Source organism: Flagellimonas rhodophyticola (assembly GCF_049332665.1).
Lineage (GTDB): Bacteria > Bacteroidota > Bacteroidia > Flavobacteriales > Flavobacteriaceae > Flagellimonas.
Map to the genome: position 1 here is coordinate 2,110,515 of NZ_CP186326.1, position 115,343 is coordinate 2,225,857.

91 protein-coding genes and 1 tRNA gene (2 of these 92 cut by a window edge) are annotated in these 115,343 nt (G+C 39.6%); 61 read left to right on the forward strand and 31 right to left on the reverse strand.

Annotated features, from left to right (window positions below):
* Nucleotides 1-346, reverse strand: the 5' portion of a protein-coding gene (locus ACOKFG_RS09560) for a hypothetical protein (protein ID WP_299484839.1). 86 nt of this gene lie to the left of the window's left edge; the window shows 346 of its 432 coding nt (coding positions 1-346); it begins with the start codon at nucleotides 344-346; the stop codon falls past the left edge of the window.
* Nucleotide 347: 1 nt separating this feature from the next.
* Complete coding sequence (gene recF / locus ACOKFG_RS09565; protein WP_299172319.1) at nucleotides 348-1,427, reverse strand: DNA replication/repair protein RecF; 1,080 nt, start codon at nucleotides 1,425-1,427, stop codon at nucleotides 348-350.
* A gap of 126 nt (nucleotides 1,428-1,553) precedes the next feature.
* Here recF and ACOKFG_RS09570 point away from each other — a divergent pair, with 126 nt between their 5' ends.
* The 7 genes from ACOKFG_RS09570 to ACOKFG_RS09600 all read left to right on the forward strand — a co-directional run bounded on the left by ACOKFG_RS09570 (nucleotide 1,554) and on the right by ACOKFG_RS09600 (nucleotide 7,726).
* Nucleotides 1,554-2,315 (forward strand): tetratricopeptide repeat protein, encoded by a 762-nt coding sequence (locus ACOKFG_RS09570; protein WP_298793737.1) that lies wholly within the window; start codon nucleotides 1,554-1,556, stop codon nucleotides 2,313-2,315.
* Between the two features lie 4 nt (nucleotides 2,316-2,319).
* The gene (ribH, locus tag ACOKFG_RS09575; protein ID WP_298793738.1) at nucleotides 2,320-2,802 is read left to right on the forward strand and encodes a 6,7-dimethyl-8-ribityllumazine synthase; all 483 of its coding nucleotides are present in this window, start codon (nucleotides 2,320-2,322) and stop codon (nucleotides 2,800-2,802) included.
* 137 nt (nucleotides 2,803-2,939) lie between these two features.
* Nucleotides 2,940-3,224: a riboflavin synthase subunit beta gene (locus ACOKFG_RS09580; protein ID WP_298793739.1), complete on the forward strand. Its 285-nt coding sequence runs from the start codon at nucleotides 2,940-2,942 to the stop codon at nucleotides 3,222-3,224.
* The gene (gene mutL, locus ACOKFG_RS09585) at nucleotides 3,224-5,071 is read left to right on the forward strand and encodes a DNA mismatch repair endonuclease MutL (protein ID WP_298793740.1); all 1,848 of its coding nucleotides are present in this window, start codon (nucleotides 3,224-3,226) and stop codon (nucleotides 5,069-5,071) included. Before ACOKFG_RS09580 ends, mutL begins: the two co-directional genes overlap by 1 nt.
* Entirely contained in the window at nucleotides 5,072-5,806 is a 735-nt protein-coding gene (locus tag ACOKFG_RS09590; RefSeq protein WP_422861133.1) for a rhomboid family intramembrane serine protease, read from the forward strand.
* Between the two features lie 3 nt (nucleotides 5,807-5,809).
* On the forward strand, nucleotides 5,810-6,673 hold the full coding sequence (locus ACOKFG_RS09595) for a rhomboid family intramembrane serine protease (protein ID WP_422861134.1): 864 nt from the start codon (nucleotides 5,810-5,812) through the stop codon (nucleotides 6,671-6,673).
* Nucleotides 6,674-6,676: 3 nt separating this feature from the next.
* Nucleotides 6,677-7,726, forward strand: coding sequence for an endonuclease/exonuclease/phosphatase family protein (locus tag ACOKFG_RS09600; RefSeq protein WP_299484846.1), 1,050 nt, complete (start codon nucleotides 6,677-6,679; stop codon nucleotides 7,724-7,726).
* On the opposite strand, the gene ACOKFG_RS09605 is transcribed toward ACOKFG_RS09600, so the two are convergent.
* The 11 genes from ACOKFG_RS09605 to udk form a co-directional block, all read right to left on the reverse strand.
* Nucleotides 7,715-8,023 carry a DUF6122 family protein gene (locus ACOKFG_RS09605; RefSeq protein ID WP_298793744.1) on the reverse strand — a complete coding sequence of 103 codons (309 nt, stop codon included), beginning with the start codon at nucleotides 8,021-8,023 and terminating at the stop codon, nucleotides 7,715-7,717. The genes ACOKFG_RS09600 and ACOKFG_RS09605 overlap by 12 nt on opposite strands.
* Nucleotides 8,016-8,648 (reverse strand): WbqC family protein, encoded by a 633-nt coding sequence (locus ACOKFG_RS09610; RefSeq protein ID WP_422861135.1) that lies wholly within the window; start codon nucleotides 8,646-8,648, stop codon nucleotides 8,016-8,018. The genes ACOKFG_RS09605 and ACOKFG_RS09610 overlap by 8 nt, the downstream gene beginning before the upstream one ends.
* Nucleotides 8,649-8,662: 14 nt before the next feature.
* Nucleotides 8,663-10,402 carry a signal peptidase I gene (gene lepB, locus ACOKFG_RS09615; protein ID WP_422861136.1) on the reverse strand — a complete coding sequence of 580 codons (1,740 nt, stop codon included), beginning with the start codon at nucleotides 10,400-10,402 and terminating at the stop codon, nucleotides 8,663-8,665.
* A 48-nt stretch (nucleotides 10,403-10,450) separates the two neighbouring features.
* Complete coding sequence (dapB, locus tag ACOKFG_RS09620) at nucleotides 10,451-11,152, reverse strand: 4-hydroxy-tetrahydrodipicolinate reductase (protein ID WP_422861137.1); 702 nt, start codon at nucleotides 11,150-11,152, stop codon at nucleotides 10,451-10,453.
* A 3-nt stretch (nucleotides 11,153-11,155) separates the two neighbouring features.
* Nucleotides 11,156-11,803, reverse strand: coding sequence for a DUF5683 domain-containing protein (locus ACOKFG_RS09625; protein ID WP_422861138.1), 648 nt, complete (start codon nucleotides 11,801-11,803; stop codon nucleotides 11,156-11,158).
* Nucleotides 11,796-12,707, reverse strand: a complete 912-nt coding sequence (locus ACOKFG_RS09630) for a ParB/RepB/Spo0J family partition protein (protein WP_298793749.1) — start codon at nucleotides 12,705-12,707, stop codon at nucleotides 11,796-11,798. Before ACOKFG_RS09630 ends, ACOKFG_RS09625 begins: the two co-directional genes overlap by 8 nt.
* Nucleotides 12,708-13,481 (reverse strand): AAA family ATPase, encoded by a 774-nt coding sequence (locus tag ACOKFG_RS09635; RefSeq protein ID WP_298793750.1) that lies wholly within the window; start codon nucleotides 13,479-13,481, stop codon nucleotides 12,708-12,710.
* 135 nt (nucleotides 13,482-13,616) lie between these two features.
* On the reverse strand, nucleotides 13,617-15,695 hold the full coding sequence (gene scpA, locus ACOKFG_RS09640; RefSeq protein ID WP_299484854.1) for a methylmalonyl-CoA mutase: 2,079 nt from the start codon (nucleotides 15,693-15,695) through the stop codon (nucleotides 13,617-13,619).
* Nucleotides 15,688-17,082 (reverse strand): methylmalonyl-CoA mutase subunit beta, encoded by a 1,395-nt coding sequence (locus ACOKFG_RS09645; RefSeq protein ID WP_299484855.1) that lies wholly within the window; start codon nucleotides 17,080-17,082, stop codon nucleotides 15,688-15,690. The genes scpA and ACOKFG_RS09645 overlap by 8 nt, the downstream gene beginning before the upstream one ends.
* The gene (locus tag ACOKFG_RS09650) at nucleotides 17,075-17,407 is read right to left on the reverse strand and encodes a septum formation initiator family protein (RefSeq protein WP_299484857.1); all 333 of its coding nucleotides are present in this window, start codon (nucleotides 17,405-17,407) and stop codon (nucleotides 17,075-17,077) included. Before ACOKFG_RS09650 ends, ACOKFG_RS09645 begins: the two co-directional genes overlap by 8 nt.
* Before the next feature lies 1 nt (nucleotide 17,408).
* Nucleotides 17,409-18,017 carry a uridine kinase gene (gene udk / locus ACOKFG_RS09655; protein ID WP_299484859.1) on the reverse strand — a complete coding sequence of 203 codons (609 nt, stop codon included), beginning with the start codon at nucleotides 18,015-18,017 and terminating at the stop codon, nucleotides 17,409-17,411.
* A gap of 178 nt (nucleotides 18,018-18,195) precedes the next feature.
* Between udk and ACOKFG_RS09660 the strand changes: the two genes are divergently transcribed.
* From ACOKFG_RS09660 to ACOKFG_RS09675, 4 genes are all read left to right on the forward strand, one after another.
* Nucleotides 18,196-18,696 (forward strand): acetyl-CoA carboxylase biotin carboxyl carrier protein subunit, encoded by a 501-nt coding sequence (locus tag ACOKFG_RS09660; protein ID WP_299484861.1) that lies wholly within the window; start codon nucleotides 18,196-18,198, stop codon nucleotides 18,694-18,696.
* Between the two features lie 8 nt (nucleotides 18,697-18,704).
* Nucleotides 18,705-20,147 (forward strand): acetyl-CoA carboxylase biotin carboxylase subunit, encoded by a 1,443-nt coding sequence (locus ACOKFG_RS09665; RefSeq protein ID WP_422861139.1) that lies wholly within the window; start codon nucleotides 18,705-18,707, stop codon nucleotides 20,145-20,147.
* Nucleotides 20,148-20,152: 5 nt separating this feature from the next.
* The gene (locus tag ACOKFG_RS09670; RefSeq protein ID WP_298793757.1) at nucleotides 20,153-21,694 is read left to right on the forward strand and encodes an acyl-CoA carboxylase subunit beta; all 1,542 of its coding nucleotides are present in this window, start codon (nucleotides 20,153-20,155) and stop codon (nucleotides 21,692-21,694) included.
* Between the two features lie 92 nt (nucleotides 21,695-21,786).
* Entirely contained in the window at nucleotides 21,787-22,995 is a 1,209-nt protein-coding gene (locus tag ACOKFG_RS09675; RefSeq protein WP_422861140.1) for a multidrug effflux MFS transporter, read from the forward strand.
* A gap of 2 nt (nucleotides 22,996-22,997) precedes the next feature.
* Here the strand turns inward: ACOKFG_RS09675 and ACOKFG_RS09680 are convergent, their stop codons facing one another.
* The 5 genes from ACOKFG_RS09680 to nagB all read right to left on the reverse strand — a co-directional run bounded on the left by ACOKFG_RS09680 (nucleotide 22,998) and on the right by nagB (nucleotide 30,504).
* Entirely contained in the window at nucleotides 22,998-24,074 is a 1,077-nt protein-coding gene (locus tag ACOKFG_RS09680) for an anhydro-N-acetylmuramic acid kinase (RefSeq protein WP_298793759.1), read from the reverse strand.
* A gap of 11 nt (nucleotides 24,075-24,085) precedes the next feature.
* Nucleotides 24,086-25,690 (reverse strand): glycoside hydrolase family 3 protein, encoded by a 1,605-nt coding sequence (locus tag ACOKFG_RS09685; RefSeq protein ID WP_298793760.1) that lies wholly within the window; start codon nucleotides 25,688-25,690, stop codon nucleotides 24,086-24,088.
* Complete coding sequence (locus ACOKFG_RS09690; RefSeq protein WP_298793761.1) at nucleotides 25,683-26,966, reverse strand: MFS transporter; 1,284 nt, start codon at nucleotides 26,964-26,966, stop codon at nucleotides 25,683-25,685. Before ACOKFG_RS09690 ends, ACOKFG_RS09685 begins: the two co-directional genes overlap by 8 nt.
* Nucleotides 26,963-28,471: a family 10 glycosylhydrolase gene (locus ACOKFG_RS09695; RefSeq protein ID WP_298793762.1), complete on the reverse strand. Its 1,509-nt coding sequence runs from the start codon at nucleotides 28,469-28,471 to the stop codon at nucleotides 26,963-26,965. The genes ACOKFG_RS09690 and ACOKFG_RS09695 overlap by 4 nt, the downstream gene beginning before the upstream one ends.
* A 98-nt stretch (nucleotides 28,472-28,569) precedes the next feature.
* Nucleotides 28,570-30,504 (reverse strand): glucosamine-6-phosphate deaminase, encoded by a 1,935-nt coding sequence (gene nagB, locus ACOKFG_RS09700; protein ID WP_298793763.1) that lies wholly within the window; start codon nucleotides 30,502-30,504, stop codon nucleotides 28,570-28,572.
* A 218-nt stretch (nucleotides 30,505-30,722) separates the two neighbouring features.
* Here nagB and ACOKFG_RS09705 point away from each other — a divergent pair, with 218 nt between their 5' ends.
* Both ACOKFG_RS09705 and ACOKFG_RS09710 read left to right on the forward strand, forming a co-directional pair.
* Complete coding sequence (locus tag ACOKFG_RS09705; protein WP_299172375.1) at nucleotides 30,723-31,472, forward strand: DeoR/GlpR family DNA-binding transcription regulator; 750 nt, start codon at nucleotides 30,723-30,725, stop codon at nucleotides 31,470-31,472.
* Nucleotides 31,472-32,287, forward strand: coding sequence for an N-acetylmuramic acid 6-phosphate etherase (locus ACOKFG_RS09710; protein ID WP_422861141.1), 816 nt, complete (start codon nucleotides 31,472-31,474; stop codon nucleotides 32,285-32,287). The genes ACOKFG_RS09705 and ACOKFG_RS09710 overlap by 1 nt, the downstream gene beginning before the upstream one ends.
* Nucleotide 32,288: 1 nt before the next feature.
* Here the strand turns inward: ACOKFG_RS09710 and ACOKFG_RS09715 are convergent, their stop codons facing one another.
* A complete protein-coding gene (locus ACOKFG_RS09715) occupies nucleotides 32,289-33,413 on the reverse strand; it encodes a PQQ-dependent sugar dehydrogenase (RefSeq protein WP_422861142.1) in 1,125 nt (374 codons plus the stop codon).
* Nucleotides 33,414-33,548: 135 nt separating this feature from the next.
* On the reverse strand, nucleotides 33,549-33,776 hold the full coding sequence (locus ACOKFG_RS09720; protein WP_422861143.1) for a hypothetical protein: 228 nt from the start codon (nucleotides 33,774-33,776) through the stop codon (nucleotides 33,549-33,551).
* Between ACOKFG_RS09720 and ACOKFG_RS09725 the strand changes: the two genes are divergently transcribed.
* From ACOKFG_RS09725 to ACOKFG_RS09745, 5 genes are all read left to right on the forward strand, one after another.
* The gene (locus tag ACOKFG_RS09725; protein ID WP_422861144.1) at nucleotides 33,775-41,874 is read left to right on the forward strand and encodes a T9SS type B sorting domain-containing protein; all 8,100 of its coding nucleotides are present in this window, start codon (nucleotides 33,775-33,777) and stop codon (nucleotides 41,872-41,874) included. The two genes, ACOKFG_RS09720 and ACOKFG_RS09725, sit on opposite strands and share 2 nt — an antisense overlap.
* 84 nt (nucleotides 41,875-41,958) lie before the next feature.
* A complete protein-coding gene (locus ACOKFG_RS09730) occupies nucleotides 41,959-42,255 on the forward strand; it encodes a hypothetical protein (protein ID WP_298793769.1) in 297 nt (98 codons plus the stop codon).
* A 69-nt stretch (nucleotides 42,256-42,324) separates the two neighbouring features.
* Nucleotides 42,325-42,648, forward strand: coding sequence for an ArsR/SmtB family transcription factor (locus tag ACOKFG_RS09735; RefSeq protein ID WP_422861145.1), 324 nt, complete (start codon nucleotides 42,325-42,327; stop codon nucleotides 42,646-42,648).
* Nucleotides 42,649-42,747: 99 nt separating this feature from the next.
* The gene (locus ACOKFG_RS09740) at nucleotides 42,748-43,623 is read left to right on the forward strand and encodes a phosphatase PAP2 family protein (RefSeq protein WP_299172383.1); all 876 of its coding nucleotides are present in this window, start codon (nucleotides 42,748-42,750) and stop codon (nucleotides 43,621-43,623) included.
* Nucleotides 43,620-45,149: a CRTAC1 family protein gene (locus ACOKFG_RS09745; protein WP_299172386.1), complete on the forward strand. Its 1,530-nt coding sequence runs from the start codon at nucleotides 43,620-43,622 to the stop codon at nucleotides 45,147-45,149. The genes ACOKFG_RS09740 and ACOKFG_RS09745 overlap by 4 nt, the downstream gene beginning before the upstream one ends.
* Before the next feature lie 21 nt (nucleotides 45,150-45,170).
* Here the strand turns inward: ACOKFG_RS09745 and ACOKFG_RS09750 are convergent, their stop codons facing one another.
* Complete coding sequence (locus ACOKFG_RS09750) at nucleotides 45,171-46,613, reverse strand: pyridoxal phosphate-dependent decarboxylase family protein (RefSeq protein ID WP_422861146.1); 1,443 nt, start codon at nucleotides 46,611-46,613, stop codon at nucleotides 45,171-45,173.
* Nucleotides 46,614-46,746: 133 nt separating this feature from the next.
* On the opposite strand from ACOKFG_RS09750, the gene ACOKFG_RS09755 reads away from it, so the two are divergent.
* Nucleotides 46,747-46,821, forward strand: a tRNA-Pro gene (locus ACOKFG_RS09755).
* Nucleotides 46,822-46,980: 159 nt separating this feature from the next.
* Here ACOKFG_RS09755 and ACOKFG_RS09760 read toward each other — a convergent pair.
* The 5 genes from ACOKFG_RS09760 to ACOKFG_RS09780 form a co-directional block, all read right to left on the reverse strand.
* Entirely contained in the window at nucleotides 46,981-47,406 is a 426-nt protein-coding gene (locus ACOKFG_RS09760; RefSeq protein ID WP_298793774.1) for a hypothetical protein, read from the reverse strand.
* A 76-nt stretch (nucleotides 47,407-47,482) separates the two neighbouring features.
* Complete coding sequence (locus ACOKFG_RS09765) at nucleotides 47,483-48,697, reverse strand: PilN domain-containing protein (protein ID WP_298793775.1); 1,215 nt, start codon at nucleotides 48,695-48,697, stop codon at nucleotides 47,483-47,485.
* Nucleotides 48,697-50,925, reverse strand: a complete 2,229-nt coding sequence (locus ACOKFG_RS09770; RefSeq protein WP_298793776.1) for a general secretion pathway protein GspD — start codon at nucleotides 50,923-50,925, stop codon at nucleotides 48,697-48,699. Before ACOKFG_RS09770 ends, ACOKFG_RS09765 begins: the two co-directional genes overlap by 1 nt.
* Before the next feature lie 4 nt (nucleotides 50,926-50,929).
* The gene (locus ACOKFG_RS09775; protein WP_422861147.1) at nucleotides 50,930-52,348 is read right to left on the reverse strand and encodes a GspE/PulE family protein; all 1,419 of its coding nucleotides are present in this window, start codon (nucleotides 52,346-52,348) and stop codon (nucleotides 50,930-50,932) included.
* Between the two features lie 474 nt (nucleotides 52,349-52,822).
* The gene (locus ACOKFG_RS09780; RefSeq protein ID WP_299484890.1) at nucleotides 52,823-53,248 is read right to left on the reverse strand and encodes a general secretion pathway protein GspG; all 426 of its coding nucleotides are present in this window, start codon (nucleotides 53,246-53,248) and stop codon (nucleotides 52,823-52,825) included.
* A gap of 565 nt (nucleotides 53,249-53,813) precedes the next feature.
* Here ACOKFG_RS09780 and ACOKFG_RS09785 point away from each other — a divergent pair.
* The 15 genes from ACOKFG_RS09785 to ACOKFG_RS09855 all read left to right on the forward strand — a co-directional run bounded on the left by ACOKFG_RS09785 (nucleotide 53,814) and on the right by ACOKFG_RS09855 (nucleotide 76,007).
* Complete coding sequence (locus tag ACOKFG_RS09785; RefSeq protein ID WP_298793779.1) at nucleotides 53,814-55,457, forward strand: fibronectin type III domain-containing protein; 1,644 nt, start codon at nucleotides 53,814-53,816, stop codon at nucleotides 55,455-55,457.
* A 2-nt stretch (nucleotides 55,458-55,459) separates the two neighbouring features.
* Nucleotides 55,460-56,929 (forward strand): fibronectin type III domain-containing protein, encoded by a 1,470-nt coding sequence (locus tag ACOKFG_RS09790; RefSeq protein WP_422861148.1) that lies wholly within the window; start codon nucleotides 55,460-55,462, stop codon nucleotides 56,927-56,929.
* Between the two features lie 11 nt (nucleotides 56,930-56,940).
* Nucleotides 56,941-58,176 carry a fibronectin type III domain-containing protein gene (locus tag ACOKFG_RS09795; RefSeq protein WP_422861149.1) on the forward strand — a complete coding sequence of 412 codons (1,236 nt, stop codon included), beginning with the start codon at nucleotides 56,941-56,943 and terminating at the stop codon, nucleotides 58,174-58,176.
* Between the two features lie 13 nt (nucleotides 58,177-58,189).
* Nucleotides 58,190-60,031 carry a DUF2341 domain-containing protein gene (locus ACOKFG_RS09800; RefSeq protein WP_422861150.1) on the forward strand — a complete coding sequence of 614 codons (1,842 nt, stop codon included), beginning with the start codon at nucleotides 58,190-58,192 and terminating at the stop codon, nucleotides 60,029-60,031.
* Between the two features lies 1 nt (nucleotide 60,032).
* Nucleotides 60,033-63,548: a hypothetical protein gene (locus ACOKFG_RS09805; RefSeq protein ID WP_422861151.1), complete on the forward strand. Its 3,516-nt coding sequence runs from the start codon at nucleotides 60,033-60,035 to the stop codon at nucleotides 63,546-63,548.
* An 89-nt stretch (nucleotides 63,549-63,637) separates the two neighbouring features.
* Nucleotides 63,638-69,319 carry a DUF6443 domain-containing protein gene (locus ACOKFG_RS09810; protein ID WP_422861152.1) on the forward strand — a complete coding sequence of 1,894 codons (5,682 nt, stop codon included), beginning with the start codon at nucleotides 63,638-63,640 and terminating at the stop codon, nucleotides 69,317-69,319.
* Nucleotides 69,320-69,329: 10 nt separating this feature from the next.
* Nucleotides 69,330-69,791 (forward strand): hypothetical protein, encoded by a 462-nt coding sequence (locus ACOKFG_RS09815; RefSeq protein ID WP_422861153.1) that lies wholly within the window; start codon nucleotides 69,330-69,332, stop codon nucleotides 69,789-69,791.
* Nucleotides 69,792-70,042: 251 nt separating this feature from the next.
* Entirely contained in the window at nucleotides 70,043-70,600 is a 558-nt protein-coding gene (locus tag ACOKFG_RS09820; protein WP_422861154.1) for an REP-associated tyrosine transposase, read from the forward strand.
* Nucleotides 70,601-70,945: 345 nt separating this feature from the next.
* On the forward strand, nucleotides 70,946-71,674 hold the full coding sequence (locus ACOKFG_RS09825; RefSeq protein ID WP_422861155.1) for a hypothetical protein: 729 nt from the start codon (nucleotides 70,946-70,948) through the stop codon (nucleotides 71,672-71,674).
* Nucleotides 71,675-71,679: 5 nt separating this feature from the next.
* Complete coding sequence (locus ACOKFG_RS09830) at nucleotides 71,680-72,375, forward strand: hypothetical protein (RefSeq protein ID WP_422861156.1); 696 nt, start codon at nucleotides 71,680-71,682, stop codon at nucleotides 72,373-72,375.
* Nucleotides 72,372-72,839: a hypothetical protein gene (locus tag ACOKFG_RS09835; RefSeq protein ID WP_422861157.1), complete on the forward strand. Its 468-nt coding sequence runs from the start codon at nucleotides 72,372-72,374 to the stop codon at nucleotides 72,837-72,839. The genes ACOKFG_RS09830 and ACOKFG_RS09835 overlap by 4 nt, the downstream gene beginning before the upstream one ends.
* Nucleotides 72,826-74,088: a hypothetical protein gene (locus ACOKFG_RS09840; protein ID WP_422861158.1), complete on the forward strand. Its 1,263-nt coding sequence runs from the start codon at nucleotides 72,826-72,828 to the stop codon at nucleotides 74,086-74,088. The genes ACOKFG_RS09835 and ACOKFG_RS09840 overlap by 14 nt, the downstream gene beginning before the upstream one ends.
* Nucleotides 74,076-74,417: a hypothetical protein gene (locus ACOKFG_RS09845; RefSeq protein ID WP_299484913.1), complete on the forward strand. Its 342-nt coding sequence runs from the start codon at nucleotides 74,076-74,078 to the stop codon at nucleotides 74,415-74,417. The genes ACOKFG_RS09840 and ACOKFG_RS09845 overlap by 13 nt, the downstream gene beginning before the upstream one ends.
* Entirely contained in the window at nucleotides 74,407-74,865 is a 459-nt protein-coding gene (locus ACOKFG_RS09850; RefSeq protein ID WP_299484915.1) for a type II secretion system protein, read from the forward strand. The genes ACOKFG_RS09845 and ACOKFG_RS09850 overlap by 11 nt, the downstream gene beginning before the upstream one ends.
* A complete protein-coding gene (locus tag ACOKFG_RS09855; RefSeq protein ID WP_299484917.1) occupies nucleotides 74,865-76,007 on the forward strand; it encodes a type II secretion system F family protein in 1,143 nt (380 codons plus the stop codon). Before ACOKFG_RS09850 ends, ACOKFG_RS09855 begins: the two co-directional genes overlap by 1 nt.
* Nucleotides 76,008-76,049: 42 nt before the next feature.
* Here the strand turns inward: ACOKFG_RS09855 and ACOKFG_RS09860 are convergent, their stop codons facing one another.
* Together ACOKFG_RS09860 and ACOKFG_RS09865 are read right to left on the reverse strand one after the other, a co-directional pair.
* On the reverse strand, nucleotides 76,050-76,772 hold the full coding sequence (locus tag ACOKFG_RS09860; protein WP_299484919.1) for a ribonuclease activity regulator RraA: 723 nt from the start codon (nucleotides 76,770-76,772) through the stop codon (nucleotides 76,050-76,052).
* A 23-nt stretch (nucleotides 76,773-76,795) separates the two neighbouring features.
* Complete coding sequence (locus ACOKFG_RS09865) at nucleotides 76,796-77,764, reverse strand: sugar phosphate isomerase/epimerase family protein (protein WP_299484921.1); 969 nt, start codon at nucleotides 77,762-77,764, stop codon at nucleotides 76,796-76,798.
* A 266-nt stretch (nucleotides 77,765-78,030) separates the two neighbouring features.
* Between ACOKFG_RS09865 and ACOKFG_RS09870 the strand changes: the two genes are divergently transcribed.
* The 26 genes from ACOKFG_RS09870 (at nucleotide 78,031) to ACOKFG_RS09995 (ending at nucleotide 112,142) form a co-directional block, all read left to right on the forward strand.
* Nucleotides 78,031-80,088, forward strand: a complete 2,058-nt coding sequence (locus tag ACOKFG_RS09870; RefSeq protein ID WP_422861159.1) for a polysaccharide lyase family 7 protein — start codon at nucleotides 78,031-78,033, stop codon at nucleotides 80,086-80,088.
* A gap of 56 nt (nucleotides 80,089-80,144) precedes the next feature.
* Nucleotides 80,145-80,492: a cupin domain-containing protein gene (locus ACOKFG_RS09875; RefSeq protein WP_298793799.1), complete on the forward strand. Its 348-nt coding sequence runs from the start codon at nucleotides 80,145-80,147 to the stop codon at nucleotides 80,490-80,492.
* Between the two features lie 342 nt (nucleotides 80,493-80,834).
* Complete coding sequence (locus tag ACOKFG_RS09880; protein ID WP_298793800.1) at nucleotides 80,835-83,939, forward strand: SusC/RagA family TonB-linked outer membrane protein; 3,105 nt, start codon at nucleotides 80,835-80,837, stop codon at nucleotides 83,937-83,939.
* A 10-nt stretch (nucleotides 83,940-83,949) separates the two neighbouring features.
* Nucleotides 83,950-85,398, forward strand: a complete 1,449-nt coding sequence (locus ACOKFG_RS09885) for a RagB/SusD family nutrient uptake outer membrane protein (protein WP_422861160.1) — start codon at nucleotides 83,950-83,952, stop codon at nucleotides 85,396-85,398.
* A gap of 18 nt (nucleotides 85,399-85,416) precedes the next feature.
* On the forward strand, nucleotides 85,417-87,405 hold the full coding sequence (locus tag ACOKFG_RS09890; RefSeq protein ID WP_422861161.1) for a PKD domain-containing protein: 1,989 nt from the start codon (nucleotides 85,417-85,419) through the stop codon (nucleotides 87,403-87,405).
* A gap of 166 nt (nucleotides 87,406-87,571) precedes the next feature.
* Nucleotides 87,572-88,447, forward strand: a complete 876-nt coding sequence (locus ACOKFG_RS09895) for a polysaccharide lyase family 7 protein (RefSeq protein WP_298793803.1) — start codon at nucleotides 87,572-87,574, stop codon at nucleotides 88,445-88,447.
* Nucleotides 88,448-88,457: 10 nt separating this feature from the next.
* Nucleotides 88,458-89,402, forward strand: a complete 945-nt coding sequence (locus ACOKFG_RS09900; protein WP_422861162.1) for a polysaccharide lyase family 7 protein — start codon at nucleotides 88,458-88,460, stop codon at nucleotides 89,400-89,402.
* 166 nt (nucleotides 89,403-89,568) lie between these two features.
* Entirely contained in the window at nucleotides 89,569-90,270 is a 702-nt protein-coding gene (locus ACOKFG_RS09905) for a FadR/GntR family transcriptional regulator (RefSeq protein ID WP_298793805.1), read from the forward strand.
* 228 nt (nucleotides 90,271-90,498) lie between these two features.
* Nucleotides 90,499-91,776, forward strand: coding sequence for an MFS transporter (locus tag ACOKFG_RS09910; protein WP_422861163.1), 1,278 nt, complete (start codon nucleotides 90,499-90,501; stop codon nucleotides 91,774-91,776).
* A gap of 26 nt (nucleotides 91,777-91,802) precedes the next feature.
* The gene (locus ACOKFG_RS09915; protein WP_298793807.1) at nucleotides 91,803-92,564 is read left to right on the forward strand and encodes an SDR family oxidoreductase; all 762 of its coding nucleotides are present in this window, start codon (nucleotides 91,803-91,805) and stop codon (nucleotides 92,562-92,564) included.
* A gap of 15 nt (nucleotides 92,565-92,579) precedes the next feature.
* The gene (locus tag ACOKFG_RS09920; protein ID WP_422861164.1) at nucleotides 92,580-93,335 is read left to right on the forward strand and encodes an SDR family NAD(P)-dependent oxidoreductase; all 756 of its coding nucleotides are present in this window, start codon (nucleotides 92,580-92,582) and stop codon (nucleotides 93,333-93,335) included.
* A gap of 32 nt (nucleotides 93,336-93,367) precedes the next feature.
* On the forward strand, nucleotides 93,368-94,414 hold the full coding sequence (locus tag ACOKFG_RS09925; protein WP_298793809.1) for a sugar kinase: 1,047 nt from the start codon (nucleotides 93,368-93,370) through the stop codon (nucleotides 94,412-94,414).
* 10 nt (nucleotides 94,415-94,424) lie between these two features.
* Nucleotides 94,425-95,090 (forward strand): bifunctional 4-hydroxy-2-oxoglutarate aldolase/2-dehydro-3-deoxy-phosphogluconate aldolase, encoded by a 666-nt coding sequence (locus ACOKFG_RS09930; RefSeq protein WP_298793810.1) that lies wholly within the window; start codon nucleotides 94,425-94,427, stop codon nucleotides 95,088-95,090.
* 4 nt (nucleotides 95,091-95,094) lie between these two features.
* Entirely contained in the window at nucleotides 95,095-96,372 is a 1,278-nt protein-coding gene (locus ACOKFG_RS09935) for an Nramp family divalent metal transporter (protein WP_298793811.1), read from the forward strand.
* 252 nt (nucleotides 96,373-96,624) lie between these two features.
* Entirely contained in the window at nucleotides 96,625-97,170 is a 546-nt protein-coding gene (locus ACOKFG_RS09940) for a helix-turn-helix domain-containing protein (protein ID WP_298793812.1), read from the forward strand.
* A gap of 109 nt (nucleotides 97,171-97,279) precedes the next feature.
* On the forward strand, nucleotides 97,280-98,419 hold the full coding sequence (locus ACOKFG_RS09945) for a helix-turn-helix domain-containing protein (RefSeq protein ID WP_298793813.1): 1,140 nt from the start codon (nucleotides 97,280-97,282) through the stop codon (nucleotides 98,417-98,419).
* 227 nt (nucleotides 98,420-98,646) lie between these two features.
* Nucleotides 98,647-101,886 (forward strand): SusC/RagA family TonB-linked outer membrane protein, encoded by a 3,240-nt coding sequence (locus ACOKFG_RS09950; protein ID WP_298793814.1) that lies wholly within the window; start codon nucleotides 98,647-98,649, stop codon nucleotides 101,884-101,886.
* Nucleotides 101,887-101,896: 10 nt separating this feature from the next.
* Nucleotides 101,897-103,621 (forward strand): SusD/RagB family nutrient-binding outer membrane lipoprotein, encoded by a 1,725-nt coding sequence (locus tag ACOKFG_RS09955; protein ID WP_298793815.1) that lies wholly within the window; start codon nucleotides 101,897-101,899, stop codon nucleotides 103,619-103,621.
* Between the two features lie 19 nt (nucleotides 103,622-103,640).
* Nucleotides 103,641-104,555: a hypothetical protein gene (locus ACOKFG_RS09960; RefSeq protein ID WP_298793816.1), complete on the forward strand. Its 915-nt coding sequence runs from the start codon at nucleotides 103,641-103,643 to the stop codon at nucleotides 104,553-104,555.
* Between the two features lie 150 nt (nucleotides 104,556-104,705).
* Complete coding sequence (locus tag ACOKFG_RS09965) at nucleotides 104,706-105,842, forward strand: PQQ-dependent sugar dehydrogenase (RefSeq protein WP_422861165.1); 1,137 nt, start codon at nucleotides 104,706-104,708, stop codon at nucleotides 105,840-105,842.
* Between the two features lie 242 nt (nucleotides 105,843-106,084).
* Complete coding sequence (locus tag ACOKFG_RS09970) at nucleotides 106,085-107,566, forward strand: FGGY family carbohydrate kinase (RefSeq protein WP_299484933.1); 1,482 nt, start codon at nucleotides 106,085-106,087, stop codon at nucleotides 107,564-107,566.
* Between the two features lie 8 nt (nucleotides 107,567-107,574).
* Nucleotides 107,575-108,900, forward strand: a complete 1,326-nt coding sequence (gene xylA / locus ACOKFG_RS09975) for a xylose isomerase (protein WP_299484934.1) — start codon at nucleotides 107,575-107,577, stop codon at nucleotides 108,898-108,900.
* A gap of 132 nt (nucleotides 108,901-109,032) precedes the next feature.
* Nucleotides 109,033-110,052: a LacI family DNA-binding transcriptional regulator gene (locus ACOKFG_RS09980; protein ID WP_298793820.1), complete on the forward strand. Its 1,020-nt coding sequence runs from the start codon at nucleotides 109,033-109,035 to the stop codon at nucleotides 110,050-110,052.
* 109 nt (nucleotides 110,053-110,161) lie between these two features.
* Nucleotides 110,162-110,683, forward strand: a complete 522-nt coding sequence (locus ACOKFG_RS09985) for a 5' nucleotidase, NT5C type (RefSeq protein ID WP_298793821.1) — start codon at nucleotides 110,162-110,164, stop codon at nucleotides 110,681-110,683.
* Between the two features lie 8 nt (nucleotides 110,684-110,691).
* Nucleotides 110,692-111,417, forward strand: coding sequence for a prolyl oligopeptidase family serine peptidase (locus ACOKFG_RS09990; protein WP_298793822.1), 726 nt, complete (start codon nucleotides 110,692-110,694; stop codon nucleotides 111,415-111,417).
* The gene (locus tag ACOKFG_RS09995) at nucleotides 111,417-112,142 is read left to right on the forward strand and encodes a M15 family metallopeptidase (protein WP_299484939.1); all 726 of its coding nucleotides are present in this window, start codon (nucleotides 111,417-111,419) and stop codon (nucleotides 112,140-112,142) included. The genes ACOKFG_RS09990 and ACOKFG_RS09995 overlap by 1 nt, the downstream gene beginning before the upstream one ends.
* Here ACOKFG_RS09995 and ACOKFG_RS10000 read toward each other — a convergent pair.
* The 3 genes from ACOKFG_RS10000 to ACOKFG_RS10010 all read right to left on the reverse strand — a co-directional run bounded on the left by ACOKFG_RS10000 (nucleotide 112,120) and on the right by ACOKFG_RS10010 (nucleotide 115,078).
* Entirely contained in the window at nucleotides 112,120-113,250 is a 1,131-nt protein-coding gene (locus ACOKFG_RS10000; protein ID WP_422861166.1) for a THUMP-like domain-containing protein, read from the reverse strand. The genes ACOKFG_RS09995 and ACOKFG_RS10000 overlap by 23 nt on opposite strands.
* Nucleotides 113,251-113,323: 73 nt before the next feature.
* Nucleotides 113,324-114,424: an AI-2E family transporter gene (locus ACOKFG_RS10005; protein ID WP_422861167.1), complete on the reverse strand. Its 1,101-nt coding sequence runs from the start codon at nucleotides 114,422-114,424 to the stop codon at nucleotides 113,324-113,326.
* Nucleotides 114,425-114,427: 3 nt separating this feature from the next.
* Nucleotides 114,428-115,078, reverse strand: a complete 651-nt coding sequence (locus ACOKFG_RS10010; protein ID WP_299484945.1) for a DUF4159 domain-containing protein — start codon at nucleotides 115,076-115,078, stop codon at nucleotides 114,428-114,430.
* A 39-nt stretch (nucleotides 115,079-115,117) separates the two neighbouring features.
* Here ACOKFG_RS10010 and ACOKFG_RS10015 point away from each other — a divergent pair, with 39 nt between their 5' ends.
* Nucleotides 115,118-115,343, forward strand: the 5' end (the start) of a protein-coding gene (locus ACOKFG_RS10015; protein WP_422861168.1) for a DUF1223 domain-containing protein. It continues 557 nt past the right edge of the window; the window shows 226 of its 783 coding nt (coding positions 1-226); its start codon is at nucleotides 115,118-115,120; the stop codon falls past the right edge of the window.

The window sequence follows — 115,343 nt, forward strand, 5'->3', positions numbered from 1 at the left end:
GATGCGTTAAAACCTCTTCACGATCACTGAACTCATTGGAGTACCGTAAAACAAAATCAGAATCAGTTCGACTTACTTGTAATAGTTCTGCATCATGTATATCACCGGATGTTTTATAGGTTCCATCAAATTTCGGTTGCATCTTTTTTCTGAACCCCTCATTGTTTTCCAATTGGATAAAATCAACGGTTGGATTAACAGTATAGCTCTTTTTTGTACCATCCGAAAATACTACTTCGGAAATTTCCCAATACCCATTCAAATATTTCAGGCTCTCTTCTGAAATTGGACTTTTCTTGCAAGCAAAAAGCAATAATAATCCCCCAAAAAGAAATAGCTTCTTCATGTTACAAGGTAAAGATTTTATAACTCTGACGAATATTTTTAACAACGTTTTCCGTGCGTTCTGCGTGGGTGTCGCTGATAAAAATCTGGCCAAAATTATCATTATCTACCAAGCCTACTATTTGAGATACCCGATTTTCATCCAACTTATCAAAAATATCATCCAAAAGAAGAATCGGAGTGGTCTTTGCTTGCTCTTTTATAAAATGAAACTGCGCAAGTTTCAATGCTATTAAAAACGACTTTTGTTGCCCCTGACTTCCAAACTTTTTGATGGGGTGTCCGGCTATGGTAAAGCTCAAATCGTCTTTATGTATCCCGACACTGGTGTATTGTAAAGCTCTATCCCTGTCTATGGCACTTTCTAAAAGCTCCATTAGGTTTTTTGATGACAATTGACTCTCATACGATAGCATGATTTGCTCATCTTTTTCGGAAATATGGGCATACTGTTCTTTGAATATTGGAGTAAAGGATGATATAAAATCAACTCTTTTTTTATGTATTTCAGTGCCTAAAAGATGTAATTGCTCGTTGTAGACAGACAAGGTGTCCCGGTCGAAGGTGTTGTTGACTGTAAAATACTTCAGCAAAGAATTTCGCTGCACCAGAACTTTATTATATTTAATGAGTGATTGGAGATACGCCTTGTCTGATTGCGAAATGACTCCGTCAATAAATTTTCTACGGGTATCACTCCCTTCAATAATTAGATCACGATCCGATGGCGATATAATCACCAAGGGTAAAAAGCCAATATGTTCAGAGAACTTTTCATAGGCTTTTCCGTTTCGTTTAATTACTTTTTTTAACCCTCGTTTAAAACTGCAAATAATTTTTTCGGTACGCTCATCTTTTTCAAATTCACCCTCAACCACAAAAAAATCCGTGTCGTGTTTTATATTTTGGGTAGACACCGGATTGAAATAACTTTTTCCAAAAGAAAGATGATAAATAGCGTCCAAAATGTTTGTTTTCCCCACACCATTATCACCCACCAAACAGTTGATTACGGGGTCGAAATCTAGAATTTTGGAATCAAAATTTTTGTAATTAACTAAGGATAAGTGTTTTAAAAACATAAAAATCTAAAGAAGAAAGTGCTTTTGTATGGTGTTAGCGCCAATTAAGGAATCCAAAAATAACGAATAAATTACCTTTTGGTTTTGGATAAAAACTTTATTTTTGCGCGATCAATAAAATCAAGGATGGCAACATATAAGAAGCGAGGCTTTAAACCAAAAAATAAGGCTGAGGAAGTACAACTGGATGAACAGAACAGTACAACGGCGGAAGTATTTAATACTTTAGATGAAAGCGCTTCCAAGACTGAGGCCTGGGTTCAAAGAAACCAAAATTATATTTTAGGAGCCATTGGGGCCATTGCTGTGGCTGTTTTGGGCTACTTGGGATATAATGAGTTTATTCAAAAACCCAAAGAGGCTTCTGCTGCTAATGAGCTATATTACCCGCAACAATATTTTGACCAAGCATTGACCAATGAAACAGCAAAAGATTCATTGTTCACCTTGGCTTTGAACGGTGCTGAAGGAAAATATGGGTTTTTAGATATTATTGAAGAATATAAAGGCACCAAAGCGGCAAACTTGGCTAAGTATTCTGCAGGGATGACCTATTTGAACTTGCAACAATATGATGAGGCTATTTCCCACTTGGAAAGCTTTTCATCAGATGATGCGGTTTTAGGCGCCATGGCCAAAGGAGGAATTGGTGACGCTTTTTCGCAGTTAAATCAGCCAGGTGATGCTTTGGAATATTATGAAAAAGCCGTTGCTCACAGTTTAAATGAATATACTACACCTAGATTTTTATACAAGGCTGGTATCGTTGCTATTGAATTAGGTGAAAAGGAAAAAGCGCTTAGCTTTTTTGAAAAGATAAAAGAAGAATTCGCTTCTTCTCAAGAAGCTAATGGTATAGATGCTCTAATCGGGTTGACCAAAAACTAAAATAATGGCCACCGAGAATAAGAACTTGTCGGCCTACGATAAGACCACAATCCCAAATGCGAAGTCACTTCGGTTTGGGATTGTTGTTTCTGAATGGAACGAAAACATTACAGAAGGACTTTATAAAGGAGCTATTGATGCCTTACTTGACTGTGGTGCTGTATCCGAAAATATTGTTCGCTGGAATGTTCCAGGAAGTTTCGAGCTGACCTATGGTTGTAAAAAAATGCTTTCCACCCAGAAAATTGATGCTGTAATAGCAATTGGTAGTGTGATTCGAGGGGAAACCAGTCATTTCGATTTTGTTTGTTCCGCAACAGCCCAAGGAATAAAAGATTTAAATATTCAGTTTGATACACCCGTCATCTTTTGTGTATTGACGGACAACACACTTCAACAGGCTATTGACCGAAGTGGAGGCAAACACGGCAATAAGGGTTCAGAAGCTGCAATAGCAGCAATTAAAATGGTAATGTTGGGGAAATAACCCAGGATTAATAGCTTTAAACTCAAATCAAATTGAGTTTACGTTTGAACTTTCAATCCTGTTAACATTTTTTGGCATTAAGGGGCAATCCCGTTTTTTGTTTTTAAGTACCTTTGAGGTAATACGAAAAGGATGTCATGCGAAATTTTCTGAAACTTCGAAAAAATAGGACCTATGATTACTCACCTAGGTACTACAAGGGAGATGGCAATCCTTATAAAATAGAACACAAACTAGATAAATTCCGAAGTACTGCACATACACAAAGAGGTCTCAAAAATAAATTTTCCTCCGCCGTAGATGATTTAAAAACCGAGGGCGACAAGAACCTGAAAATTCGTTTCCTTGTTATTGTGGCAGTCTTGATATTGTTGTTTTTGTACATCATCGACTTTGATTTATCCATATTCCTCACTCCCTAATGGCTGACATCATTAAACTTTTACCCGACCATGTTGCCAACCAAATTGCAGCAGGGGAAGTGGTTCAGCGACCAGCTTCTGTGGTCAAGGAACTGTTGGAAAATGCAATCGATGCTGGAGCCGATTTAATCAAGCTTATTGTTAAAGACGGTGGAAAGACCCTTATTCAAGTGGTTGATAACGGTATTGGAATGAGCGAAACCGATGCAAGACTTTCTTTTGAACGACATGCAACATCCAAAATATCATGTGCAGAGGACCTTTTCAATTTGGATACAAAAGGTTTTAGAGGTGAGGCTTTGGCCTCAATAGCTGCCATAGCGCATGTTGACATGCAAACCCGAACCAAAAGTGCTGAAACGGGTACTCATATTAAGATTGAAGGCAGTAAAATTATTTCCCAAGAGGTTGTGGCTACGCCAATAGGAACATCCATTTCAGTCAAGAACCTATTTTTTAATATCCCAGCCCGACGTAATTTTTTGAAGTCCAACCAAGTTGAGTTTAGACACATTACCGATGAATTCCATCGTGTGGCTTTGGTGCACCCACATATCGAATTCCATTTTTATAATAATGGTTCAGAAATCTTTAACCTACCAAAAACAAATCATAGGCAACGGATAGCCCATGTATTTGGTAGTCGAATGAAAGACCGCTTGGTACCCGTTGAAGAAGAAACTGAAGTCGTGAAAATTTCTGGTTTTGTTTGCAAGCCCGAATTTGCAAAAAAGAGTAGGGGAGAACAATACTTCTTCGCAAATAACAGATTCATCAAAAGTCCGTATCTACACCATGCCGTTGTAGCTGCATTTGAAGGACTTATTAAATCGGACACATACCCAGGTTACTTTTTGTATTTGGAAGTGGATCCGTCATCGATTGACATCAACATTCATCCGACAAAAACAGAAGTGAAGTTTGATGATGAAAATACCTTATATGCGATTTTAAGGTCAACCATCAAACACAGTTTGGGACAGTTCAATGTAGCTCCCATTTTGGATTTTGAGCACGACCCTAACATGGTGACGCCATATGCCTATAAAGAAAAGGAGGTAGTAGTCCCTCAAGTTGCTGTTGACCCTTCCTTTAATCCGTTTCAGGAAGTTGGAAATAAATCAATGGGTGGTTCATCATATCAAAAACAAAGTGCAAAAGGTTGGGAAAATCTGTATGAAGGTCTAACAACTCATTTGGATACCGATGATTTTAGCAGCGTAGAGATTGAATCGGAAACAGGTGTACAGGGAACTTTTTATGCAGATGACTCCAACGAAGCACCAGCTGCTATCACCTTTCAACTTCGACGAAAATATGTGGTGAGTACCATTAAATCGGGAATGTTGGTAGTTAACCAAAATAGGGCACATGAACGGGTTCTTTTTGAAAAGTTTTTAGGAGAAATTACTGTGAAGGAAGGGGTAAGTCAACAACTGCTTTTTCCATTGGAACTTCCATTTTCAAATCAGGATAGAATTATTTTAACAGAAATAGAAGAAAGCTTATCCAATGTTGGATTTATGTTTGATACTCTGGACAACGAAACGGTAAAAGTGACAGGTGTACCAATGACAGTTACCGAAAGTGGAATTGGCATGGTATTGGATCAACTTATTTCGGATTACAAAGAAGGTTTTGGGGGAAGTGAAATTTCCCAAGCAGAACTTTTGGCAAAAACGCTTGCTAAAAATTTAGCTGTGAAAACGGGAGAGGTCCTGGATCAAGAATCACAAATGGCTTTGGTAAACGATTTGTTCGCTTGTAAGGAACCGACATTGAGTCCGTTTCAAAAAATAACATACACCATTATCTCCGAAGGGGATATCGAAAAAAAAATGAAATAAATGGGGAGATTGACTGAGGCCGTAAAACATATATTGATTATCAATGTCATATTGTTTTTCGCCACCCAAATGTACGGAGACCAAATGTACCAATGGTTATCGCTTTGGTTTCCACAAAATGGAAATTTTCAATGGTGGCAGGTTGTCAGCCACATGTTCATGCATGGCAATCTAATGCATATTCTTTTTAACATGTATGCGCTGTGGGCATTTGGGACCCCCTTGGAACGCGTGTGGGGAAGAAACAAATTTTTGTTTTTCTATTTTTCCGCTGGACTTGGCTCTGCAATGCTACACACCGGGGTCAATTACTATTTGTTTAACGAAGGATTAAATGCATTGGTGAATGCAGGCATGACAGAGCAGCAAGTTTTGGACATTATATCTAGAGGACAGTATAGCCCCAATTGGTATAATATTGCGGATAGAGGCACCATTGAAAACTTTTTGAGTGCTTATAATACCCCGGTAGTAGGTGCTTCTGGTGCCATTTATGGAATCCTGGTAGCCTTCGCCTTTATGTATTCTGAGGCGAAATTGATGTTGATATTTTTACCGGTTCCAATTAAGGCAAAGTACTTTGTACCCGCATTACTGGCAATCGATTTATTCTTTGGAATTGGAAATGTAAATACAGGAATTGCGCATTTTGCGCATATTGGTGGTGCATTGATAGGTTTTATTATGATGTGGTATTGGAAAAAGAATGAGTTTAACAAAAATCGATGGAATTGACCTATGGCTGGAGGACTTCAATATAATTTTGCACGACTCAACATTGCAGAGAAGCTGATTGCCATTAACGTTTTGGTGTTCATTCTCGATGGTCTTTCGTTGGCCTTGTTAGGCAACTCGGTGGTAAGATGGTTTCAGTTGCCCCAAGACTTTATTGGGTTTTTGGGCCAACCATGGTCTTTAGTCACCTATTCGTTTTTCCATGCTGGTTTGGGACATATTTTCTGGAATATGATTATGTTATACTTTGCAGGCCGCATTTTTGTTAATCTTTTCGATACACAAAAATTCCTCAACGTTTACTTTTTAGGAGTAATCATAGGAGGAGCCGTGTTTCTGCTCAGTTATAATGTTTTTCCAACATTATTGAATACACAAACGGCATTAGTTGGTGCTTCTGCAGGTGTAACCGCAGTCTTGATTTTTGTTTGCGCATATATGCCAAATCAAGAAGTAAGAATTGTTTTCTTCAATGTCAAACTATGGCATGTTGGTTTGTTTTTTGTTTTGGTTGATTTGATTCAAATTCCTTATGGAGGTAATGTTGGAGGAAGGCTGGCGCATTTGGGCGGTGCCGCCCTTGGATATGTTTATGCTCGACAATTGCTCAAAGGAAATGATATTGGTGCGGGATTTACAAAGGTTAGAAATGGCATAGCTCAACTGTTTAAGCCACGAGAGAAAAAAGCACCAATGAAAACCGTTTACAAAAAGAAGGTTTCTAAAAAGAAAAGTAAGGCTGAATACGACAAAGAGGCCAATCAACGAAAAATAGATACCATTTTGGACAAAATAAGCAAGTCAGGTTATGAAAGCTTGTCAAAGACGGAAAAAGATTTTTTGTTTAAAGCTGGTAAGGAGGACTGACGTGTGAAAAGATTTTTTCCTTTTTTAAATAAACTTATCCTTTTTGTCAACCTTATTTTTGTTTTGGTTACGGCAATTGCACTACTAGTGCCTTATATTCCCGTTACCTATATGCCAACCTTATCTACAGTTAGTTTAGTAACACCAATTTTGGCCTGTGTCCATATGGTGTTTGTTTCTTTTTGGTTGCTTAGAAGGAAAAAATTATGGCTTTGGTCGGCTATGATGTTTATAGCATGGTATGTGATTCTTGGCTCTTTCTATGAATTTTCAAATCAAGTTGAAAATGTAAATGACGTTGAGAAATTATCAATAATGTCGTTCAATTCTCGACGATTCAATGAGCATCGCCAACTAGATATCGAAAACGTAGACAGTTTAATACTAAACTTCGTAGACCGTAAAAGTCCAGACATCCTTTGTTTTCAGGAATGCTACTATGAAATGAAGCGAAATAATGCGCTCAGTCAATACCCGTATAAATATATTGACTATGTCTACGGAAAGCCAGCTACCAGAGTAATACAGGCCATTTATTCGAAATTCCCAATTTTAGCCAAGGACTCCATTTTATTTCCGAACAGCGCAAATAGTGCGGTTTATGCTGATATATTATATAAAAAGGATACAATAAGAATATATAATGTTCACTTACAATCTTTCAGAATAATTCCGGAAATTGATGCCATTAAAAACCAAAAATCGTCCAAATTATTGGCGAAATCCAAAGGAGTTATGCTTAAGCAAGATGAGCAGGCGAATTTGATTAGAGCCAGTATGGAGTCGACGAGTCATAAAAAAATTGTTGTCGGGGATTTCAACAATACTCAATATTCCAATATTTACAAAACCATTAAAGGAGATTTACAAGACACCTTTTTAGAAAAAGGCAAGGGATTTGGACGAACCTACAACCTTCTCGGTTTTCCCATGCGAATTGACTACATATTCGCTGATTCTGATTTTGAGGTTATTTCCCATGAAAACTTCGATGTGAAGTTATCAGATCATTACCCGGTCATGTCTACTCTGAGACTTAAATCAGATGAGTAGACAGTCTATTGTGTCTGCTATTATATGGATGATTAATCCAAGGCCCAATATCCTTGTCCATCTAAAAAATGGGAGAATGCAATAAACTGTTATGGCCACGTAGCTATGCAAAGGATGAAAATTTATACTGCAACGATTTGGGTCGAAAATCGGATTTGCCAACAGGTGGTCTAAATCTATTAGCATTCCAGCCATAAGTATCAAAAACACCTTAAGCCGTCTTTCCTTAAAAAAGATTACTGCGATGAGAATAGGTACTATGATATGAATTCCATAATGGACTAAAAACCTAAGCATTTAAAAAGTCCAGGGATTGATTTCTTAAGTAGGTAAGTGCATTGGTTCCTTCGTTGAACAAAAGATCAAGAATACTTAGATTGGGAACAAAACCATGTCGTTCCTCAAAGACTTGAGGGTACGGATTCATATCAATCAATAGTTCTTTCTTCGCTTCTACCAGAAACCGAGCGTCTTCTTTTTCTGAAAGCTCTCGCTCGTAGGTTTCCGTTTTTTTATCCGGAATTTGAACGCCCAAACAATCTCCAATTACTTTGATGGTTTTCATATTGAAATCAAAAAGGGAAGGGCAAGGCTCCTCAAAAATTGGTTTTAAATCATCTTCGTAAAACTCAAAAAAAGGAGAAGTTCTATAGGCCGTTTCCAAAGTTCTCCAATGGATTTTTTGCCAGGGGTAACTATTATCAGGGGCCACAGCATTATACTTTTGCCTTCCTTCTTTTTTGCCTAAGTGTCGAATAGGAACGTTTAGCATATGCTTGCCCTGATCGGTACAGACATAGCATCGGTTTCGGTAAGATTGTTTTTGAAAATTGTCATGCGCCTCCCATAAGACCTCTTTTTGGACGAGAACCGAAAATGTGGCCACACTTGGAAAATAGGTCGGATGAACAACAGTTTTCAACTGAACAGAGGGTATTATGCTTTCTTTTTTCTTCGTTTTCTGACAAAATCAAAAATAAACCAACCGGCTATCACCATTAAAAAGTACTTAAAGTATGAGATGGGCTCTCCGCCACCTCCAACGGTTGTGAAAATCCTATCCCAGCGTGGCTTCCAATTAAACAATCCATCATTAAAGTTATCAAAGCTCATCCACAGGAATACTGGTTTACCTACGATATGATTGGCCGGGACATAGCCCCAAGCCCTACTGTCTTCGGAATGATCTCGATTGTCACCCATCATCCAGTAGTAATCTTGCTTGAAGGTGTAGGATGAAGCCTCTTGGTCGTTTATGTAGACTTTGTTGCTAGATACTTTTACATCATTGTATTCGTAATCGCGGATGATTTTCTTGTAAAGCGGAATGGTTCTGTAATTGATTTCTACCGTAGTTCCGGCTTTTGGAATATATATAGGTCCGAAATTATCACTGTTCCAAGGATAGAAATTGGCCTTTTGTGGGAATGAGCCACCATACCTTCCTTTCGGTTCCATGGTCTTCACCACGGAATCGATAGCTGGATTGTTGCGCAATTGGGCAACCATCTCATCAGTCATGTTGGCTACTCTTGATCTTGGCTTTTCTTCGGTCAAGGATAATCGTAACTGACGTATAACTTCAGTAGGAATTCCTTTTTCGCGAGTGGTGAGCTCAATTTTTCCATTAGCTGCTTGTCCGACTCCGACAATATAAGATGAAAGCGCATTTACCTGATTCTGATTAATACCGGTTGCAAAATATTTTCTCAGGTAGTCAGAGGCATCGATTTCTTCTAAAAGTCTGCTAGACACGCCTTTTTTAGAGTATATTATGTAATCGTACATTACTTTCGCACGATCAGAAAGCGTTAACTTTTTACCGTTAATATGTACAAAACCGTCAATGACAGCCAATGAATCTCCAGGTGTTCCAACGCATCTTTTTACATAGTTGGATTTTTTATCAATCGGTTTCTTTACGGCTTTCTCCGCCTTGAAAAATTGGTATAAGGTGTCCGAAGGAAGGCTAAAAACGACAATATCATTCTTTTTTATTTCCTGGAAGCCAGGCAATCTCATATAGGGCAACTGCAATTTATTCTTCCATGAAGTTTTATAAGTTTCCGGTTCAACATCAGCAATGTAGGACCTCTTTTTGATTCCTGGTAGAGTATCGTGAACCATAGGAGCGGCCAAAGTGGTCATGGGTATCCTTGCACCATAGTGAAACTTACTCACAAAAAGAAAATCACCAATACGGAGTGTTCTTTCCAATGAACCGGTAGGAATGACGTATGGTTGAATAAAGTACGTATGCACAAAGGTCGCAGCTACAATGGCAAATACGATAGAACTTACCCATTCACCTAACCCTGTTCTAGGTTTTAGGTCCCGGTCTTCAATATATTTTACGTCTTCCGCATAATTTATATAATAAATGTAAAAGCCGAGGGTAAGAATAACAGCCCAAGTGTCAATAAGCTTGTTTTTCCCAAAACTTCGTATGGTTTCAACCCAAACCACAGGAAACATCAACAAATTGATTATGGGAATAAAAAGCAACAACACCCACCACCAAGGCCGATTTATAATTTTCATTAAAACCACACCATTGTAAATTGGGATTGCGGCTTCCCATGCTTTTCTACCAGCCTTTACGTAAAGTTTCCAGGTTCCTAGGAAGTGAATTACCTGTATGATCAAGATAAAAATGACCCACTGTGTACCGTCCATATCGAAGTTTATTTTTTAGACTGAAAGTCTATGGTATTGTTACGTTTTTTAATTTAGGTTTAACACATCTTTCATTGAAAAAATCCCAGCTTTTCCTTTGATCCATTCCGCAGCAATTACTGCACCAAGTGCAAAACCTTCCCGATTACGGGCAGTATGTTTTATTTCTAGGCCATCCACCGCGCTTTGATAGTTAATGATGTGCGTTCCTGGAACCGTACCTTCTCGCTTGGATGTAATTGGAATGGTGGTTGCCCCATCTTCATCCAATTTCCAATTGGCATAAGCGGTGTTTGCTATGATACCATCTGCTAAGGTAATAGCTGTACCGCTTGGTGCGTCCAGTTTTTGTGTATGATGAATTTCTTCCATAGAAACTTTGTATTGGTCTATGGAGGACATCATTTTGGCCAAATAAGAATTCAACTCAAAAAATATATTGACACCCAAACTGAAATTCGAGGCATAAATAAATGCTCCATTTTTCGCTTTGCAAACATCCAATGCTTCATCAAACCTTTCAAGCCACCCCGTAGTTCCAGAAATCACGGGGACATTATGCTCAAAACAGGTTGTTATGTTATTGAAAGCGGCATCTGGGGTACTAAAATCTATGGCGACATCCATATTTGAATAATCTATATCTGTAGCGCCAACATCGACCTTTGAAACAATGGTATGACCTCTTTGTAGCGCTATTTGCTCTATCATTTTACCCATTTTACCATAGCCGAACAAACCGATCTTCATAAGCTAGAATTTAACGACCAATGCCATTCCATAGTTTGGATTGTTGGTCAGTGGATTAAGGTCTAAATATGGTTTAAAATCTATGGAAAGATTGTCATCCACGTTATATTGTTTGAGGTGGGCATCAACATTTGCATCAATAATATTGAATGCGTAAAGCGCAATGGTAATCAATAATGCCAAATCACGGTCTCTTTGCCTTGCTTCTTGTGCATCTTGAAGGGCTTCCAAAGAAATATCCGGACCACTACCATCACCATTTAAATCAAAAAACTCATCATCACTGAAACCTGCCCTTCGTCTTTTAAAAGCATCCCTGGCCTTATTATATTGAGTATTGTTGATAGAGTATACATAAATACCTGTACCAATAGCTCCCCACACTATGGGTGCTTTCCAATACCTTTTATTATAGATTTGACCCAACCCTGGAAGTATGGCCGAATAAAACGCTGCCTTGCTCGGTGCCAAAGGGTTGATTCTTTTTTTCTGATAGGTAATCTCGTCAATGGTTATGCCTTCACCTTCAAGATCTAAGGCAAGAGAATCAATTTCCTGTGGATGCTGTTTTTCACCCTCTTCCTTTTCTTGGGAGAAAGTGAAACTAAACGAAAGCAGAAAAGCGCAAACAAAAAGGAGGTTCTTAATCACCTGTCAATAATTTTCTTAATCGCTGGAATTCCTCTTTGGAGTGGAAAGGAATTACGATTTTTCCTTTTCCGTTTTGTGAGGTAGAGATGTCAACTTGAGTTGATAGACGCTTTTTTAAAGCATCCAACCCTTTAGAGATAAAATTGGGCACTTCTTTTTCAGCATCCTGTTTTTTAACCGAAGGAGTCCCATTCTTTCCATCTTTATAAGTTTTGACCAATCGCTCTGTTTCTCTAACAGAAAGTCCATCGGAAACCACTTTTTCATAGATGTTGATTTGATCCTTTTTCTTTTCGATGTTTATTAGGGCTCGGCCGTGGCCCATTGTTACAAATCCATCACGCATCCCAGTTTGGATGATTGGATGTAATTTCAACAATCGCAGGTAATTGGTAATTGTAGATCGCTTTTTACCAACACGATCACTCAGTTTTTCTTGTGTGACCTGAATCTCATCTATAAGACGTTGGTAAGAGAGGGCTATTTCAATAGGATCAAGATCTTGACGTTGAATATTTTCAACCAATGCCATTTCCAATGATTCTTGATCATTGGCAATTCTTATATATGCAGGAATAGTCTTAAGTCCAACCAATTTTGAAGCTCTAAACCTTCTTTCCCCTGATACAAGCTGAAACTTGTTGAAATCTAGTTTTCTTACCGTAATCGGCTGGATGATTCCAAGCTCTTTTATAGAACTTGCCAATTCTTTAAGCGCTTCGTCATTAAAGTTAGAGCGAGGCTGAAAAGGATTTACTTCTATGGACTCAATATCCAATTCAACGACATTACCAATGACCTGGTCCGCATTTTTATCCGATACTGATTGAATATCATTTTCGGGATCTTTTAATAGAGCGGACAGACCTCTTCCCAAAGCCTGTTTTTTGGTTGCTTTCGCCATTTAAACTTTCTCCTTATTTTTCTTCAATACTTCATTGGCCAGGTTCAAATAATTGGTAGCTCCTTTGCTACTTGCATCATATTTGATGATACTTTCGCCATAGCTTGGTGCTTCACTTAGCCTAACATTTCTTTGGATTATGGTGTCAAAAACCATATCTGCAAAGTGTTTTTTAACTTCTTCCACAACTTGGTTGGAAAGACGTAATCTTGAATCATACATTGTCAGCAACATACCTTCAATGTCTAAATCATTATTATGTATTTTCTGAACACTCTTAATAGTGTTCAATAGTTTTCCCAATCCTTCCAATGCAAAATATTCACATTGAATAGGTATCATGACGGAATCCGCTGCTGTAAGGGCGTTCAATGTCAATAACCCTAAGGATGGAGCGCAATCAATTAGAATATAATCATAGCGATCACCAAGACCTTTGAGTGCTTCCTTCAACATATATTCTCTGTTATCCTTGTCAACCAACTCAATCTCAATGGCTACTAGGTCAATATGAGCTGGAATCAAATCAACATTGGGAGAATCGGTCGGTATGATAACCTCATCAACAGTTTTGGTATGTTCCAATAACTGGTACGTACCATGTTCAACACTATCCACATCAATGCCCAAACCGGATGTGGCATTGGCCTGAGGGTCGGCATCAATCAACAACACCTTTTTTTCCAGTACACCAAGAGAGGCAGCTAGGTTCACTGTAGTTGTTGTCTTACCTACACCACCCTTCTGATTCGCAATAGCAATTATCTTGCCCATTTCATAGTAAGTTAGGTGCTAAAAATACGATTATTTAAGACGTTAAAAAATGTATTTTGTTAACACTAGGTGAATAACACACCCAATGCACGTTAAAGAAAGTTAAAGTTATAATTCTAAGGGTTTTAAGGGACTTCAGTCCATCAAAATCTTTAAAATTTCAATGGCTGCTTGGCTTATTTTAGTTCCCGGGCCGAAGACTGCTACAGCGCCGTGGTCGAGCAGGTACTTATAATCTTGCTTTGGGATTACACCTCCTACAATGACAAGAATATCTTCCCTTCCGTAGCTTTTCAGTTCTTTGACGACCTCAGGGACCAGTGTTTTGTGTCCTCCCGCCAATGATGAAATACCCAAAACATGCACATCGTTTTCCACAGCTTGCTTGGCCACTTCTGAAGGTGTTTGGAAGAGTGGACCGATATCTACATCAAAGCCCAGGTCGGCATAGCCAGTAGCAACAACTTTTGCTCCTCTATCATGGCCATCCTGTCCCATTTTTGCAATCATGATTCGTGGTCGTCTTCCTTCTTGAACCGCAAAATCATCAGCCATTTTTTTGGCCCTTTCAAAACTCTCGTCTTTTTTGATTTCTTTGGAATACACTCCTGTAAATGATTGAATTTTTGCTTGATACCTTCCAAAGGCACTTTCCATAGCATCACTAATCTCACCCAAGGTGGCTCTTAGTTTAGCTGCGTCAACAGCTAAAGCTAACAAATTTTCACGGTCAGCACCGATTTGTAATGCCTTTTTGGATGCTGTTATGATCCTGTTCAAGGCCTGTTGAACCGCATCTTCATCTCTAGCGGACTTAAGCTGTTTTAACTGAGCAATTTGCTGTTTACGGACTTTATCATTGTCTACTTCAAGGATTTGAAGCTCATCTTCGTCATTCAAAACATACTTATTCACACCAACAATAGTATCTTGACCACTGTCGATTCTAGCTTGTTTTTTGGCTGCGGCTTCCTCAATACGCATTTTGGGAATACCAGCCTCAATGGCTTTGGTCATTCCGCCTAGTTTTTCAACTTCCTGAATCAAATCCCAGGCTTCTTCAGCAATTTCTTTGGTACGTTTTTCTACTTCATGACTGCCGGCCCAAGGGTCAACCGTTTTGGTAATATGGGTTTCTTGCTGTAGATAAATTTGTGTATTCCTCGCAATTCTGGCTGAAAAATCTGTTGGTAACGCAATAGCTTCATCCAAAGCATTGGTATGTAAACTTTGTGTTCCTCCGAATGCAGCTGCCATCGCCTCGATTGTGGTTCTTGCCACATTGTTGAATGGGTCTTGCTCGGTCAAACTCCAGCCACTGGTCTGACTATGCGTACGTAGCATTAGCGATTTTTCATTTTTCGGATTGAACTCCTGAACCAATTTGGCCCATAGTATTCGACCAGCTCGCATTTTCGCAATTTCAGTAAAGTGGTTCATTCCAATTCCCCAGAAAAAGGAGAGACGAGGTGCAAAATCATCAATCTTTAGTCCTGCTTTTATACCTGTTCTTATATATTCAATACCATCGGCAAGCGTATATGCAAGTTCTATGGCTGCTGGGGCACCCGCTTCGTGCATATGATATCCAGAAATACTGATACTGTTAAATTTTGGCATGTATTTACTCGTAAACTCAAAAATATCAGCCACGAGTTGCATGGAAGGAGGAGGAGGGTAGATATACGTATTTCGAACCATGAACTCCTTAAGAATATCGTTCTGGATTGTTCCGGAAAGCTGTTCCATGGAAACTCCTTGCTCTTGGGCAGCGACTATATAGAAAGCCATAATTGGAAGAACAGCTCCGTTCATGGTCATGGAAACGGACATTTTATCCAACGGAATGCCGTCGAAAAGAACTTTCATGTCCTCAACAGAATCAATGGCAACACCAGCCTTTCCAACATCTCCTACTACTCTATTGTTATCGCTATCATATCCACGGTGTGTGGGTAGGTCAAAAGCGACTGAAAGCCCTTTTTGACCTGCTTCTAGATTTCTTCTGTAAAAGGCATTACTTTCCTCTGCCGTAGAAAAGCCAGCATATTGTCTAATAGTCCACGGACGACGAACGTACATGGTGGAGTATGGACCACGGAGAAAAGGAGGGATACCAGCTGCAAAGTTGGAATATCCACTTGTTGTACCTTTTGCATTGTGCGGTTCGGTAGCAGCGGATAACTCAAGATGTTGAAGATTTTTTCTACTCATCGTCCAGCCTTTTTTGTTCCAATTCTTCTGAGAGGCGCCTTTCTATTATGGGGACCAGTATAGTTTTTCTAGGTTTGATTTTCACAAAAGGATATAACTCAACATCAGCTTTCATTTTATCTGATGCATTTTGATATTTGTTGGTGCCCACCGCTGTTATTTCACCTGAATCAAAAAGTTGCTGTTCTTTGGAAGCACTCTCTTTTATTTTTCGTTGTATGGTGCCTTTTTTCAATTCTGACAAGAATCCACCTGAATTTTCAATTTGCTTGAAAAGATCTAATGCCTTTTGTGCTAACTGTTGTGTTAGGGATTCAATATAGTAAGCACCTTCAGACAATTTTGAGGCTTGGGCCAAATAACTTTCCTCTTTTAACAACAACAATTGGTTTCTAGCAATACGGTCTGCAAACTCATTATCTTTATGATAAACAGCATCGTATGGCATATTACAAATGGTATCGGCTCCTCCTAAAATAGCAGACATACATTCGGATGTAGTTCGAAGCATGTTCACGTTGTAATCGTATAAGGTTTTGTTGCGCTTGGATGGAGTGGCCAAAATATGGCAATCGGCGTTAAAGCCATGGGCAGGAGCAATCGTATTCCATAGCCAACGTAACGCCCTCAGTTTTGCTATTTCAAAGAAATAATTGCTGCCGACCGATACTTTGAAAGTGATGGGAAATTCCCTTTTGGTGTGCTCAGAATTAGTATTAAAATGGTTGAGATATTCGTTGGCATGGGCAAGACCATAGGCCAATTGCTGAACCATATTGGCACCAGCATTTTGATACAGCGATAAATCAGCACTAAATGTTGAGGCCCATTTTTGGTTTTCAGTTGCACTATAGATTTCTTCTAAAATTGTGTGGTCTTCTTCCAAATTGTGAAACCAGTTTCCCGTCCTTGCCAGATTGCCAATAATATCAATGTTGAGGTGAGCTGTGGTATTTTGTTCTTCTAAAAATGTAAGTAGCTCTTTGATGGACTCAGCTGCTAAAAATTGAAAATTAAAATGCAGTGTAGTGGACTTCAAATCAATATTTGCAAGCAATGTTTTTACATCCAACTTTTTATCGGGTACGGTGAACACGAGACTTTCTGCACCTCTATTAGGCGAGTCGATTGCTTTTTTGTTGGCTAGTTTTGCATCACCAGCATATATTGATTGTCCAATTTTCCAATTATGTTTTTCAGGAAGATAGAACGTTTTTAATTCACCCAAGTCTTCGGCATGATAGAAAGGTTTTACATTGATTCCTTCTAAAGATTCCCAAATAAGGGTCTCATTGTAATCTGCTCCCTTTAAATCAAATTGAATTTTTTGTTTCCACTGTTTTGCAGAAACACCCGGAAATTCATCAAACAGCTCGACCTTACTCATGCTTTTTGGTTTTTAGGCTGTCTTCATATTCGATCAAGAAAATTTCTTCGTTCTCCTTCTTCATATAAAACTTCTCTCGAGCAAATTTTTCCAGCTCACCTTGATCCGATAGTTTTTCCAAGATTTCTTTGTCTTTAGCTATTTCTTCTTGAAGAAATTCCTGTTGTTTTTTCAACTTTTGAATTTCGCTTCGAAGCTCCAAATGAATCATCAAGGAATTGGTGTCAAAAAAAGCCATCCAAATGACAAAAACAGTTAGCACAAGAACATAAATGTTCTTCATGAACTTGAACCATTTTTTATTTCTCAGCTCTTTCAATCCCATTTTAGTTCAACCTGTCATTTATAATGGTGCGCACCATATCCACAGCCACAGTATTGTAATGGTTGTTGGGGATGATGATGTCAGCGAATTCTTTTGAGGGCTCTATAAATTGTTGGTGCATGGGCTTTACAGCCGTTTGATATCGGGTCAATACTTTTTCTAAATCATGCCCGCGCTCACGGATATCTCTTTGCAACCTTCGAATTAGGCGCTCATCAGAATCGGCATGTACATAAATTTTGATGTCGAACATTTCTCTGAGTTTTGCGTTGCTCAACACCAGGATCCCCTCAACGATCATTACCTTTCTTGGTTCGGTTAGAATAGTATCCTGTAAGCGGTTTTCTTCAACAAAAGAATAGATGGGTTTCTGGATAGACTTGTTCTGCTTCAATTCTTCCAAGTGAGAAATCAGTAAATCAAAATCTATGGAATTTGGATGATCAAAATTAATTGCCCCTCTTTCTTCCTTGGTCAAATGGGAAAGATCTTTGTAATATGAGTCTTGTGAGATCACACCGACTTCATTTTCTGGTAGTTGATCTACAATTTGATTTACAACGGTGGTTTTTCCGCATCCAGTACCTCCCGCAATCCCCAATATAAGCATGGTGATAATTTTAGTTCCAAAAGTAAGCATTTGATAAGATTTCCAAACTACTATTCTTGATGCATAGTTACGCAGCTAAAGTTCAATACGGAATGATTATTATCATAATCCAATAAAGTTTATGAGACTAGTTTTGTGTGGCATTGTAGCATTAACCTTATATTTATATGGGTAACCTATGGGAACAATTTTTATGGAAAAATCATACATGGTTCAGGTTAGGGAAGACTTTGATTTTAAGTTGTCGGAGGACAATATTTCTGAACTGGATATTCTTAAAACAGGAAGCAATACCTTCCACATTCTAAAAAATGGAGCTTCATACAAAGTGTCGATTTCCGATGCTGATTTTGGTAAAAGAAGGTACTTGGTAAAAGTAAACGGAGACGAATACGAGGTTTCAATAGGCACTCCATTGGATGAGCTTATTAAAAATATGGGTTTTGCATCAAATGGTTCAAAAAATATTGACTCCATCGAGGCTCCTATGCCAGGCCTTATTTTGGATATTTCAGTTAAGGAGGGTGAAGAAGTTGCAGAAGACCAACAGCTATTGGTACTTGAGGCTATGAAGATGGAAAACATCATTACTTCACCACGAAGCGGAGTGATTAAAAAAGTCGCTGTCAAGCAAGGTGAAGCCGTGGACAAGAAGCAATTGCTAATAGAATTTCAATAGAAAGGAATATGAAAAAAATATTAGTGGCCAACAGAGGTGAAATTGCTCTTAGGGTAATGAAAACCGCTAAAAAAATGGGAATAAGTACGGTGGCCGTATTCTCTGAAGTAGATAGAAATGCCCCACATGTGCGATTTGCAGATGAAGCGGTATGCATTGGCAAAGCACCATCCAATAAATCCTATTTGCTAGGGGACAAAATCATTAAAGTAGCCAAGGAATTAAATGTTGATGGAATACATCCCGGATATGGCTTTTTAAGCGAGAATGCTGACTTTGCTGAAGCCGTTGAAAAAAACGGTTTGACGTTCATAGGCCCAAAGTCTAACGCTATTCGGATTATGGGAAGCAAGCTAATGGCCAAAGAAGCGGTTAAGGCATATAAAATTCCCATGGTTCCCGGAATCGACGAAGCTATTAGCGATGTTTCAAAAGCACAGGAAATTGCCAATGAAATAGGATATCCCATTTTAGTAAAAGCTTCTGCCGGTGGCGGAGGAAAAGGTATGCGGATTGTCGAAAAGGAGAAGGATTTGGAATCTCAAATGGAACGAGCCATAAGTGAGGCCACCTCGGCCTTTGGCGACGGTTCGGTTTTTTTGGAAAAATATGTTACCTCCCCAAGGCATATCGAAATACAGGTGATGGCAGATACCCATGGCAATGTACTTCACTTTTTTGAACGTGAATGTAGCATTCAACGACGACACCAAAAAGTGGTTGAAGAAGCACCTTCTTCTATTTTGACGCCTAAACTACGGGAGGAAATGGGAGTGGCTGCTACCATGGTTGCCAAAGCATGTGACTATGTGGGGGCAGGCACTGTGGAATTTTTAATGGATGCTGATCTCAATTTCTATTTTTTGGAAATGAATACCCGTTTGCAAGTAGAGCACCCGGTCACAGAATTGATATCAGGCGTAGATTTGGTAGAACTTCAAATTAAGGTTGCAAGAGGAGAGAGACTTGCAATAAAACAGGAAGATTTACAAATTAAAGGGCATGCTGTTGAGCTTCGGGTATATGCCGAAGATCCTTTGAATGATTTTCTTCCGAGTGTGGGAAATTTGGAAACTTACCGACTTCCGGTAGGGGAAGGTATCCGAGTGGACAATGGCTTCGATGAAGGAATGGATATTCCCATTTATTATGACCCCATGCTTTCAAAATTGATTACCTATGGCAACACCCGAGAAGAAGCTATCGAATTGATGCTTGATGCCATTCAGGATTATAAAATCAAGGGAGTACAGACGACCTTGCCTTTTGGCGCTTTTGTTTTTGCCCATAAGGCTTTCAGATCTGGGAATTTTGACACCCATTTTGTAAAGAATTACTACTCGCCCGAAAAAATCAAAAAGAAGAACGAAAGCGCAGCAGAGATTGCCGCCATGGTTGCACTGCATCAATATCTTGAGGACAAAACAATAGTACAACTACCCACAAACTAACGTAGATGGATTCCAAAATCAAAACATTAAAGGATAAAGTAAACGAAGCTCATTTGGGTGGAGGTGAAAAACGGATTGCAAAACAACACCAAAAGAAAAAGCTCACAGCACGGGAACGGGTTCATTATTTATTGGATGAAGGCTCTTTTGAGGAAATGGGGATTTTGGTTACACATCGAACCACTGATTTTGGAATGGATAAGGAAATCTATTATGGAGACGGTGTTGTTACAGGTTATGGAACCATTAACGGTAGATTGGTATACGTATATGCACAAGATTTCACAGTTTTTGGAGGAGCCTTATCCGAAACCCATGCTGAAAAAATCTGTAAAGTGATGGATTTGGCCATGAAAGTTGGAGCTCCAGTTATAGGATTAAATGATTCGGGCGGCGCGAGGATACAAGAAGGTGTGAAATCCTTGGGGGGTTATGCCGATATTTTTTACAGAAATGTACAGGCTTCAGGGGTAATCCCTCAAATATCTGCTATCATGGGACCATGCGCAGGCGGAGCCGTATACTCTCCTGCTATGACAGATTTTATTGTGATGGTTGAGGAGACAAGCTATATGTTTGTGACAGGTCCAAATGTGGTCAAAACCGTCACCAATGAAGAAGTGACTTCTGAAGAATTGGGCGGCGCAAGCACACATTCCACAAAATCAGGAGTTGCTCATAAAACTTCAAGCAATGATGCAGCTTGTTTGGATGATATAAAAAAGCTATTGGATTATCTTCCTCAAAACAACTCAGAAACTCCAAAAATTCGAGAGTATACCTTAGGAGATGAAGTTAGGGATGAACTTTCCGGCATTGTACCGGACAATCCCAACAAGCCTTACGACATGCATGATGTGATCAGTGGGATTATTGATACGGATTCATTTTATGAAATCCACAAAGATTATGCAGAAAATATTATTGTTGGATTTGCGCGTTTGGGTGGAAGAAGCATTGGGATAATAGCCAACCAGCCTATGTTTTTGGCTGGTGTTTTGGGTGTAAAAAGTTCTAGAAAAGCAGCACGCTTTACCCGCTTTTGTGATGCTTTCAATATCCCGTTATTGGTACTGGTGGATGTTCCAGGGTTTTTACCAGGTACGGACCAAGAGTGGAACGGAATTATCATGCACGGGGCAAAACTATTGTATGCGCTTAGTGAAGCCACAGTGCCAAGGGTTACAGTGATTACCAGAAAGGCATATGGAGGAGCTTACGATGTGATGAATTCCAAACATATCGGCGCCGATTTTAATTTTGCATGGCCCACTGCCGAGATTGCCGTAATGGGGGCGAAAGGAGCCAGTGAGATTATTTTCCGAAGGGAAATAGCTGCCGCAGATGATCCAGAGTCCAAACTAAAGGAGAAAGAGTCGGAATATGCCGATAAGTTTGCCAATCCTTACAGAGCGGCGGGCCGTGGATTTATAGATGAAATCATTCTTCCAAAGAATACAAGACGTAAACTGGTAAAAGCTTTTGCAATGTTGGAGAAAAAGAAAGTACATACTCCTAAAAAGAAGCATGGAAATATACCCCTGTGATTTTCAGAAAGCATAAGAACTATTTATAGTTCCATACTCAAATACCTTTTAAAAAAGTTCACTATCGAAAAGGGTATACGTAATTTTGCAGCATGCAAAAAGATACCCAAAAACCCAATTTTGAGTTTATTGCTTTAATGGCCTCATTAATGTCAATTGTGGCCTTGGCTATTGATGCCCTTTTGCCTGCAATTTCTGATATAGGAATAGCCATAAATAGCCTTAATCCTACGGATAATCAGTTGTTAGTAACAATGATTTTCTTGGGACTTGGTGTGGGACAGTTGTTCTTCGGGCCATTATCGGATTGCTACGGCAGAAAACCAATAGTTTATGTTGGGTTTATTGTTTTTGTGGCGGCAAGTATCATCTGTGTGCTTGCACCATCTTTGGAAATTATGATTGTGGGAAGAATTTTGCAAGGAATTGGGCTATCTGCGCCGCGTACTTTGGCAATATCCATTATAAGAGATACCTATAAAGGAGATTATATGGCCAAGGTGATGTCATTTGTTGTTGCTTTTTTTATTCTAGTGCCTGTGGTAGCGCCGGCAATAGGCAAGGTCATTTTGGATAATATGGGATGGAAAGCCATCTTCTACATACAACTTATTTTCGGCCTTTTGGTTTGCATTTGGTTTTGGAAAAGACAACCTGAAACCCTTAAACCGCAATTTAAAATACCGTTTACGCGAAATGTCTTTGTGGATGGAACAAAAGAGTTTTTGAAATACAAAGAGACCATTGCATATACCCTAATGTCCGGTTTGGTGACAGGAGCTTTTTTGGTTTATCTGAGTGCAGCCCAGCACGTATTTGAAGATATCTACAATATGAAGGAAGCTTTCCCATATATATTTGCGGGATTGGCAATTTCCATCGGGCTTTCCACATTCCTAAACGGAACATTGGTGCTACGCTTTGGTATGCGCAAACTTTCGTTCATGGCACTTGTTGCATTTTGTTTAATTGCTTTGTTGTACGCTTTTCTTTTTTGGAACTCCCCAAATCCAAACATTTTTGTTTTGGTAGGATTTCTATCGGCACAATTCTTTTGTCTTGGTTTTATGTGGGGAAATTTCAGGTCTATCGCCATGGAACCCATTGGTCATATAGCAGGAATTGGAGCAGCAATCAATGGTTTTGTATCCACGTTGTTGGCCATACCGATTGCTACCTTTATTGGAGATTTTGTTGAGACCAGCGTTTGGCCTCTTTTTGCTGGTTTATCGATTTGTGGAATAGTATCACTTTTGATTTATGCCATGATACGAAAATCTAGGCCTATCGTTACCGCATAACGTTATTCCGGGAAGAAGATCTCACCACTAGATGAATCCTCGATAGCTCCTGTTACAGAGGAAAGCACATTGGTCTTGTTTTCTAAACGGAGTACTCCCATTAAGGCGAAAACTACCGCTTCTTTAAAGGCAATCAAGGTTTTGTTAGTGACGATGACTTGAACTGATTGACCAAGTTCAACTTGTAGGGTATCTACAAAAAATTGATTCAAAGCACCACCACCGGTAACGAATAGTTTGTTTTGGGATTTTACGGCATGTTTGCTCACTTCAATCGCAATCCGTTGGCAATTATGCTGAATAAATGTGAACAATAAGTCTTGTTCTGAAGCTTCGGAGGTCTCAATAATGGGAACGATCTTTTCAGTGAACCATTCAAAGCCTGTAGATTTAGGATAAGGAAGTTGATAATATTCCAGCGAGTTTAGTTGCTGCATCAAAGCTTCATCTAGTTTTCCCGACCTAGCCAATTGTCCATTCTCATCATAATCCAACCCTATTTTCTGCGTGATGTAATTGAGTGGCATATTGGCAAGTCCAATATCATAAGCAATACGTTTTCCTTCTTTTTCAAACGACATATTACTAATTCCACCTAAGTTCAAGCAGAAATCATATTCAGAGAATAGCAACTGATCTCCTATCGGAACTAATGGCGCACCTTGTCCGTTTAGTGAAACATCTTTGGTTCTAAAATCACAAACCACTTGCTGGAGACTTGTATTGGCCAACAATTGCCCATCTCCCAATTGGAATGTAAACCCCTCCTCTGGCTTATGATGCGAAGTATGTCCATGGCTGGCGATAAAATTAACCTCTAATTGATGCTCCTCAATAAAATTCTTTGCTTGTTCTCCCAACCAGACCCCATAATCTTTATGCAATTTGTTATGGTCTTCCTCGGATAAGTAAATGGCATTCTTAAGGGCATCTCTTAACTTGTGACCATAAGAAATGTCTTTTGTTTTTTCAATGGAAAACTCCCAATGATTATTGGACTGCCATAGATGACAGTATGCCAAATCCAAACCATCCAATGAGGTGCCTGACATTAAACCCAAGACTTTATATTTTTTCATAGGAGCTTTGTTTAGATGGATTGTAGGGTTTTAAGTTTCACCGGAAGTTTTCCTTTAGCTTTTTGTTGACCTAAAAAATGTTGATACGCCACGTTCTGGAATTCTGGAAAATCCTGATATGCTATCACCGTGTTTGAAGATGAGTGCAGTTGCAAAATATCCAGCGCATAAGGGTTTCCAAAAAGATAGATCAGTACATTCTTTTGTTGGATTATTTTATTTATGAAGTTCAGTATTTCAGTTTGAAATCCAAATTTGTTTTTAGGTTTTACCATAGGAGGGAAGAGTGCCAAAACAACATTTTCATGCTTGGTGATAAGTTTTTTGATTTCTCCAACGGAATCTAAATCCAATATGTGATGCTCCTTTTCGAATTGCTTTTCAACGGATTTTGAAAAAACATTTCCCTTCTGATTTTCTACTGACAGATTTAAAAAATTGGACTGCTTTATTTGTTTTACAACGTTAGCACCTTGGTAGAGTTCCGTTATGCTTTCTATGGCTAATTTTTTATTCAATTCAGAAACGTCACACGTTCTTTGAATCTTAATTTCGGATGTATAAACTTGTTCTTTTAATTCCCAAATCCTTTTGAAGCTAGCTTCTATTCTTTCCTCTGCCGAAGTATTTAAAATGTTCTGAATGCCTTCCCTTGGATGTTCAGAGAAACACATCATGTCCATTCCGGCTGCGAAGGCAGCAGATTCCAAAGTTCCTTTGATGGGATATTCTTTGGATACAGCATGCATGTTAAGTGCGTCGGAAATGATAACCCCATTAAATTCCAAATTTGTGCGCAAAACATCGGTAATTATTTTGGATGAGGTGGTCGCCGGGTTTTCTGAACCATCCAGAACAGGGACAGCTAAATGCCCGACCATAACTGCATCAACGCCCTGTTTTATGAGTTCGGAGAAGGGGTAAAGTTCATTATCCCTCAGTTCTTGCATCGATTTATCGATTACGGGTAAACCCAGGTGAGAATCTGTTGCCGTATCACCGTGACCAGGAAAATGTTTGATTGCATTTAAGACACCTGCACTTTTCATGCCTTCTAAATAGGCTTTTCCTTTGGAAAGCACTTTGTGCTTATCATCTCCAAACGACCGATATCCAATTACCGGATTTTCCGGGTTGTTGTTAATATCCACTGCTGGAGCTAAATTCCAATGAATACCTGCTTCTCTGCAATCCAAGGCGATTTGCTTTCCAACTTCAAAAATTAATTGATGGTTCTCTTTAATGGCCCCTAATGTTATGGCATAAGGATATTGATTGGTGTTTTCTATGCGCATGGCCAGGCCCCACTCGGCATCAATGGCAACCAATAATGGAAATTGTGCCGCTCGCTGATATTTCGAAATTAATTGCCTTAATCTATCATAACTATGCTCATTGTGAACCACTTTCTTTTTGCCTTCAAAATTGGTGGCAGCGCTAGCACGGCTATGAAAAAAACATATGGCACCGATTGCATGTGTTCGAAGCAAATCTTCAATTTGTTGTACTTCTTCTTCAGTGTCATTGATAAAAACTGCAGGCATAAATAATTGCCCAACTTTTTGATCTAAGGCTAGTTTTTCTGAAGCTTCCTTGTATGATAGGAAATTATGCATTGTCAATGGAATTGGATTTTTTTCCATAATCTTCTGGATACTTCAGGAACTTCAAGATTAGAAAAGCGGGGAGGGCGGCAATGACCACCCAAAAGAAGAAACCATCATACCCCAGCCATTCTTGCACATAACCGCTGAGCATTCCGGGCAGCATCATTCCCAAGGCCATAAATCCTGTTGCTATCGCATAGTGCGAAGTTTTAGAGATTCCTTCAGAAATATAGATTAGATAAATAAGGAAAGCGGCAAATCCGAATCCATAACCAAATTGCTCCAAGACTACCGTTCCGACAACAGCAAACAAACTTGTGGATTGGGTAAAAGCCAAAAGTGCATAAAGCACATTGGGCAGATTGAGTGCTAGCATCATGGGCAGCATCCATTTTTTTAATCCATCTCGCGAAATCAAGATTCCACCCAAAATTCCACCCAATGAAAGCATAATAACACCCACGGTACCATAAATGGTTCCGACAGCTTCGGTGGAATAAGCCAAACCTCCTACCTCCAAACTGTCTAGCAGAAAGGGTGAGGCCATTTTCACTAATTGCGATTCCCCTAGACGGTAAGTGAGGATGAACGCTAATGCAATCCAAATCTGCTCTTTCTTAAAGAAAGAGGCAAAAACATCCAAAAATCCAGCTGGTTTCTCTTGGGGTTTATCCGAGGATTGTTCAAACTTTGGAGCAGCAAAAAAGTTGGAAATAGTCAAGAGCAGCATTAAAACAGCCGCACATATCATGGTCATTGACCAAGCTTTGGTATTATCCCCGTACTTATTCTCCAAAAAGCCAGCAAATATGACAAGAAGACCCTGTCCGGTGACCATAGCCAATCTGTAAAAGGTACTCCGCAATCCTATGAAGAATGATTGTTTTTTTTGTGTAAGACCAATCATATAATAGCCATCTGAAGCTATATCGTTAGTAGCTGAAGCAAATGCGGCCATCCAAAAGAAAGCTAATGTGATGATGAAAAATGAGTTGGAGGGTAGAAAAATACCAATACCCAAGAATGATAGGGCCACCACAAGTTGCATGGCCAAAAACCACTTTCTTTTGGTCCCGTTAAGATCAACTAGTGGACTCCAAAGTGGCTTTAATACCCAAGGAAGGTAAAGCCAACTGGTATACAATCCTATTTCCGCATTGCCAATACCCAATCGCTTGTACATGATAACGGACACAACAACAACCAAAATATATGGAATGCCTTGGGTAAAATAGAGAATGGGTATCCAGGCCCAGGCGCCTTTATCTTTGGCAATGCTGCTCATTTAGTTGTTTTTTTGGATTGGTAAATAGTTTGGGTTGGACTTTCATTGCCATACGCATCAATCAAGGAGACACCAATATCGTTTTTCAATTGTTTTTTGGTCAAGTTTATTTGAGAACGAATATGGTTTTGTTCAACCGAAAGATAATGCTTTCCTATGAGTTGTTTTTGATCAGGGATTGACTTGTTTATGGTATAGATATGAAGGAACCTTGGAATGGTATCTTCATGCAAAACACAGAATTCTAGCTCCCTATCACGAAACTCAACCGACTTAATGGTTAATGGGAGTAAAGACCTTTTAATTTTTTTCTGGCCAACAGGATTTTGGGTTGGATACTTATAAAACTGCTGTTTTAATTTTTTTGAAATTTTCTCATGCTTTTCGGCTAGGGATTTGGCACTAAAAAATACATTGCCTTTGATTTGTTCGGTTAACCTTGCCAATGAAAGTTGTTTTGGTATTTCCTTTATTCTTTTCCAGGCCTTATCCGCATTGTTCTTGATTTTGTAGGCTCCATTGCCAATATAGAGATTAGTGTTTTCAGCTTTTTCAGACCACCATTGAGTAATGATACGATGCGAGGCTGGTGCATAATCCATACTCCAATACACCTGAGGCACCACATAATCCAACCAACCCTTTTCCATCCAAAGCAGAGGGTCTGCATATAAATCTTCATAGGTGGTTTGACCAGCCTTGGTATCTGAACCGCTTGGGTCTGTGCTTTTATTTTTCCAAACGCCAAATGGACTGATCCCAAATTGCACCCAGGGTTTGTTTTTTTTGATGATTTGATGCGCTTTTTTTACTAGGGAATCAACATTACTTCTGCGCCAATCTTCTAAATCTTGATTTGCTAAACCCCAGGTTTGAAAGGCCAAACTATCATTGAATACTTCATTTTTAATTTTATACGGATAGAAGTAATCATCGAAATGAATGGCATCAACATGGTAATTAACTACCACTTCCTCGATGATATTGGTAAGTTTTTGCTGAACTTCCGGTAAGCCAGGGTTATAATAATATTTTTTACCGTATTTGAGCATCCAGTCTGGATGTTGGTAGAAGTCGTGCTGTTCGGACAATGTTAAGGTATCTAAATCGAAAGTGGAGCGGTAGGGATTCAACCATGCATGGAACTCCATACCTCTTTTATGGGTCTCCGCAATCATCCATTTCAATGGGTTATCGAAATTTTCAGGGGCTTTTCCTTCTTGGCCCGTTAAATATTTTGACCAAGGGGCTTGTTCGGTTTTGTAGAAAGCGTCTCCTGCAGTACGTATTTGAACTATCGCCGCATTAAAATTTAAATCGTGATAGAAATCTAGAATCTCAATAAAGTCTTTTTTCTGTTTCCCCACTTGATCGTTCCCATTTTTTGGCCAATCAATATTTACAACCGTAGCTATCCACACACCTCTAAACTCGGTTTTTGGTGATTTGTAGACAGAGCATGAGAAACAAACCAAAAGCGATAAGAGAAGTGTAAAGCGTTGCATAGAAAATGAATGAAAAGGCCTACTCTGAATTAAAAGTAGGCCTTTTACTTGAACTTAAAATTAAATTAACTCAAAACTAAAATCGTTTAGTTAAATAATTATTTGAACTTATGTCTTACAAATGCTTCGATTGCTGCATAATCTGCCATTCCCAATGCCTTATAGTGTCCTGCGGTGTCTTTGTTTCGTTCTTCGGCGCGCATCCAAAACTCTCGTGAATCGTTACCTTGAAACATAACTCCGTCTTTTTGTGATTGATGACAGAAAATGGCAAGTCGTTTTCTGAGCACCTGACCTGGACTCATTGGAACGGCCATTTCTATTTCGTTGATGTCCCATTCATGCCATGCACCTCTATATAACCATAACCAACAATCGTCCATAAAAGATTCCTCTTTCAATTCTTCAACAGATGCAAACACAGCATCAAGACAAACTTTGTGGGTACCGTGTGGATCTGCCAAATCACCCGCTGCATAAATTTGATGAGGTTTTACTTCTTTGATAAGGTCAACCATTATAGCCACATCAGCTTCAGAAAGATCGTCCTTTTTTATGGTTCCAGTTTCGTAGAAAGGGAGGTCAAGAAAATGAACATTTGAATCATTCAGGCCAAAGTAACGGGTAGCGGCGTAGGATTCTCCTCTTCGGATACTACCTTTTAACTTTCGTACTTCAACAGGGTCAAAGTCCGCTTCCTTTTTGGATTTTATGGCATTTATGATTTTCTGAGCCTCAACTGTAGGTTGTATGGCGTTGGCAGTTTCTGCAAATTTTAAGGCTTCCGTATCTGCGACAGCAATATTACCTGATGTTTGGTATGCTACATGTACTTCGTGCCCTTGAGATACCAATCTATCAAAGGTGCCTCCCATTGAAATAACATCGTCATCTGGGTGTGGGCTGAAAATAATGACTCTTTTCTTTACGGGAAGAGCTCGTTCTGGTCTATTGGTATCATCTGCATCAGGTTTACCACCTGGCCATCCTGTAATGGTATGTTGAAGTCGATTGAACATTTTAATGTTCAACTCATAGGAATCTTGCTGAGTCAAAAGGCCGGACATTCCGTTGTCGTTATAGTCTTTATCAGTCAAGCTCAAAATGGATTTTCCAGTTTCGCCACATAACCATACGATGGCTTTGGCCGTCATTTGTTCTGTCCATTCGCAGGATTCGTCAACTAACCAAGGTGTTTTATTTCGTGTCAATTCTGTAGCAGCTCCAGTATCCAGTACAAAAGTGCAGTTCATATGCTCTTGGAGGTAGGTAGCTGGAACGTGGGAAGAGATTTCTTCTTCGACAGTTTTTTTAATGATATCAGCCTTATTTTGACCCCACCCAAGTAGGACAATTCGCCTAGCACTCATCACTGTAGCGATACCCATTGTAATGGCTCTTCTGGGTACCTTGTCAATACCTAAAAACGCTGGTGCGGCATCAACCCGGGTAATATGATCCAAAGTGATTACCCTCGTGGCCGAATTATAATGCGAACCAGGTTCGTTAAAACCGACATGCCCCGTTCTTCCAATACCCAAGAGTTGAAAATCCAACCCCCCAGCTTCTTTTATTTTCTTTTCATAGCTCACACAATGCTCTAGGATTGCCTCTCCTTTAACCGTTCCGTCGGGAATATTCACGTTTTCAGGGGCAATATCAATATGGTTAAACAGATGCTCATGCATAAAGTAATGGTAGCTTTGCCTGTTTTCTTTTTCCATGGGCAGATATTCATCCAAGTTAAAGGTGGTAACGTTGGAAAAGCTTAATCCTTCTTCTTTATGCATTCGCACTAATTCCTCATATACACGAATAGGGGAGGAACCAGTGGCGAGACCGAGCACGCAAGGTTTGCCTTCCGACTGCTTTTGGCGAATTAAATCTGCAATCTCTTGAGCGACAATTGCAGAACCATCTCGAGCATTGTCAAAAATGATGTTGTGAATTTTCTCGAAACGGGTTTCTTCAAACTGTCCGACAGGTTTGTATGAAATGTCGATACTTTCCTTTTTTAATGTTGCTGTCTCCATGAAAGGTGAATTTTCAATACGTTGGCTTTGCTTTTTATTGATTTTAAAACTTTCTAAATCAAAACTTAATACGGCAAAAATAGGAAATAAATTTGATTTTTGCAGTTTTTTGCTTTTTTTAATGCTGTTTTTTGCATTTAATAACATTTTATTAACCTAATACGGGATAAAACAGCAAGTGTTAAAATTATATATCTTTGCGAAATAGATTTCAGAATATGCTTAAGGAAGAAAGACAACGCACAATTCTAAACGAAGTAGCATTGCACAACAAAGTGCTCTTGACTGATATTGCAGAGTTATTGGATGTTTCTATTGATACGGTCCGGCGCGATGTAAAGGAATTAGACGCTGATAGTAAACTCAGGAAAGTGCATGGTGGGGCCGTTGCTTTGGGTTTTACCAATACAACGGTAAGAAGTGCGAACATCTATGCTTTGGAAGAGAAAAAGAAAATAGCGGAAAAAGCAGTGGGTCTCCTGAAAGAAGGAGGGGTTGTTTTTATTGATGGGGGAACCACATGCGTAGAACTTGCCAGAAAGATTCCTGATAATATCAATTTGACTTGTTTTACCATGAGTTTGCCTGTAGCTTTGGAGCTTTTAGTCAAGCCGAATGTTAAGGTTATATTGATAGGAGGAGAAGTTTCAAGGGATTCACAGATATCTTTGGGAGCGAGCACTATAAACCAACTATCAGAAATCCATGTAGATTATGGTTTTATTGGCACAGGGTATGTAGATGCTAGTTACGGACTTACTGAATTTGATTGGGATATTGTGCAGGTTAAGAAAGCGGTGATAAAAGCTTCTAAAAGAACCATCTTGTTATCAATTTCCGAAAAATTGAACTCTCAACACCGTTATAAAACCTGTGATATCAACGCTATTGGCACTATGATAACTGAACTTGAACCTGACAATGAGCAATTAAACCTTTTTAGAAACCAAGAGATTCATCTTTTATAATGCAGACGAACTATACCAAGATTACGGAGAGCCCTTCAAATTATGATCATTTGGAGCAAATGGATACCCAAACCATTTTGGAGAGCATTAATGCTGAAGATCAAAAAGTTGCTCAAGCAGTAGCCACTGTTATCTCTCAAATTTCAAAGTTGGTGGACATGACTGCTGAACGTTTCGAAAAAGGGGGGAGGTTGTTTTATATTGGTGCAGGCACCAGTGGGCGATTAGGAATTTTGGATGCATCTGAAATTCCACCGACCTTTGGACTTCCTCATGATAGGGTAATTGGACTTATCGCAGGCGGTGATGGTGCTATTCGAAAAGCGGTAGAATTTGCCGAGGATGATGTCGATCAAGCATGGAAAGATTTATTAAAGCAAGATATTAATTCTAATGATGTGTTGGTCGGTATAGCCGCTTCCGGAACCACACCATACGTTTTGGGAGGTATCGCAGCTGCCAAGAAGCAAGGCATTTTGACCGCTGGAATCACAAATAATCCAGGATCTCCCTTAGCTACAGGGGCAGATATTCCTATTGAAATTAATGTTGGTCCCGAATTTTTGACCGGGAGTACTCGTATGAAAAGTGGAACCAGTCAGAAATTGGCACTTAATATGATAACCACTTCATTAATGATTAAGATTGGCCGGGTCAAGGGCAACAAGATGGTAAATATGCAACTGAGCAACAACAAATTGGTGGATCGAGGCACCCGATATTTGGTTGAGGAGTTAGGATTGGACTATGATAAAGCGGCGGCAGCTTTACAAAAATATGGCTCTGTAAAGAATGCAATCGAAGCTATGAAATGATTTATTGGTTCTTTGGAACCAATTTATAGATTCCTTTTCCCTCAATGCCCACATAGATATAGCCATCTGGTGCTTGGCGAACGTTTCTAACACGTCCCATACCATCTAATAACTTTTCACGATAGATGACCTTGTCATTTTCAATGACCAAACGTTCCAAGTATTGGAAAGCTAATGATCCAACCAACAAATTGCCTTTCCATTTAGAATACTTGTCCGATGTTACAAATGTCATTCCTGAGGGACCTATTGATGGTGTCCACTGATAAACAGGTTGTTCCATACCTGGCCTTGAAGTTTCGTCAGTAATTTTGGTTCCGCTATAATTAATGCCATACGTAATTACTGGCCATCCATAATTTTTACCCTTTTCAAGAACATTGATTTCATCACCACCGCGCGGACCATGCTCATGCTCCCAAAGTTTACCCGTTACAGGATGTATAGCTAACCCTTGTGGATTTCGATGGCCATAGCTGTAAATTGCTGTTTTAGCACCAGATTGGGATACAAAAGGGTTGTCTTTTGGAATTCGCCCATCATCGTGAAGTCTGTAAATTTTTCCTCCATCCCGCTTAATATCCTGTGGATTTACATCTCTATTACCTCGGTCACCAACTGAAAAATAAAGGTAGCCTTCATTATCAAATTCAAAACGGGAACCAAAGTGCTGACCTTTCGTAGTATTGGGAACAGCTTTGTACAGTACTTCTTTTTCAACTAGTTGATTATTTGATAGCTTGGCCCTGAGGAAGGTTGTATTCCCACCTTTTCCTGAACCATCGCTTGAAGAATATGATAAATACAACCAACCGTTATTTGCGTAATTGGGATGTAATTCTATGTCTAAAAGTCCACCTTGACCCCGGACATAGATATCAGGAAGATTACCAATTTCTACTGTGTTCCCATCTTTAAAAAGGAGCAATTTCCCTGATTTTTCTGTAATCAATAGCCCTCCATCGGGCAGAAATGCCATTCCCCAGGGGTTCTGAATATCAGAGATTATATTTTCGGCAGTGAAATCAAGGGTTTTCGGAAGATTTATGCTATTATCCTTTTTTTGAGCACAGGATGTAGTTAGCATTACAACGAAAAAATAAGGAAGCACAGCACTTTTTTTCATAATTTTACGTTGAAGTAATAGATTTTATAGATGAACTACGGCTTTTTAAAGTCGAAAGATAATTAGAATTATATAAGTTTAGATAATTACAATTAGAATATTAAGGTCCCAAATCTGATATTCTTCAAACAAGACTTAACCTATGCTCCCTCGAAAAACAAGGCATTTGCTATATGCCGTGTTATTGGTGCTGATATCAATTTGTTGTTCCACGGTACTAGCAAAAAATGAAACGAGCAAGATACTTGATTCGCTTGTATCTTTTGTTTCAGACTCTAAGGCGGTAAATGAAACCGAATTGTCCTCAAAAGCTTCTTTGGGCAATGCGGATTTTTCACCAACAGCTTCCAGTAGTATGTTCATGACCATCATCCAAGGTGCGGATGAGGAAGTGGTATGTCCAAATGATGGTAGTACCTTGGCGAAATTCTTCTTGTGTGGTACAAGTGATATTAGAACTCTTTCGCTGAGCCAGTCTGGAGGCAGCTATGAGTGGCAACGATTGGACACCAACTCTTGTGCTCCAACCGTAATCGAGGATTGTCCTACTATCAACGCTGCCTGTACATGGAATACTGTGGGAACAGGTTCTACTTATAGCTTGAGTTCTGCCGGTGAGTTTAGGGTAAGAGTGAATTCAGGTCAATATTTCTATTTTAAATCTACGCTTAACCCATTGGACCCTCAATTAATAATGGAGGATATCATTTGTGGTAATCCTGGTAGGGTAGAAGTAACCAATGTTCCGGCGGGATATGAGTATAGTTTGAACAACTCTACCGGCCCTTATCAAGATGATCCGTATTTTGATGTTACCACTCCTGGTAATTATATGGTTTGGGTGCGATTAAAGAATGTATCTGCAAGTGCCTGTTTATTCCCATCAAACACCGTTAATGTTCAGGATTTAGATATTACGGTTGACGTCACTGCTAATGATATTTTATGTAGTAGTGAGTTGGGAAGTATTGACGTAGCAGTTTCTGGAGTACCCGGTTTTTATACCTATCGTTTAATTAAAAATGGTGTCACTGTAGATACCTTTGGACCAAACGGTTCTGATACGTACACATTTGCCAATGTAAGTCCAGGAACATATAGTATTAGGGTTGAGACTAATGATTGTTCGGAGACCATTACCACGGATACCACAGGAAGTCTTATTGAAATTGGAAATGGCATCAGTCCATTGGATGTTTCGGCAACAGCTTCGGCCAGTTTTGGATGCGGGGCCACATCTGTTGATGTTGATTTAACAACCTCTGGAGGAACTGCGCCTTATCGTTTTAGTGTTGATGGAGGTCCTTTTAGTTCTACTTACACCGGCGCTACAACATTTACGGTAACAACAGCAGGTACTTATGCCATTTTGGTAGAAGATGCAAATGGATGCCAACGAAGCGCTTCTGTAAATGTTCCTGATATTCCACCACCAATTTTTAACATCACAGAAGAAGATGCAAATTGTGGAGGTGCTAACGATGGTAGAATAACTATTAATGTAACTAGCGGATTTGGTTACGAAATCGAATATAGTATTGACAATGGAGCAAACTATCAGATCAGTAACGTATTTTCAAACTTAGCTCCGGGGACATATGATATCGTATTAAGATACGAGCAAGATTCTTTTACCTGTACCACGACTCCTATTGTTGGTACCGTTGGGACCCCTTCCAACATAACAGCTACGGCAACTCCAGATACCGTGCCTACCTGTTTAGATGAAACAGGAGGGCAGATTACCATTTCGGGAGTTTCTGGGGGAACTGCACCTTACGAGTACAGTGTGGGCGCAGGATTTGGAACAAACCCTGTATTCTCAAATCTTGGTGTGGGTACATACACCCCTCTGATCAGAGATGCCAACGGATGTGTGCAACCTTTACCGGATGTTGTCTTTAATACATTGGATAAGCCGACAGATTTGGATTTCTCCATTTCAAGCTTAGATTGTATTACTACAACCGCAACAGTTGCACTAACAGTTACTGGAGGAACCGCACCCTACAATTATGAAATTATAGCTCCTGCGGGAAGTGCTATTAACAATGGAAATAACGATACATTCGCCGGGCTTGGATTAGGAACCTATACATTCAGAGTTACAGATAACGAAGGATGTTCTTATGATGAAAATTATGCTATTACCGATATAAGCTCAATTGGAGTTCAAGCACAACAAACCCGAGTTGTTACCTGTGTGGGTGGTTCGGATGGCGAAGGACGTTTTCTTGTTGATGGATTCAATTCAACATACAGCTACAGCATAGATGGCGGAACTGTGTTTACCGCACAGAATGCTGGTGTAATTCCAGTAGTAGGACTGGCAGCAGGAAGTTATGTAATTTCTGTAACCGATGAAGAAACCAATTGTACGGATACAGCAACCTTAGTTATTGAAGAGCCGTCAACAGCTTTTGCCATTTCCGGTTTAGATGTGACTGATATGAGCTGTCAAAATGGAAACATTGGTTCCGTACGCGTTAATACCGTTGGTGGATGGGGAGGTAATCGTTATACACTAACACAACCAGATAGTTCTACAAGAGGGCCTCAAAATGGAAGTGTGTTCGCTAACCTTTCTCAAGATGGCCTTTACCAGGTCAGTGTAACCGATGCAAATGGATGTACACTTACGGATACTTTTACCCTTACAGCATTACAAGCCCCAACATTAACGTTGGATACAGGTGCTTCTGATTTGTGTTATGATAATTTCAATGCTGCAACATTAGTTGTAAATGCCACTTTGGGAGCAGCTCCATATCAATACAGAATCAATGGAGGAGTTTTAGGAGGAAGCAATACTTTTTCAGGGCTTACCCCAGGTACCTATACCATAGAAGTTGTGGACGCCAATGATTGTCGTGATACCGTGACTCAAACTATTCAACCACAAGTTACAGCCACCGCCACAACCATTCAAGAATTGGATTGTGCTGGTCCTCCTGCACAAATACAAGTGAATATTAGTAATGGATATACCTCTGGTGGTGATTATGATATTTACGAAGTAAGTATAAACGGTGCTGCTTATACATCGGATAATAACAACATTACCGGGAATTCCTTTATCTACAATATACCGAACGATGGTTCAATTATAGCTGATACTACATACCAGTTTATGATTACGGACAGCGAAGGATGTACAACCGAATCAAACACTGTTACAATTACGCCACCAGAAACCATAGCAGGTTCTCTTGTGGGTACGGATACCCAGTGTGGAGATAATACTAGTGGTATTATAGAGTTGGTTCCTGATACGAATCAAGGAGTTCCTCCTTACGAATTTAGTAATGATAATGGAGCAACTTTCAGCACTCAAAATATCTTTTCCGGTTATGGACCTGGTACACATGGAGGGTTTATAATTCGAGATAGTAGAGGTTGTGTGAGTCCAGCTTACAACACTACCATTGCCGCAAGTGCGCCTTTGGATGCCACTGTTACGCCAACACCTGCAGTTTGTTCCGCAGGAAATGTTCTGGGGTCTATTTCTACCACTATCAATAACGGAGTGGCACCTTTTGATTATGTATTATTGGATGCTGCTGGAAACTTGGTCGCCCAATCAATTGGAACCGGAAGTACAACTGTGAACTTCCCAAATCTTGGCGTTGGAAATTATACCATAGTGACCACCGATGCACAAGGTTGTGAGGATAGAGATAATGTTATCCTAGACCAAAACGTATTGGATTTGATTCCGTTGGATACGCCACCTGCACTTTGTACCGATCCTTTTATTTCTTATCGGGTACAAGCAACTGGAGGTACCTCACCATATGAGTTCCGATTGGTCGGAGATCCTACTTTTGTTTTGGCCAATGTAAATGGTGTGGACATTCATGATTTTTCTGCCGTAGTTACTTTTGGCGTTACATATTTTGTTGAAGTAAGAGATGCATTGGGTTGTACTTATATTGAAGAAATTGACCCGATTGTGCCCCCAAGTCCGGTAACGGTAACGGCAACTTCAAATACTGCATCTTGTAATGTAGCAGGGAGCGGTGAAATAACTTATGATGTTTCTGGCTTACCGGCCAATCCCGCAAACTTTGAAGTTACTCTTGAAAATACGGATACAGGTGCTACCATATCAGGACCTACTTCATTTACAAATGAGCCACTTCCATTCAATGGTACATTTACAGGCTTGGCGCCAGGCAACTATCAAATTATTGTTACTGATACCGATACAGGATGTAGTGCGAGTACTTTAGTATTTATAGGTTTCAGTTCTCCGAGCATTGTTGTGGATAGCAACGTTGAAGCTACTTGTAATGCTGGAGCTTTCGTTACCGTTAGAGGTTTCGGTGGAACAGCTCCATTCGGATATGCCTATGTCCCTAACGGAGCAGCAGCGCCTACTGTTTTTGGCGCGGATACTACCTTTGAAATTCCAGGACCATACCCTGCAGATTATGACTTCTATGTGGAAGATGCAAATGGATGTACTGCCCTAACCACGGTTACAGTAACCCAGGAAGCTGGAATTCCAACACCTGCCATAGATGTTACAAATCAATGTACGGCCACAAGCGGTTACCAAATTGATGTAACAGCACCATTGTCCACAGGTTCAGGATTGCCGGAAGAAACCTTTATGTATGACATTGGAAGCGGTTTCCAGAGCAGTGCCAATTTCGTAGTTCCAAACCCAGGAAGTTATGTAATTACAATTCGAGATGGTAACGGATGTACGGATACCATAACGGCAGAGGTATTTGATTTCTTCGCGATTACGGCGGATGCCACATCCTTCCCAACTTGTAATGCGGGAGATGGTGTAATTACAGTGAACACGACCGGAGGTAGTGGTAATTTCGAATTCCAATTACGTGATGCCGGTACTTTGGCCAACATTGGTCCCGCGCAAAGCACGAATGTTTTCAACAGCGTTTTGCCAGGAGATTATAATATTTTGGTTACGGACTTAAGCTCCAACACAACACCTTTATGTTCCGATGAAACTATTGTTAACGTATCTACCGTTAATACCCCGATAATTACGGCTACACCGGTTACCGATATAACCTGTAATGGAGCAGGGGATGCTTCAATCTTTGTTGAGCTTCAACCAGGAAGTGATACGGATACCCCAATGAGCTATATTCTGTATGATGGAGCTGGTTCTACGGTACTTGTCGGACCACAAGCTTCACCATTGTTCGATAACCTAGGTCCAAACACATATCAAGTTGAGGTAGTTTCGGACAGAGGATGTACTGATCGCTCAACTGATGTAATCATAATTGAACCGGCAATACTGCTTGTTAATGCAGCAAACACCCAGTTTAGCTGTAATCCTTCAAGCAACCAATTCAGTACGGCAACAATTACAGTCTTCACGGATACTAATGGAGATGGTACTGGAGCAGCAACTGGAACTGGACCTTATACCTACAGTATGAATGATGGCACACCACAATTTGATGGAACCAACTTTCAGACTAGCAACGTTTTTGAGGTGATAGACAATGGTACTAACCAAAGTATTATTCTCACAGCAAGAGATCAAAATGGATGTGAGGAAACTACCACGGTCAACATAAACACTCCAACCGACATAACATTTAGTTACAATGTAGGAGAGATTACCTGTGATGCTTCAGGAACAGGAGTAAACCCCGGATTCATTGAAATTATTGTAAATGAAGGTCCCGGAAACTATGAAGTGGAAATATTACCATTAGGTTCTGAACCAGCACGAAATTCTTCCGGAACGGATCGAGTGACCTGGCCAATTTCAACACCGGGTGACTATATTTTTGCTGTTACTGATATAGGCAGTGGTGGGTGTTCTTACTTGACGGCTACTATCAATATGCCGGAATACAATAATATTGAAGCCGTAATCGCTGAGGTACGACCTGTTACCTGTTTTAATGGTAATGATGGAGAAATTAGTCTGGCCATTAACAATTATAGTGGTACTTATAACTATGAAGTTTTCTCAAGAGACAACTCAGGAGTTGAAACCACTACTGGAGTCACAGGAAGTTTTGATACCAATACCCCAATAAACAGTCCAGAAATTATTACAGGTGTTCCTGCTGGGAACCTTGTGGTACATATTGAAGCTCTCGCTTCCCCGTTCTGTGATGTAGTAAGTAATGTAGTTACAGTAAGATCACCCGATAGGGCACTTTCGGTAACTGCAGTGCAAACAACAGAAGTAACCTGTAATGTTCCCGGATTCGGTGAAATTACCGCTTCTGGAGATGGTGGTTGGGGTACCTATGAGTACCAGTTGATTGCGCCGGACGGTATCACTGTTTTGGTAGATTACCCCAATACCAATCCAATATTCCAAGACCTATCCACGGGAACATATACTATTAACATCAGGGATTTAATGGGTTGTGAGGAGACAACAAACATCAATTTGCCGCTACCTACACCAATTTCCGCAGATATTCAAGTGGTACAACCTTTGCGTTGTAACAATGACAACGACGGTATTATTGAAGCACATAACATCGCTGGAGGACAAGGTCCAGGCAACTATCTCTATCAATTAAACCGAATAACAGATGGCACCAACAGTGGTTTACAGACTACACCGACTTTTGCAAACCTGTCCGCTGGTGAATATACTATTACCATATTCGATGGATGGAACTGTAGTTTCACAACCATTCCAATAACTGTTCAAGATCCTGAAATTGTTATAGCAGAATTGAGGGAGTTACAACCTCCCGGTTGCGGGGATTTAGGAAGGATGGAACTTACGGTTACCAACCCAGAAGTGGGTGTGGATTATTTCTACCGCAGGTCAGGAACTGCAGACCCATTTACACCTTTCGGAGCTGGAATGTCAAGCGTAGAAATCGCAGCAGATATTACCATAGATCCAGGGCCGTTCCAGTATGATGTTCAAAATTCAAACGGATGTCCATTTGAACTATCCAACCAGATTTCTTTGGATCCGGCTGCTCCATTAGTAATTGCATTGGACTTGACCAACGCAACCATCAATTGTGCTGGAGAAGCAACAGGGATTATCCGATCAGAAGCGTTTGGTGGAATTGGAAGCTACGTGTACACACTTTTAAATTCAAATACACCTCCTAACCCTACCGCTTTGAATACCGTAAGGCCAGCTCAGTCTTCTGGGATATTCAGGAATCTTGACCCTGGAACATATTACGTTTATGCCCAAAGTGGAGGATGCGAAGCAATATCTGATCCAATAGTTATTGAGCCTAAACCACCATTGGTACTAGACTATTTGGAAGCAGTTCCTGTGGTTTGTGCAGGTGATGAAAATGGACAAATTATTATTGAGGCTAGTGGAGGTACTGGAGACATTCGATACTCCATTTCTGACAATTTGAGCGAATTCTTTGAAGGAAACGACCCTGTTAATCCAAATAGAAAGACATTCAATGATTTGGCTCCACGAACCTACGATATCATTATTCAAGATGATCTAGGGTGTACCATTACCAGAACAGTAGAAATTACACAACCAATGGAGTTGGTGGCAAGTGTGGTGACGACAACACCAGAGACTTGTTTGGGAGATGCTGATGGTACCCTCACATTGGGTATATCTGGAGGTACTGCACCATATTATACCAGTGTAAATTCTTCTGATGATGCAGATTTCGAGCAAAACAACAGCTTGTTTTTTGATAACCTGATGGGTGGAGAAACCTATGTGATTTTTATTCGTGATGAAAATGGCTGTCAAACAAATGTTACGGCTGAAATTGGAATAGGAATTGAGCTAATGGCAGAACCTATAGTTGAATATGGTTGTGAGGGAATTTTCCCGAACAGTACCGCTACCGTTTCCATTGCGGATACATCTTTAATTCCAAGTTTGTTGTTTTCTCTGGATGTTGACGACGTTCAATTGGCTACTGATCAACGGGTCTATGGAGATTTACCACCAGGAGAACATACCGTTTATATTTATCACCAAAATGGATGTGTCACTTTTGTAGAATTTGAAATAGATGCTTATGAGCCATTAACGCTGGAAGCTACCAAAACAGGTCCAAATGAAATTACGGCAATGGCTACAGGCGGATTTGGAGGCTATGAATATTTCTTCCAAGGAGAATCGTTTGGGGATGTAAATACTTTCAACGTCAACGTTGATTCCAATATCAACATAATGGTGAGAGATCAAAATGGTTGTGTGGCCAATTTGGTTATGCCATTCAACTTTGATGGAATGCCATATTTTCCACCATTTTTTACGCCAGATGGCGATAATATGAATGATTATTGGTATCCTGGAAACAGAGAATTCTTTCCGAACATAGATGTCATTATCTACGATCGTTATGGTCGTGTGGTGGCTAGACTGGACCAAGTGAAAAAATGGGATGGTTTGTATGAAGGCAACCCATTACCTACTGGAGATTATTGGTATGTTGTAAATGCAAACGATAGGGAAAAACAACAATACGTTGGGCATTTTACATTGTACCGATAGCACGAAGGTGTTTTTTGATTATATTTAGAGCATGGTAGAACGAAATCAAAATTGTTTTGATAAGATGCTTCTAAACTTAACCAAATGAATAAAAATGTAACTGCCCAAATCCCTTCTTTTCTTACAACTGAACCTGCTGACCTTGATTATTCCATTTTTCAATTAAACCTCTATTTAAATGGATACGGTAATGCTTTCAAACCTTATAAGATTGACTATCATTTGTTGCTCATGAGCTACCATTTATGGGAGGGTAAGGACTTGGAAGAATTCTGCCAAAAGCAAACAATTGGTTATTTTCTCATGAATCCTATAAATGATTCGGCTGAGGCCCGCGAGGCTTTTTACTTGGATGTACGGGAATTTTTGTTAGGGATTTAGGACTCCACTATTTCTAGTTTTTATCTTGTACATCTTATAATTGTATATTTGCTATAAACGATTGATCAGATGAGGATAAGAACTCAGACCTTAAGTAAATATATCACAGAGACTGATCATAAGATGGCTGTGATCTCAAATGCCCTTGCACATCCCTTAAGAGTTGCACTTGTAAGATACCTCAGCACGAAGAACTATGGCAGGGGAGTGGATAATATTACCTGCAACAAAGATTTAGTTCAAATGTTCGATTATTCTCAATCTACCGTATCTCAACACGTCAAGATTTTAAAAGAATCAGGTTTGTTCATTACCGAGAGCAAGGAAAAGTTCACTTTTTACTACCTAAACAAGGAGCTTCTGGAAGAGTATAGAAGTTTCTTGGATCTGTAATACCTCATTATTCTGTCAAGATATTGTTAAATATAAAAGAGGATATAGTTTTTTATTTAAATTCGTTTATCGTTAATAAGCGATTTAAAACTATATCCTATGACCAAAAATTTACTTTACTCTTTTGTATTGGTATGCAATCTTGGCATATCTCAGACCATTCATCAGTTAGAACCTGCTAAGGATCACTATCGAACGTTGGAGGCTTTAAGTGCTTCACCAAGGGCCCAAAGTGCCGATTTAGATAAAATTAGTTACCCTCCATCGGAGTATAGGAGTGGAACCTTGATATATACCATGGTTACCCCACATTATTTAACTGCAAAACAGGTGGACCAACTGAAGAATTCTATTCAGTTTCCAGCAAATAGCTCAATTCAAACCAGGGCCGAACTTGATTTTTTATTGGAATGGCAGAAAAATAGAACCGCAGCACAAGAACATCGTTCCAGCAATATACTGGCACCAATAGGTTATTGGCCACATGTTGATATTTTGGAAGACCATCAGCGCTATGATGAAAATTTGGGACACTTATTTTATATCGGTAGAGCTGTATTAGGAGCAAATTGTGATGCCTCGACGTATCCGGCCACAGCTAAACTCCTTAGAGGAATTACCAAGGATATGAGAATCATGGAATTTACCGTCAAATATCACTTGCTACGCGCTCGTCCATATCATCTTGAACCAAAATTGAACCCACTTGCACGTATTTCTTCACCCTCTTTTGCAAGTGGCCATACGCTATGGGCCTACATACACGCCTTTGTTTGGAGTGAGCTTGTACCTGAAAAAAGACAACAATTTTTAGCCAAGGCCTATGAGGTTGGGGAATCTCGTGAAATCATGGGAATACATTACCCGAGTGATGAAGAAGCTGCAAGGATTTTGGCACATGGAATGCTTTCGTCTATGTGGGATAATCCCAAGTTTAAAAAGGAATATCTTGCGGCAAAAGCAGAATGGAAATGAAATTGAGCAATACATTTTTCATAAAAGCGACTCTCTTGTTTATCGGATTGGTTGTTAGTTGCGCGGATTCCAAAACGGATGAACCAAATAAAGAAAAAATCGACAACGACATTTTCGTTGAAGTCACCGAGGGACGAATTGCATTGGATGGAGGTGTATCAAGAGGTGTTGCTTGGGGAGATTATGATGCGGACGGAGACCCGGACCTCTATGTTGCCAATTCAAGTGGACAGTGGAATGCCATATACAGGAATAACGGAGATGGAACTTTCAAAAAAATGACTGAAGGTGGAGGTGATATAGGAGCAATTTCAGAGACTGTGAAACACGGAGGAAACTCGGAAGGGGTAAATTGGGTTGATTATGACAATGACGGTGATTTGGACTTGTATGTTGTGAGTAGAGGAGAGGAAGGGAATTTTCTGTTCGAAAATTTGGATAATTCGAGTTTCAAAAGAATAACGGATAGCCCTTTAACAGCTGAAGGAATTAGCGCTTCGATGGCCTGCTGGGCTGACATTGAAGGGGATGGAGACCTTGATGTTGTTGTAGTGGCTAGCGGGAGCGGTTCCAATCTGGCATTTAAAAATCTGGGAAATGGGAAGTTTGAAAAACTTGACGGTCATATACTTTCCAGTGGAAATGGCAGAGGACGGGCCTGCGCCTGTGGAGATTCCAATAATGATGGATTACCTGAATTTTATATTGCCAACGCAAGGACAGGGAATGAATATTATGCAAACCTTGGTGATTGGAATTTTGAATCGGTAAATGAGGGGCATATGGTTGAAGACATTGGATATTCCTATGGGGTGTCTTGGGCCGACTATGATGGAGATGGAGACCTTGACCTTTTTCTTGCCAATTTTGATAAACGCAATTTTCTCTATCAGAACGATGGTCAAGGAGTTTTTACGACCTTGACCAAAAGCATTCTAACCACGGAAACAGGAGGGGCTTCCAAAGGACATTCCTGGGGAGATTATGATAATGATGGTGATTTGGACCTTTTCATTGCAAACGGTACTTATCGACCTAAAATGAACAACTTCCTATACCTTAATCAAGGGAAAGGCGATTTCGTTAAGGATTATTCGGAGATTATCGTAAAGCATGCGGATACTTCCGCTGGAATGGCACATGCAGACTTCGATAGAGATGGAGATTTGGATATTTTCGTGGCCAATTGGGGTAGCTCTGACCAAATAAACCGATTCTATAAAAATACAACCAGTGGAAAGCATTGGATGTCTTTGCGATTGACGGGAAAAGACGCCAACAAATATGGTATTGGTTCACGTGTGACCCTTTTTTATGATATGCATTCCCAAACCCGATGGATGTATCCGGTAACAGGTTATGGTAGTCAAGATGACTATGAGCTGCACTTTGGATTTGGAGCGGTTTCCAAAATAGACTCGTTACAGCTTGTTTGGCCAAATGGTCAAACAGATGTGCATAAATCCATTGAAATAAACAAACACTATTTGGCTGTTGAAGGTGGGAATTTGGAGGTCATCAATTAACCGTTCTAAGACTAAGAATATTTAATCTGGAAGTTTTCTTCTTTTTTGGACAATTTCTCTGATAGACATAACAAGTCGCTCAATATCCGAGAGTGTGGTTGCCTTGCTCATAAAGACCAAACGCAAATACCTGGTTTCATTAAATAGGGTTGAGGTCAAATAAAAGTCTTTATTTTTTAATAGCTGTTTTCGAATCTCGATTTGAAGTTGGTCGTCTCCTTCGTGTTTAAAACATAAGATATTGCTTTGAGGTGCAACAGGACAATCAAAATCGGGAAGCTTTTGCAAATAGGTATAAGCTTTAAAGGCGAGTTGGTACCTGCTATCAATATATTCTACAAGGCCTTGTTCACCAATTGTTCCGAGCACAAAGAATAGTTTTTCGCCAAGCCCGGATTTTGTCGTTTCCAAAGTCCATTGCAACGAATCATAACCCAGCTGGTCTTTTTCATGGAATAAATAGCTGGCGTTATCGCCAACATGGATTCCCTTGACTAGGTCTTCATGTTTTTTTACAAGCAAAGCCGCACATAGGGATGGAGTTTGTAATAGTTTATGTGCATCCCATGTTAATGAATCTGCACGGATAACGCCTTTGAGCAGATGGCGATATTTTTCGGAAAGAAGAACACTGGCTCCATGAGCTCCATCAACATGCATCCAAAGCCTGTTTTCTGAACAAAAATCCGCAATTTCATCCAAGGGGTCATAAATACCTACAGAAGTACTACAGGCATTAGCGACCAAAGCTATAGGCTGCTTGCCTTCAGATTTAACTTTACTTAGGGTATTTATTAGTCTATCAGGAATAATTGCACCAGTTTGGTCAACATCCACAAAAAATATGGATGATTTCCCAAACCCAATTACACCAGCTGCCTTGGTCAAGGAATAATGACATTCAGATGGAAGAAGTAGTGCCAAATCGGAACTATGACCGACTTCCCAAATGGCGGGAACAACCTTGCTTCTGGCAATAACCAAGGCGGTGAGATTAGCAATGGAACCTCCATTCACAAAGACACCCCCGCCATGCACTAGATTTTGTGATGTATTTGGTTTTTTATCAGGAATAGTTTTCCATCCCACATGCTCAAGCATCCAGTTTATCATAAAATGTTCAACAGAAGCCGAAGCCGGTCCCATTTCATATACGGAAGGCACATTATTGGTAAAAGCATTTATCAATGCCGCGAAAGAAGCAGCATAATGAGGTGGAGCACATTGATGTCCCAAGTAACCCGGATGGTGTAAGCGAGTATGAAGGTTTAAGTAGTCATTGACGAACTTCTCAAGTGTTGCACCCTGCAGTTCCCCTTTGCTAGTAATCTTTTTTAGATTTAAAATCTTGATTACTTTATGTAGCGGTTCTTGATTGATGACATTCACCCTACCTTTATTTGAAGCTTTGATAAAGGTCTCAAGGGCGGAAGCAATTTCAGAAATAGTGTTTATATAATCCATTAATATTGTATATCGTTAATATACGATTTAATATAAAACTATAAAACTACAACTGCAAGTCCCACGAGATACTTTTTGTGTCCATTATACTATTTTTTTTAAAGAGTATTAGTTTATATTTGCAATCCATTTTCGGGATGTGGCGCAGCCCGGTTAGCGCACACGCCTGGGGGGCGTGGGGTCGCAGGTTCAAATCCTGTCATCCCGACAAAGATTTTAAATGGGTATCAAAGCACTGTCGATTAACAAGTTGGCGGTGCTTTTTGTTTATAGTGGATTCGACTAATATTATCTGAAATAGGTTTAGTACACTATGTTTGAGTATTTGTTTACTACTAGACAGCTGGTTATTATGTCTCGCTAGCTTTTATTCCAAATTTTGAATTAACACAGTGGCTTCCAAAAAGTTCTTTCTGGTTCTATAATTTTTGTTTGAAGTAAAATCCACGTGGATGATTTCTCCAAACCCGGAATGTTTCTCTATAGAATGAATAGTTTTTAGAATAGAAGCAAAACTGCCTCTGAGCACAAAATTATAGGTGATAAAAGTAGTTTCGTTAACCACCGCAATATGGGAAGGATTATAATCTATAAGTGCTAGGTTGTTTTTTGAAACCTCCTGATTTATTATACGCAACAGATTATTTTCCATTGAGGTATTGTTGAGGTTTAAAACTTGAAGGATGGAATCTAAATATATTTCCTTTTTAGATAGTAGAAGCAGTTGTTGGGGAATATTCTTATATAGATTTTCCTCATTTTTCATAATGCGATACTCACTTTCCAATGCCAAGGTATTTGATATAGCTATTTTATAGCATAACCATAGTGATATCAATATCAATAAACCTAAAATTATATTCTTTTTCCTAAAACCCGATAGCATTAATTTGGATTTTAAAGTTAGAACTGCTCTTGTTTTTATAGTCGAAATCTTTGGTCTCAACCGATTTGACCCATTTCAACGCCTCGAGTCGAGTAATCCACGATGAAAAATTTTCATTGTCCATACTGGTACCCATTACCAAGATTTCTTGTTCTTGTAATTCAATGGGTTTGGACTCCTGGATAGGTTTTGATAGTGGTTGATATAGCAGTTTTGTCAACAAAATACTTGATGGTACAGTAGCTCCTATTTCATCCAGATAAAAGGATGCTTTAGAATTTGAAACGGACAACACCGCATCTACCTTTTTTTCTTTATCCTCAACCTTTTGTTGCATCGCGATCAAGCTTTTTTTGTTCGTGTTACTAAAAGACAAATTGTCCTTTAAGGATTGAACTTTATTAAAGTAAAAATTGAAAAATAAAAAGTTTACTAGCAATAGAATCAACATAAAAGCCAATGAAGAGCGCAAAAGCAGATAAAAAGCTCTTTTATTTTCAAATTCTCTTTGAAGATTGTTTAGTTCAGCATTGTAATTGGAATTGTAATCGACGTTGTTGAACAAAAAGTTCAAAATTCCAGAAAAGGCTAATAAGCCGGAACTTTCAATAGGCAGGCCATTGATATTGTACGTAGCGGAAGGGTTCTTTTTGGCTTTTATAATTTTAATTCCATTAGTTGGATTATGGTCAAGTCTTATTTCTTCGGAGTTAGTGAAAACCACATCCTGATTGATATATTCTATGATGGTGTTTAGTGAACATGGGCCTAATGAAAAACCAACAACGTTGAATTTTAGATCTTTCAATTTGTTTATATATGAAAGAATTGCGTCCTTTTTTGCAACGCTTATTACCGATTGTTTCTTAAGTTCTGAAATTTGAAAGTAGAAACTCTCTAAATCCAAACCAGGAAACGTATGCTCAACAACTGCTCTACCCTTATAAGTTGATTGAAGCTCCAAAACCTTTGTAATAACCCCTTCTGCATTGTACACTAAATATATTGGGGTTGTGTTTTCAGCAAATTTTGAAATATAATCAAGGTTGGTGACCCTTTCTTTATGGGTGATGGTGAGTTGGCCTTTCTTCCGTTTTACTTCCAATAAATGAAACGATATGGTCTCATCTATCTGATAGACCTCCAATGCATAAAAGGTTCTTCCTTTGGAGAAATATGTTTTTAGAAGGTCTAACACTAATATATAACCGTTGGTTTAATCAGAATTGTCAATTTTTGTTTGGAATCTTCTCTTCTTCTTTTGCTAAAAAGCCATTTGATTACCGGTATTCTTGCCAAAAAAGGAACTCCACTACCGCTATCATTTTTTACTTTTTCTTCAAGCCCTCCCAATATGGCCAAATCTTGGTTTTGCATTCTAATAATAGAACTAAATTCCCGGGAAGTTAATCCCGGTGGAGCATCCTCGTCAATACGTTCAGAGCTAAAATCGGATTGGATGACATTGATGTCCAAAGTAACCTGCCCATTGCCTGAAACCAAAGGTTTTATACTTACCGCCAATTCAGCATCTATGGGTTGAAAGTTCCGTATTTCCGATGCTGTTGGAATCTGCGACCCAAAAAAGTTCTGACTCGTGACTACATAATAGGTAGTTTCTCCGATAGAAAGATTGGCACGATGACCGTTTAAAGTAGAGAGTTTGGGGGTAGATTTTATTTTTATGTTTCCATTAGCTTCCATGGCCTTGATGGTGGCAAAAAACTCAGGAACCACACGCCCAATGTTAAAGGATCCGAAACCATCAAAGCCGCCAATAATTTTGTTGACTGTTTTTGCCCCAAGGGTCAAATCGGTTTCAGGGAAAATCCCTCCTCGAGTTGCTACGGGCTCATCTCCAATTCCCCAACTGATTCCGGTCTCAATTGTTGCAGACTTTCTTACCTCAATGAGCATAACTTCAATCAGCACCACCGGAACCGGTCTATCAATCTGTCGTATAAATTTTTTGAACCGGTTAATACTCGCTGCAGGTCCACTGACCAAAAAGCTATTGAGTTCATAGTCAATTTTGATATCTAAATCTGCAACTACATCATCGGGTAGAATACTGACAATTGCTTCAGCATTTGAAGAATAATCACCAAATTGATTGTTTTGAGTATTTATACGTCTAGTGTTATTCGTGTTTTGCCGTAAATTTCCTTGGTTATTTCCAAATCCGTTGACTCCACCGTTTTGAAATCCTCCTCCCACATAATTGACCCCGCTGTTTACGGTTCTCCCGGCTGACCTTCCGTAACCAGTTGATTGCATGGGGTCACCCAACAGCTCCACTGAACGATGCATCATTTGCACTACTTCTAATTTTCGCACGCTCAGTTGATCTGCGGTACCAAAAAAATATCGATCATTTTCCTTTTTAAAGGTAAAATTGGTGTTGTTTTGGGTAGGAGAGGGGGTTACATTGGCCCTACCTTGGTTTTGGTTGCGATTTCTATCTTGAGATTGGGTATTTTGTGATCCATTTGTGGAATTGATACCGGATGGTTGAACTGCTTCGCTTTCAAATATTTTTGTCAAGAGCTCATCATAATAAATCTGTTTCGCTTTAAAAGTAACATTGCCTGCCTGCGTTAATGGAGTTGCCATATAAATGTCCAAATCTAAGTCCAAGCTGATTTCTTGTACAATGTCAGCGATGGGGACGTCAGTGAAGTCAACATTCAATATTCGGTTTATGGTGTCCAATACCTGATAGTAAAAATCTTCACCCGAAGCACGACCACGAGAGCGTCCTTGTTTTGGTGAATTGTTTACGTCTGCCTGATCAAAAAGATAAAACCCGTCGCGAGACTTGGAGTAGATAAGATTGTTAGCTTCGGCTATATTTTTCATGGCAAGGTCCATCGGAACATCTTTAATGTAAATGGATAAAGGAATGTTCTCCATTCCTTTGGAATACAACAGATTTTGTCCAGATTCATCTATGATTTTCCGGAAAGCCTTTCCCAATGAGTCACCTTTTAAATCCATTGAGATAAGGTTGTTCAGAGCATCAAAATTTACAAGCGCTTCCTTCTCTGGAATAATCTCGGGAGGAGGACTGTATTTTAAAATGGAGAGAATATTACCAGTGAAATTTATATCCAAGCCATATTGCTTGCACAAGAAGACTAGTAAATCCGCTACCGTTACATTTGAGAAATTATTAACGACGTTTATACCGTGCAGACTGGGGTCAATGTTGATATTAATTTTATGAACCTGCGAAACAGCCAAAAGAAAATTTGATAAGGATACACTGTTTACATTGATATCGAGCTTTAAGTTCTCAGAAAGCCCTGGATTATCAACCGCCAGTGCTTCCAAATTGTTTTGAATACTTTGTATACGCAATTCCTCTTGCTGTGAGAAAACAGAAATTGACAAGAACAAAAAAATCAATAGGAGGTTCTTCTTCATTCGATCAGTTGGTTAATAAGGGATAAATTTCCTCTATCGAGGTAGTGCCATTTTCCATTAAGGAAAGCGCATTGTCTTTTAAGGTCATTATTTGTCGTTCTTGTAAATATTCTTGTATGTCCAACACATTGTTCTTTATATGTGGAATCAGTGTTTTGTTTATGGGAATAATCTCATAAATTGCTTTTCTTCCATTGTAGCCAGTATGGTGACATTCTTGGCATCCAACAGGTGAAAAATGAAATTTTAAGTCTTTTGGCGGATTAAAACCTTCAGGAAATAACTCTTTCTGAATTACATCTTGTCTTTTGCACTTAGGACATAGTTTTCTAACCAGCCGCTGTGCAACACTTATATTTAAGGTATTTGCAATTAGAAAAGGAGGGACACCCATGTCAATCAATCTTGAAATTGTGGCCCATGCAGAATTGGTGTGTATTGTGGAAAGTACTAAATGGCCCGTTAAGGCCGCTCTAATAGCCATGTTGGCAGTTTTCACATCCCGAATCTCACCGACCATGATAATATCTGGGTCTTGACGTAAAAATGTGCGAAGTGAACTGGCAAAGTCCAAGCCAATACTTTCTTTCAATTGCACCTGGTTGACTCCTTCTAGCGTATATTCAATCGGATCTTCAATGGTTAGGATATTGGTCTTGGCATCATTTAACAATTTTAAAGTGGCATAGAGAGTTGTGGTCTTACCTGAACCTGTTGGCCCCGATATTAAGACAATTCCGTTGGGATTTTTGATACCTTCCTTATAGCGACGAAGTTCATGAGCGTTAAACCCCAGATCTTCTAAACTTACCGATTGGGTGTCCTTGTTTAAAATTCGTAAAACAATTTTTTCGCCGAAAAGTGTTGGGAGGGACGATACTCTGATATCGAATTCTTGGTTGTTATATTTTACTGTGATTCTTCCATCCTGAGGCAATCTTTTTTCCGCAATGTCTAAATCGGCCCTGATTTTGATTTTATTTACAATGGTTGGATATTCATGAATTGGCACATTGAATTGTTCCACCAATTTTCCATCCAAACGAAAACGAACCCGGCATTGGGTCTCGTAAGGTTCAAAATGGATATCACTACTTCCAATGGCCTTGGCATTGATCAATATTTTCTCCAAAAAATCGGGAGTGTAGTGAAGTTCGCTATTTTGATTGACCTTAGCCTGTCGATAGTTTGCAGTCAAAAAATCTTGAAGCAATGGGGTCTCAAGAACTTCTAGCTTAAGGGGAACATCCAAAACAATACGTAATTCGGATAGAAGATCTTCTTGGGAAGAAGAATCTGTATAAAAGGTTAGGACATCATCCAATTTAGTTTTTGGCACAATTCTATAATGGAATGCTTGCTCAGCAGAAATCAACTGCACAAGTTCAGGTGCTAATCGTAATTTCTTTTCCTTAATATCCATAGAGCGTTGGAGATAGAAAGATGAAGCTATATGCGAATATAAAAATGAGAAATAAACTCATTAACCCAGCTAAAGGAACTGTTTGCAGGTGTAACTTTTTTTTAAAAACAAAAAACAACAGTAGTGCAAATAAAATGGCATTTGTAAAGAGGATAACAAATGTTATTGTTGGAAAACCAATTGCAAAGCCATAAAAAAACAAAATATCACCCAACCCTAAACTATGATTTAAAAACCTCTTTTTAAATATGATGCGAGTTGTCAAATACAGCACCCCTAAAATCAACGTGACAAATAACACATTCAAAGCGATATAATTTAAAAAGGCCAAAGGTTCTGCAGTGTTTAAAAAATGAACAAGTCCCAGTAAGATTGAGGCCAACGGAAACAGAAACCAATAAACTTGTCGTTCCTTAAAATCCTGAATTGTAATGTAGCCTAAGCAAATCATGGTCAAAACTGTTAGTGCAGTAATCAATCTTTAATAATTTGTTTGGGGTTGCCATTTTCATCCACTTCCCAAACATTGAACACCCCGTCTCCATCAAAATCGGTGATGGCTTCTGCTCGTGCTTTGAAGGTGGCATTATCGGCACTCAGAATTTCATATACATAATTGGCAGTTCCATTTTCTTTAACAGTTCTGGGCGGTTCAAAATCCAACTCTCCTATGACATTGGAATACTTACTGTGCATATACCTATAGGTGGTCTGCGCATTGTAAATAGCCTTTAATTGAACCTGTGCTTCCACACTTTTGGCCTTCGAGATTAAAGGCATTAAGTTAGGAAGAGCAAGCAATAATAGGATGCCTATGATGGCCAGCACAATCAAGGTTTCTTGCAAATTGATAGCTAGGATTTTTACTTGCAATATGTGAGGGGAAGAGGTTTTTTTCATGAGACCGGTATTGGGATAAGGTGCTTAAGCCTTAAAAAAAGTATTTATTCGAATCCTACTCGAAATGTAATTTTTTTCTGCTAATTATCTATGGAATATTCTATAAATATTTTCAGATTAACAATTCAAAAAGTTATCAACAAGGTGTTTTAGATATTAAAGTTTTAGTATTCAATATGTTATATAGATTAATCCGAATTAGTTGTTTTCAAAATTATATTTTATTCACAAAATGATTAGAAAAAGTTTAAAATTAAAAAGTAAATTTCTTACAGAAATTGAAATTTTCACCTAATCATAGTTTCAACACAATGTCAACAACCTCGATCAAAAAATCCACTCGGCCATCTATTTTCTATAAAGCTTCAATCCAAAACTTTCTTAACAATTGGTGTCTCGGATTAGGACCGGGATAATCGCAGTACTAGTTTATCACTTTGTCAGTGTAAAAAGAAGCCGTTACCTATGAAATTTGAGTCAATTTATAAATCGACCAAAAAAAAGATTGCCTTTTTTCAAGTTGCCTACAAAATCTTGTAAAATTACTTACAGCAAAGATATTAGCATGACCTCAACCAAATTCAATAATCCCTCAGACACCTCATTTTTTAAAAAACCGGAACTATTTAAAATAACTAAAATGGGAAATGTGGCTTCGTTCGTCATTATATGGACTATGTTTTTTGTTGTCAATTTTTCAAATGCGCAAGAAATTCATACCCAGGCCAACGCAGCAAGCATAGACAATGAAAGCAATAGCATCACAGGTTGGGGAGGAAATTTATTGACTACATCTGAATCAAATGATTTTTATTCCGGTAGCCATAGTATAAAATTTGAGGCACCCACTAATGGCTGGTATCGCGGTGAATACATTTTTTCAACCACACCCGGAGAGCAATATGAAATATCGATTTATGCTAAAAGCTCAAGTTCCACGGGTCCTGGCTTTTATTGGGATGGATTCAACGAGACTAGTTCTATTAGTATTGGAACAAATTGGACTGAATACACCACAATTCGAACAGCAAGCGGAACAAGTGGAACAATTTGGGTCTATACTGGTGTCCCTGCGGTAACCGGAAACTCAGTACTAATAGATCACGTTTCAATAACACCTCTGAACAACTTAGCACTTAACAAGCCTACCATGCAGTCCAGTGTTTATGGTGGCCTTACTAGTGATTTAGCTGTTGATGGGAATACCAACGGAGACTTTCATACCCATACTCAAGAAGATTTAAATCCATTTTGGCGTGTGGATCTCCAAAACCCTTACAATATTGGAGACGTTAGGATTTTCAACAGAAGTAGTTCCAGCCAATCTGTTTTAGATAGGCTGGTAGGCTTTAAACTCTACATTGGAAATACTGATAGCACCAATCCCAATGATTATATGGAAATCATGACCCTTGATGGTTCGTTAGAACAATCTTCCGGAAATACTGGGACTACCGGAAGATATGTTATGATTTATGGGGCAGGTTTAAATGAATTTCTCTCACTTGCGGAAGTCCAGGTATATGAGAGTGGTGGTCCAGATACTCAATCTCCTATCTCCCCAAACCTTTCAAGTACAGGCCAGACCGATACCACTGCCGATCTTTCCTGGAGCAGTGCAACGGACAATATTGGCGTAACGGGCTATAAGATTTTCAAGGATGGAATCGTTGAAACCACCTTAGCCAATGTAAGCACGTATCAAGTGATCGGACTTACCGCGAGCACTGCATATAGTTTTACTGTATCAGCATTAGATGCGGCCGGAAACGAGAGCCCTGTCAGCAATGCGGTTTCCATTACCACAGATGCAAGTTCAGGTGGAGGTGGAGGTGGTTCCTCGGTGTGGACAGAGGCCAACTCCGTGGCCAGTTATAGTGGAGATGTTGCAGTTGGTACAGCAAGCGTCCCGACCGGATACAAAATGGCCATCGATGGCAAACTTATCACGGAAGAGGTCAAGGTACAGCTCAGTGGCAACTGGCCGGATTATGTCTTTAAGGAAGACTATGCCCTGCCCACTTTAGAAGAAATCCAAAAATACATTAAGGAAAAAGGGCATTTGCCCAATATCCCATCTACCGAAGAGGTAAAAGACCATGGAATGGAACTTGGGGAGATGAATAGGCTACTCTTGGAGAAGATTGAGGAGTTGACACTGTACATCTTACAACTTAAAGAAGAAATCAATTTGCTAAAGAATAAATAATTATGAGAAAAAATCTATCACTTCCCACCCTTATCATATTGGTTTTTTGGGCAGGCAATAGTATAGCCCAATGCCCTGATCAATTAACAAACCAAAGTACCTCAATCACCCTGTCACCTGGCTATCCACGGTCTGGCACCAATGCAACGGGCGTACAAATTGGGGCTTCATGCGGGCTTAACATAGTTGGCGACTTAGGTGCAACATGGGCGAGGTATGAAATTCCCATAAATGTTGCTGATAATGGACTTGTTTCAGGAGATCAAATTGAAATTTCGATGGATGTCACCAATGCTACCGCAAATTTTATCTATGATGTGAGAAACGGTAGTACTACTTTGGACTCGTCCGCTTTGCCCGTATTGGGTAGAATAATAACAGTGCCCTCGGGCGCCACTACCTTGCTCATTCGGTTGTTCACCAATAATAACCAAAGTGATGTCAGTGGTTCGTTCGATATTAGTAACCTAAACGTCGCTAAAGTGGGAGCAGGAAACAATGACACCCAAGCCCCAACAACCCCCAACCTAACTGCCACAGGGCAAACCGATACCACCATTGACCTTTCCTGGAGCGGAGCTACTGATAATGTTGGGGTTACCAATTACAAAGTATACAAGGACAATGCATTGGAGGCTACAGTCGGGAATATTACAACCTATCAAATGACCGGACTTACTTCAGGAACAAGCTATGCTTTTGCGGTCAGGGCCTTGGATGCAGCGGGTAATCAAAGTACGGCAAGTAATATCACGGCAAGTACCATGAATTCTTCCGACACCCAAGCTCCTAGTGCTCCAACCCTTTCAAATTCTGGTAATTCTGATGCAACAGTTGACCTCTCTTGGAGCGGTGCTGCTGATAATGTTGGTGTCACAGGATATAAGATTTTCAAGGATGGAACACTGGAAGCCACTCTGGGCAACGTTAGCACCTATACAGCAATAGGGCTTACTGCAAACACTGCCTACAGCTTTACAGCAACGGCTCTGGATGCTACTGGGAACGAAAGTCTGGCAAGTAATAGTGTTTCAGTGACCACGAATGCAAGTCCAGGAGGGGGAAGCTCCGGAGATTCTGTTTGGTCGGAATCAAATTCAGTTGCCAGTTATACGGGTGATGTGGCCATAGGGACAAGTTCAGTTCCCTCCGGGTATAAATTGGCGGTTGATGGAAACATCCGTACCCGCAAAATTCGAGTGGACCAAGATACTTGGCCAGATTATGTGTTCAAGAAAGGGTATGAACTGCCCAGTCTTGAGGAAATCCACAAACATATCAAAGAAAAAGGGCATCTGCCCAATATCCCATCCGCTACAGAAGTAAAAGCCAATGGGATTGAGCTTGGTGAGATGAATAAACTGCTTTTGGAAAAGATAGAACAGATAATGCTACATATGATTGAACAAAAGAACCAAATAGAAAATCTGCAAAAACAAATAATTGCAATACAAAAAATTAGAAATAACTGAAATTCTTAAACATGAAAACGATCTTTTCAATTGGCTTTGCATTGATTCTGATTTGTGCAAGCACCTCCATCAGTGCACAAGACTTACAAACTCATGGCAATGCGGTAAGTGTTGGGAATGAAGGGAATTCGACCTCAGGCTGGTCTGGAAACGCAGTCTTGACAGCAGATACCTCTGACCCGCATCATGGGGCTTATGCTATGAAAGTAGTATCTACAGGTACTGGCAGTACCAGCAGGAGAGCAGAGTATACGTACACCGCCTCTATAGGTGAAACCTATGACATTAGTATCTGGGCCAAAACGGGTGTGCAGACTTCTGACCCGGCTTTCGCCTCTTGGACTGGGGTTACTGGTTTTACCAATCCTACGTTAATATCTACCAATGGAGCATGGGCTGAATATACATTTACAGTTACAGCTACTTCGACTTCTCCTTTGATTCTTATCTATACGGGCTCCAGCGGAGGAGGTTCCGTAGGCGACGAGCTGTATATCGATAGAGTATCCATAACATCACAAGGTTCTGCGGATACCCAGTCCCCATCAACACCGACCAACCTATCAAGTTCTGGAAACTCAGATATGACGGTGGACCTTTCTTGGAATGCCGCTACGGATAATGTTGGGGTAACGGGATACAATGTGTATCAAGATGGTACCTCAGTTGCTACAAATATAAGTTCAACCTCCCATCAAGTTACCGGACTTACGGCAAGCACAACCTACAATTTTACCGTTACAGCTCTTGATGCTGCGGGCAACCAGAGTATTGCAAGTAATGCTGTGTCTGTAACTACGGATGCAAGCTCTGGTGGAGGCTCGGGAAGTTCCGTATGGTCGGAATCAAATTCCGTGGCCAGTTATACTGGCGATGTGGCCATAGGAACCAGTTCAGTTCCCACAGGCTATAAAATGGCCATTGATGGTAAGCTCATAACAGAGGAAGTTAAGGTACAGCTTAGTGGCAATTGGCCCGATTATGTCTTCGAGGAGGGGTACGATTTGCCCACATTAGAGGAAATCCAGAAACATATCAAAGAAAAAGGGCACCTGCCCAATATTCCATCAGCGGAAGAAGTAAAGGTCAATGGATTTGAACTTGGGGAGATGGACAAATTGCTTTTAGAGAAAATTGAAGAACTCACTTTACATACGATTGAGCAGCAAAAACTCCTCAATGAACAACAGGAACAGATACAAAACCTCAGGGAAGAGGTTTCCAAACTAAAAAAGAATCACAACTAGATAAGTAAAAGACATGGAAAAGACGACTTTGTTCAGTTTCATTATCCTTTTTGCCCTATCGGGAAATATGGTAAGTGCTAATGCAAAAATCAAAACAAAAAAAAAGGACACATCAGAGGAGATGTATATGTTTCCTGGTTGGAACCGTAAACAGGCCATCACTATTCAGGCTGTCCAGGTGGCGGGATCTACGGACCTAACTAACTTCCCAGTTCTGATAACACTTGACCATCTTAATAATGAAATTGTAGATGGAGGCGCTAACTCCGCTCTGAACGGGGGTGGTGACATCCGTTTTTCAAGCGACGCAAATGGTAACAACCAATTAGCGATAGAGGTAGTGGAATTTGTGAGCAGTACTACATCTGCCGATAGAAGGTGTCAAATTTGGGTAAAAGTTCCTAGTTTGTCTACAAGTGCGGATACCACAATTTACATTTGGTATAACAAATCTGGTGAAGCTCAACCAGCGTCCAATTCAACTTTTGGCAGTGAATCTGTGTGGTCAGGTTACAGTGCTGTATGGCACATGGAAACTGATCCTTCCGGAACTATACCCGATGTTACCGGCAATGGACATGGACTTAATAGCACTGGATTTATGGATCATTGGGATGTGAAGTCTGGAGTTGTTGGCAATGCCATCGAGTTTGATGGTATCAACGACCAAATGTTGATAAGTGGTAATCTTACATATAACACTTCTTTTACCTTTTCTGTCTGGTTTAATTGGGATCAACCTGCTGCAAGTCATACTTACTCTGGAATTTTAACCAATAAATCTCCGTGGGATGGTTTTTGGACTACATCAGACGGAGGTAATCGTGCTATTTTCTATGATGGTGGCCAAGAATTTACAGCCGCTGGAAGCGTTGTTCCGAACACAACCACACGATATGACTTCGTTGCTACGAATGGGGATATCGAGCAATTTATTAATACTGTGTCCAATGTCAGCAATACCCAAGCCTTGGATGGTGGTGCATTTGATCACGTTGGTTCTGAGGGCGATGCGGCCTATTTTCCAGGTTGGATTGATGAACTTAGAGTAGATAGTGTAAGTAGAAGTACAGGTTGGTTGACTACCGAGTACAACAACCAATTAAACCCTTCCACGTTTGCTTTCGCCGGAACCCCCGAAAGTGTTTCTGGTGGAGGGGGTGGTGACACTCAATCTCCAACATCCCCAACTCTTTCAAGCACTGTTCAAACTGATACCACTGCTGATCTGTCCTGGAGCGGTGCCACCGACAATATCGGTGTAACTGGATATAAGATTTTCAAAGATGGAGCTTTGGAAACCACTCTGGGGAATGTGAATACGTACCAAGTGACAGGGCTTACGGCCAGCACCGCATACAACTTCACAGCAACCGCCTTGGATGCTGCAGGAAACGAGAGTGCTGCTAGCAATTCGGTTTCTGTAACAACTGATTCCAGCTCTGGAGGTGGAAGCTCCGGAGGTTCCGTTTGGTCGGAATCGAATTCCGTTGCCAGTTATACTGGGGATGTGGCCATCGGGACCAGTACAGTTCCCACAGGCTATAAAATGGCCATTGATGGTAAGCTCATAACAGAGGAAGTTAAGGTACAACTATCAAGCAATTGGCCAGATTATGTCTTCAAAGAGGGGTATGATTTGCCCACATTAGAGGAAATCCAAAAACATATTAAGGAGAAAGGGCGTCTGCCCAAAATTCCATCCGCAGATGAAGTCAAAACAAATGGTATTGAGCTTGGTGAGATGAACAAACTCTTATTAGAGAAGATTGAAGAGTTAACCCTTCATCTCCTACAACAAAATATTAGAATTCAGAAACTAGAAAAAATCAATAATGAACTATCCCAAAAATAAAATGAGAAAAGCAAAAAACATATTGGTTGTTATTCTTCTCGTAAGTATTGAATCAGCAGCTCAAACCTATACCAAACGACAAGAATTCTCAGTAATGAACCCGACTTCGTTTGAAATATCGAAGTTTGGACTGACGCCATTAAATCCGTATACCGGAAAAGCTCAGGTAAGTTTTCCAATCTTTAGTATGAACCTAGACGGGAAGGAATTACCCTTTACGTTGACCTATGACACTGGTGGAGTTCGAGTTGGGCAGGAAGCATCTTGGATTGGATTGGGTTGGAATTTAAGTGGAATACCGGTTATCACCCATCAAATCAATCAGAAAAGCGATATTGGAAATAAACCTCCGAATCATTTTAGAGGTTTTTGTTATGAACCCAAGTTACCCGTTGATGAAACTGAATTTGATGTTTATCGCAATTGGATAAATAACGGCAATTACCCAGGGGCGTATACGGAACCAGATACCCAACCCGATGTGTTTGTCGCTAATTTAATCGGATCAACTGTTAAATTCCAATTAACACAAGAGGCCAGCACAGGGACAATTCAAGCGCTCATATTGAATGATAGCAATGCGCAGATAGACTATTATGATGGAGCTGGGACATCAGAATTTGTACAACATTTTGATATAATTGATGAGGACGGTTATGTATATAAATTCACCCATGTGGAATATGGTACCACCTGGTCTCAAACGGCTGGAAGTATATTAAGTGAATATGAAGCTAATTCAATCACAGGACAACAGGATACGACTTTTAATGCAAGCCAAGAAAACTTTGTGCCAACAGCCTGGTACGCGGATCAAATCATTTCTCCGGATGGAGAGGTACTTGACTTTAAATATGAGTATGAAATAGACGATACACCAAATGTAACGGTGAGTCATCCTATATACCATTCTACCACAAAAGTTACGGCCTGTGGAAGTGCAGAGGGCAGTAATAATGTCGGGACGGGTTGGAAATTTGGGTCCTTTGATGAGGTCATTGCAACTAGGACCATCCAAGAGTCAATGATACTATCGGAAATTGTCCATTCATCCACGGGGAATAAGCTGGTTTTTACAACAGCATCTCGAGACGATCTTTTTGCTTATTCTACAAGTTTATTAGCTGGTTTCAATGGATACGGACAGAATTTTGATCCAATTCCAAAAAGACTTACTACAGTTGAACTTTTTTCTTCAACAAACAAGTCAATAAGAAAGGTTGATTTTCAACAATCGTATTTCAATGCATATAAAAGTTCCGATGTAGACGCTAAAAGTTTCCTTCGACTAAAACTAGATGGATTTAAACTTCAAGATCAACAATATGCATTTAAATACAAATGTGATGATGCCTTACCCGAAAAACACTCAAAGTCAACTGATTTTTGGGGATTCTACAATGGTGTTTCTAATGTTCGCAGAACACCTTCAGTTAAGTATGATGCAAATGTTTGTCTCTTGGAAACTCCGGATTTAATCAATGGTAATGGAGAATTGGTTGGGGCGACCAAGGGAAGTAGTTTTGAACATGGATTAATTGGTACTTTGCAAGAGATTAGGTTTCCAACAGGAGGCATAGCTCAATTTGAGTACGAGTCCAACATGGTTACTTTAGACCTCACCTCTACACAACTTACCGTAGACGATTTTAATTTTCCTTACCTCTTAAACCATAACATTGAAGCAGGTTACCCAAAATCGGGAACCAACAATCCTAATTACAAAATAGTTCCTGTCGGAGGGTTGCGCATAAAATCAGTAGTCAATACAGATGCTTCAGGTAATCCTTTGCTACGCAAATCCTACAAATATGACGAGATAGCATCGAATGGAGATATTATTTCTTCTGGCAGATTAATGGATGGATTGCATCATTACAGGACACTTCTTGAGATACCCACTGTAGGCGTTCTACACTCAAATATAATTGTAAGCAGTGGTAATTTGTTCTCAACCAATGGCTCCGCACTGGGATCCCATTTAGGCTACGGGAGAGTTGAGGAGATTCATGAAAATATTAATGGCAATGTCAATATTGGGAGGACCGTTACGCACTTCATTAACAAACCGAATGAATCGTTGAAGGAAGATGCCAATGGTATCAAGTTTATTGTTGAAACGCCTCCCATCAATTATGAAGATGCAAACGGTCGAATGTTAAAACAGGAAACGTTTGATCGAAGTGGAAACGCCAAAAGAACCGTGGTAAACTCCTATGAATATCCGAATTACCCGAATTTGCCTCTGGGCTGGAAGGTGTTTTATGGTAGCTCTCAGAACGGATTCAATATTAATGCAACTGCGTCGTTTGTGTCGGATTACTATTCTTTTGCCCCTAAAAAATATGTGGCCTTGGTTTCCCGGGATACAATCACCGAAATTTTAGATGGAAGTAGAAAATTAGTTAACACAACATTTAATCAATACAATAATAAATCTCGTCTGAAGTCTTCGGAAAAAACAACATCCGAAATTGAGGATGTTAATACAGGAAATGGAATAGAAGAAATACCTATAAAAGCACGAACCGAATTCTATTATCCATATAGCACAGAATTTGGCGTTAGTGATGTTTCCATTGTTGAAGATTTGGAGGCAAGGAACCAAATAAGCCGGCCGGTTTATACCCGATACTTCGAAAATGATAATCTGATTGGCCATCAGCTCACCAAATACAAAAAATTTAACGGAAACCAATTTACCAAGCCAGAGGGTGTTTATTTCGGAAAGACCGATTCATCACTTGGACAGATGGAAAATAGGGTGAAATACGAAAGATATGACTTAAACGGAAATCTGACTGAGTACAGCGAAGCAAATGGTAATCCAATCTCCGCGATTTGGGGTTATGATGGGGAATATATGGTGGCGAAGTTGAACAATGTGAATTATTCCCAAATTGAAGCACTTCCAGGTTTTGGTGTGAATTTTGACTTACAAAATTCCACTTTGTCTTCTGCTCAAAAAGATACCCTGCGGAACAATTCAAGTATGTCCAACACCCTTATCACTTTTTATGATCATGACCCGCTCGTAGGTCCTGTTTCAATTGAAGACGAACGTGGATACAAGACCAAATATGAATACGACCCCTATAATCGCTTGTCCGCCATTAGAGATGAGGACAACAATTTACTTGAAGATTATTCCTATCAGTTTACAAATGTTTCGCTTTATCCACAACAGACAATATCAGAGTGTTTTGATACCCTTGTCTTAGGTGGGATAAATGTTCTTGGTTCCAGTGATCAATATGTGGATATGACCGTTCAACCAAGTGGTGGAGTAGGTAATTATGAATATTCATGGTATCTGGGTGAAGGTCCAAGCAAGAATGAGGTGGTCTACCACACCAAGGTTTCTTCGACCAATGGATATAATTGGTTAATCTGCTGCGATGAGAGAAAATACATGAAGGTGGTTGTAACAAGTGGAAGCCAAACAAAATCAATTGAATTCAGCAATCAAGACTATCAGTTGAATTGTCAACCGAATCCGTGTCAAAACCCAAATTAATGGGTTATAGTTAAACAAGTTGCCAAACGAAATAACATCAAGATATTATGAAATTTATTTTTCAATCAACTAGCTTAAAATCATGTATTATGATATTTGCATTGAGTGCAATATCATTGAGCGCGCAATATTCAATACAGGTGCCATCCCAGGTTATCGTTAACAATTCTGCTGTATATAATGTGGTCCCCAATTCAGGAGCTTCCGGATCAGTTTCGGCCGTTGAATGGTTTACGTCAAGTAACGGAACGGTTAACTCTGGTTTCGGTTCCAGTGCATCAATAACCTTCAACAGCACAGCTGCGGGATCATACGTACGGGCCAAGGTCACCAACTCATTTGGACAGGTATATTGGACTGTTGAAACTTCTGTAAATGTCATTAACGTTCCAACGCCAACGCTTAGTGCTGTGACACAGCCCGGGTGTGGAGAAACCACAGGTAGTTTCACCATTTTAAACTATAGTGGAAGCTATAGTTATACAATCACCCCTGCCGGGGCTGTGAGGAATGGGGCTAATATTACCGCTCCGCCGGGTAACTATCGTGTACAAGCTTCCAATGGCGGAGCCACTTCCCTCTATTCTGCATATAGGTTGGTCAACAACCCACCCAATTCGCCTGCCGCACCCATATTAGGGAATGCTACAGATCCTGTTTGCGGCAGTGGCACAGGGACTTTTCAGATTATAAACTATGTAAACTCATCTTCCTACAATTACACATTCAGCCCGTCGGCAAGTGTTGACTCCAGCGGGATTGTAAGTGGATCACCAGGTGTCTATACAGTTTCGGTTTCAATCGATGGTGGATGCATAGTTCAAAGTAACAATAGTGCTACCATTGGGCCAGCACCCACGGTTCCTTCAAAACCTTCTTTGGGTTCTGTAACCCAACCGAATTGTGGAGATAGTACAGGAAGTTTTACCATAGCTGGTTATAACACATCTACTTACAATTACGAAGTGGATTCGCCCAGTGCCACTATATCTAGTTCTGGGTTGGTCACGGCGCCTGCGGGAGTTTATAGGGTGAGGCGACAATTAATCAATGGCTGTTATTCCGATTATTCTGATGCTAGGACAGTCAATAATCCTCCCAGTTCACCTTCCCCCCCTATATTGGTAAATGCCACAGCACCTGCTTGTGGCAGTGGTTCGGGAACTTTTCAAATTACCAACTATGTTAACTTATCTTCGTACACTTATACCCCAAGTCCGTCAGCTACTATTGCATCCGATGGCACGGTCAGTGGGTCACCAGGTGTTTATACGGTTTCAGTTTCCATTGATGGAGGGTGCACTGTGCAAAGTACGAATAGTATAACCATTGGGCCAGCACCCCCAGTTCCTTCAAAACCTTCTTTAGGTACGGTTAACCAACCGAATTGTGCAGAACCCAACGGAAGTTTCACTATAACAGCATACGATACGTCTACTTACAATTACGAAGTGGATTCGCCTAGTGCCACTATATCTGGCTCTGGGCTGGTGACGGCTCCTCCCGGGGTATATAGGGTGAGACGACAATTAATTGATGGCTGTTATTCGGACTATTCTGATGCTAACACAATCAATGCTTCCGCTTCCGCTCCTTCTCCCCCCATACTTGGTAATGTAACCTTTGACGACTGCTCTGATACCTTGGGAACCTTATATATTCAAAATTATAATGCAAACTATCAGTACTCTTTTAACCCGTCAATAAATGTTACCCGGGTAGAGGCAGAAGTTACCGCTCCGGAAGGTAGTTATACAGTTACGGCCACTTATATGGGATGTGTGTCACCATCTGCGCAAAAAGATGTATTCAACAACTCCAATACTCTGGAGCAACCTACAGTAGAAATTGCTTCCCAACCGATTTGTGCTACGGGCCTAGGTAGTATTACTATAACCAATCATATTGTCGGGTATGATTACATAGTATCACCGGCTGAAGGTGTAGAAATTGTCGGGAACACCATAACCGGTCCCGCAAATAGTTACACCGTAACGGCACGAAATGGAAATTGTTCTTCGCCAGCATCCGTTAGCATAAGCATTACAGCTCCGGGTAATCCATGTGCGGAAAACAATCCAGTTGTAGATATTTCGGGAGACAATTACGTATATCGACGAGCATATCAAAAGGATTCCCTTGAAATGGCCAATTTGTACAATGTGAACCAAAATAATGGCTTCGACTTCTTTACCTCCTCTGAAGCAGTTATACAGAACATCATATATTACGATGATATCGGTAGGCCAGGGCAAGAAATTGCCTTGGAGCAAGCTCCCTCGGTCAACGGTACTAAGAAAGATGTCGTGAATATGATGAAATACGACGGTTATGGTCGTATGGCCCAGGAATGGCTTCCCTATGCTGCCCTTCCGGGAACCTTTGGTTCGGTTAAAAGTAGCATGGAAACTTCTATTTTGAGCTATTATGATACCTCCAAATACGATAATACGCAAAATCCGTATGCAGAGAAAGACTTTGATGATTCACCTTTGAATAGGGTGGAAAGGCAGGCGGCCCCAGGTAACGACTGGGCAATGGATGCTGGGCATGAAATAGAATTCGGTTATGATGTCAATCAGACTACAGATCAGGTGGCACTCTTTACCGTAGATCTTGTGGAGAGTACAACCGATGGGGTCTTAACCTTTGTCCCCTCACTGCAAACGTCGGGAGATTACAAAGTTGGACAGCTCTACAAAAATATTACTAAAGACGAAAACCATGATGGTACCGCATCCAACTTGCATACTACCGAAGAGTTTACCAATAAGCGTGGTCAAGTGGTGCTCAAACGCACCTACGCCGAAATCGGATCGCCGAGCGTAGTCGAGGCACATGACACCTATTACATTTATGATGATTATGGGAACCTATCTTATGTACTGCCGCCAAAAATGGATGCCAGCTCGGCAACCTTGGCCAATATCAATACGAATCTATATGAATTGGGCTATCAATATGTATACGATTACCGAAATCGTTTGGTGGAGAAAAAAATACCGGGTAAAGACTGGGAGTATATCGTCTACAATAAATTGGATCTTCCCATATTGACACAGGACGGTAACCAGAGGGCGAAGGATGCAAACTCTGATGAATGGCTCTTTACCAAATATGATGCCTTTGGCAGGGTGGCTTATTCCGGTATAGCCGTTGGCACACAGGGAGCCACTCGAACAAGTATTCAAAATGAGGTGGATGGGGTCTCACAGCAATGGGTGACCTATTACGATACCGATCAAAATTCCTCGTTTACGGAAGAGGTGAATATTTTTTATGATAATGATACCTATCCAAACAATAGTTTGCAGGGCAGGATTGTGGACCTCTCAGAGGTGTTGACCATAAACTATTATGACTATTACGACTGGGCTCCCCAATCCCCAAGAAGCGCTCCAAGCTCAGTATTTGGGCAAGCAGTAGATAGCCGAACCCGAGGGTTGGCAACTGGGAGCAAAATAAAGGTCTTGGACGTAACCCCCGCCCAATGGATCACCACGATTACCCGTTACGATGCCAAAGGCCGACCCATTTATACCTACAGTGAAAACGAATATCTTGGGACCGAAGATATTGCAGAAATCTTGCTTGACTTCATAGGCAAGCCTTTAAAAGTAAAAAGTACGCATATCCGTAACAGTAATACCATTGTGACCCTGGATAATTTTAAGTATGATCATATGGGTAGACTACTAAAACAGACCCAATGTGCGGGAGACGATACCCTGGGCGATACTTGCGAAGGTGCCACCGAAGTGAATTTGGTACTTGAGAATGTTACTGTGGACATCGATAGTTTTGGACAGGAAAGTATAGTAATAGAGCCTACCACGACCATTTTACCTGGATCCGGTGGTAGTGGTGTTACTTTAGCGGTAACAGGCAATGGTGGACAAGAGGAGTTGATTGCCCATAACGAGTACGACGAACTCGGCCAATTGGTGAAAAAGAAAGTTGGAAATACGGAGACTTCACCTTTACAAGAGGTGGACTATACCTATAATGTCAGGGGGTGGTTAAAAAGCATTAATCAAGATGCCAATGCCGACAACGACCTCTTTAATTTTGGGATAAGCTATAACGACCCTGTTCATGGAGCGACAGCATTGTTCAATGGGAACATCTCTGAGACTGAGTGGAGGACTGCGAACACCGACAGCTCCCTGAAATGGTATCGATATGACTTCGATGCCCTGAACAGGCTGATTGGGGCAAGGGACAACGTAGGGAATTACAACCTCGGGGTCTATGACGGCTCGGGGAACCTGACAACCCCCGTCACCTATGACAAGAACGGAAATGTCACGGGCCTTGCACGAAAGGGCCACTTGAACAGTGGGGGCACGAACTTCGGCAACATGGACGTTCTGGGCTATGTCTATGACAGCGGCAACAAGGTATTGCGCATCAACGACAGTGGTGATGATACCTACGGGTTCAAAGATGGTACGAACTCCAACGATGACTTTGAATATGATCCAAACGGAAATTTGGAGGTCGATCGTAACAAGGGCATCACCTTGATAGCGTACAACCACCTGAACATGCCCACCTTGGTGGACTTCGGGGCCACGGGCAACATAGCGATGGTCTATGCGGCCGATGGCACCAAGCTCAAGAAAACGGCCAGCAACGGTACGGTCACTGAGTATGCCAATGGGCATGTGTACGAGGGGGGTATATTACAATTCTTTCCACATTCTGAAGGGTATGTAATGCCCGATGGAAGCGGTTGGAGATATGTTTACCAATACCTTGACCACGTGGACAATGTTCGCCTTAGTTATACTGAAGATCCCAGCAATTTGGGGCAGCCCACCATCATCGAGGAAAACAACTATTACCCCTATGGTGGGAAGATGCGGGGCTACAACATGGGCGGTGACACCTCCCTTGGGAACGATGTGGCCCAACGTTGGAAGTTCGGGAACAAGGAACTTGACGAGAGCCTGAACGGTGCCATGGGAACCTACGACTTCGGGGCGAGGACATACGATCCTTGGGGCATCCGTTGGTGGAACATCGATCCGTTGACGGAAGAGATGAGACGAATCTCACCCTATGCCCATGCCTTCAATAATCCTATCTATTTTATGGACCCCGATGGGATGATGCCTATAGGTATTGGAAATATGAACGTAGGAAATAACTTTGACCCTATAAATGATTTTGGCCCACAACATATCACTTCCACCGTTGTGGACAGCACAGGGAAAATTATTGATTATAAAGATGATGGTGATGATAATATTTATCTAAATGAGAGAAGTGCAGAAAATGTTATTGGTAAAGAGCAAAAAGGGAAAGAGTACAAAGTAGGAGGATATTTAGAAATGGACGATCTTTTTTCCAGTTCTTTAGAAATTTTACCAAAAGGCTTTATACTTCAATATGAGAAAGAAATCCAAGAATTTGAAGTATCACCATTTCTTGGAGGGATAAAAAAGAAAGCTGTTAATTATATTGTTTATTTTGTCAAAGGATCAAAAGGATTTAAGTATGTTGGTATCACCAATAATTTAGCTAGAAGAGCTGCCGAGCATTTAAGAGCTAGAGGTTTTATTATAGAACCTTTATTGAAAAACCTAACCAAGGCAGATGCACGTGCAGTAGAACAAGCGTTGATTGAGATTTATAAATTGGGAGGGAAACCTGGTCAAACAGGTCAATTGCTTAATAAGATAAACAGTATAGCCAAGACTAATCCTAAATACGCTGCGGCTGTAAAAAGAGGATATGAGTTATTAAAAACAGTTGGAATTCAATAAGATGATTACAATGACAAAAAAGAAGATAGAATTAGGTGATGTTTTTGGAATAGAAACGTCCAAAGGCAGAGGGTATTTGCAATATGTAAAGGTGCCTAAAGATACCTCTGAGGTTGAAAAAGTCAAGGTATTTAGCCGTTTATTTGAGCAAAAACCTGAAACAATTGAAAGTGTAGTACTATCGGAAGATTTTTATTATATCGATTTTCCTCTAAGCGCGGCGTACAAAAAAAAGATTGTAACTTTTGTTGAAAACGTTCCTTTACCTCAAGGATTTACTTGTCCTCGATATTATAGAACGGAGAATATGTTTGATAAAGGATGGCAAATCATAGACTCTGAAACTTGGAAACGGGAATCGGTTGAATTATTAACACAAGAGCAAAAAAAGTTGTCTCCTTGGGGGGTTTGGAACGATACTTTGCTGGTGGAAAATTTAGAAAATGGCTGGAAATTAAATGATTGGGTTTAACCCGTAAAATAAATTTTTAAGTGAACGAACCATCCCATAGGGATGGTTTTTTTGTTTTATCCTGCCAGCTTCTGCCCCCGCTCCCGCTAGTCTATGACTAGTGGCCAGCATGTGTAAGAAAAGACAAAAGTAGAGATAAAAGCCACGGCATTAACCGTGGCTTTTTTTGTGATATCCAAAAATATAAACTGGTAGCGGCTTTTGGTCAATTCAAACATATATTCAAAAAGAGGGACAGCTATCTTTCTTGTATGAGCAGAAACTACAAGTTTCATAATCCGGTAGGGGTCTATTTTGTTTCTTTTGCAACCATCCATTGGATAGATGTATTTACCCGACAAATATACTTTGAGGTATTGGCAAAAAGCGTTGATTATTGCAGAAAAGAAAAAGGAATGGAACTCTTTGCTTATTGTTTTATGCCCAGCCATGTACATCTAATTTTTCGTTCTTCGCAACTCGACCCTTCAGGTTTACTACGGGATTTTAAAAAACATACTGCCAAAGAAGTAATTAAAGCCATAAAAGCAAATCCACAAGAGAGTAGAAGAGAATGGATGCTTGAAATGTTTGAACAAGCTGGGAAGGAGAAAGGAAACATAACCTTCCATCAGTTTTGGCAACACCACAACAAGCCCATTGAACTTTGGAGTTCAGCGGTTATCAAACAAGAGTTGAATTATATCCATAACAATCCAGTGGTATCAGGATTTGTGGCCAGACCAGAAGACTGGAAATACAGCAGTGCTAGAAACTTCAGCGGAGATACTACCGTTTTGGAAATAGACGAAATAGGTTTTTTGGATTAGGTTTGAAATACCACCAGTTACAAACTGGCGGCAGCGGGGGGATTTTTTTGAGGGTTCTTTTGACGAGCCAGAGAAATAAACATACGATCAATTCTTAAATCGTCAATTCGAGTGGTTTTTCTTGACCAAGCCAAGAAAAATTGTATCGAGAATTAGGTCGAACAAAGCAAAAACCTTGTTCTCGATACTTTTCCTTTGAAAAACTCGAACTGACGGTTTTTTAGCAGGTAAATTCCACAACAAAACTTTTAACATAAAAACCCGATTTTAAAGCAAAATTATCCCTTTAAAAAGGGGATTTTAGCCCGTAATTTCTGTATTTTAGTGTGTATATATGTTGACTACATGAAGCAGATAAGAATACTGACATTTTTGGGTTTCGGAGCACTGTTTTTAACGGCTTGCAGTACCTACAAAGCCCAAAAGCAAGAAGCCCAATTAAGCTTTCCCGAACTGGGCACCTTGATTAAGACCAAAGGCGATTTATGGTACTCGGCCGCAGAGCAAATTGGCGTACCCGATTGGGCCGAATTAAAGGTAGTTGTACAGCAAATACCCTTTAACCGGCAGAGCTATTTCAGCTATGCAAAACATATGCAACAGGCCGCCAAGATCAATACCATTTCCTATAACGATTCACTACCCTATAAACCAAAATATTTACGCTTGCAATTGTTAGACCAACTGGGCCTTGCCCAATTATTGAACGAAGACAAACATGATGCGCTGCGTTCCTACATTTCCAATGATGATAGTTATAAAATGGTGACGGGGTTGAACATTACCGTTCCCGAGACCGAAATGCCCGGTTTTTTGCAAGCAGAGGCCATTCAATTACAAAAGGATAAGTACAATAATATTGTGTTGGTGGTAATCCATGGTGAACATGAAAAAGAATACTTTTTCTCCGAGTTACAGGTATTCGATTACCAATATGCCCATTTTTGCTGGGGTGAGGACCAATACCACAATATGATTATTGAAAACTTGGTTTCTGAGGGCCAAAAATGCCCTAAGGGTACATACCTAAAGGCCTCCAAGGTAACCGGAGATAAAGCATACCACAAATTCTGACCCCAATGATGAACAAATTTAAGACCCTCTTTGCTCTAATTTTGGCCATTTCATACAGCTGCGAAGATATTTTGGAAGTACCCGATATTTCCAACCAAACGGTTACCGTTTTTGCGCCTTTGGACAATACAGTGATCAATGGTAACGACATTAGTTTTAATTGGGATACAGTGGAAGATGCCACAAGATATCGTTTCCAGTTGGCCGCTCCCAATTTTGAAACTACCCAACAATTGGTGCTCGACAGTATATTTGAATTGGATAGTTTGAGCCGGGTGGCGACACAAATTCAACGGACTCTGGTCAATGGCAACTATGCGTGGCGTATAAAAGCATTAAACAGTGATTATGAAACCCCTTATACCCTAAACAATTTTCATGTGGATGGTGATGAAAACTTGGATGTGACCCCACCAAATACTCCACAATTGGTTGCTCCGGCAAATGGAGCATCACAAAGTGAAGCGACCGTAAGCTTCTCTTGGACCCGTGAAGATGTGCCCGGAACTGCAGAACGAGACAGTATCTTTATCTATTCCGATGAAAGCTTAGCGACCCTTTCCACCAAAGCCTTGGGGGCCAATAAAACTTTTAACGCCAATTTGGCCTCAGGAACCTTTTATTGGGTGGTCAAAGCCTATGACGCTGCTGGCAACGAAAGTGATTTGAGCACTACCTTTAACTTTACCATTAGCAATTGAACAAAAACACCAAAACATATATACTACTTGGAGCTGTGCTGCTTATTTGGGGCATCATAGGCTTTAAGGTGTTCAGTGCTATTTCACCAGAACCAGAAGCTCCTGTGTTGGCAGATAATATCAACTTTAAACCTAAAAAACAGGTCAAAAAAGACACTTTCAGCATTTTAGCAGATTATAGAGATCCGTTTTTAGGAACCTTGCCGCTTTCCAAAAAGAAATCCAGGGCCAAACGCGTTGCAAAACCGAAGGTACAGCTACCGGACATTAGCTATACCGGACTTGTCTCGGACCAAAATACCAAAAACCATATCTTTTTTGTGACTATTTCTGGCAACCAATACCTCATGTACAAGGGCAATACCCAAGCCGAGGTTACCTTGGTGAGTGGTTCTTCCAAAAACATTCGCGTGCGCTACAAGGGCATTGTAAAGACTATACCCCTTCAAAATGCTACGCAGTAAAAAACTACGCGCAGGCTCACTGCAATTTGTACTGTTCATTGGAGCGGTGATTGCTGTGCTGCTAATGACATTTGTGTTATTGCACCAAACGCATTCCCTTTTTGATAGAAAAACTTCCAAGACCATTGACCTGATCAAAAGCACCGATCTGGCACTTCGGCAGGCAATGCAGCAAAAAGTACGATTGAATGATTCGGTATCCATTGACCTAAAACACGAAGATGGAATCAAAACTACAGTGATTAAATCCCATTGGGGCATTTTTGAAAAATATGCGGTGGTTTCCCAATTCCAAAAGAACAGATTTTCCAAAACAGCTTTGGTTGGTGGGGGAATGGACCAAGATTTTTCAGCACTTTATCTAAAAGATAATGACCGTCCCATGGTCATTGCAGGTAATGCGAAGATTACAGGAAATGCATATCTGCCCAAACAAGGTATTCGCCCTGGAAGTATTCGAGGGCAGTTTTACCAGTTCACAAGACCGGTCTACGGCAATATAAAACAGAGTACCAAAACCTTGCCGCCAATTGACTCTGAGTTGCGAACATACATCCAACAAATGCAGTCCCAAGTTTTTGGTATGTCAGGAAGCAACACAATTCGGTTTTCCAGTAAATTGCAATTGGCCAATTCATTTGAGTCACCCACCCAATATGTCCTAGGAGATGTTTTACGATTGTCCGGCTGTAACCTTAGAGGTAACATAGCGGTCCTGGCGACGAATAAAATTATTGTGAGTAAGGATTCCAATCTTCAAGATATACTGCTTATCGCTCCGGAAATTGAAATAGAGGACAGGTTCAATGGAAGATTACAGGCTATAGCTTCCAATGGAATTGAAGTGGGTAATAGGGTCAATTTGGAATATCCATCAGCATTGGTAGTGGACAGGGGAAGCAGACCGAATCATAAGGAGCGAAGGCAGCCCAATATTGAGATTGAATCAGGTACAATATTGAAAGGCATTGTTGCCTATTTTGAACGAACTGAGGAGAATCAATTTTTCCCACAAATACTTATCTCAGAGAAAACATCGATTTATGGCGAAGTATTTTGTGAAAAGAATCTGGAATTGAAAGGGGACATTTTTGGAAACGTAACCACTAACGCCTTTATGGCAATGGAAAATGGGAGTGTATATCAAAATCATTTGTTCGGAGGCACCATAAATACCGAATTTTTGCCCCAACAATACGGGGGCTTAGTATTGAACAAGGAAAAAGCAGTGGCAAAATGGCTCTATTGAAAAAAAGGATAAAAGCATCGACCTTAATGGAAACCATGGTGGCGACCGTGCTCATTGTGGTCATTTTTATGCTGTCCAGTCTTATTTTGAACAACCTTTTCACCGTCCAGGTTAAAGGAAACCTTCAACCTTTAAAGACTCATTTGGATGAGGTGGAGTATTTATATTCCAAGGAAAAATTGGTAGTTCCCTATTATGAGGAATGGAATGATTGGAGTATCAGCATCGAGAATCAAAACAATGGAACAGTGCTTATTGAAGCCAAAGAACAAATTGGGGATAAAGCACGAACCTTAAAACGAATTATAAATCAAGCCAATGGTTCATAAAAAAGTACATGCATTTACTTTAAGCGAGATGTTGGTTGTTTTGTTGCTTACCATCATCGTCGTGGGTCTAGCTTTTTCCATTTTAGGGTTGGTACAAAGACAGATGTTCGGCATACAGGAAAATTATGAAGACAAAACAACGGGAAATTTGTTGAGACAAGCATTATGGATAGATTTTAATTCGCATTCGCAAATTATGTTCTCCCAAAAAACCGGTTCCATACAGTTGAGCAATGAGATGGGGGAGAGATATTATAGTTTCTATGAAGATTATATCATTCGGGATTTGGATACATTTTATACGGATTATCAGCTTGGAAAACTTTATTTTGAAGGGGATGAGGTATTTGGAGGGAGTATTGATGCACTTGAATTATCTAAAGACGAAGAAGACACCAAAAGGATTTTTGTGTACAAAAAAAATACTGCCGCTGATTTTATGAACTGATGGGATTTAATCTAGAGAACATATCAACAACAAATGCCCAAAGTAAGAGTGGGGCGGAAGCAAAAGAAAAGGTTCCATTGCTTGAAAGAGAACTGACTTTTTTGGGTAAATCATTTTCCAATAAAAAAAAGGAAGACTTTTATACGGAATTGGCGGTGTTGCTCAAGGCCGGAATCACACTCAAAGAAGCCCTGCAGCTCATTGAAGAAGGCCAAAAGAAGGAACAGCAAAAAGAATTGTTCAAAAATTTGGGTGAAAGTTTATTGTCTGGATCCAATTTTTCCGAAGCCATAAAAGAAAAAAAAGAGTTTACTGAATATGAATACTACTCCATTAAAATTGGTGAAGAATCTGGAACTTTGGCGACCATCGCAACGGAATTGGGGTCATTTTTTGCCAAAAAGAATGAGCAACGCAGAAATCTGGTAAATGCGCTTACTTATCCTATTATCATTTTGGTAACGGCCATTTTGGTTGTGATTTTTATGCTACGATTGGTGGTTCCCATGTTCCAAGATATTTTTAAACAGAACAATGTGGAGTTACCTTGGATAACCCGTTTTATTGTGTCCGTATCAGATTTTATAGAAGACTACGGATTGTGGATGCTATTACTTATCATAACAATGCTAATCCTGCGAAAAGCGCTTTTTGGTCACGACGGATTCAAAAAACGAATGGACTATTTGCTTTTACGAATACCGTATTTGGGGAACTTTATAAAATCTGTGTATTTGGCTCAATTCACCAGAGCTATTAGTTTGCTTACCGCTTCAAAGGTTCCCGTTTTAAACAGTATTGAATTGGCGGGAAAAATGATTGAGTTTTATCCCTTAACGGATGCTTTAAAATCTGTAACTGGGAAAATAATGCAAGGGGAAAGTTTAAGCAACAGCCTTAAAGGAAATAAAGTTTTTAGCAATAAAATGATTTCCATGGTCAAAGTAGCAGAAGAAACCAATCAAACCGAGTTCATGTTTGATCGGCTTAATCAACAGTATAGTATTGAAGTGCAACAAAAATCTAAATTATTGAGCACCTTATTGGAACCTATGATCATTTTGGTGGTCGGAATATGCGTTGGTGTAATCTTGGTGGCCATGTACTTGCCCATGTTTAAGCTGGGCAGTGTACTTGGGTAGCAGAAAAGCCGGAATTTCTGGCCTTTAATTTCAATAGAACCCTTACTCGCGACGATTTTTCTTCTTCCATTGCTCAAATTCAATTTTTATATCCTCATTTGTAAGGGGATAAAGACCAATTATTGCTGTACCTCCATTTACTTTTTCCATGACAAATTCTTCATATAGCGTCATTTGGATACATTCTTTGGCTACTTCTTCGGCTAGGTGAGAGGGCACTACCATGACTCCATCGTCATCGCCAATAATATAATCACCCGGAAATACAGCGACATCGCCACAACCTATTGGTTCATTTATGGCGATAGCTTGGTGCAAGGTTAGATTGGTTGGTGCGGATGGACTTTGATGAAAGGAAGGGAAATCTAACTCAGCTATTTCCGCCGAATCCCGAAAACCTCCATCAGTCACGATTCCACTAGCACCTCGTTTCATGAGTCTGGTTACTAGAATAGAGCCTGCGGAAGCAGCTCTGGAGTCTTTGCGACTATCAATAACCAATACATGACCTTTTGGGCATTCCTCTACGGCCATACGTTGAAGGTGCTTGGGGTTTCTAAAGACTTCTATGGGGTTTAAATCTTCTCTAGCGGGAATATATCTCAAGGTATATGCTTGCCCTACCATCGTAGTAGTCACTTTTTTTAAGGGACGAACATTTTGAATGAACTGGTTTTTTAACCCTTTTTTAAAGAGACAAGTGGCTACTGTCGCGGTGCTTACTTTTTTTAGCTGTTCTATTATAGGACTGTTGTCTTTTTCCATGGGAAGGAGAATAGCGGGTTAAATTAAGGTGCTTGTCGCCAAGTTTCACGTAAAAAGTTTAAATCATTCTTCATACGTTTGAAAACCTCTTCTTTAGAGATAGTTATTTTTCTGTTTCCGTGTTCGGCACCTCCTAAATCATATTCAAAATGTAAAGAAACCGGAACGTTGATTTTGTACGTTTTGAGCAACGAAAAGTATTTGTTGAAGTCTACCATACCTTCTCCTAATGGCGTATTGATGGGTTTCCATTTTTCATTGACTTTTCCCCATTTAAAGTCTTTGATCACAATGGATTTAATGAACGGTTTTATTTGTCTTAAACCAAGTTCCCAACTACTTCCTCCTTCAACAACGGCATGCCTGATATCATACTGTACTCCTAAATACTCATTATTAGTAGCTTCCAAAATGGGAGGAAGGTCCCAAATGGGAGCTCCAACATGATTTCCTGCGTGATTTTGATAACAGCCGATTAATCCCAAATCCCTATTCATCGATTCCAATTCTTTTGCCTGCCGTCCATAAGCTGCTTGACTTTCCGAGATGGTTTTATCCTTAGGGTATTTTAACCAGCCAGTACGATAATGTGTAAATCCCAGGTTACTGGCCGTTTCTAATACCATCTTATTTGTTAAGTCTGTTACACCCCAAACATTGGTGGTCATCATTTTGGGTTTCATGCCATTTTTTTTAATGGCCTCTACAGCTTTTGGCAAATCGTCCGCCACTCTTTCGGGTAAAACATGACCCTTGGGCCTTACCGTTAAATCTAATCCGTCAAACCCTATTTCCGCTGCTGCTGACGCCATTCCTGAATAATCAAGAAATTGTAAGTGTTTCGAAAATATACTTACTTCGATTTCATTTTTATATTTCGGAGCAGTTGGATAAAGGGTATTCCCGAATCCCATTAATGGAATACTAGCAACGGCTTTAGTAGATAACTTAGTAAAGCTTCTTCTGGAAATCACTTTTTTAGTTTTTTGCATAATCAGGTTCTAATTAATACCGAATAGAGGGAATTATTGTTAAAAATTTGCTCGTCTTACAAATATATGTATTTTTGGTAAACCAAACTGGTTAACCAATTTTAATAAATAAGCTTTTACACCGTTATGGGAATTTCCTTTACCAATTACCAGATGCTAAACCACCATAAAGAAAGGTTTGTTTTGAATGTCGAAGAATGCATTGCAACCGTTGAAATTTAACTGAGTACCTAATCACTTTAACAATAACCCATACATTAAAGAATATGAACTTTAAAATATTCAAATCGGATTTTACCACTTATACAGCAGCAGCAGTTGTCATTTTGTTGCTGAGCTGTTGTGGAAATGGTAATAAAAAAAAGAACGCAACAAGTAATGTTGGGGAGGCAACCGAAGTGACCTATGCAAACGACATCATACCCTTTTTCCAACAATGGAATTTAATTTTAGGTGATGGTTCCAATGTGGGTCAGGCGACACATTTTGAGAACAAGAATTTCTTTTATGCCACAAATGACGACAAGGCGGATTGGGTAGTATTTAAATCACCCAATGCCGGCAATACACATGGCACCTCAAACAATACCAGAACCGAACTGGCCCAATTAAAAAAGTGGTACCCGAAAACCGAAGCCAATATGAAGGCCACTCTAAAAGTAATGAATGTGGCCACTACTGGTGATCCCCGTGTTGCGGCAACGTATTCTGTAGTTGTTGGTCAGATTCATAGTGCAGATGGCCATGAAAATGAACCATTAAAAATATTTTACAAAAAATTTCCAGGTCATACCAAGGGCTCTGTCTTTTGGAATTATGAAATCAATACCGCTGGGGATGATAATTCTAAACGATGGGATTATTCATATCCCATTTGGGGCTATAACTTCTCCATGGTCGGCATAGATGAAAACACGCATCCTCCGGAACCAGAAGATGGAATAGCTTTGGGTGAAGAGTTCAGCTATGAAGTGGAAGTTAAGGATGGCATTATGAACCTAACGTTTACCAGTGAAGGGCATGAAACTAAAACATTCACTAAGAACTTAATTACTTCCGAGTATTCGAAACGGGGGGACATCCCTCAACAGGTTCAAAATTTGTTTGTGCCCATAGGGCAAGATGGGATAGAGCGTGAAAATGCATACGCCAACGAAGGACTCTTTTTCAAGCTGGGGTGTTACAATCAAACAAACGGAAAGGACCCTAAGGTAAATAAGGTATGGTGTTCAGGAGCGGAAACCTATGGCGGCGATTTGCAAAAACAATATGAAAGCGGAAATTACGCCGAAGTCTGGTTTAAATCCGCAAGTATCGCCATTCCGGAAGATGCTATATCCAATTCTGGGTATTTTGAAGCAAATGATGGCCTAAGTGCAAAATCGGTATACCCCAGTGAGGTAATTCCTTTTATGGACAAGTTTAAAATTCTGATGGGAGACGGAACGCATGTGGAAAACCTTATCGATTTCGAAGACAAGGATTTTTTCTACACAGCAATTGATGGTACACGACGATGGGTGGTCTACAAAACACCAAATTCAGGGGTTACCTCAAAAAATTCCAGCAATACAAGAACCGAGTTACATGAAAAAAGAGAATGGACACCTGAAGAAGGAGGTAATCTGACAGGTACATGCAAGGTTATGCAGGTCTCTGTTTCAGGTGATGCAACGGTTGCAGCATCTTACTCTGTGGTGGTAGGGCAAATTCATGGCGGTGAAGGCCATGAAAATGAACCTCTAAAAATATTTTACAAAAAATTCCCTGGCCATACAAAAGGTTCCGTCTTTTGGAACTATGAAATAAATACAGCCGGTGACGATAATTCTAAAAGATGGGATTTCTCAAGAGCGGTATGGGGTCATGATATGTCCGTTATTGGAAAAGATAAAAATGACTATCCCGAGGAGCCATCGGATGGTATTGAATTGGGAGAAGAGTTTAGCTACGAGGTAAATGTATATGAAGGCATCATGTACCTGACTTTCAAAAGTGACAATCACGAAACAAAGACATTCACAAAGAATCTTATCGTATCGGATTATGTCAATCCATCCGATCTTCCAGAACAGGTGAAGCGACTATTTGTACCTATTGGGCAAGATGGAACTGAACGAGCAACCGCCTACAAAGGTGAGTTAGGTTATTTCAAACAAGGGGCTTATAACCAAACCAATGGAAAAGATCCCCAAACCAACAGGGTTTGGTGCGCAGGGGCAGAGACCTATGGAGGTGATATTGCGAAGCAATATGAGAATGGTTGTTACACTGAAGTATGGTTTAGAGAAGGAACCGTGGGCCCAGGAGTAGCGCCAAACTAAACCGGAATAGCACGATTGAGAGAATTATATTTTGAATTTTATAAGAACACTATTATATGAAAACATTCGGAGCAAGTAAAGAATTTATAAAAGGAGAAGACCTTGACTGGGAGGTTGTAGGTGAAGGTCTAAAACGTAAGATTATGGGCTATGACGATAAGATTATGTTGGTAAAGGTTCATTTTGAAGTAGGGGCCGTTGGCCAAATGCACGAACATTACCATTCTCAGGTAACCTATGTTGAAAGTGGAAGTTTTGATGTCACTATAGATGGTAATACGCAAACCTTAAAAGGTGGAGATTCATTTTATATTCCTCCACACGCCATGCATGGAGCGATCTGCACAGAAGCCGGGGTTTTGATTGACGTATTCAGCCCAATTCGAGAGGATTTTATGAGCTAAAAGTGTTAAAATCAAGTTTTTACTTTTTTTAACGAAAAAATAACATATATTTGGTAAACCAATTTGGTTAACCAATCTGGAACACCAATAAAAACACTAACTATGAAAACTTAAAAAAGAAAAAGGATAGGTGCACGCCTATCCTTTTAAAGCTATCACTTCTTTGGAGGGAAGTAATACATAACAAATACACGTAATGTTACTTGTCAACACAAAACTACGGAATTCATTTGATTTAAAGAGGTAGGTGGCGGTTGACGGTAAGTGAGGGCTACAATCACAATGCACAATGTGAATTGAATTTTACTAATCAACATGAATTATTGAAACTAACTTAAACAAATGAATTTTAAATTTAAATTATTATTGATTGCGATGTTGCTAGTCGGCATTCAATCATTTGCCCAGGACTCTTATAGTGTTTCTGGAACCGTTACAGGTGCAGATAACGTCCCTATTCCTGGGGTGAACGTTATTGTGCTCAACTCAACAAGAGGTACTCAAACCGATTTTGACGGAAATTATGCTCTAGCCGTTTCTAATAATGAAGTGGTGCAATTTTCATATATCGGCTTTGCTACCCAAACTGTAATTATTACAGGACAATCAACGATAAACATTACGCTGCAAGAAGATACCAGTCAGTTGGATGAAGTTGTTGTCATTGGTTACGGAACACAGAGAAAATCAACAGTAACCGGATCAATTTCCAAGGTAGTTAATGAAACTTTGGACCAGATTGCCGTGGCTAGGGTAGACGATGCCCTTATTGGTCAGGTATCTGGGGTAAATATCCAAGCGACCAATGCAGAAGCTGGGGGTGCGCCAACAATTAATATAAGAGGTGTAGGTTCCATTAGTTCCGATACAGGTCCAGCCTTGGTAATTGATGGTATTGTAGTGAGCTCAGAATTTCTTGCCAATATTGATATGAACGATGTGGAATCCTTTGAGGTTCTAAAGGATGCTGCTTCCGCTTCCATTTATGGTAGTGAAGGTGCGAACGGGGTCATATTAATAACAACTAAAAGTGGTAAGGCTGGAAAAACTCAATTTAGTTATCAAACCTATACGGGTTATAAGCAAGCTCATGGAAGCGACGACTATCGCAAGGACCTAAATGAATGGGCGGCCGAAGAACAGGCTGCAACCGGAACTCTTTCTGGAGAAACATTGTATGCTCTGGATTTGGTCAATATCACTGGAATCAATAGAGATTGGCAAGATGTTTTCTTTGATGGAGGAACGGTAACAAGTCATTCGCTTTCTGCTAGAGGAGGAACGGAGAATTCAACATTTAGTGCCTCTCTTAGGTCATTACATGATCAAGGTGTGGTAATTACTGATGATTACAAATCATATACGGCAAACTTGAAATTTGATACTAAAGTAGGTAAGAAATTAAAATTTGGTTTAAGAGCATCTCCATCGTATACAAAACAGAGAAGATTGCCTACTTCTATTCATAACCCAACACGTCAATCGCCATGGTTGCCAATTTTCCACACTGAGGAAACACTTCAATTCATTAACCGCAGTGTTTATCCTGATGTTGGTGTTGGAGATTACTTTTGGGAAAACCATTTGGAAAATAGAGATTATGATAATGATGGGAATACAGAGAGACCTCGAACTTCAGGTGACTCCAACCCATATCAACAATATGTTGAGCGTCAGCACTATGAATTCAACACAAAACTATTTGGTTCAACCTATTTAAGCTATAAGCTGCTAGAGGGGTTAACCGCAAAAACCTCGTTGGGTGTTACCTTGGAGCAACGCAAAAGAGATAGGTACGATGGTGTTAATTACCACGCTTCAGGAGCGTCAAGATCGAACTACCTTTTACAAAACAGGTTCAGAACCAGATTGGTTTCAGATAATACTTTGAATTATAGTAGAACCTTTGGTGATCATGATTTGAACCTTTTAGGTGGTTTTACGATACAACAGAGAAAAACTGAGATAAGCCAGATCAATGGAAATGGCTTTTCCGATGACCGTCTTCCAAATATTCAAGGGGCGAATCCTGATAATACCACTGCTTTTCAGAACAACGGCGAACGTAAAAAGATTGGTATGTTCGCAAGGGTTAATTATGCCTATAAAGACAAATATCTTTTCAATGCGTCTATTAGACGTGATGGGAGTTCGGTTTTTGGTTTAAATACCAAATGGGGTAATTTCCCAGCGGTATCCGTTGGGTGGAATGTTGCCAAAGAAGAATTCCTACTTTCAAGTGATGTAGTAAGCAATCTAAAGTTCAGGGCTAGTTATGGTTTTACTGGGGCTGAGAACTTTAATCTGACTACACTTGAAGAAACTATATGGCCATACCTTTCTCTATTACAAAATACCAATGCTGTTGTAGGTAATAGCCTCGTTTCTGGTATATCGCCTTTGAACATTGCCAACAACAATCTAGGATGGGAATCTTCCGAAGAATTAACTGTTGGATTAGATTACGGTTTTTGGAACAATAAAATTTCCGGATCTATAGATTATTACCGAAGAAACAGTGATGATTTACTATTGAATAACCCAGTTTCATATATCACCGGATTTAATGATGGTATCGTAAACTTGGGTGAGGTTCAAAACAGAGGTTTGGAATTTGAACTAAGAACTAGAAACATCTCTAATGAGAAATTCAGTTGGAACTCCACAATAATAGCTTCTACCAACCAAAACGAATTGTTGAGTTTTGGAGATTCCAATAATGCACTTATTGAAGATACTTACGGTAGAAATTCACAATGGATTAATCGAATAGGAGAACCAATTTCTTCGTATTGGGGCTTTGTAGTGGATACTGACGCTTACGATGAAACTTCTTTTAGGACTACTTACGTGGATAATCCTTGGAACAGAATCAATGGCCAGGCTGATGACACCATAGTTAAAGACTTAAATGGTGATGGTATTATTACTGAGGATGACAAAACGATACTAGGAGATCCTTACCCAGATTTGATTTATAGTTTTACCAATGAATTTCAGATTGGGCAATTTGATATTTCCTTTATGGTGCAAGGTAGTTTAGGTGCTCAGGTAAATAATATTGGAGATCAATATTTCTACAATTGGTTTGGTAATCGAACTAGAAGTGGGGGAGAGGCTCAGGCCGTTGCAGATGGCTTAGTGCCGCATGAATCCTTTATTCAAGAAAAGGTGTTGACCAGTGAGGTAATTGCGAGTGCGGATTATTTTTCACTTCGAAATGTAAATGTCGGGTATAATTTTGATAGGGATTTTCTATCAAGAATTGGTCTGGACGGTCTTAGAATTTATGCAACCGGACAGAACCTTCTTTACATTACTGCAGATGATTATCATGGCTTTAATCCAGAGCATGACGATAATGGGAATGTGAGGGCATTTGGTTCGCAAAGAGCTGGTACTCCCATTTTTAGAACACTAACACTAGGTCTAAACATTGATTTCTAAAAAAATTATTATGAAATACTTAAAATATATAGCATTCACAGTAACGGCATTTTTAGTGTCGTGTGAAGCAGACGAATTTTTAAATCCAATACCGGATACTGTCGTTGTGGAAGAATCATTCTTTCAGACAGATGCTGATGTTGAGGCGGGCATACTTGGAATTTATGATGCGCTTCAAGGTGTAAATGAAAATACGGTAACAAATATTGGTATTGTGAACAGAGGGGTGCAGTTTGAACACCTTTTGACAGAACATCGAACCGATAATACTAGAAACGCAACCCTGGAGGGCTCTAAATCAGATTTCCATAGATATGTTGTCGATGCAAACAACGTAGAATCAGAGGATTTTTATGCATCCATGTATGAGGTCATCTTTAGAGCAAATAATGCACTTAGATTTATTGATATTGCAGATGCAGGTAATCAGGCAAGGTATACTGCTGAGGCAAAGTTTTTAAGAGCATATGCTTACTTTAAATTGGTAAGACTATTCGGTGCTGTTCCTTTGGTAACCGAAGTAGTAGGCGCGGATAATAGTGAAGCACTTTTTACAAGAATATCTGAAGAGCAGATTTATGCCCAGATTGTGGCGGATTTACAGGAAGCAGTAGGAATATTGGACAATACCTATAAATCTAGAGCTTCCAGAGCGGCAGCGCAGGGGATTTTGGCAAAGGTATATATGACTCAACCAAGCCCTGACTATTCTGCTGCTGAGCAACTATGTGAAGCAATAATAAGTAGCGGAGAATTTTCATTACAGAGTAATTTTTCAGATGTTTTTTATAATGAATTGAATGATGAGATAGTTTTCGCTATCCAATATCAATTCGGGAACACCTTGGAAAGTCAAAGTTTCTCTTCTGAATTTACTTCTTTTTCCCGTCAAGGTCGTGAAGATGGTCAAAACATTGTTAACGATAATTTAGTAGCGGACTTCAGCGCATTTGGAGGTGATCGCGGACCACTATCCTTTATTAACCTTGGTAGTTCAATAGAGGTTATAAAGTTTTTACCAGATGGATCTGATATCACAGTTTCCCCACCAACATATGGAGATAATGCCCGTAACGCAGGTAACGATTATATAGCATTGCGTTATGCAGACGTATTGTTAATGCATGTGGAAGCTACTATAGGTACAGGAACAAGTACTTCTGATATAGGCGCCCTGCAATCGTTTCAACAAATCAGGGATAGAGCTTTTCCAGCTACAGCTCCTAATGCAATTTCAAGTGTATCAAAGGATGAGCTTTTGACAGAGAGACGTGTAGAACTGGCATTTGAGAATCAGCGATGGTACGATATACTCAGGTTTGGAGTAGCAAACGAAGTATTGAGCGCACATGCTGTTGAGATGGGATATGTTTTTTCAGCAAGAGATTTGCTGTTGCCAATCCCAGCAAGAGAAATCAACTTAAGCGATGGGCTTCTAACACAAAACCCTGGGTACTAAAAATTAATATAAAAAACTATGAAATATCAAGTAAACATATTTAAAAGAACAAAACTGTTGCTAGCGACTTTGGTCGTTGCCAGTATTGTTGTGAGCTGTGTTGGAGATGAGCTTTTTAGAGATGAATTGCCTGGGGCAAATTCCAAGGTGGATACTGTTTTTCCAGAGGCTAATTTTTCATACGCTTCCTCCTCTGACGACTTTAGAACGATAAATTTTACCAACCTTTCTACAGAAGCCTTGCAGTTTGCATGGGATTTTGGGGATGGAAATACTTCATCTGATGAAGATCCGTCATTTACCTTTTCTGATGGTGAGGGTACTTATCCAGTGTCATTGACCGCGACTGATGGTAACGGTATGAGTGGAACTACTACTATTGATGTTATAGTGGTCGAAGGTCCATTTCAACCAATTATTGTAGAAGCTGGTTTTGAAGATGACACCCTTCCAGCAGGTGGCGGCGATGGCCGTGATTCATGGAGAAATAATGATCTTGGAGGTGTAATTCAGATTACAGGAAGTCCAGTGACATTTGGAGACCAAGGTGCAAAATTACCTGTTCCTGCAGGAGATCGTATTGGTTATCAGGAGATCACCGTGGATCCAGAAACCAATTATGATTTAAGTTTTTGGTACACGATGTTGGCTGGTTCTTCCGACGCTAGATTAATCGTATCCGTACTTGGAGTAACACAAAATGGAGGTACGTTTGAAACTCTTGATGATGTTACAAATGGTACTTTAGCATCGGTTACAGTAACCAATGATGATGAACCGGATGTTTACGTACAACAGAAATTGTCCTTCAACTCGGGCGATAATAATACAATTGCTATTTTCTTTACGAATGGGGATGTAGAAGGTAGATTGGATGATTTTACAATAGATGTGGGAGCAGAAGGTGCTGTGCCTCCTTCCGCCGGATTTGCTCCTGAGCAAAGTGAGATTGACTTTTTGGAGTATACATTTACGAATTCTTCAACAGGAGCTGTGAGCTATGATTGGGATTTTGGTGATGGAAATACCTCTACAGAAGAGTCTCCAACTCATGTTTATACTGTAGCAGATACATATACTGTTTCGCTTACCGCAACAAATGACTCTGGATTATCAACTACATTGGAACAGAGTATTACCATTTTAGCTCCGGTTACAGCGGACTTTACATCTCAAGTAGACCCAGGTGATTATAGAACGTATACTTTCATGGATGCTTCTGAAGGTGCTGAAACATTACTATGGGAGTTTGGAGATGGATTCCAATTTACAGGAATGGATCCTTCACATACTTATGCTGAAGATGGAATTTATACGGTAACCCTAACGGCCACAAGTATTACTGGAAACATAAGCGCCGCAACTGAAGAGATTGTAGTGGCTCAAGGATTTGTTGTGCAGGTAATCAATGGAAATTTTGACCTCTACGGCACAACAGCAGGGTGTGGTGGAGAAAGCACTGGTGACAATGCCGACCCATGGGATATGACAACTAACTCGACTATTAAAGATTGTGCTGGAGCTGATATTCCTAGTCCCTACGCAGACCTTTGGGATAACCCAGCTTTAGATAGTTGGCTAGAAACAGAATATGGCGATGATAGTGAGCAAGCAGGATCTACCAGTGATGGAAATGACGGTACTCGAGGAGCTAAATTAGACGAGAGAGGACGTCGCTTGTATCAAGTGGTAACAGTTCAGCAGGGGACAACATATACATTCTCCATTGACGCTCGGCATACTGCCACTGGAATCACCTCCGAAGTATTTATCTTAAATACGGAAATTGCTGATGAAACAGGTATTAACGCCAATCTAGGTGCAGACCCAGATGTCGATGCCTATTTCGCAATTCCAAATATTTTTGACACAGATGGTGATGCGTATGCGACTAGTACATTTCAATTTACTGCTTCAACAAATCAGATAGTCATTTATGTACGGAACATAGATGTTGTTGATGGTCCAGCAGAAGCATTCTTTGATAATATTACGATTACTGATTAAGAATCAATCCATTGTTTTAGGTTAAACCACCCAGACTGTAAATTGGGTCTGGGTGGTCTTAAAACAAAAACGTTGAACAAATAGGAATGGTTATTGCAACCATTTGGACTAAAAAAAGAATTTATAAATGAAAGTTTTCCGAAAGAAATATCTAACACTTTTTTTGATGGCATTTCTTGTTGTTAGCGCTACTTCACAAAACAAAAAAAGTAGTGTAGCAGAATCGGATATAAAAATTGAGAAGAAAAAAAAGAAAAAGAAAAAAAAGGTAAAACTTCCAAACATAGATTTAAGTCATTGGAAGATCACCATACCAGCTGGTAGCGGTAAAGGTGGAGCCATAAGTGTATCACCTCCTGAGATATCTGACTATGCAACTAATGAGGTTTTAAAACCGTATATGTATAACGATTCAACTTCAGGTGCTTTAGTGTTTCATGCATTTCCTACAAATGCGACAACTGCGAATACCAAGTATTCTAGATCTGAATTGAGAGAACAAATGGTTCCAGGCGATAACAATACCAACTGGACCTTTGCTGATGGAGGCGTTATGAAAGCTAAAATTGCCATGGGTGAAGTTTCAAGAGATAAAAAGGGCAAATACCACAAAGTAATTATTGCCCAAATCCATGGTAGATTGACCAATGAACAACGAGATTTAATTGGACAAAAGGACAATAATGCGCCACCCATTTTAAAAATATATTGGCAGAACGGAAAAATTAGAGTGAAGACCAAGGAACTTGTGAACCCGTCTGCTTCTGCTAAAGGAATTTTGTACAAAGAAGCTTGGAAAGACGATAAGGGAAGAAACTTTGAAGAAGAAGTTGGTTTTAGGAAATTTCAGCTGGAGGTTAAGGTCTCTGATGGAAAAATGGTAGTCTCACTCAATAAAAATGAGTTTTTTGTATACGATAGCCAAAGCATAAAACGGTGGGGAGTTTTTGAAAATTATTTTAAGGCAGGTAACTATTTTCAGTCTAGGGATGAAGATGGTTTTGCCAAGGTTAAGTTTTATGAATTATCTGTAACACACTAGAAAGAATTTAATGCCCAACAATAACACACATATAATTGGATTGCCCTTAATGATCATAGCGGTTCTACTCCTGTTCAATTGCCAATCATCGTCGGCCGATGAGGAAATAGAGGATATGCAAATTGAGGATGACAAGGTTGAAGATGTTGCGGAAGATGTTGTGGATGATCCTCAACCAGACGATGAAGAATCTACCTATATACTGCCTGAAATCGATTTAAGTAATTGGAAGGTCACATTGCCGATTGGTAGGCCAGATGAAGTGGAACCTCCTGAAATATTGGAATATGCTACTGTCGAGAAGCTAAAACCATTTATGTATAATGACTCCATCGAAGGTGCTCTGGTTTTCTATACCTATCCCGGAGCCACAACGGCAAACTCCTCCAGATCCAGAACGGAGCTTAGGGAACAAATGGAACCAGGTAGTAATTCGGTTAATTGGACATTTTCAGAAGGAGGAAGGTTAAAGGGAACATTGGCAATGGACGAAATTTCCAAGGATTCAGAAGGCAAATACCATCGTACTATAGTGATGCAAATCCATGGTAGATTAACTAATGCCCAAAGAGATTTGATAGGTGAAGATGATAACAATGCCCCACCAATGCTTAAAATTTATTGGCAAGATGGTAAAGTAAGGGTAAAGACCAAGATTCTTAAAAACCCTGCTGTTTCCAATATCGATATCCTGCGCACGGATTCATGGACCGATGATGAAGGCTTCAATTTCAGCGAAGAAGTTGGGTTCGATCAGTTTTCTTTGGAAGTCTTGGTTTCTGCAGGAAGAATGGAAGTGATTTTAAATGATACCGAGTCTGTTGTATATGACAGTGACGATATTACAAAGTGGAGCGTTTTTGAAAACTATTTTAAGGCGGGAAATTATTTGCAAACGTCTGATGAAGGAGCGTTCGCTCGGGTAAAATATTATGATTTACAGGTTGAACATTGAGTTAGTTAGTTTGATAACTATTGGCCAATTTAATTGGCCAATAGTTAAAAAAACCACCTGAAAATTAGTCAGTTCGCAATTGTAATAATTATGCTTTTTTGGTTAGGGCAAATTGATTAAATTTAACAAACCAATCTGGTTAACCAGTTTTTGATTAAGATAATTTATGAGAGTTGATATACTTACAAAGAGTGAAAACTTAGAGGTTCAAAAGGAAATAATTTCCAAGTTGCGAGATTTGATAAATTATAAGAACCTTGAACCTGGTGACAAATTGCCTTCGGAAAGAATGCTCTCTGAAAAATTTGAGGTGAGCAGGAGTAATGTTAGGGAGGTCATTCAGAAGTTAGAATTTTTTGGTATACTAAAATCTAGACCACAAAGCGGCACTTTTATAGCAGATATTGGACAAATAGCGATGAGCGGTATGATGGATGATATCTTAAGATTGGAAGACCCTGATTTCAAATCATTGGTGGAAACACGAATTCTTCTAGAGCTTAAAACCGTGCGTTTGGCTTCACTTAGAAGAACAGAAGAGGATTTAGAAAAAATGAGGCAAGCTTTAGACGCTTACAAGGAGAAGGTTTTGAACGGTCAAGATGCAGTACAGGAAGACCTACTGTTTCACTTAGCAATAGCACAAGCAAGTAAGAACACTACAATGAATACTTTCATGCTGATAATCACCCCAGAGATTATTACAAATTTCGAAAAGTATCATGTTTGTGATGCAAACCTTTCATTCAAAGGTATTCAAGAACACGAAGACATTTATAACGCGATAAAAGATCAAGATCCAAAAAAGGCCAAAGAAAAAATGAAAACACATTTTAAAATCTTGTACCAATATTGCTATAACGTTTAAAAGTCATTAGTACTGGTAAAGACAAAATTGCACGTTTTTGTTTTTACTGTTTAAAGAAAAATTGGAGGGAAGAAAAATTAAACGAAATAATGTATCTCCTGTTAATCCAGAGGGTTTAATATCACGTTTAAATTTCAAAAGGGTTTGATCAAAAAGGATGATTTCAACAAGAATCATGTTGCCTTTCAGGGAAACTCTTGTCAAAACCCTCCAAAAATTTAAAAGAAAATGAAATTAAAAGGTTTACGTTGGTGGGTAATTGCACTGATTTGCATTGCTACCGTGATTAACTACATAGATAGAACTGCATTTGGTGTCATGTGGCCAGAAATGGGCAAAGACCTTGGGATGGATGAGGCTGATTATGCCGTAATGCTCAATGTTTTTATGATTACCTATGCTCTAGGTAAATTTTTATCAGGAAAACTTTACGATAAAATTGGAACGAGGCTTGGTTTTGTTTTTTCAATAACCCTTTGGTCAGCTGCTGCCATACTCCATGCCTTTGCTAGGGGTCTTGTATCACTTTCTGTGGTTAGGGCAATGTTAGGGCTTGGTGAAGCTGGAAATTGGCCGGGAGCGGTTAAAAGTAACGGTGAATGGCATCCTATAAAAGAGAGGGCCATTGCTCAAGGAATTTTTAATGCTGGTGCCTCATTAGGTAGTGTCATAGCACCAGCGTTAATTGCATTTTTATATGCACAATTTGGATGGCGTACCACCTTTATTATACTAGGTCTAATTGGTTTTGTATGGATATTCCCTTGGCTTATACTGAATAAGGCAAAACCAGAAAAACACCCATGGATTACTGATGAGGAAAGAAGTCTGATTCTTTCAGATCGTATTGAACCGGTAGAGGAAACCAAAAAGGAAAAAGGATCTTCCCTCTCAAAAATTCTTAGCTATAGAGAATCTTGGGGAGTATTGGTTTCAAGGTTTTTTATTGAACCTATTTGGTGGTTGTTTGTTGGATGGATGCCCTTATACCTTAATTCAAAATTTGGTTTTAGCATAGAAGAAATTGGGGCTACTATCTGGATTTCTTATTTGGGTGGAATGGCAGGAAGCATATCAGGAGGATGGTTTTGTGGCAAACTGATGGAAAAACACTCGGTGGATTACGCAAGGAAGATTTCAATACTAATCGGCGGAGTTCTAATTTTCCTTGGATTAATGGGAATTATCTTCTTTGTTCAAGGCGATAACCCGATGACCTTTATCTATATAGTGGCGGTGGTTCTGTTTGGCTTTCAATTTGCGATTGGCAATATACAGACACTTTCAAGTGATTTGCTTAAAGGACCTTCAGTAGGTACGTTGGCTGGCTTGGCAGGTACGGTAGCTGCTGTCTCCGTAATTATTATGAATTGGCTAATCCCAAAAATCACTACGGTTTCCTATACCCCAGCATTTATAATTATCGCAGTGCTAGCTCCGCTGGCCGTGCTATCAATATATATCCTAATTAAGAAGATTAAACCAGTCGAACTCGATTCGATATAATGAAAAATTAAACAAAAGAATTACAAATGATATCAAAAGAAAAAGTTGCCGTTGTTACGGGAGCGACAGGTGGTATAGGCTTTGAAGTGGCCAGAAGACTCGGAAGAGACGGATATACCGTTATTCTAAATGGCATAGAAGATGAAGCAGGAGCAGAAAGAGTGAAAGAGCTTACTGCAGAAGGAATAACCGCTGAATATTATGGTTTTGATGTCACAAGCGAAGATGCTGTGACTACTAACATTACCAAAATTGGTGAAAAATATGGTAAAATAGACGTACTGGTCAACAACGCGGGTGGATTAGGCGGAAGATCTAGGTTTGAAGAAATGACAACGGATTTTTACAGATTTGTAATGGCGTTAAACCTTGATTCTGTATTTTTTGCTTCAAGGGCCGCTATCCCATTTCTCAAAAAAGGAGAGCATCCTTCAATAATTAATTATACATCAAATGCAGGATGGACAGCTGGTGGACCAGGAGCTGGAATTTATGGCACATCTAAAGCTGGTGTTCATGCCATTACCAGAGCGTTGGCTAAAGATTTGGCTGAATATGGAATTCGAGCGAATGCGGTATCTCCCGGCACTATTGACACACCATTTCATGCTCAGATTAAAGCTACAAAACCAGAGGTTTTTGCTTCTTGGGCAAATAACATTATGTTGGGAAGGTTAGGGCAACCGGAAGATGTTGCTGGGGTTATTTCTTTCTTAGCAAGTAAGGATGCATCCTTTATAACAGCAGAAACCATCCAAATTGGTGGTGGACAGGCTTTAGGTATTTAATATTTAAAAATAATAATGAGTAATCTAAAAGGAAAAATAGCTGTTGTTACCGGAGGTTCTAGAGATATAGGGCGTGCCATTTCGGTCAAACTTGCCAAAGAAGGAGCCAAAGTGATTGTAAATTATTTCAATTCTGAATCTGGAGCCAATGAAACTGTCGAGGAAATAAAGTCTTTAGGACAAGAGGCAATAGCAATCAAAGCAGATGTATCAAATCTTGATGAAATAGCGGCGTTAAAAGCAAAGGTTATAGTCGCCTTTGGAAATCAAGTAGATATTTTGGTCAACAACGCAGGAGGTCTTTTTGCTAGAAAAACACTCCAAGAATTTGATGAAGCCTTTTATGATTTAGTGATGAATGTCAACTTTAAATCCACCGTTTTTGTATCCCAGGCTTTTGAACCGCTCATGGGTAAAGGTTCCTCAATTATTAATCTTTCATCGCAAGCAGCAAGAGATGGTGGTGGCGGTGGCTCAGCATTGTATAGTTCTTCAAAAGGTGCTGTGACTACATTTACAAGGGCAATGGCCAAGGAATTGGGTCCAAAAGGCATCCGTGTAAATGCCATTTGTCCAGGTTTGATAGGAACAAAATTTCATGACGATTTCACTAAAGATGAAATAAGGGAAAAAGTAGCGGCAAGCACCCCTCTTAGAAGGGAAGGAGCTGCAATGGAAATAGCAGATTTGGTTGTATATTTAGCATCAAAGGATGCTTCATTTATAACGGGTAATAACATAGATATCAACGGTGGCTTGGCCTTTAGCTAAGCAAACAATTAGCAATCAAAATATAATTTAGCATGAAAAAAGTAGTGACCTTCGGAGAGATTATGCTCCGTTTGGCCCCACCAGGTTTTTTGAGATTTTCTCAAACAAATAGTTTCGATGTGGTCTATGGAGGCGGAGAGTCCAACGTGGCAGTTTCTCTTGCCAATTATGGAGTTCCAGTCGATTTTGTTACTAGGCTTCCAGATAACGATATAGGTCAATGTGCCCTTATGGAAATGCGTAAACGAGGCGTTGGAACAGATAAGATTGTTTTTGGCGGCGACCGTCTTGGAATATATTTTCTCGAAACCGGAGCGGTGAGCAGAGGCAGTAAAGTGGTATATGACCGAGCTCATTCAGCGATGGCCGAAATGGGAAAAGGAATGATAGACTGGAAGTCCGTCTTCGATGGGGTAGAGTGGTTTCACTGGACTGGGATCACACCAGCCATTTCGCAAGGAGCTGCAGATGCCTGTTTAGAGGCTGTAAAAGCTGCTAGTGAATTAGGTGTTACTATTTCAACGGATTTAAATTATAGGGCAAAACTTTGGAAATATTGTGATGATGCCAAGAGAGAGGAAATTATGGCTGAGCTGACATCCTATTGTGACATTGTCTTGGGCAATGAAGAAGATGCAGAAAAACATTTCGGCATCAAACCCGAAGGTTTGGACATCACAACCCAAGGAGAGCATGTTAAGGCAGAGGCGTTTTTATCAGTCTGCAAGCAGATGATGGAACGTTTTCCTAGAGCCAAAAAGGTGATTACAACATTGCGCGGGTCGTTATCTGCTTCGCACAACACCTGGGCAGGGGTATTGTATGATGGGAAGACTATGTACAAGTCTCCAGAATACCAGATTACCCATATTGTCGACAGAGTAGGCGGTGGTGATTCCTTCATGGGAGGTTTGATTTATGGACTGCTCAAGTATCCTGAAGACGACCAGAATGCGTTGGATTTTGCAGTAGCTGCTTCTTGCTTGAAGCATACGATTAAGGGTGATGCAAACCTAGCGACAGTTTCTGAGGTCGAAAAACTAATGGGAGGTGATGCCTCAGGTCGAGTGGCCCGTTAATACATATCAAATGGAAGCAATCACACAAGAGCAAATCATTAGCAGTATGGGAAAAGGAGGGCTAGTGCCCGTTTTTAACCATACAGATTCAGAAGTGGCAAAAAATGTACTTGATGCCTGCTATAATGGAGGTGTGCGGGTATTTGAATTTACCAATCGTGGGGAGAACGCGTTGGAAGTTTTCGAAATCTTGGTACAGCATGCCGAAAAATATGATGATCTCATACTAGGTATTGGTACCATATTCTCCGCAGAAGAAGGTCAAAAATTCTTTGATAAAGGAGCAGCTTTCATCGTTTCTCCAGCTATGATTCCTGAACTTGAACAATTTTGCACTTCAAATGATGTGCTTTGGGTGCCGGGTTGCGGCACCGTAACCGAGATTCATCAGGCTGTACAATTGGGTGCTAAAGTAGTAAAAGCCTTTCCAGGGAATGTACTTGGTCCTGGTTTTGTCAAATCTGTGAAAGCCGTTTTTCCTAAGGTACCGATTATGCCGACGGGTGGTGTGGCCCCTACAGAAGAAAATCTGAAGCAATGGTTTGAGGCCGGTGTCACCTGCGTAGGCATGGGTTCGAAACTTATTGGAAAGGATATATTGGCCAATGGAGATTTTAGAGGACTTGAGAACCTGGTGAAGAACACATTGGAGACCATCGTAAGGATTAGAAACTAAAGCAATGAGCAATCAAACCCCTACCCGTAATTCGTTTATCAAAAAACTACTTGGGGTTGTATTGGCATTTGGTCCTGGTATTTTTGCCATTGGTTATACCATAGGTACGGGAAGCGTTACTTCAATGATAGTAGCGGGAAGCACGTATGGAATGCAATTGTTATGGGTATTGTTGCTTAGTTGCATCTTTTCAGGAATATTGATGTTCACCTATGGAAATTACTCCCTGATTACAGGAGAGACTGCACTATTTGCTTTTAAGAGGCATTTGAAATGGGGAAAATTAATAGCCATTTTAATTATAATTGGAATATCGTTCGGACAATGGAATTCCTTGATGGGCATTTTAGGTATCTCGGCCAACGTCATTTTTGAAATCTTACTTATCTATTTTCCTCAGTTGGCAGGTTCCGAGTATGAAGCGGTTTTAGGTATAGCTATCCTAATTATTGCAATTATGTATGCCCTTTTACTAGTTGGTAAATACACTTTTTTTGAAAAGATATTGGTGATTTTTGTTACCGTCATGGGGATGTCTTTTTTGGTATCTCTTTTCATGGTTTACCCACAACCTATTGAAGTAGTAAAGGGATTAATACCTTCGGTTCCGCAGGTAGAAGGGGGAAAAATGATGGTGGCTGCCTTTGTTGGCACTACTATGGCTGCTGCTACATTCTTATCGAGACCACTTTTTGTAAAAGGCAAAGGTTGGACAATTGAACACCTAAAACAACAGAAAAAAGACGCTATTATAGCAGCATGCCTGGTATTTGTAATCAGTGGTGCTGTCATGGCCGTTGCAAGCGGGGCATTATTCCATCAGGGACAGCCTGTCACCAAAGTCTTGGATATGGCGACCACGCTTGAACCTGTTGCCGGCAAATTTGCGCTTACCTTGTTCTTTTTTGGAACACTAAGTGCAGGATTATCCTCTATTTTTCCTTGCCTACTGATTGCACCCATACTAGTAGCCGATTATCAGTCAGGAGAATTGGACACCAGTTCTAAACAATTTAAAATCATTACCGCAATTGCCTGTCTATTTGCTTTAATAGTGCCCATATTTGGTGCAAACCCCATCGAAATGCAAATCGTATCCCAAGTTTTCAATGTGTTTGTATTGCCATTGGTTATCATAGGAATAATTCTATTGATTAACAACAAAAAATTAGAAGGGACACATAAAATAAGCCTTGGGATTAATATTGGGCTTATGGCCGCCCTGTTCTTTTCTTTGGTTATTTCTTACAATGGAATTTTGGCGTTAACAAATTACTTTTAATAAGAGTATCTAGATAAGAAGCTCTTCTTTTATGAGTCGTTATGAGTGCTAAGTAATCCTATTTAACGCCTAAAAGCTGCACCCCTTATTTAACTATTAGAATTATCTAACCGATTTTAGGTAACAGTTTACCGGCTGTTGCCTTTTTGCAATTTTCTTTCACTTCTTTTACAATAAAGTCCAAAATATACCTTGAGACATAGTCTTGGCATTCATATTAAATGCTCGGGCTACATATTCAAATATTTAGTCATGAACACTTGGGAAATATTGACACTATCTTTTTCGATTCAGGTATTCGGCGCGATTACAATTACCCTTATTGTTTTTTTATTACTTACAATGTATTTCGGTCATATCCATCCAGAATTGTTTGGAGGTAAAGCGGTCAGACAAATGATTCCTTTGGTAAAGTATGATAAATCTGGGCTTTCGGAAGCGCTTTCCAAAGAATACAAGATCAAAGTCTGGAATGAAGTCAGTGACAAAAAGCTATACTTAGAAGGTAACCTAAGTTTATCTGATTTGTCCAATACTTTAGGAATTGCCAGACACCATACCTCACAGGTAATCAATGAACATTTTGGTAAAGGTTTTCATGATTTTATAAATGAGTTTAGGATTGATGAGGCAAAGAAATTGCTTTTAGGAAACCAAAATCTTAAAATTATAGAAATCGCCTTCATGGTGGGCTTCAATAATAAAATGAGTTTTCACAGAGCTTTCAAAAAAATAACAAATACAACTCCGACCAAATATATTCAGCAATCTATATCGAACCATATTGATAGCTGCTAAGGAAAACAGTAAAGAAAAAGATTATCCACAGATAAAATAGCTTTTAGTTATATCATCTAAATCAAGTTGTTCAATCACTTGAATTATAAAGTTTTTCAAAGATTTTGCTATGAACATTTGGGAAATATTGATACTATCCTTTGCAATTCATGTACTCTTCACTGCTATTGTTGTTGTTAGCACCAGAAAAGGAGATAGAAAATCCAAACTGATATGGGTTGTATTTTTAATACTTTTCGCATACAATTTATTCTACAATGTCCTTTTTTGGACAAGGTTTAATGAATATCTTTTTAGAAGGTTGACTTATGTTTACTTAGTGCCACTTTCATTATATGGGCCTTTGTTTTATCTATACATTAAACGATTGGTATTAAAAAAAGATGTATTTAATCAAGGCAAATTGGTAGTACACTTGATTCCCGCTTTCATTGTACTCCTTAACTGTGGAAGATTTTATATGTTGCCCTTGACCGACAGAGTAGTATTTTGGAAGCAAGGCACATTGTTCAAGTTTTTTTTCATCAACCCAACCCATTTGGAATTTGGACTTTCAATTCTTCTGGTTATCTATGCGATAAGCACCTACATAATGAACCGGAAAAGCTACGTGCAAGACGATGAGATGAGGTTGTGGCTAAAGATCACCTCTTACTTTTTTATGGGTTTTGCCCTGTCTTGGCTGGTATATGATATATTATCTTTTTCAGATGTGCTAACCGACAAGCATGATTACATAATTACAATATCCATGATTATTTTCGTTGGATTGATAACCTACTTCGGTTATATCCACACAGAAATATTTGAAGGAAAATCATTAAAGAAGCTCATACCGCTAACAAAATATAACAGATCTGGACTTTCAGATATCCTGTCTAGGGAGTACAAAGTTAAAATTTGGGATGAAGTAAAGAACAAAGAACTTTTTCTTAACGGTGATTTAAGCCTTTCAGATTTATCGGATGCTTTGGGAATGGCTAGGCACCACACCTCACAAGTAATCAATGAACATTTTGGCAAAGGCTTCCACGATTTTATAAATGAATTTAGGGTGGAAGAAGCCAAGAAGTTGCTTTTGGGTAATGATGACCTCAAAATTATAGAAATCGCCTTTATGGTTGGTTTCAACAACAAAATGAGTTTTCATCGAGCTTTCAAGAAAATTACGAATATGACTCCTACCAAATATATCCAGCAGTCTACTTTGCATCATAGTAACAGTAACTATGTAACGGATAATCAGTAACAGATTATAATCTGTGGTCTTTTTGGCAATTCCTTTGACTTGTTTTACAGCGCAATTGTAAAGGTAAGGTGGTGAGAAACTTTACTTCTTTCTGACATCGCAAGACACTCAGTTTTGTTCTCATTTTATTAGGAGTATTATTTGAATTAGCTATCAAACCCTTCTCCCACCTGCCTTTCTCAATTGTACAGATAACTCAATTAATTTCTAATTAAAACTCAAACTGTATGAAAGTAAAAGGATTTTTGACGCTCTTGTTCGCGTTTATTGTTCACATGTCCTTTGCACAAGAAAAAGTGGTCTCAGGGAAGGTTACAGATCAAAATGGTCTTCCCTTGCCTGGAGTCAACATTGTTGTCGAAGGCACCATTACTGGAACTCAAACCGACTTTGATGGTAACTACTCCATTAATGTTAGTGTGGGTCAAGTATTATTATTTAGTTACATAGGACAACAAGATACCAGAAGTGTTGTTGGCGCAGATAGTACTATAAATGTACAGATGTCTGAAAATGCCCAGGCATTGGAAGAAGTAGTGGTGACCGCATTAGGTATTAAAAGGGAAAAGCAAGCTTTGGGATACGCTGTCGCCGAAGTTGGAGAAGATCAGCTGGAATCTAGACCTGATGGTGATGTAGCAAGAGTGTTGCAAGGAAAAGCATCGGGAGTACAAATAACCAACCAGAGTGGTCTGTCAGGGTCAGGTACAAATATTATTATTCGAGGACTCTCAACTTTTAGTTCTAGTAATCAAGCCCTTTTCATTGTGGATGGTGTACCGTTTAGCACCGATACAAATTCATCTGGCAGAAATGGAGCTCGGCAAGATTTTATTAATGGAAACAATGGCTCTAGTAGATTCTTGGACTTAGATCCAAATAGCATTGAGAGTGTTAACGTGCTTAAGGGACTTGCAGCAGCTACATTGTATGGTTCTCAAGGTCGGAATGGCGTTGTCTTAGTTACTACAAAAGGAGGTTCGAGTAGATCATCAGGCCCAAAAAAAACGGAAGTAACGATAAACTCTTCTGTTTTTATCAATCAAATTGCTTCCTTACCCGAATATCAAAACCAATATGGCAATGGTTTTGACCAATCTTTTGGCTGGTTCTTTAGTAACTGGGGTCCAAGTTTTGATCGTAATGGTCCTGCCGGCTGGGGCAATCAGGCATCCATTGATGCTCAAGGTACTTTAGCGCATCCATATTCTACATCCACTGCGGCTATTCAGGCAGCTTTCCCAGAATTTCAAGGCGTGCGCTATAAATGGCAACCCTATGACTCCGTTTATAAATTTTTTAGAACGGGAGTAATTACAAATAATTCAATCAATGTTAGAGGAGCGTCCGAAGATTCCAAAATAAATTACAATATCAATTACGGACATTTAAAAGATAATGGATTTACGCCCAATAACACGGTAACCCGTAATACATTATCCATCGGAGGAAACGCAAAACTTTCCAACAGATTTACCGCATCAGGAACATTAAATTTTAGTAGAACGAAATTTGTATCTCCGCCCGTGGCATTGAGTCAAGGTGATGGTGCAACAGGAACCGGTTCATCCGTCTTCGGAGATTTATGGTTTACACCTCGTAGTATCGATATTCAAGGATTACCTTTCCAAGACCCAGTTACTGGCGGAAGTGTATACTATAGACAAGATAATACCATACAACACCCTCTTTGGACAGTTGCAAATGCCGAAACACAGCAACAGACAAATCGCGTTTTTGGTCAGGCATCGTTGCAGTATGACATTAATGATAATCTAAACATTGTTTATAGAGCAGGTATAGATGTATATAGTGAGGACAATGTGAACTTCCAAAATGCGGGAGGTATTAATTCAAATAGTGGAGATGTACGTTTGGCCAGTGGTATATATGAAACATGGAACAACAATAACACCATATGGGACCATAACATAGTTCTGAATGGGGACTACGACATTGTTGAAAAGGTTGGGGCCACATTTAATTTAGGGGCCACATCTAGAAGAGAGATTTTCAATCAAATTGGAGTAGCAAGTGATGGCCAACAAGTATTCGGAGTACTAAGGCATTTTAACTTTTTAAATCAAAACGAAATAGAAAGTTTTGTTGAGAGAAACTTAGTGGGAGTCTATGTGCAAATGGATTTTGACTATGACAATATGCTTTACCTAACCTTAGCGGGAAGGAACGATTGGGTTTCCAATTTTTCACGAGATAATAGAACTCAATTTTATCCCAGTGCAAGTCTTTCTTTTATTCCTACCACAGCTTTTGATGCCTTGAAATCTGAGAATATTTTGAACTACTTGAAGCTACGAGCGGGTATCGGAGTATCTGCCAATTTCGAATCATCCGCCTATCCAATCGCAAGTACCTTGTTTTTAGATACCCAAGATTCGCAGGATGGCACAGGTACAAATGTTGTGGCCAATACAACAGGTGCTAGACTTGGAAATCCCAACCTTCAACCTGAGACATTAAATGAAGTAGAATTAGGGGTTGAATCCAGATGGTGGGACGGACGTGTTACTTTTGATGGGTCTGTGTATAAAAGGTTCACCAAAGATTTGATTTTGGACAGACCTCTAGACCCTTCGAGTGGTTTCTTTGTTACAGCTACAAACATTGGTGAAATAGAATCTGAAGGAATTGAAGCTGATTTAGGAGTTAATTGGATAAGAAGTTCAGGTGACGGTTTTAGCTGGAGCACCAATGTGAACTTCACAGCTTTTGAAACTACCGTAACAGATTTGGGTGTAGATACCGATCAAGTTGTCTACTCCGGTTTTAGTAACCTAGGAAATTCTGCAATACAAGATCAGCCTTTGGGCGTGTTCTTTGGGACAAGAGTCCTTCGTGATGCCAATGGTAATCTTGTAGTTGGGGGTGACGGAAATTATGTGCAAGACCCTAACAATGGCATTATCGGAGACCCAAACCCAGACTGGGTCATGAATGTGAGAAATAGCATTTCATTCAAAAACTTCACCCTTGGCTTCCAATGGAACTATACGCAAGGCGGCGATGTTTACTCCTCAACAATATCTACTTTATTAGGTAGAGGGCTAACACCAGAAACTATTGATCGAGAAAACACTTATATCCTTCCTGGGGTTGACCAAAATGGTAACGTGAATAATTTACAGATAAACAACTCGACCTTTTGGTTCAGTAATGTTTTGAATGGACCGAGTGAGCTTCAGGTTTATGATGCCACAACGATTAGACTGCAAGAAGCTTCTCTAAGCTATAACATGCCATCTAAATTCCTGGATAAAACACCTTTTGGATCCCTCGTTTTTACAGCTTCCGGAAACAACCTCTGGTTTAGAGCTATCAACACACCGAAGGGAGCAAATTTTGATCCAAATACTTCGGGGTTGGGTGTTGGAAATGGCTTTGGTTTTGACTTTATAAACGGGCCAAGCTCAAGAAGGTACGGGTTGAGTGTAAAAGCTTCATTTTAAAAATAATACTATGAAAATAATGAAAAACATAAACAAGTTTATGGCCTTATCGGTCATGGGATTATTGCTCGTATTCACGTCATGCGAAACCACGGAATTGGACATTACATCCAATCCAAATGCGCTGACTCCAAATCAAGCGAGTGTGGATTTCTTCCTTAATTCTATACAAGAAGATTTTATTAGGCAGTTTGAAGGAGATGCAGACAATGATTTAAATGATAATTGGCAAGGTGGAGGTAATACTACTGGAGACGGTTTTAATGAGCTGGGAATGGAATTGACCCGAATCATTAACGGAGCTGGTAGGCAATATGCAAGTATTTACCAAGATAGTGATATGGATGATGAGTGGATCAATGCTTATTTAGGAATTCTTGGGGATATTCGGGCGATGACGCCTTTGGCGGAAGAGGCAAATCAAATCCACCATATTGCCATCGCACAGTTTATAGAAGCGTATTTAATGGTAACTATGGTAGACTTCTTTGGAGATGTTCCCTATTCCGAGGTTATTCAAGCAGCAGAGGGTATTTTAAATCCGTCTGTGGATTCAGGTGCAAGTATTTATGATGCTTCGCTACTGCTTATAGATGAAGCGATTTCAAATTTCAACCAAAGCGCGGCATCCGAACCTACCACAGATTTCTATTACGCAAATGATTATACCAAATGGGTGAGGGCGGCGAATACCTTGAAAATGAAAATCTATCTACAACGCCGTTTGGTAGATTCTCAGGCAATGGCAAGTTTCAATGCCATCGTTAATTCGGGCAACTATATTCAAGATACTGCAGATGATTTTGAATGGAACTGGCCAGCCACAAGCGCCACGCAACCCGATACAAGACATCCACGGTATGGAATCAATTATACGGCCGGAGGAGCCGGTGAGTACATGTCCAATTGGATGATGAATCTAATGGATACGACTAACGACCCGAGGATTCGTTATTATTTCTATAGACAAAGACCAGCGGTGCCAGGAGCAGAAATAGACCCCAATGAGGAAACCTTAAGATGCTCTTTGGAGACCCCGCCACAACACTACGTAGATGGAAACTTCACTTTCTGTTGGTTGGACAATGGTTATTGGGGGCGTGACCATGGTAATGCTACGGGAATCCCGCCAGATGGCCTACTGAGAGCTACATGGGGTGTGTACCCTGTAGGTGGGCAGTTTGATTCTGATCAGTTTTTGCCAGTAGGCTTGGGTACAGGATCAGGAGGAAATGGAGTCAGCTCACTTTTAACCGCATTTAACGTGGATTTCATGAAAGCTGAAATGGCTATGGCAAATGGCGACATGGCTGGTGCCAGAACATTTTTATTGGCTGCTTTTGATAGGTCTATGGCCAAGGTACAGGCGTTTCTAGTAGGAAGAGAAGGAGGCGCAGATACTTCATTTGCCCCAACAACAGCTGAGATTACCTCTTATAGAAATACCATAGGCACAAACTTTGACAATGGCGACATGAACGATAAGTGGAATGTATTGGCAGAACAATATTGGATTGCTCATTATGGAAACGGCGTGGAGCCCTATAATTTTTACAGAAGAAACCAATTTCCAGTCACGTTACAACCAAATTTGGAACCAAATCCTGGTGAATTTGTTAGGTCTATGTATTACCCATCAAATGTGGTAAACAACAATCCAAATATTGATCAAAAGGCAAGTCATACAATACCTGTTTTTTGGGATAATAATGCAACCAATCCAATAGCTAATTAATCATTAAAAATTGAATTCTATGAATAATATTAAAAACTTTCTAGTGCTTGCGTTGGCTATTTTGGTCGGTTCTTGCAGCGAGGATGATAAACTTACATTGGAGGTTCAAGATATAGTGACACGTGGTGCGATTATACGGACATTGAACACCGAAAGTGGTATTTTTCAAGCCAATGATCTAAATTCAGCTTTTTCGATTACAATTGAAGAGCAGGACGATGAAAACGGAGGTTTAATGCAATCGTTGGAAGTATTTCTGACTTTTGTTGATAATACAGATGATGGTATTGACAATAACGTAAGTGAAACACTATATCAAAGTATCCCTTCTTCCGCATTTACCTCAGGAAGCAACGGGCTACCCGTTATTGATCTACAAATTACTTTGCAGGAAGCACTAACGGCTTTAGGCATTCCTTCAGATGGATTCACCGGAGGTGATTCCTTCACAATTCGTTTGGAGTTGGTCTTAACGGATGGACGATCGTTCACTAACATTGATGCAACGGGTAATGTTTCAGGAGGATCGTTCTTTTCCTCTCCATATTCCTATTCTGCATTGCTAGTTTGTCCATTTGATCAAAGCATTTTTGATGGAAATTATACAGTGATAGATGATGTTTGGGCTGATTACACCCCTGGACAGAGTGTTCCGGTCGTCCCAGGAGATGAACCAAATCAAGTATTTATTTTATCAACGAATAATCCATTTATCACCAATCCAAGTACTTCGTACATGATTTTGGAGGTAGACCCTGAAAATGGAAATGTGACCATTTCGTCTAATGAACCCTTTGATTATGGTACTCCTGGCGCGCCTTTTCCAATAGCGGTCGGGGGAACTGGAACGGTAAACACGTGTAATGGAGCCATAGATCTGAATGTCGACTTTGTTGGACAAGGAATATTCCACTTTGAACTTGAAAAACAATAAAAATTGTTTTCAATAAAGGAAAAGGCCTCCATTTAATTTGGGGGCCTTTTTTGGTTTAATCAATTTATAAATCCATCATAGTTTTATTCAAATGAAATAGCCAAATTTCATATTGAATTAGAGATTGCCAGAAAATTAATTTTCTGGATTATGATGGCTAAAAAACACCTCTTTAAAATTACTGCTTGCCTTGGATTAATTGCGATTGGCTGCAACCATCCAAAAGAATCGCAAATCTTCGCCAGTGAGGTACAGAATTTTGTACTGGAAAAGATAACCGATAGTATTCGGATTCCATTCGGAATGATTTTTTTACCAGATGGAAATATGCTAGTTACCAATAGATTTTCAGGAGAACTCATTAGGATAGATATAGCATCGGGAAAAAAGAAAGTACTTCAAGGAGTTCCAACGTCATATTCCCGTGGTGATGGTGGGGCACTGGATGTTTTACTCCATCCAAATTATAAGAAAAATGGTTGGCTTTATTTTTCTCATTCTATCGGAGATTCCATCAGTAGCTCCATGGTGATTGATAGGGCCAAATTAGAAGGAGATTCGCTGATCAATATCCAGCGTATTTTTACAGCTTTTCCATTTTATAAATCTCCAAGTCATTATGGATCAAGAATGATTATCCAAGATGAGTATTTATTTTTTACAATGGGTGACCGTTATGACCTCATGGATGCCGCTCAAAAATTAGATAACCACTTGGGAAAGGTAATGCGAATATTTGCTGATGGTCGAATACCACAGGATAATCCATTTGCTGGAATTGATAGTGCCAAGTCCGAAATTTGGAGTTATGGACATCGAAATCCTCAGGGCTTAACCTTGCATCCTGAAACAAATGAATTATGGTTACATGAGCACGGACCAAAAGGAGGCGACGAATTGAACCGAATAGAACCGGGATTAAACTACGGATGGCCAATAATTTGCCATGGGATTGACTATGATGATACCCCAATTAAAAACGGAATAACACATAAAGACGGTTTGGAGCAGCCAATACATTTCTATACGCCATCTATAGCCCCAAGTGGCATGGAATTTTACTTTGGAGATAAATTTAAATCATGGAAGGGCAATTTGTTTATTGGAGCTATGGCTTTGACTCACCTTAATAGACTAGTACTGAAAGATGGGAAGGTGATACATGAAGAACGTTTGTTGGAGGAATTTGGTAAGAGAATACGAGTAGTAAGACAAGGTCCAGATGGCTTCATATATATTGGGGTGGATGGTGGGTCTATTTTTAGGTTAAAACCAATTGATGCCTAACTTACCTTTAAGGTGTTTTTTCGTTGTCTAATCTTTAGTTACGAAAAAATACGAAAACCCTTTCGAAAAAATTTCGTAACATGCTATTTATATTTAAATACATGATAATCAATGGCTTGTTTTCGTTTTAATTAACCTATTTGACTTTTTTAATACGAGAATCCATAGGATTTATTTGGCAGTTCGCTTTTTTTAGGGCCAACATTTTTTACATTTGATTGAGACCATCAACGTAGAGATCAATGTATTATTTGGGTATAGACTTGGGAAGTTCTTCCGTAAAGGTTGCATTAGTTGAAAGTGCAAGTGGTAAGCGTATTGGAGTTATCCAAGAACCTGAGGAAGAAATGCCTATTCATTCTCCTGAAAAAGGATGGGCGGAGCAAGAACCCGAAGATTGGTGGAAGCATGTTTGCAATGGAATAAAAAAACTCAAGGACGTTCATAATATTTCAGAGCAAGATATTGTTGGAATTGGTATAGCTTATCAAATGCACGGCTTGGTAGTTGTCGATAAAAACGGTAATTCACTGCGTAAGTCAATCATTTGGTGCGACAGTAGGGCTGTAGAAATTGGAAATATCACTTACGAAGACCTAGGTCCTGAAAAATGTCATAAGCATTTATTGAATTCACCTGCAAACTTTACTGCCTCCAAGTTACGATGGGTCAAGGACAATGAGCCTGAAGTTTTTCAAAAAGTAGATAAGTTCATGCTACCGGGCGATTATATCGCATATCGGTTTTCTGGCAAAATGAACACTACCATTTCTGGCCTGTCGGAGGGAATATTTTGGGATTTCGAACAGGGCTCCGTTTCCAAAGATATTTTGAACTATCATGGTTTTTCAAAAGAATTGATTCCGGATGTTGTTCAAACCTTTGATAATCAATCAGTAGTTTCTCTAAGAGGTTCAAAAGAATGTGGGCTCTTGGAAGGAACCCCAATTCTGTATCGTGCTGGCGACCAACCTAATAATGCTTTGTCCCTCAATGTATTTAATCCCGGGGAAGTAGCCGCTACCGGAGGTACATCAGGAGTGGTATATGCCGTTACGGATAGCCTTTCGGTTAAAGAAAGTTCCCGGGTCAACAATTTTGCCCATGTCAATTATGGTTTCGATAAAGTAAAGAACATTGGTAAACTTCTTTGCATAAATGGCGCGGGAATCCAATATAGGTGGTTGTTGAACAATTTAGATGTTTCTTCCTATGAAGAAATGAATCAATTAGCGAATCAGGTTGAAATAGGTGCTGATGGCCTTTGTATTATTCCCTTTGGTAATGGAGCCGAACGCATGCTTTTAAATAGAGATGTTGGTACACGGATTGTTAATCTTGATTTGAACCGGCATTCCAAAGCACATTTCTGTAGGGCGGCAATCGAAGGTATTGCATTCGCTTTTGTTTATGGGATGGATATTATGAAATCTGATGGTATAAACTCAAAGGTAATACGCGCCGGGAATGATAACCTTTTTCGGTCGGAGATTTTTGCCAATACCATATCTTCTCTCAGTAAACAAGAAATCGAAATATACAATACCACCGGAGCGATAGGAGCTGCAAGGGCATGTACTATTACACTGGATGGATATGATACGTTTTCATCTTTTATGCAAAACGACTATATAATGACGTATAGCCCGCAAAAAGATATGGAGTCTTATGATAGGGCATATAAAACATGGAAAAAAGAACTTGAATTAATTATAAACCAATAACATTTAACATGGCACTTATAGGCGATAAGGAATTTTTTAAAGGGATAGGAGAGATTAAATATGAGGGTCGGGATTCTGATAACCCATTGGCATTTAAGTTTTATAATCCTGAACAAGTTGTGGCAGGAAAAACAATGCGTGACCATTTTAAGTTCGCTATGGCGTACTGGCATACACTCTGTGGAACTGGAGGTGACCCTTTTGGGCCTGGCACTAAGAGCTTTCCATGGGCGATGGCCTCAGACTCAGTGAAAGCAGCCCAAGATAAGGCTGATGCAGCCTTTGAGTTCATTACTAAAATGGGATTTGACTACTATTGCTTTCATGATTATGATTTAGTAGATGAAGCAGATACCTTGTCCAAATCCGAAGAAAGAATTCAGGGGATAGTAGCATACCTTAAAGAGAAGCAGGAAGCATCAGGGGTAAAACTGTTATGGGGTACTTCCAACTGTTTTTCGAATCCCAGATATATGAATGGCGCAGCTTCCAATCCTGACTTCAATGTTGTGGCAAGAGCAGGAGCTCAAGTAAAGATTGCTTTAGATGCTACTATTGCCCTAGGTGGTGAAAACTACGTTTTCTGGGGTGGTCGTGAAGGCTATATGTCTTTGTTGAATACGGATATGAAGCGTGAACAGGATAATATCGGCCGTTTTTTAAATATGGCAAAAGACTATGCAAGAAGTCAAGGTTTTCAAGGAACTTTCTTCATAGAACCGAAACCAATGGAGCCTACAAAACATCAATATGATTTTGATGCAGCCACTTCCATCAATTCTATTCGGGAATATGGTTTGGAAAATGATTTTAAACTAAATATAGAAGTCAATCACGCCACTTTGGCCCAACATACGTTTCAGCATGAACTACAAGTTGCTGCGAATGCTGGTATGTTAGGAAGTGTAGATGCCAACCGAGGAGACTATCAGAATGGTTGGGACACGGACCAATTTCCAAATAATGTACTTGAAACTGCCGAAGCCATGTTAGTGTTCTTGAAGTCAGGAGGGCTTCAAGGTGGCGGTATTAACTTTGATGCGAAAACAAGGCGAAACTCAACCGATTTGGAAGATATATTTTTGGCTCATATTGGTGGTGCAGATACCTTTGCTAGGGCTTTGCTGATAGCGGATGCGGTGATTCAGCAATCACCTTATGAATCACTTTTAAACAAAAGATATGCCTCTTTTAACTCAGGGAAGGGAGCAGAATTCTCCGCTGGAGAGTTATCACTTACTGATTTATACGATTATGCGAAGGGTAAAGGAGAGCCTGAACAGATTAGTGGCAAACAAGAGTTGTTTGAAAATATTATAAACCAGTACGTTTGACGTAGGTATTTCCTCATAAGGAAAGTATATCTAACTTAGATATTGTACTTTCATTCCCTCTTATTACGGTGATTATTTATCATTTTCTATTGGACGTGATGAGCATAAACACCTATAGTAAATCCTTGTGGAATGAAAAAAGTCACTTTAAAGGACATCGCATATATTTTTGGAGTTTCTATTTCCACAGTTTCCAAGGCAATAAATGATAGTCACGAGATTAGTCGTGATCTAAAAACCAAGATTCAGAAGTTTGCTAACGAGAACAATTACAAGCCAAACAGGATTGCTCAAAGTTTGGTCCGTAATAGTACCAAAACCATAGGGGTTATTGTTCCGAATATTCTCAACTTCTTTTTCGCACAGGTAATTTTTGGTATTGAGAAAACCGCCAATGCCAGAGGGTATAAGATTATCAGCTGTTTTTCCAATGAGTCTTGCCACAAAGAAATACAGACCATCGACCTATTAAATGCAGGGGCTGTAGACGGAATTATGCTCTCACTTTCTGCAGAAACACAAGCTAAAGGTGATTTAAAGCATCTACAAACTTTAGTGGACAATCAGATTCCCATGGTCATGTTCGACAGAGTATCTGAACAAGTGGAATGCGATAAAGTCGTTGTGGATGATTTTGAGGCTGGATATAAAACCACAAATCACTTATTGAAAACAGGATGTAAAAAAGTAGCCATTATCTCCGCAATTTATAATTCTAGTGTTGGGAAACTAAGGGTAGATGGATATAAAAAAGCACTAAAGGAAAATGGGCTAGTTTTTGAAGAAAAAAACATAGTAAAGGTTGGTAAAAAAGATGACCTACAATTATTGATATCACTTTTATTGGATGATAAAGAAATTGATGGAATTATCGCCTTGGACGAAATGACCGCTGTGGATACTCTTAATATTTTGAAGCTAAAAGACATCGATGTTCCGGAAGAGATATCATTGGTTGGGTTTACGAACGGAAGATTATCAAAATATGTATCTCCCGCATTGACCATGGTAAGTCAACATGGAAAGTATATCGGAGAACTTTCGGCCAATTTACTTATAGATCGCATTGAATACGAGGGGGACATGCCATATACCACAAAACTGGTAAAAACCAGTTTGGTTGAACGTGAATCGACCAAAACAATCCAATAGTATATTTCTTTTTACCAGTTCTCCTACAGGTTAATTTTCCACTATATCTTTCTATAATAGTTTGTGATTCATTCTTTTTTTTATTCCTTCGAGGCTTAAAATTTTTGAAATGACGCTATTTGTAGATATGGATGAGGTGCTCGCTGATACGTATGGAGCCCATTTGGAATTGTATAAAGAAAAACATGGGGTTCAGCTAAATCTGGCGGATTGTCAGGGTAAGGAAGCATGGGAAAGTGTACCCGAAGAACATAGCAAAGAAATACGAAATCATGCGTGGGAAGTTGGTTTCTTTAGAAATTTAAAACTTATTGAAGGAAGCCAGGAAGTAATGGCTGAACTTAATAAGAAGCATGAGGTGTACATTGCATCAGCCGCCATGCAATTTCCCAATTCATTAAAAGAAAAGTCGGATTGGCTGGATGAGTTTTTTCCGTTCATTCCATGGCAAAATCGCATATTATGCGGGCATAAGTTCATTTTGAAGGGCGATATCCTTATAGATGACAGGTCATATAACTTAAAGAATTTTGATGGCCGTTCCTTTCTATTTACCTCACCTCATAACGTGAATACCAATGGATTTGAACGTGTAAATTCATGGCAAGAGGTCGCAGATAAACTTTTGTAACTTAGAGCATGCAATTCCCAAAAACTCTGAGTGTACCTATTTTGCTATTGAGCCTTTTTCTATTAGAAAGTTGTGCTGCCCAATCCAGACTCATCGAAGATGAGATTCAAACCGTAAACACTGAAAACCTAAAGTATTATTTATACTATCCCGAAGGGTATGATTCAGATGTTGATAAAGAATTTGGCCTATTGTTGTTTTTACACGGTGGGGGAGAATCCGGAGGAGACTTGGATGAGCTGAAAGAAAGCGGACCGCCGAAACTATTGGTGGAAGGAAAACAGTTCCCCTTTTTGGTGTTGGCACCCCAAAATCCTCATAAAAGAAAGTGGTGGGACACCAAGGCTGTAATGAAGTTATTGGATTCGGTAATCGAGACCAATCGTGTTGATGCCGATAGAATATACCTAACAGGCTTAAGCCGTGGGGGAAGCGCTGCATGGGCAATTTCTACACAATATCCAGAGAAATTTGCAGCCTTAGCCGTTGTGTGTGGAATGGCCCCTTTGCCATATGCGCACTGGATTGATAAAAAAATGCCGATTTGGGTATTCCATGGAGACCAAGATGAAGTCATATCCGTGGAAGAATCTGATAAAATGGTGGCCAAACTAAAAGAAATGCAGTATGATGTAAAATATACGAGGTATGAAGGAGTAGGTCATAACTCCTGGGGTAGAGCTTATACAGATGATTCATTATACAAATGGCTTAACCAACAAAAAAGAAATTGATGAAGAAGCTAGTGTTTTACATTTTACTTATTGCCTTCTGTTCATGCAAACAAAAAGAAGGCAAGATTGCCAACGATATTATTCCTGAAATGGAATCGGAGAATATTGAAGTAAGGGATACTGTAATCTCCATCACCACCAAAGAGAATGTATTAAAAACGTTTGATGGTCTCGCCGATACCACCTTTGTTAGGTTGGCTGATTTCAGTGCTGATTTTGCTTATGATATGCGATACGCTACCGAAAACAATTTTCTAAAGGCTAAAGTATACGATTGTGCAGAATGCTATACCCGTGTAAAAACCGCCAGGGCACTGATTAAGGCGAATAAAAGTTTTATGGAAGAAGGAGTAAAAATCAAATTTTTTGATTGCTATCGCCCGAATTCAGTGCAATATAAAATGTGGGAGATTGTGCCCAATCCTCAATATGTGGCAAACCCCGTCAAAGGCTCAATTCATAATAAAGGAGGTGCTGTGGATATTACTTTGGTTGATTTGGACGGAAAAGAATTGGATATGGGTACGGACTTCGATTTTTTTGGAAAAAGGGCGTATCATGATAATCTGGACCTTCCCGAAATAATTCTCACAAATAGGAAATTGTTGAAAGAAACTATGGAAGCCTATGGTTTTTGGTCCATACGCACCGAATGGTGGCACTATAACCTATCAACGGCTTCAAATGATAAAGTGGCGAACTTTAAATGGGAATGTGTTGATTAGTCTTTTTGCACTCGAGAATAATCAATTTGTCATTTAAATCTGTAGTAAAGAAAAGATACTTATCTCCTCCATCTTTGATTTTATGTTTTCTTCTCAGCTCAGCAACAGTGCTGGGAAAGTTTCTCGTAGTAATATTGGCTTTGGGTATATTCAATATTTTTAAACCCTTTTTTGAATAGGAAATGGTGTTAACGATTTCGAACCTTCTTCCAGGAAAATCAATCAACTTGACTGAGGTGTACAAGTGAGAATGTTTGTGTAATTTATTCAATTCGAACATCCTCGAAACAGATTTGAAACCGCCTGATTTAAGAATAGCCGCATTGGGCTCATATAGATAGGTCTCAGGTGGGCCAGAACTAATTGCTAATTGCAGCTCATCTTGTAGCCTAAAATCAAAAATTTCTTCCTTCCCTTTTGCCAGATTGATGGTTTTAATATCGATTTCCCCATCAAAGCCATATTCCAAAACAAACAACAATTCTTTCACTTCATTTTGAACTGCAACCACATGGATTTCTTTTATGTGGTCGAGTTCTTTTATTCCTTGAGTGATATCTAAAAGGGGAGAGGTCTTGATTAGTACATTTGTACTTTTCTCAAAAATCATAGAAAGATACTCGGGTAGATTTGGAATGCAATCCTCTAATAAAAACACCTTCCCTTTACTATCACTTCGACGCGAAGGGTCAACATAGACCCAATCAAATTTTTGATCAGTTTCTTTTAAATACTCTATTCCATTTTCTGAAAGACAATGGATATTTTTTCGGCCCAAAACTTCAAAATTGTAAGCGCTGATTTCGCTCAAATCCGTGTCGATTTCGCAGTGAAAAACAGTTGCAATTTCCTTTGAAAAAAAGTACGTATCCACACCTAGTCCTCCGGTAACATCTAGAAGCTTTTTTCCATTGACCAGTCTTGATTTATATGCCGCCGTTTGTTCCGAACTGGTTTGCTCAATATTCAACTTTTTTGGATAATAAATACCTGTGGTGTTAAACCAGGTAGGGAGCTTTTCTTTACATTTTTTTTTTGACTCAAGCTGACCAGCAAGTTCTTTTTGGGAAACACCGTTGAAAACTGGTTTTTTTAGCAAAACTGACACGATGTCAGTATTCCAATTTTCTGATATAAAACTCTGTACACCAGTATTTAATATCAATTTATTCAAACTAATACTATAAATTTTTCGTTAGTTTTTTTACAAAGGAATTTTCAGCTATAAACTCCTTTAAAATCACTTTTATCGCCGTGTAAGCGGGTACCGCTACGACCATTCCAACCACTCCAAAAACAAGGCCGGCAATGATGATTACCAAGAAGATTTCAAGTGGATGGGACTTCACACTTTTTGAAAAAATAAAAGGTTGAGAAAAGAAATTATCAACTAATTGACCAATAGCCAATCCGATTAAAACATAAGATGCTTTTGGCAAAATAACAGAGCTAAAATCCGATCCTAGAAAGCTGGTCATTGTGAGGGTGATCATGATGGCTCCACCGATGATTGGACCGATGTATGGAATGATGTTGAACAAGGCACAAAGGAATGCGATGACGATGGCATTTTCCACACCGACAATTAACAATGCAATGGTATAAATCACGAATAGAATAAAAAGCTGGAGTAAGATTCCAGCGAAATATCTTGAAAGCAAACCATTGATTTTGTCCACCGACTTTACAAGGTTACTTTCTTTATTATCAGGAACAAAAATCAACATCCCGTTTTGGAACAACTTGCTATCCTTCAAAAAGAAAAAGGAAATAAAAAGGACGGAAAAAAGACCAATGCTAAAACTACTCAAAGTATTCACAAATGAGTTTAAGAAGTTGGGTATGAACCCTAAGTCCAGTCCTTCCAAAACATTTTTTTCCAGCTCAGAGTCTTGTATTAAATCGGAGACATTATCCGTTGTGGCCCCAAAATATTCCAAAATCTGATGGTACAATGTATTTACATCAGCTTTTAAAGCGTCAATATCCAATAACGATAAGTTTCTACTCTGCTCGGAAATGAGAGGAATAAACAAGGCCAATATCCCCATAAAAATACCGAACATAAAAACCATGGTTATAATTACTGCCAAGGTGTTGGGGAACTTTAGTTTTCTTCTCAAAAAGAGAACAACGGGCCTGCCAAGCAGTGCTATCACCGCAGCGATGGCCAAATAGGCCAGCACGGATTGTATTTTAAAAAGAAAATAGGCAAGAAGCACTATGCCAGTGATTATGGCTATGGCTCTTAAAATTCCATTAGCTATAATTTTCGAATTCATACGTTAACTTTTAAAGGCGTATTCCAAAATGTTGGCGCCCATTTGTAATGCTTTTAATCTGATATCTTCGGGGTCGTTGTGAACGGATGGATCTTCCCAGCCATCTCCAAGGTCACTTTCAAATGTAAACAATAACAACAATCTACCATTATCAAAAATTCCTAAGGCCTGGGGTCTTTTCCCATCATGTTCATGAATTTTTGGCAAACCTTCGGGAAAGGAAAACTGCTGATTGAAAATTGGGTGATCTGCTCCAAGTTCCTCCAACTGTTTTTCGGGGAAGACTTTTTCCAGTTCCCTTATGAGGTATGGCTCCATCCCATAATTATCATCAATATGCAAAAAACCACCTGAAAGCAAATAAGTCCTTAAATTTTCAGCCTCTTCATCTGAAAAAAACACATTACCGTGACCTGTCATATGTAGATATGGATATTGAAAAATAGACACGCTGCCCACCTCCACGGTTTCCGGCTTCTCATCAATCTTGGTACCAATATTACTATTACAAAAAGTTATTAGGTTGGGCAAAGCAGTAGGATTGGAGTACCAATCACCACCACCTCCATATTTTAAAATGGCAATTTGCTGGGCTTGACAGGTAACAATCACAAAAAAAGTTAAAAAACAGCTTAAAACGGTAAGTTGTCTCATATAGGTCCGAATAAGTAAGTAATCAAAAGTACAGTATTCATGCTTAAAAAAATCTTAATCCCATCATTTGCATTTTTTGGAATGTCCCTAATTGCACTTTATGCGGCAAGGGTAGAGGATAGGGCAGTGATAGAAACAAAAGTGGAAAATGAGGTCTATGAACCAGTGGTGGTATTGGAACTTTTCACATCTCAAGGTTGTTCGAGTTGTCCTCCCGCTGACATTTTATTGGATAAGGTAAAAAAGCAGCATCCAGAGGATGTCT

Excerpts from the sequence above, each read along its gene's own strand:
- ACOKFG_RS09955 (WP_298793815.1), top strand. The coding sequence starts at position 101,897 with ATGAAAATAATGAAAAACATAAACAAGTTTATGGCCTTATCGGTCATG.
- ACOKFG_RS09635 (WP_298793750.1), bottom strand. The coding sequence starts at position 13,481 with ATGGGCAAGATAATTGCTATTGCGAATCAGAAGGGTGGTGTAGGTAAG.
- mutL (WP_298793740.1), top strand. The coding sequence starts at position 3,224 with ATGGCTGACATCATTAAACTTTTACCCGACCATGTTGCCAACCAAATT.
- ACOKFG_RS09675 (WP_422861140.1), top strand. The coding sequence starts at position 21,787 with ATGCAAAAAGATACCCAAAAACCCAATTTTGAGTTTATTGCTTTAATG.
- ACOKFG_RS09690 (WP_298793761.1), bottom strand. The coding sequence starts at position 26,966 with ATGAGCAGCATTGCCAAAGATAAAGGCGCCTGGGCCTGGATACCCATT.
- ACOKFG_RS09925 (WP_298793809.1), top strand. The coding sequence starts at position 93,368 with ATGAAAAAAGTAGTGACCTTCGGAGAGATTATGCTCCGTTTGGCCCCA.
- ACOKFG_RS09960 (WP_298793816.1), top strand. The coding sequence starts at position 103,641 with ATGAATAATATTAAAAACTTTCTAGTGCTTGCGTTGGCTATTTTGGTC.
- ACOKFG_RS10005 (WP_422861167.1), bottom strand. The coding sequence starts at position 114,424 with ATGAATTCGAAAATTATAGCTAATGGAATTTTAAGAGCCATAGCCATA.
- ACOKFG_RS09705 (WP_299172375.1), top strand. The coding sequence starts at position 30,723 with ATGCTTAAGGAAGAAAGACAACGCACAATTCTAAACGAAGTAGCATTG.
- ACOKFG_RS09840 (WP_422861158.1), top strand. The coding sequence starts at position 72,826 with ATGCTACGCAGTAAAAAACTACGCGCAGGCTCACTGCAATTTGTACTG.
- ACOKFG_RS09810 (WP_422861152.1), top strand. The coding sequence starts at position 63,638 with ATGATATTTGCATTGAGTGCAATATCATTGAGCGCGCAATATTCAATA.
- ACOKFG_RS09920 (WP_422861164.1), top strand. The coding sequence starts at position 92,580 with ATGAGTAATCTAAAAGGAAAAATAGCTGTTGTTACCGGAGGTTCTAGA.
- ACOKFG_RS09580 (WP_298793739.1), top strand. The coding sequence starts at position 2,940 with ATGCGAAATTTTCTGAAACTTCGAAAAAATAGGACCTATGATTACTCA.
- ACOKFG_RS09850 (WP_299484915.1), top strand. The coding sequence starts at position 74,407 with ATGGTTCATAAAAAAGTACATGCATTTACTTTAAGCGAGATGTTGGTT.
- ACOKFG_RS09815 (WP_422861153.1), top strand. The coding sequence starts at position 69,330 with ATGACAAAAAAGAAGATAGAATTAGGTGATGTTTTTGGAATAGAAACG.
- nagB (WP_298793763.1), bottom strand. The coding sequence starts at position 30,504 with ATGGAGACAGCAACATTAAAAAAGGAAAGTATCGACATTTCATACAAA.
- ACOKFG_RS09745 (WP_299172386.1), top strand. The coding sequence starts at position 43,620 with ATGAAATTGAGCAATACATTTTTCATAAAAGCGACTCTCTTGTTTATC.
- ACOKFG_RS09860 (WP_299484919.1), bottom strand. The coding sequence starts at position 76,772 with ATGGAAAAAGACAACAGTCCTATAATAGAACAGCTAAAAAAAGTAAGC.
- ACOKFG_RS09895 (WP_298793803.1), top strand. The coding sequence starts at position 87,572 with ATGGCATTTCTTGTTGTTAGCGCTACTTCACAAAACAAAAAAAGTAGT.
- ACOKFG_RS09780 (WP_299484890.1), bottom strand. The coding sequence starts at position 53,248 with ATGAAAAAAACCTCTTCCCCTCACATATTGCAAGTAAAAATCCTAGCT.
- ACOKFG_RS09855 (WP_299484917.1), top strand. The coding sequence starts at position 74,865 with ATGGGATTTAATCTAGAGAACATATCAACAACAAATGCCCAAAGTAAG.
- ACOKFG_RS09910 (WP_422861163.1), top strand. The coding sequence starts at position 90,499 with ATGAAATTAAAAGGTTTACGTTGGTGGGTAATTGCACTGATTTGCATT.
- ACOKFG_RS09725 (WP_422861144.1), top strand. The coding sequence starts at position 33,775 with ATGACCATCATCCAAGGTGCGGATGAGGAAGTGGTATGTCCAAATGAT.
- ACOKFG_RS09720 (WP_422861143.1), bottom strand. The coding sequence starts at position 33,776 with ATGAACATACTACTGGAAGCTGTTGGTGAAAAATCCGCATTGCCCAAA.
- ACOKFG_RS09740 (WP_299172383.1), top strand. The coding sequence starts at position 42,748 with ATGACCAAAAATTTACTTTACTCTTTTGTATTGGTATGCAATCTTGGC.
- ACOKFG_RS10010 (WP_299484945.1), bottom strand. The coding sequence starts at position 115,078 with ATGAGACAACTTACCGTTTTAAGCTGTTTTTTAACTTTTTTTGTGATT.
- ACOKFG_RS09805 (WP_422861151.1), top strand. The coding sequence starts at position 60,033 with ATGAGAAAAGCAAAAAACATATTGGTTGTTATTCTTCTCGTAAGTATT.
- ACOKFG_RS09605 (WP_298793744.1), bottom strand. The coding sequence starts at position 8,023 with ATGCTTAGGTTTTTAGTCCATTATGGAATTCATATCATAGTACCTATT.
- ACOKFG_RS09795 (WP_422861149.1), top strand. The coding sequence starts at position 56,941 with ATGAAAACGATCTTTTCAATTGGCTTTGCATTGATTCTGATTTGTGCA.
- ACOKFG_RS09800 (WP_422861150.1), top strand. The coding sequence starts at position 58,190 with ATGGAAAAGACGACTTTGTTCAGTTTCATTATCCTTTTTGCCCTATCG.
- ACOKFG_RS09830 (WP_422861156.1), top strand. The coding sequence starts at position 71,680 with ATGATGAACAAATTTAAGACCCTCTTTGCTCTAATTTTGGCCATTTCA.
- ACOKFG_RS09870 (WP_422861159.1), top strand. The coding sequence starts at position 78,031 with ATGAACTTTAAAATATTCAAATCGGATTTTACCACTTATACAGCAGCA.
- ACOKFG_RS09630 (WP_298793749.1), bottom strand. The coding sequence starts at position 12,707 with ATGGCGAAAGCAACCAAAAAACAGGCTTTGGGAAGAGGTCTGTCCGCT.
- ACOKFG_RS09770 (WP_298793776.1), bottom strand. The coding sequence starts at position 50,925 with ATGAAGAAGAACCTCCTATTGATTTTTTTGTTCTTGTCAATTTCTGTT.
- ACOKFG_RS09890 (WP_422861161.1), top strand. The coding sequence starts at position 85,417 with ATGAAATATCAAGTAAACATATTTAAAAGAACAAAACTGTTGCTAGCG.
- ACOKFG_RS09650 (WP_299484857.1), bottom strand. The coding sequence starts at position 17,407 with ATGGGATTGAAAGAGCTGAGAAATAAAAAATGGTTCAAGTTCATGAAG.
- ACOKFG_RS09905 (WP_298793805.1), top strand. The coding sequence starts at position 89,569 with ATGAGAGTTGATATACTTACAAAGAGTGAAAACTTAGAGGTTCAAAAG.
- dapB (WP_422861137.1), bottom strand. The coding sequence starts at position 11,152 with ATGAAGATCGGTTTGTTCGGCTATGGTAAAATGGGTAAAATGATAGAG.
- udk (WP_299484859.1), bottom strand. The coding sequence starts at position 18,017 with ATGCTTATATTGGGGATTGCGGGAGGTACTGGATGCGGAAAAACCACC.
- ACOKFG_RS09680 (WP_298793759.1), bottom strand. The coding sequence starts at position 24,074 with ATGAAAAAATATAAAGTCTTGGGTTTAATGTCAGGCACCTCATTGGAT.
- ribH (WP_298793738.1), top strand. The coding sequence starts at position 2,320 with ATGGCCACCGAGAATAAGAACTTGTCGGCCTACGATAAGACCACAATC.
- ACOKFG_RS09670 (WP_298793757.1), top strand. The coding sequence starts at position 20,153 with ATGGATTCCAAAATCAAAACATTAAAGGATAAAGTAAACGAAGCTCAT.
- lepB (WP_422861136.1), bottom strand. The coding sequence starts at position 10,402 with ATGGACGGTACACAGTGGGTCATTTTTATCTTGATCATACAGGTAATT.
- ACOKFG_RS09825 (WP_422861155.1), top strand. The coding sequence starts at position 70,946 with ATGAAGCAGATAAGAATACTGACATTTTTGGGTTTCGGAGCACTGTTT.
- ACOKFG_RS09940 (WP_298793812.1), top strand. The coding sequence starts at position 96,625 with ATGAACACTTGGGAAATATTGACACTATCTTTTTCGATTCAGGTATTC.
- ACOKFG_RS09685 (WP_298793760.1), bottom strand. The coding sequence starts at position 25,690 with ATGCATAATTTCCTATCATACAAGGAAGCTTCAGAAAAACTAGCCTTA.
- ACOKFG_RS09710 (WP_422861141.1), top strand. The coding sequence starts at position 31,472 with ATGCAGACGAACTATACCAAGATTACGGAGAGCCCTTCAAATTATGAT.
- ACOKFG_RS09935 (WP_298793811.1), top strand. The coding sequence starts at position 95,095 with ATGAGCAATCAAACCCCTACCCGTAATTCGTTTATCAAAAAACTACTT.
- ACOKFG_RS09790 (WP_422861148.1), top strand. The coding sequence starts at position 55,460 with ATGAGAAAAAATCTATCACTTCCCACCCTTATCATATTGGTTTTTTGG.
- xylA (WP_299484934.1), top strand. The coding sequence starts at position 107,575 with ATGGCACTTATAGGCGATAAGGAATTTTTTAAAGGGATAGGAGAGATT.
- ACOKFG_RS09930 (WP_298793810.1), top strand. The coding sequence starts at position 94,425 with ATGGAAGCAATCACACAAGAGCAAATCATTAGCAGTATGGGAAAAGGA.
- ACOKFG_RS09735 (WP_422861145.1), top strand. The coding sequence starts at position 42,325 with ATGAGGATAAGAACTCAGACCTTAAGTAAATATATCACAGAGACTGAT.
- ACOKFG_RS09845 (WP_299484913.1), top strand. The coding sequence starts at position 74,076 with ATGGCTCTATTGAAAAAAAGGATAAAAGCATCGACCTTAATGGAAACC.
- ACOKFG_RS09970 (WP_299484933.1), top strand. The coding sequence starts at position 106,085 with ATGTATTATTTGGGTATAGACTTGGGAAGTTCTTCCGTAAAGGTTGCA.
- ACOKFG_RS09645 (WP_299484855.1), bottom strand. The coding sequence starts at position 17,082 with ATGAGTAAGGTCGAGCTGTTTGATGAATTTCCGGGTGTTTCTGCAAAA.
- ACOKFG_RS09985 (WP_298793821.1), top strand. The coding sequence starts at position 110,162 with ATGACGCTATTTGTAGATATGGATGAGGTGCTCGCTGATACGTATGGA.
- ACOKFG_RS09980 (WP_298793820.1), top strand. The coding sequence starts at position 109,033 with ATGAAAAAAGTCACTTTAAAGGACATCGCATATATTTTTGGAGTTTCT.
- ACOKFG_RS09875 (WP_298793799.1), top strand. The coding sequence starts at position 80,145 with ATGAAAACATTCGGAGCAAGTAAAGAATTTATAAAAGGAGAAGACCTT.
- ACOKFG_RS09880 (WP_298793800.1), top strand. The coding sequence starts at position 80,835 with ATGAATTTTAAATTTAAATTATTATTGATTGCGATGTTGCTAGTCGGC.
- ACOKFG_RS09665 (WP_422861139.1), top strand. The coding sequence starts at position 18,705 with ATGAAAAAAATATTAGTGGCCAACAGAGGTGAAATTGCTCTTAGGGTA.
- ACOKFG_RS09965 (WP_422861165.1), top strand. The coding sequence starts at position 104,706 with ATGATGGCTAAAAAACACCTCTTTAAAATTACTGCTTGCCTTGGATTA.
- ACOKFG_RS09660 (WP_299484861.1), top strand. The coding sequence starts at position 18,196 with ATGGGAACAATTTTTATGGAAAAATCATACATGGTTCAGGTTAGGGAA.
- ACOKFG_RS09865 (WP_299484921.1), bottom strand. The coding sequence starts at position 77,764 with ATGCAAAAAACTAAAAAAGTGATTTCCAGAAGAAGCTTTACTAAGTTA.
- ACOKFG_RS09775 (WP_422861147.1), bottom strand. The coding sequence starts at position 52,348 with ATGGATATTAAGGAAAAGAAATTACGATTAGCACCTGAACTTGTGCAG.
- recF (WP_299172319.1), bottom strand. The coding sequence starts at position 1,427 with ATGTTTTTAAAACACTTATCCTTAGTTAATTACAAAAATTTTGATTCC.
- ACOKFG_RS09730 (WP_298793769.1), top strand. The coding sequence starts at position 41,959 with ATGAATAAAAATGTAACTGCCCAAATCCCTTCTTTTCTTACAACTGAA.
- ACOKFG_RS09750 (WP_422861146.1), bottom strand. The coding sequence starts at position 46,613 with ATGGATTATATAAACACTATTTCTGAAATTGCTTCCGCCCTTGAGACC.
- ACOKFG_RS09915 (WP_298793807.1), top strand. The coding sequence starts at position 91,803 with ATGATATCAAAAGAAAAAGTTGCCGTTGTTACGGGAGCGACAGGTGGT.
- scpA (WP_299484854.1), bottom strand. The coding sequence starts at position 15,695 with ATGAGTAGAAAAAATCTTCAACATCTTGAGTTATCCGCTGCTACCGAA.
- ACOKFG_RS09785 (WP_298793779.1), top strand. The coding sequence starts at position 53,814 with ATGACCTCAACCAAATTCAATAATCCCTCAGACACCTCATTTTTTAAA.
- ACOKFG_RS09990 (WP_298793822.1), top strand. The coding sequence starts at position 110,692 with ATGCAATTCCCAAAAACTCTGAGTGTACCTATTTTGCTATTGAGCCTT.
- ACOKFG_RS09820 (WP_422861154.1), top strand. The coding sequence starts at position 70,043 with ATGAGCAGAAACTACAAGTTTCATAATCCGGTAGGGGTCTATTTTGTT.
- ACOKFG_RS09945 (WP_298793813.1), top strand. The coding sequence starts at position 97,280 with ATGAACATTTGGGAAATATTGATACTATCCTTTGCAATTCATGTACTC.
- ACOKFG_RS09885 (WP_422861160.1), top strand. The coding sequence starts at position 83,950 with ATGAAATACTTAAAATATATAGCATTCACAGTAACGGCATTTTTAGTG.
- ACOKFG_RS09995 (WP_299484939.1), top strand. The coding sequence starts at position 111,417 with ATGAAGAAGCTAGTGTTTTACATTTTACTTATTGCCTTCTGTTCATGC.
- ACOKFG_RS09695 (WP_298793762.1), bottom strand. The coding sequence starts at position 28,471 with ATGCAACGCTTTACACTTCTCTTATCGCTTTTGGTTTGTTTCTCATGC.
- ACOKFG_RS09590 (WP_422861133.1), top strand. The coding sequence starts at position 5,072 with ATGGGGAGATTGACTGAGGCCGTAAAACATATATTGATTATCAATGTC.
- ACOKFG_RS09595 (WP_422861134.1), top strand. The coding sequence starts at position 5,810 with ATGGCTGGAGGACTTCAATATAATTTTGCACGACTCAACATTGCAGAG.
- ACOKFG_RS09715 (WP_422861142.1), bottom strand. The coding sequence starts at position 33,413 with ATGAAAAAAAGTGCTGTGCTTCCTTATTTTTTCGTTGTAATGCTAACT.
- ACOKFG_RS09570 (WP_298793737.1), top strand. The coding sequence starts at position 1,554 with ATGGCAACATATAAGAAGCGAGGCTTTAAACCAAAAAATAAGGCTGAG.
- ACOKFG_RS09900 (WP_422861162.1), top strand. The coding sequence starts at position 88,458 with ATGCCCAACAATAACACACATATAATTGGATTGCCCTTAATGATCATA.
- ACOKFG_RS09950 (WP_298793814.1), top strand. The coding sequence starts at position 98,647 with ATGAAAGTAAAAGGATTTTTGACGCTCTTGTTCGCGTTTATTGTTCAC.